The organism is Moritella yayanosii, assembly GCF_900465055.1.
Lineage (GTDB): Bacteria > Pseudomonadota > Gammaproteobacteria > Enterobacterales > Moritellaceae > Moritella > Moritella yayanosii.
Genome location: NZ_LS483250.1, coordinates 3,517,961 through 3,633,303, shown reverse-complemented (window position 1 = coordinate 3,633,303; position 115,343 = coordinate 3,517,961). Strand labels below are relative to the sequence as shown.

The following is a 115,343-nucleotide window of genomic DNA, read 5'->3' as shown; positions in this document are numbered from 1 at the left end:
ATTTGTGTTTACTGGCGCACCAGATAGCTTTGAGCTGTCTTCTGTTTTACGCCCAGCCGTTGTTGTACCAGAAAGTAAACGTGTTGATAAACTCCTTAAAGAGTTTCGTTCAAGACGCTATCATATGGCTGTTGTGGTTGATGAATTTGGTGGTGTGTCAGGCCTTGTGACCATTGAAGATATCCTAGAAGAGATCGTCGGTAATATTGAAGACGAATTCGATGAAGATGAATCGGCACAAGAAGATATCCGCCGTATTAATAAAAGTGTGTTCTCAGTGCAAGCATTAACACCCATTGATGATTTCAATGACTACTTCTCATCAACCTTTAACGATGATGAAGTGGATACCATTGGGGGGATGATTGCGCATGCATTTGGCCATTTACCAGAGCAAGGTGAGATAATTACTGTCGATGACTTCCAATTTAAAGTCATTTCAGCTGATCGCCGTCGTATCATTCAGCTACAAGTGAAGATACCAGAAGCACAACAGGAACGCTTAGCGAAATCAGCTTAACCGTCTCGGTGACAGGTTACTCCGCTTGTCGCTGTAGATCGCTACAAAGGAATAACCTATCAAATCCCTGACCCATAAAATAAGCGCGCCACTGGCTGGCGCGCTTAGCGTGTTTGCTTTTGCCCCGTTTAATTACACCATTAGCTTATACGTTTCATTATTTGCCCTACTCTTTGTAATTGACAATAAACCAGCAAAACACGCGGCCGGATATGGTTTCTTGTGGGGACTCGGATTCTTTGTCGCAGGCCTCCATTGGATTTCAGTGAGCATCTTAGATTTTGGCGGGTTACCTGTGCCTGTTGCAGCGCTATTAGTCGTATTATTGTGTGCTTACCTCGCTATTTATCCGGCGCTTTGTGCTTACCTGGTGAATAGGTTTGCCTCACACTCAAGCTTACTACGCTACTTTGTTGCCTTCCCGGCAATCTGGTTAATCACCGACTGGTTACGCGGTTGGGTAATGACAGGTTTTCCTTGGTTACAATTTGGCTATAGTCAGATGGATACCCCGTTGGTTAACTACGCGCCAATACTCGGGGTTGAGGGCATTACAGCTGCCGTTTGTTTGCTCACCGCCAGTTTGTATTATGTTTATCGCGAACGTAAATTCGTCATGCCAGCAATCGTTATTTCAGTTATCGTATTTTCGGCAATTGCATCAAAAGGCCTACAATGGACAATGCCTCAAGCATCAAAATCAATTGCACTCGTGCAGGGCAATACCGATCAAGCTGAAAAGTGGCTACCAGAAAAACGTACCGAAATTCTCAATACATATTTAACACTGAGTTTAGAGAATACCGATGCCGATATTATTATATGGCCAGAATCGGCGATCCCAGCATTAGAATTTCAAGTTAAACGTTATTTAGACTATGTCAGTGACCTCATGCGCCAAAGTAATACCACCCTTATCACCGGGATCATTAATTACCAACGTGTTAACGATATTGATGAGTATTACAATGCCGTGATCGTACTCGGTCAACCCGAGCAAGAGACGAACCATTCTCCAGTAAATGACCGTTATTACAAACATAAGCTGTTACCGATTGGTGAGTTCGTGCCGTTTGAAGATCTGCTAAGACCGATTGCACCGCTATTTAATTTGCCTATGTCATCATTTCAACGTGGTGGTGAACAACAGTTAAACCTCGCAGCCAGTGGCGTGCATATTGCCACCGCGATTTGTTATGAAATTGCCTTTAACCAAACCTTAGTGAAGACGGTTACGCCTGATACCGGCTTCATTTTAACCGTGAGTAACGATGCGTGGTTTGGGACTTCAATTGGCCCCGATCAACATTTAGAAATAGCCCGGATGCGCGCCTTTGAATTTCAACGCCCGGTTATTCGTAGTACCAATACCGGTATCACCGCAATTTATGATGCCCAAGGACAAGAAGTTGGCCGGATAGCCCAATTCGAAACAGCGGTGTTACGTGCACAAGTAACGCCATATCAAGGCACCACCCCTTTTAATCGTTATGGCAATACGCCGTTATTGATACTGGCGTGGTTATTATCGGCAACTGTAGTAGGCCATTATTTATTCACCAAGAACACCCTGGCTAAACGGCAGGTTAAAACCTCGCTATAAATAACAGTGTAACAATTTACACCGTATACTCTTGCCCTGCAAATCGGTAAACTAGCGCAACTATATATAACTAAACAAACACGACTATCTAGCCAAGAGAGATGAGCAATGCAAGTTAAAGTCATTCCCGTTACGCCTTTTGAACAAAACTGCAGTCTATTAATCTGCCCTGAAACCAATAAAGCCGCGATTGTTGATCCCGGCGGTGACATTGAAAAGATTATTAGCCAGGTAAAGCAACACGGTGTAGAAGTAGAAAAGATCTTTCTAACTCATGCTCATATTGATCACGTTGGCGGCACTGAAGCGCTTGCTGCGGCACTAAACGTAACGATTGAAGGCCCACATATTGCAGATAAGTTTTGGTTAGACCAGTTACCCATGCAGGGACAAATGTTTGGTTTTCCACAAATACCACCGTTTGAACCTCAACGCTGGTTAGCACATGGCGATACAGTCTCATTTGGTAATCAAACGCTTGCAGTATTACATACCCCAGGGCATACACCGGGGCACGTGGTATTTAATCACGTAGCAACCAAACAAGTGATTGTAGGCGATGTATTATTCAATGGCTCTGTTGGTCGCACTGACTTCCCACAAGGTTGCTTTAATACGCTGATGACAGCGATTAAAGGCCAGTTGTGGACATTACCAGAAGAAACCGTATTCTTCCCGGGTCACGGACCAACATCGACTATCGGTCACGAAAAAAGAACCAATCCACACGTGAGATAACCGCTCAAATTGGCGTAAAAAAAAAGCCTAAACACGCGTTTAGGCTTTGACTTATTGGAGTATGATTAGATTTTATAACAAGATGCTAATTGTTAGAATTCAGCATCAAGGTAGATGTGGTCGGCTTGCCAGTACACTTTTTCAGGATTATCTGCAAGCACCATTTTTGCAACCGTAAAGGCAAAATCAAAACTGACACCAAGACCTTTACCGGAAATAAATTGACCGTCAACAACCACTTTTTTATCCACAAATTGGCCATCTGCAAACTGCTTATGTAAACCGCCACCCGTGGTATATTTATGTTTACCAAGTAGGTTATGCGCAGCCAGTACTTTTGCGCCCGATGAGCATAACGCACAAATATATTTATCTTCTTGCATGTGGCGTTTAATAAAATCAATCACCATCGGATTGGCAGATAAATTATCTGTACCCTTGGGGCCACCCGGCATCATGATCGCATCATAAGACTGAGCTTGTTTTTCAGTAAGCGTATAGTCTGCACTAATACGGGTTTCAAAATACGTCTCTAACGCCGTTGTTTCCATGCACGAAAGCACATCCACTTTAATATCAAGACGACGCATAATGTCGATAAATACAACCGCTTCACCTTCTTCAAAGCCGTCAGCTAATAATACCGCTACATGTTTTTCAATTTGAGGTTTCATCATGTGACCTTATGCGTTAACAAGCTTGCAAGTAGCAACAGCATTTTTTGCAATCGTATCCCAATCATGGTCACGAATGGCTGCAGTCGTTGCGATCCAGCTACCACCACATGCAATAACTTGTGGTATCGCAAGGTATTCCAATACATTAGATGGTTTGATACCACCTGTCGGCATCAGTTTAATTTGGCTATAAGGCCCCACTAATGCCTTCACCATATTAACGCCACCCGATGCTTCTGCTGGGAAGAATTTAACCACGTTAATGCCAAGCTCTAACGCCTGCTCAATTTGACTTGGGTTATTAATGCCTGGGATAATTTTAATGCCATTTTCAATACAGTAATTCACTATTGTTGGATTAAACCCTGGGCTAATAATAAAATCTGCACCCGCCGCAACCGCTTCATCAACTTGTGCTATCGTTAATACAGTCCCTGCACATAAGATCACATCAGGAAAAGCGGCGCGGATACGACGGATCGATTCAGCTGCAGCGGCACTACGGAAGGTAATTTCTGCCGCAGGTAGACCATTCTCAGATAATACTGCCACTAATTTTACAGCGTCATCTGCATTTTCAATTTGGATCACAGGCATAATCGCCAGTGCGGATAACTTATCAATTAATTCATTATTTATCATTTTCGATTCTCATTCTGGTCATTAAATTTTGCATATGTTCTGTCGCTATCACAGCACCTTGATGTTGAATAACTTGGCTAGCAAGACTATTCCCCCAAGCACAGCAATCCGCCATTGATTGTTCAGCACACCAAGCAGCAAGGTAACCGGCATTAAATGAATCGCCCGCCGCTGTCGTATCAACAACCTGTTCCACTTTATTGCCAGCGACCATGCCTTGTGCTCCAAGATGTGACCACATAGCACCATCACTGCCGAGTTTCACCACCACCTGGTTAATACCCAGATCATGCAAACGCTTAGCAATAACGGTTGGTTGAGTAGCTTGGGTCCCGAATAGTAGGTCTTCATCATCACCTGTAACGAGGGCGATATCGCTAAGCTGGTAAAGTTTATCTAACCACTGTTGTGCATGTGCAGGGCTTTGCCATAATCGCGGACGATAATTAGAGTCAACGGCAATTTTAACCCCTGCTTGTTTTAGGCTAGCTAATGAAGCCAGTAATTTTAATTTGCTACTATCCGGTAAGATCGCTAACGAGATCCCCGATAGATAGATAAGATCAGCATCCACTAAGCTGGCTATATTCTGCTCAAACTCTGAATGTTCGCACATATAACGTGCTGCCGAGTCATTACGCCAATAACTAAATGTACGCTCACCGCTGGCATCAATCGCGATCGCATACAAACCAGGGATCTTAGTTTCATCTTGGGTGACTAAGCGGGTATCAATACCTTCATCTCGCCAAGCGGCTTGCATTGATTGGCTGTACTGATCAACACCTAGGCCAGTCATATATTGCACTGATACATCCGGTTGCAAACGCGATAGATAAACTGCAGTATTAAGTGAGTCGCCACCAAAATTTTGTTGTTGAGGTGCAAACGGCTTACCGCTTAACTCAATCATACACTCACCAATAATGGCTATTTTTTTATGTTTTTTCATCATACCCTACTCACTCAGTGCTACCTTTATCATCACAGGGCTCAACACCAATAAAGTACTGTGGTGTTGATAAACCCCATACATAAGTTAGATATCGAAAATAAAAAAGCCGACTAAACACGAAGCTAGTCGGCTTACTCTGAATCAGTTCAGATAATCAATATCCATGCCTGTTAATCAGCTAAATGAGCTATTTCTGTAGCTGCCAGTAAGAAGGCACCTGCACCGTAATCCATGTTGTGTTCAAACTTCACGTCACGTGGGTTAAATGCTGGTAATTGTACCCAGCCCATCATGCCATTGTCGTGGATAGCCGTTTGTAATGCTGCCCAGGCTTTTTCTAATACCGGTAAGTAGGTCTCACGATCTAATTCTCCGTTATTGATACCCCAAGCCAGACCGTAGCAGAACAATGATGTAGCGCTACTTTCCGGTGCCGGGAAGTTTTCTGGATCCAATAAACTGGTGCGCCAGAAACCATCTGCTTGCTGATATTTAATTACTTCAGCAGCCAGGTTTTTAAACAATGCTAAATAACGGGCTTTATCCGCGTAGTCTTCCGGTAAACGCGCCATTAAACGTGGCACAGATGCTAATACCCAGCCGATGCCGCGGCTCCAGAATACTTTTTCGCCATTAGCTTCACGTAATTCGCCGCCTTTACCATCAGGGATATAACGCTGATCACGATAGAAAAGCCCCGTTTCTGGATCAAATAAGTGCTCAACCGAATCCCAGAATGCCACGTTCATGTAATCCAGGTATTTGCGGTCACCAGTTTGCTGAGTAAGAGCAGCAAACGACGGCGGCGCCATAAACAGTGAATCACACCACCACCAGTCTTTACGACCCGGTTCTGGGTTATCAACCATAAGGTCCAGCGCTTTAACCGTTGAATCAAGTGCTTCAATTTGATTTACCACAGGGTAAACATCTAAGTACGCCTGACAGCAGATATGATCATCAGCAAAACGCGCATTAGGACCCGCTCTAAAACCTGTGTGTAGTGCATAGTTCATTACACCATCTAGATACTCAGCATCATCAGTTGCTTTCCAAGCTGCTGACGCACAAGACCAAAATACACCACGTTCCCAGTCGGTATCTTTGATAAAACGGGTTTTACCACTGCGACGTACCACACTGCGAGTCTGGTTTGCCGCTTGATAACGATAGACACGTTTCATTGTATCTAAAACTTGTTGTTTAGTTCCAAAAGTCATAACGGACTCCTTAGCGTGCTAACCAACCACCGTCAACGGCGATAGTATAACCATTCACATAATCACTTGCACTTGATGCAAGGAATACTGCAGGACCAGCTAAATCTTCTGGTGTGCCCCAACGATTAGCCGGAATACGTTCTAAGATTGCCGCGTTACGCTCAGGATCAGCACGTAATGCTTCCGTATTATCAGTTGCCATATAACCCGGAGCAATTGCATTTACGTTAATGTTGTATTGTGCTAATTCATTCGCCATTGCACGTGTTAGGCCCATAACCGCAGATTTACTTGCAGTATAAGACGCTACCCGGATGCCACCTTGGAAAGACAGCATTGAAGCGATGTTAATGATCTTACCACCTTCACCTTGCTTCACACACTGCTTAGCAACAGCTTGTGATAGGAAGAATACGGTTTTTTGGTTGATGCTGATCACATCATCCCAGTTCTTTTCAGAAAACTCTAAGAAATCTTCACGACGGATAATACCGGCGTTGTTGACTAAGATATCCACACGGCCCATGACTTCTACAGCTTCGCTAACAATCTCAGACACTTGGTCTTGCACCATTAGATTAGCAGTAATGTAATGAAATTTACGCCCTAGCGCTTCAATTTTAGCTTGTGTTTCTGGTGCCGGCATGTGGCCAACACCCACGATATCAGCACCCGCTTGTGCTAAACCAATCGCAGTACCTTGACCTAAACCTGTATTACAACCCGTTACGATGGCAACCTTGCCTGACAAATCAAAAGAATTCATATTAACTTCCTAATAAATAAAGTAGCGCTAGCCAGCTAATCAGAGTGGTTAGCGTAAAAGACAGATAATCGTGTTAATTATTTCAAGTCACTCATCGCAACATGATCCATATCGTGGAACACTTGGTTTTCACCCACCATGCCCCAGATAAAGGTATAAGACGCAGTACCTACACCCGAGTGGATAGACCAACTTGGGCTGATCACAGCTTGTTCATTACGTACCACGATATGACGTGTTTCTTGTGGTTGACCCATATAATGAAATGCGATGTTGTCATCTTTCATATCAAAATACAGATACACTTCCATACGACGTTCATGGGTATGACACGGCATGGTATTCCACAAACTGCCTGGTGCGAGTTCAGTCATGCCCATTAACAGTTGGCACGTTGGTAATACCGCAGGGTGTAAATATTTGTAGATAGTACGTACATTACAGTTTTCTTGGCTACCTAAGCTTTCAACTGCAACGTCATCTCGGGTGATCTTACGCGTTGGATAAGCCTTATGTGCAGGTGCGCAATTCAGGTAAAAACGGGCCGGTTGTTCAGCATCGATACTGATAAATTGAATATCTTGTGCACCTTGGCCAACGTAAATTGCTTCACGCGAACCAATTTCATAGGTAACACCATCAACAATCACTAAACCTGCAGCACCGATATTAATCACGCCCAGTTCACGACGTTGTAAAAAGAAATCAACCCCGATCTCTTTACCGCCTTCGAATGCCACGGGGGCTGTTGTTGGTACCACACCACCGACAATAATGCGGTCGATATGGCTATAAGTCAGATTGATCTGTCCTGCTTGGAACATATCTTCAATCAAAAATTGTGCTCTTAAACCCGCAGTGTCTAGCTGCTTTGCATGATCGCTATGTATTGGCTGACGAATTTCCATTAATAAACCTCTAATTAGTAATGACGAGCTGTAACTCGTCTCTTTAACCTTGATAAGCCCAGTGACCTTTAATTAAGGTACCCTGCACTTGTAATTCATTATTCATAATGGTGAGGTTGGCATCCATCCCGACTGCAATAGCGCCAATACGGTCGGCAAGGCCTAAGTAATGGGCAGGTACTGCGCTCGCCATTTGTACCGCTTCCCATGCCGGAACACCTGAAGCGAACACCATATTACGCACTGCTTGATCTAAACTACAGGTACTGCCTGCTAATGAACCATCATCAGTACGCGCTTCACCATTTTTAACATTAACGATTTGAGCACCCAATTGATAAGGTCCATCTTCGAGACCACCTGCGCGCATACAATCCGTAATTAGTGCAATCTTTTGATACCCTTTCATGCGATAAGCAAGTTGCATCATCACCGGGTTAACATGGATACCATCGGCAATCAGCTCAGCCAACATGTCATGATAAAGTACCGCCCCACAACAACCGGGTTCACGGTGATGTAACCCACTCATGCCATTAAACAAATGCACACCACAGTCAGCACCGAGTTCAAATGCTTCGGTCACCTGTGCGAAATTGGCATTCGTATGCGCGACCGACGTTTGAATATTGTTCGCGGTTAACCACTTAATTGACGCCATGGCATTATCCGCTTCAGGGGCGATCGCCACACGTAATAATGACTCACCAGCAACCGCTTTTAATTGTTCTAATTCACCCTGTTCAGGTGATTTTAGTAATCGACTCGGATGGGAACCACGATGACGTTCTGTAAAGTAAGGGCCTTCTAAAAAGCTACCTAACAATTCAGCACCCTGTGTTTGTCCGGCCGCGATGTAACTGCGCATTTTGGTTAAAGCGGTGATAATATCTTGCCAAGGTGCAGTTACCGTCGTGCCAACCCATGCGGTAACACCTGTCGACGGTAACGCCTGAGCAATACCGTCTAACGCCACATCAGTCGCATCCATCACATCATGGCCATGGCGACCATGAATGTGGATATCAACAAAGCCAGGCATCAAAGCTTGTCCAGCTAAGTTAATCACCTCGCAATCCGTTGGCACTGTTGTTGAGATCTCAGCAATTTTGCCATTTTCGATTACCACAACCTGATTTAATTCAATCCCGTTCGGGGCATAAACTTCAGCTGCTACCAACGCAAAACGCATGTTATAAACCCTCGTCATCAAATTCTTCTGCTGCTGGCGTCATCGCCGCTTCAAACTCTTTACGCATATCTTTAATACAGGCATGACCAATCTCTAATACGATCTCAACGAGTTCAGCTAATTCAACGTCATCACGTTCAAATGCCGCATTCACGATCATAGGAAGATTCGCACCACCAATGACTTCAACTAACGGTGTATCCATCATGATCGCTGTCGCGCGATTAGAGGGTGAACCACCCGGAATATCAGTCAGGAATAACACACCTTCACCGCTATTTACTTCTGCTGCGGCAGCACGTAAATCCGCTTCTAAATCGTCTGTTGACATGGTTTCAACAAAATCAACAAATTTCATTTGCGCTTGTTCACCCGCAATTGCGGTTACCGCAGACTTAACACCGGATGCAAAGTTAATGTGTCCTGAAACTACAATACCAATCATAATCAAACCCTTAAAATGGGGAGCAGCGAGCTTCTCCCCAAGATATTACAGAATACCGATAACGTGACCAACAACACCAGCCGCTAACGTTGCGAAGATAAGTACCGGTGGTTTAGACCAGAAGCCTGTGCCTTTCACCATCTTCAACATAAAGAATACGAGTACCAGTGGCAGAATATTTGGCATGATCTTGTCGAACAATGCCGTTTGTAATTCCACCTCTTTACCCCCTAATTCAAGCGCCAGGGTTGTCTGCACTTTAATGAATGTTGCCGACAGCGCACCAATCACAAAGATGCCCATAATGTTTGCCGCTTTTGCGAGTTTTTCAGTTGTATCACTCATGCTCACCATGGCTGCGGTACCCGCTTTATAACCCATAAACAGCAAGCCAAAATACACCACGAAATGTACTGACTGGTATAAGAAAAAGAATACAAAAGGACCTGCAATAGAGCCTTCCAGTGCAATTGATGCACCTAACGCCAATGTTAATGGCATTAAGGTCATGTGATCAATCGCGTCACCAATACCACCCGAAGGTCCCATACCAGCCACTTTCATGACGTTAATCGTGGACGGTTTCTCTTTATTTTCTTCCATCGCTATCGCGGTACCGAGTAAGAAAGTAAAGAGTTTTGGACTGGCATTAAAGAACTGTAAATGATTCTTCAGTGCTTTAGCGAAATCACGTTCATTACCATGAATTTTCTTCAGTGCCGGAACGATAGAAAAAACAAAACCACCGGCTTGCATACGTTCAAAGTTGAAGTTACCTTCCATTAATAAACCACGGAATGCACATAGCCAAAGATCTTTCTTGGTGATTACGTTTTTCTTCGTAGTATCTTCATAAGCATCGATACCATCAATTAAATTGACGTGATTTCGTGCTTTTTTCTCCACAAAGTTACCGCTCACTGTGATATCAGATGCCATCTTCAAAATCCTCTTTCGTATTATCTACATTATTTGCTGTACTATTGCCGCTATAGAAGAAGTACAAAGCTGCAATTGAAGCACCAATGATAGCGACCGCCATGATTGGTAATGCTAAGTATGTTGTCATCACGAAACCAATAAAGAACACACCGGCCACTTCTTTTGACCACATCATTTTAAGTAACATCGCGAAACCAATCGCAGGTACCATTTTCGCGCCAATACCGAGACCTTCTAGTAGTACGGTTGGGGCATTTTCATCAATCCATTTAGCACCATGCTCACCAAAGTAAATGGTAGCAAATGCAACCACAGCGTAAAGCATTGCCCGGGCGAACAAGGTACCCAGTAACAAACGGTCAATACCGCCTGAATCGCCACTTTCTGCGTAACGATCCGCTTTACCCATCGTAAATGATGTAACAGCAAAGAAACCAATCACTAACATTTGCATTAACACGGCGATCGGCATACCCACACCCATAGCCACTGCCGCTGACTGATTTGTCATTACAGCAAATCCTACCGCTGCGATTGTACCCAGGGTAACATCTGGTGGCTGAGCACCGGCGTTAGGCACTAGACCTAACCAAGCAAGTTCCAACGTTGCACCGGCGATCAGACCAGTTTGCATGTCTCCCATCAGAAAACCAACCACAGGGCCGGTGATAAGTGGACGGTGAATATTTAATGCAATATCGTATTTATCGATACCACATAAAAATGCCCACACTGCCACCAGTAAAGCTTCATACAACATCATATTTTCCTTTTTGAATATTTATGTTAAATACTAAATGCGATTACGCGGTTTCCGTTATCACGGATAGAATATCAATAGGTTTTTGATCCGGCGTATTTTGGATCGTACAAGTCACATCACACTTCACGATGCGCTCAAATGCCTCAATATCTTTGTCATCGACTGATACTGTTTTCGTTAATTTACGCTTGCCTTCATGGTAGTGCATATTACCCACGTTACAATGTAGGATTGGCACACCACCTTCGACCAAACGAGCAACATCAGTTGGGTTGTTACATAAGATAAAGATCTTTTGTTTTGCTGATGCTTTGGCAATTACATCAATGGTTTTCTGGATTGAGAAGAAACGCACCGCGTATTCACCACCCGCAGAGGCTTTCATACCCGCTTGCATGAATGCCGCATTGGGACCGTCTGCAGCGTCATCATTGGCAACTAAAATTAGATTCGCTTCGCTGTGTTTACCCCAGGTAATGCGGATCTGGCCATGTAGTAGGCGTTCATCAATGCGAGTCCAAACGATATTAGGAGATGTCATAATAAATTCCTGTACTTATTTGTTAAATTTATGAATCGTTACACCTTGGACCACACGGTTAACTTCACCGGTAGGACAAGGGTTATCAGGTGTATTGCCTAACTTAACTGACAGATGGAATGCGTAGATTTGTGCAACTAGGATGTAAGAGAATAGCAATCCAGCATCCGTTGCATCTTGCATATCTTCAGCCAGCCAGTAATCACCAGCAATCACTTGATCATCAAGTTGAGCTGTTATTGCAATGACTTTATTAGCAATACCATCACGGCGTAATTCAGCTAATAAATCTAAATCATATTTACGGGTCTGTGGGTCATTCGAGATATAGACAAAGATTAATGTTTTATCATCGACAATCGATTTTGGTCCGTGGCGAAAACCCAGCGGAGAATCGAAACTAATAACCACTTTACCGGCCGTTAATTCAAGTAGTTTCAATGCAGACTCTTCTGCAATACCTTTGAAACCACCGCTACCTAAGTAAATAACCTTGTTTACTTCAGTGTTGTCTATTGTACCGATAAATTTATTAATTTCTTTGACCTGGGCCTCAGAATACTTACAAATACTTTCGATATCTTTCATCTTTCTTTCGCCGATACCTAATATCGAAAAAGCAGACAGCATCATTGAAGAAAAACTCGAAGTCATTGCAAACGATTTATCATTGGTTTGTGCTGGCATCAGTACCGCTAATGATTTGTCATCGGTTTTACTTGCCACATATAACTGACCTTCATTATTACAAGTCAAAACAAGATGGTAGCAGTTGCTTAAACACTCATTGGCCAAATTCACGGCTTCCACACTTTCAGGGCTGTTACCGGAACGAGCAAAAGAAACAAGCAGTGTAGGTATATCTTCAGCAAAATATTGATATGGGTTAGATACGATATCTGTCGTTGATACCGCTTCCACGCGACGCTGCGTTTGTTGCGTTAAAATAGGGCTTAATGAACGGCCAACAAATGCTGACGTGCCCGCCCCTGTTAACACAATACGTAAATCACGATGCGCTAAAATCGGTGTCATAAAATCATTAATTATCGCGCTATTTTGTTCTAAAATTGCTTTTGTTTCACGCCAGCATTCAGGTTGTTGTTCGATCTCTTTCGCAGTCCAGAAGCCTTTTAATTGCTCTAATTCTGCCACGCTATAACCTAAATAATTACTCATTGTTCTATCCTTTAATTCAAATTTAGATACAGGCTTTTGCGTAACTGCGCATGACTTGTTGGATCTTATCGATAATCAATGCTTTAGGCTTGGCGCTGATTTGGCCTTCGCGTACGGCGCGGAATTGTTCTGGCAAGTACTGGCTCAATAGTGGTAAAGCGATGCCAGTTGCTTCCAAATTACGGAACAATTGTGCTTGAGCTGCAATAATATTTGCATTTGGCCAGTAATAACGGATACGGTCGCTAAAGCTATAACAACGAGAAAAACTTTGTTGTGCATCTGTACCTTGGTAATATTTTTCCCAATAAGCTGGTGCAGCAAGCATTTCAGCTTCAATCACGTCACGTAAATTAGAGCGTTGTTCTGGAGCAAAAATTTCGTTTTCAATCGCACATAAGCTAAATAATGCTTCACGCAATGCGAATGTTAAGGCAGGGCCAACTTTTAGAATGGCAAAATGATCTTCAACTAAGGCTTTATACGCGGCATCAGTTTGGTAATCAGTAGAATGGGCTTCAAACACCATATTGTCATAATCAGCAACAACTTTACTCAACTCTTGCGCTTTTTCGCGGTTGTAGTCGATAACACCGGTGTGATCAAACTCTACACCTGGCTGAACAACAAGACCAACAATGCGGTCCAAGCAGCTAGCAACACCCGCATCCGAAAATGCTTGATAATGACAGTCGATGGTTTTTCTTGCCGCTGCGGGTGACGTAACGTCTAACTCTTTTAGCGCTTCAGTCGCACCGCCAGGTACCGGGACTTCAGTACCGACAACATAGACTAGATTACTTTTACCGAATGCTTTAACAGCCGTTTTTTCAGCGATAGTAGCTAAACGTGCAGCACGGCTAGCAACAATTTCATCAGAAAGTGGAATTGGATCATCAGCACAAGACATGCTGCAATCAAGGTGAATTTTTTCGAAGCCAGCTTCAACATAGGCGGCAATTAACACATCCGCGTTTGCCATTGCTTCTTCAGCAGGAAGGCCTTGCCAGCGATTTGGACCTAAATGGTCACCACCAAGGATAATTTTTTCAGCAGGGAAGTTAAGCTCTGCAGCTTTATTTAATACGAACTCACGGAAATCAGCAGGTTTCATCCCGGTATAACCGCCGAATTGATCAACTTGATTAGAGGTCGCTTCGATTAACACTAAAGAATTGTCGCTCAGCGCTTGCTTTAAACTTGCTTCAATGACAAGAGAATGTGCTGAACAAACAGAATAGATGCCGATTTTTTCGCCAGCTTTATGGCGCTTAACTAAGTTTAAAAGGGTATTCATTAAATAACTCCACAGTCAACATCTGCAATGTGGCTATGGAGTTATGAGATCAACTTTCTTTTTCGACGATAATCACTTCAACTTTCATATCACGGAGACCTTCTACATATTCATCCGGGATACCTGAATCAGTAACTAATATATCAATTTTGCCGAACTCGCGGATCATATGACAACTGCGTTTACCAAACTTACTGGAATCGGCAACTGCAATCACTTGTTCAGAAATATCACACATCAAACGATTAAGACTTGCTTCTTGTTCGTTATGTGTAGTTATTCCGGCACGTAAGTCAAAACCATCGACCCCTAAAAACAACTTATCGAAACAGTAATTTTTCAGGCCTTGCTCTGCTTGTGAGCCGCTAAAAGAAAGTGCATTCTTACGGAGAATACCCCCGGGCATCAACACATCAATTCCAGGTGCTGATGCTAACTCCATCGCTACATCCAGACCATTGGTCATAACTACTACATTGCCAATTGATTTTAGGCTAGAGGCAATCTCTTTTGCAGTAGTTCCCGAATCTAGAATAATAGTGTCACCGCTACTAATAAGTTTCGCTGCAGCTTGGCCAATCCGAGTTTTAATGTCGGGATTATGCCGACGTTTCTCATGCACGGTTAACTCTGCAACAACCCCAGTATTTGGAATGGCAGCACCATGGGAACGAACCACATAGCCACTGTTTTCCAAAAAACTAAGGTCACTTCGAATAGTGACACTAGAGACATTAAATAGTGCAGCAAGGTCTTCAACGCGGGCTTTACCGTCTCGGTTAACCACATTGATGATTTCCATGCGCCTTTCGACAGCACTTTTCATAAAATTTGTCTCCCAACAAAACTAAAAATTAATTAAAACCTTTCGTTTCGCTTCACATGAAGAATACACCGTAAAACGAAAGGGGCAATAACAATATCAAAAACCTTTGAGCTCTTTCACAAACTTTCAATCTATTTCATATAGCTTCGATATTTACATTTACATTTACATTTACATTTACATTTACGAAAAATAAAAATATCACTTAATAAGTAATATGATGATCAATTTATTCATATAGTTCAAAAAAAACGAGAAAAATATGAGAAAATAGATGTGTGTCCATCCAATCAAGTTATGTAAAATTATACTCTACTTAATGTATAAAAATAGCTTAAAAATGAAAACAGTTACGATTATTCTTACGTAACGAAAGCAATTCTTAAAGTTGAAACGTAAATGCTAAATATGAAAATAACAGCTAACAACAATGAAAGTAATAAAATTATAATCCTAGGCTAAAAATAAGCACTTAAAATAAGTGCGCCATTTTTGAGCTGTAACAAGTCACCCCTTTTCGTAATAGGTTATTTTTCGGTCGTCTGGCCCGACCAAATAACATTTCGATTACTTTATCTTGCCAACGCTGCGATTCTAAGCGACGGGTCAATGGTGTCTGCGCCATTACATACTCAGATAAAAACAGTACCACGACTTCCTGCGTCTCTTGGACGCCGATAATCTTGGCATTGATCTCTTTAATATTCAGCTCAAAATCACCTTGCTCTACCATTAACGGTGTTTCTTTCGCATCCCACAGTCCGATACGATCACCACAATAAAAGGCAATATTCAGTGCACGTAACGACCAGAAACTGCTAGCTGGACCACTGTAATTATCCATCAAACGCGCATCATCAGCGAATAATCCTTGGGTCGGTGCCCCATTTCGCATTGCACCTTGGCTAATAAAGTATTTTAAGTTCGTTGCAAATGCGCGCTTTGCTTCACCAACTTGTATTTCACCAGCATGACTATCCACTGCAGCCAATAATGGTGCCGCAGCTGCTAAGCGATAACAAGCACTGCGACCAAATAACGGTAAACCATCCGGGGTGAAGAAATAGCGATAGCTATTACTAAATTGCGCTAATGTTTGAGTGATAAATTCACTATCATAATCAGGAATAATTTGCTGCAGCCAATACAAGGAATAATGAAAACCCCAAGCATTATAAAAATCATAATTTCCTTTGGCACCGTCACGGAACCAGCCCCCCCCAACATGAAATTCTTTAATACGCTCGAATTTAGCATGAGAAATAGTATCTTCACCGGTTAATGACAAGATCACAAACTCAACCGTTAGCGCAAATAAATGCCAATTATTATCTACAGTTTCAACGGCACTCACTTGCTTAAACCAGCGAATAACTTGCTGTTGCTCTGCGCAAGTAAACAGATCCCAGGTCACATTTTTACTTAACCAGAGTGCTAATGCCAGGTCGGCACTTTCACAAGTACGCTGATCAAAATCGTTCAGCTCTCCCCAATAACCCTTATGCAGCGGGTTAGTACCAGCAAGTAATGCACGACGTAAGATCACCGCCACATCAATGTCTTTATTGTCCAAGCCCTGAATACAGCTATCGTGGACTGGACGATTATGTACCCAAGAAGCTAAAGTTGGTAATACGCGACTCACACCTTCCATCGCATCAACGCGGGCTGACTGCTGACTCGGTCGACCTGGGTAATAAGCGTGGCTGTAATCCCACACAGCATAATGCTCAAATGCCTCACTAACATAACGCATAAGTTGTTCACAAAGGTAAGCTAACCCAGTCTCATCATTACTAAATGTCGCTTGCAGCGCTGCATCGTGTCGGCTATACCGTGCACCCTTGATAATTTGTCGTTGCACATTTTGCTTCAGATTGTGCCAATGCATACTTAATGTTGGATGTTCATAAGGAATCGTTGGGCGTGGTTTTCCTACTATTTTTACGGTCATATTACCAATTTCTCCTTATAAAATGAAAGTTGACGGTTGAAAAACTAATGGTAAAACTAAAAAAGGCGCAGTAGAGTCACTTCGCCATTCGTATTATTTAATTTAAGGTTTCGCTGATTCTGTCAGTACTTGGTACTTACCCCCCCAAGCCAGTGGTTTTGGCTTCGCTTTTATCCACTGATAAAACGCCGCTTTCATCTCTTTAACTCGTTCAGGATATTGCTTCGCGAGGTTTTTTGATTCCATAGGGTCAAGCTTATCGTTAAGTAAAATGGTAATAAGAGCTAAAACTAATTCATCAGGTTGATACTGAAAATATAGCGTTAATAAACTAGGATTCACTTTCAGAAAGGAGGGATGGAAATTATCCAGTATTAGAACGAGTCCGATACTTCAGCTAATCCTTAAACTCGCTGAAGCTCGGTAGTAGTCAAGAATACAAATGACTATTTTAGTCCATAAGTATAAATGAACATTAATTTCATATCATTACGACTTTCTTTATAATTTGTATCTTTCGTACGTAAATAAGCAGGGTAGAATTTAATATTCAATCCTTTAAGACCTCCGTCCAAAAAGCTATAACGAATATTATAATCAATCGAATACATTGAGCCATCATAAGTACGATCAGCCTTAGCCGCCGTAGCATCTGTAACTACATTCCAGCCATAGTTCGCACTAACTCCCGCACTTAATTCAGGGATCCCCCAACTTGAAAAGTTATAATCTAAGCCCGATTTAATCGCTTTAGTACCATCGGCTGTATAATCATCTAGTTGTGATTTCGTTTGTAAAAAATTACGATGATCTGAGTTAGCCCAAGCGGTAAGGCGGAAATTATAGTCTTTAGCATCGGGGGCATCTGTTTGGGAGTAACCTAAACTCGCTGTAAAACCGCCTTTTTTAAGCGCTGCATTCAAGCCCACATAACTTTCAGCCGATGCATTTTCTATTCCTGATACATCACCATCTATATATTTACCTCCATGATAAAACGCAGACGTTTTTAATGTCGTCGCTGGGCTTAGAGCAACATCATATTTAACTAAAACTTGCCAGTTTTTACGGAAGTCCTTACCTTCACCATAACCAACATCAATAACACCCTTATCTAACTCATAAATAGCACCAACAGTATGAATAAATTCAATTTTCTCCGCTCCAGACATATTATCTTCACCCTGATGCCATTTTGTGGTTAAATCCTTGAAGCTACTTGACCAATCATTTTTAAACTGATCGGCCCATGCATAACCAAAATGCAATTTACCAAATGAAGCTTTCACCTCAGCACCACGATAGGCATGAGGATTTAGCCCCCAACTTGAACGGATCGTACCGATATTAATACGCGTATAACCTGCGCGCATCGCCAATCCGGCATCTTCATCGCCAAATTTAGCTTTAACAGATGCGACATTAAGTGAAGTATTGGTTTTTTCACAAGCATCATTAGCAGCACCATCATCGTTACAGTCATAATCATATAATAGGATTTCAGATTGACCGACCGTATCACCTAACTTTAAGTTAGTACTTGTCCAAAGATCAAAACCAATAACATCTTTAAAGTAACCCGAATTATAATCGAGTGCTAACTGCAATGTTTGGTTTTCAATTTGTGGTTTATATTCACCATCGACCTTATTTTCTCGATCACGAATATACAAAAAAGAATGTAAATTAACAGAAGAATCCTCATAGAATGCTTTTTTAGCTAGATCTGATAAGTCGACAGCAGCTACACTCGCATTAATAGCGGCACTTGGGTCAAGTTCAGCATTCGCATTAAATGCTGACAGTCCAGCTAATATAGATACTGTAATTAAAGATAATTTCTGACTTTTAGTTTTCATAATATATAGAGCCTTATTGACAATAAAACCTTCGAATAGTTCCGAGTGATTACGGTTACTTCCGATATATTATCAAACAACATATATTTTTCTTTGATCAACAACTCATTTACGAAAACAAATTAAATGAAAGAGTTCGAAACAATTCAAACAAGTCCATATGCATGGTTGATATTAAATGAATCAATAATGTCTTAACTTAAATATCAGTTGCACTGAAAAATAGGCGTATTGCAATAGGTAAGTGAGTATGAATAAGGAAAGAGACTAGACAAAGTGAGAGAGTAAATAATACGACGATTCCCTCGCCCTGTTTGGGCGAGGATTTACAGTATTAAGCGCGACTGACCTGCTCTTTGTTATTACCAAAAAACAGTGACTTGATCTCATGTACGTGACCAATACCTTTAAATTCAACCTTCCAAACTTCACCGTTATGGGCAATTTCGTGCGGATACTCAGGTAATATATTCGCTAAAATAGCCTTTATCATACGCATAGTCACCGCATGGCTGATCACTAAAATAGCATCATCACCATCAACAGATAGTTCCGCAAAAAATGGCTGTAGTCGGTCAACAATCATTGCATATGATTCACCACCCTCTTCAGGTACCCAGCTCCAACGCTGACTGCGATCATGGCAATAGTTTGGCTCATCCTCTAATTCTGCATAGGTTTTACCTGCATACTTACCGAGTGCTTGCTCGATAACACGCGATTCATCATTAACAGGTAATGAAAATAATTCAGCAAAAGGCGCAGCGGTTTGCTGTGCACGACTCAGAGGAGATACGATCAATTGGTTAATTTTATGCTGCTGATGAAATTCTTTGGCAATGGCTTTAGCATCGTTATGTCCTTGCGCTGTCAGTGGAAAATCCATTTGCGATGCTAAGATATCACCAAGATTCGCTTCACTTTGTGCATGGCGCATGAAATACAAGGTAGTCATTTAATTACTCCTAAAATACAAGCTATAGTTAGATAAAAATGGCCGACGCTACTTACGAAACGATTTCAAATGAAAGTAAACGACAGATTTAACCATAACAATTATTAATAACGAATACCAAGAAAATAACTATAAATGGGGGGGATTATTGATCTTGTTCTAATAGAGGGCTATTTTATCTGTGCTGCTGTACATCCCAAATTTCAGGCACAAAAAAAACCGACATCAGTAATGATGTCGGCTTTCTCTAATTTGGCGCTTGGCAATGCCCTACTCTCACATGGGGAGACCCCACACTACCATCGGCGTTATTACGTTTCACTTCTGAGTTCGGGATGGGATCAGGTGGGGCCGCAACACTATGGTCACCAAGCAAATCTGGTTTGCTTTCTATAAGAAAATTAATTTCTATTGTTAATCTGAAAAGCTATAAATAAAGAAGTCTTTAAACCCTATCTTGCGATAAATAGTCGTGTTCAATCGTATTCTTAAGTCATATTTCAATTAATCATACTTTAATTTGTATGGTTAAGCCTCACGGGTAATTAGTACAAGTTAGCTCAATGCCTCACAGCACTTACACACCTTGCCTATCAACGTTGTAGTCTCCAACGGCCCTTCAGGGAGCTTAAAGCTCCAGTGAGAACTCATCTCGAGGCCTGCTTCCCGCTTAGATGCTTTCAGCGGTTATCAGTTCCGAACTTAGCTACCGGGCAATGCCATTGGCATGACAACCCGAACACCAGTGGTTCGTCCACTCCGGTCCTCTCGTACTAGGAGCAGCTCCTCTCAATTCTCAAACGCCCACGGCAGATAGGGACCGAACTGTCTCACGACGTTCTAAACCCAGCTCGCGTACCACTTTAAATGGCGAACAGCCATACCCTTGGGACCAACTTCAGCCCCAGGATGTGATGAGCCGACATCGAGGTGCCAAACACCGCCGTCGATATGAACTCTTGGGCGGTATCAGCCTGTTATCCCCGGAGTACCTTTTATCCGTTGAGCGATGGCCCTTCCATTCAGAACCACCGGATCACTAAGACCTACTTTCGTACCTGCTCGACGTGTCTGTCTCGCAGTTAAGCTGGCTTATGCCTTTGCACTAACCACATGATGTCCAACCATGTTTAGCCAACCTTCGTGCTCCTCCGTTACTCTTTGGGAGGAGACCGCCCCAGTCAAACTACCCACCAGACACTGTCCGCAACCCCGATAAGGGGCCTACGTTAGAACATCAAACGTACAAGGGTGGTATTTCAAGGTTGACTCCACATCATCTAGCGACAATGCTTCAAAGTCTCCCACCTATCCTACACATGTAGGTTCAATGTTCAGTGCCAAGCTATAGTAAAGGTTCACGGGGTCTTTCCGTCTAGCCGCGGGTACACTGCATCTTAACAGCGATTTCAATTTCACTGAGTCTCGGGTGGAGACAGCGTGGCCATCATTACGCCATTCGTGCAGGTCGGAACTTACCCGACAAGGAATTTCGCTACCTTAGGACCGTTATAGTTACGGCCGCCGTTTACCGGGGCTTCGATCATGAGCTTCGACCTAAGTCTAACCCAATCAATTAACCTTCCGGCACCGGGCAGGCGTCACACCGTATACGTCATCTTGCGATTTTGCACAGTGCTGTGTTTTTAATAAACAGTTGCAGCCACCATTTCTCTGCGACCAACAATAGCTTACGGAGCAAGTCCTTCACCATCATTGGCGTACCTTCTCCCGAAGTTACGGTACCATTTTGCCTAGTTCCTTCACCCGAGTTCTCTCAAGCGCCTTAGTATTCTCTACCTAACCACCTGTGTCGGTTTGGGGTACGATTCTCTTATATCTGAAGCTTAGAGGTTTTTCCTGGAAGCCGGGTATCAACTACTTCATCTCCGTAGAGACTCGTCATCAGTCCTCAGCCTTAAGTGCGCCCGGATTTACCTAAGCACACAGCCTACAACCTTAAACATGGACAACCATCGCCATGCTAGCCTAACCTTCTCCGTCACCCCATCGCAATATAAGTGAGTACAGGAATATTAACCTGTTTTCCATCGACTACGCCTTTCGGCCTCGCCTTAGGAGTCGACTCACCCTGCCCCGATTAACGTTGGACAGGAACCCTTGGTCTTTCGGCGTGGAGGTTTTTCACCCCCATTATCGTTACTCATGTCAACATTCGCACTTCTGATACCTCCAGCAAGCTTCTCAACTCACCTTCGACGGCTTACAGAACGCTCCTCTACCATGCAAAGAACACGTCTTTGCATCCGTAGCTTCGGTGGTATGTTTAGCCCCGTTAAATCTTCCGCGCAGACCGACTCGACCAGTGAGCTATTACGCTTTCTTTAAAAGATGGCTGCTTCTAAGCCAACTTCCTGGCTGTCTGAGCCTTTCCACATCGTTTCCCACTTAACATACACTTTGGGACCTTAGCTGACGGTCTGGGTTGTTTCCCTTTCCACGACGGACGTTAGCACCCGCCGTGTGTCTCCCGCGATTGAACTTATTGGTATTCGGAGTTTGCAAAGGGTTGGTAAGTCGGGATGACCCCCTAGCCTTAACAGTGCTCTACCCCCAATAGTTAGACGCGAGGCGCTACCTAAATAGCTTTCGAGGAGAACCAGCTATCTCCCGGTTTGATTGGCCTTTCACCCCCAGCCACAAGTCATCCGCTAATTTTTCAACATTAGTCGGTTCGGTCCTCCAGTTGATGTTACTCAACCTTCAACCTGCCCATGGCTAGATCACCGGGTTTCGGGTCTAATCCCAGCAACTATTCGCGCAGTTAACACTCGGTTTCCCTACGGCTCCGCTATTCGCTTAACCTTGCTACTGAAATTAAGTCGTTGACCCATTATACAAAAGGTACGCAGTCACCCAACAAAGTAGGCTCCCACTGCTTGTACGTATACGGTTTCAGGTTCTATTTCACTCCCCTCACAGGGGTTCTTTTCGCCTTTCCCTCACGGTACTGGTTCACTATCGGTCAGTCAGTAGTATTTAGCCTTGGAAGATGGTCCTCCCATATTCAAACAGCATATCACGTGTGCCGTCCTACTCGATTTCACAATAAGGTCGTTTTCATGTACGGGACTATCACCCTGTATCGTGGCACTTTCCAGAGCCTTCCATTAACTTCCAAACTGCTTAAGGGCTAGACCCCGTTCGCTCGCCGCTACTAAGGGTATCTCTATTGATTTCTTTTCCTCGGGGTACTTAGATGTTTCAGTTCTCCCGGTTCGCTTCGTAACGCTATGTATTCACGTTACGATACCTTACAAAGTAAGGTGGGTTCCCCCATTCGGACATCTGTGGATCAATGCTTTTTATCAACTCCCCACAGCTTAACGCAGATTAACACGTCCTTCATCGCCTCTGACTGCCTAGGCATCCACCGTATACGCTTAGTCACTTAACCATACAATCTAAAGTCGACCGTACAATTGAAATAACTAGGTATTATCTAGTTTTTTTCGCCTCAAGAATACTCAAGAACACTCTATTGTTATTGCCAAAGCAATAACGTGTTTTAAGAACTTCTTTATTTATTCAGCTTTCCAAATTTTTAAAGAGCAATTTGCTAAAAAGCAAAGTTTTCGTCTCTAACTCTGAATTTTAGAGTTAAAAAAACCAAAGTTAATTCGTTTGCTATTCATAAGCAGATTTAACTTTGGTCTCTTCCTGAGAACATGATGTGGTGGAGCTATGCGGGATCGAACCGCAGACCTCCTGCGTGCAAGGCAGGCGCTCTCCCAGCTGAGCTATAGCCCCACATCATAGAGTTCGTAAGAAGATTGGTAGGACTGAGTAGATTTGAACTACCGACCTCACCCTTATCAGGGGCGCGCTCTAACCAACTGAGCTACAGTCCTATCGCATTTCTTACATGCTTTTCAACTTTCTATTCAAGCAATTTGTGTGGGCACTTACAAAAATTAACAACTTTACGTAAGGAGGTGATCCAGCCCCAGGTTCCCCTAGGGCTACCTTGTTACGACTTCACCCCAGTCATGAACCACACCGTGGTCATCGCCCTCCCGAAGGTTAAGCTAATGACTTCTGGTGCAGCCCACTCCCATGGTGTGACGGGCGGTGTGTACAAGGCCCGGGAACGTATTCACCGTGACATTCTGATTCACGATTACTAGCGATTCCGACTTCATGGGGTCGAGTTGCAGACCCCAATCCGGACTACGACGCACTTTGTGGGATTCGCTTACCATTGCTGGTTTGCAGCCCTTTGTATGCGCCATTGTAGCACGTGTGTAGCCCTACTCGTAAGGGCCATGATGACTTGACGTCGTCCCCACCTTCCTCCGGTTTATCACCGGCAGTCTCCTTAGAGTTCCCACCATTACGTGCTGGCAAATAAGGATAAGGGTTGCGCTCGTTGCGGGACTTAACCCAACATTTCACAACACGAGCTGACGACAGCCATGCAGCACCTGTCTCATAGTTCCCGAAGGCACCAATCCATCTCTGGAAAGTTCTATGGATGTCAAGAGTAGGTAAGGTTCTTCGCGTTGCATCGAATTAAACCACATGCTCCACCGCTTGTGCGGGCCCCCGTCAATTCATTTGAGTTTTAACCTTGCGGCCGTACTCCCCAGGCGGTCTACTTAATGCGTTAGCTTAAGAGCCCAGTTCTCAAGGAACCAAACTCCGAGTAGACATCGTTTACGGCGTGGACTACCGGGGTATCTAATCCCGTTTGCTACCCACGCTTTCGCATCTGAGCGTCAGTTACTTGCCAGGTGGCCGCCTTCGCCACTGGTATTCCTTCAGATCTCTACGCATTTCACCGCTACACCTGAAATTCTACCACCCTCTCAAGAACTCTAGTTTGCCAGTTCGAAATGCAGTTCCCAGGTTGAGCCCGGGGCTTTCACATCTCGCTTAACAAACCGCCTGCATGCGCTTTACGCCCAGTAATTCCGATTAACGCTCGCACCCTCCGTATTACCGCGGCTGCTGGCACGGAGTTAGCCGGTGCTTCTTCTGCGAGTAACGTCACAGTGATAACGTATTAAGTCACCACCTTTCCTCCTCGCTGAAAGTACTTTACAACCCTAAGGCCTTCTTCATACACGCGGTATGGCTGCATCAGAGTTTCCTCCATTGTGCAATATTCCCCACTGCTGCCTCCCGTAGGAGTCTGGACCGTGTCTCAGTTCCAGTGTGGCTGATCATCCTCTCAGACCAGCTAGGGATCGTCGCCTTGGTGAGCTCTTACCTCACCAACAAGCTAATCCCACTTGGGCTCATCTAGTCGCGAGAGCTTTCAAGAAGAGGCCCCCTTTCACCCGTAGGTCGTATGCGGTATTAGCAGTCGTTTCCAACTGTTGTCCCCCTCGACTAGGCAGATTCCCAAGCATTACTCACCCGTCCGCCGCTCGACGCCAGAATAGCAAGCTATTCTTCGTTTCCGCTCGACTTGCATGTGTTAAGCCTACCGCCAGCGTTCAATCTGAGCCATGATCAAACTCTTCAATTAAAAGTTTTTGACTAATTGCCTAAGCAATTAAGTCGGCTCAATGAATTCTGTACTTCAACAATAAAACCGAAATTCTATTGTTTATAAAACTACCATCTTTCGATTTAAGTTTATGTTCACAATTACATTGATATAATATTTGGTCATTATATCTCTGCAAGTGCTCACACAGATTGCTTGAATAAATTGTTAAAGAGCGTTGACCTTGACGCCTTGCGTCGTAGTCAGGCTGCGTATTATACGCAAACCAAATTCGAAGTCAAGCACATATTCATGCTTTATTCAGGACGTTTAAAAAGTAACCGAAGTTGCTTTTTAACACCTTACTGAACGACGTTCGCCGTGTCAGTGAGATGCATTATAGGGATTTAGATCACATTGGCAATCCATTTTATGCACTTATATTGATTTAATATTTAACGCAGAAAAAACCAGCAATAACACGCACATTAATGATCACGATTCATACGAACGATGATAATTCCAGCGTATTCGATACACCGACACAACCACTGCGTGCTGACCTCAATAACAAAAGTAACGACCAAGGTTATTTAGTCTAGTCGCGACCTATCAATAACGCCACAAATACGCAAAATAAATACACTTTACCCGTGAATAATGAGGTCGCTCACGAAAAAAGAGTCGCGAAACACTGCTTAATGTAAAAATTAGCCACTATTTCGTTATAACAAATAATAAAAATGGCCTTAAATACATAAAAACTGCCTACAGCGGGGTTCTATTGTCTATCGCCAGGTTTCATCACACCAGAGCGGTGCTTGTAATTTAGCACGAGCAATAATACCCATCCCTTTAATTTTATGATCTAATATGCGTCTCAAAAGAAGGTACATAATTTTTCTAAAATCATTGCTTCAACATCGAATACCAAAATGCGAATTCGCTTACTTGTGGTCTCACATTTTGTTGATGGTAAAAGCAGAACTGAAATATAAAATTGCTTAAAAGTCAGTCGCACCAGTGTCAATAAGTGAATTTGATGTGCTTTACCAAAAAATCAATACCTATCACTTGCTGCATGAACTGAACTTAAGTTGGATCACGACACGTTCAAAGCATCCCCGACAGCCATTGGAAGCTCAAGATACTTTTAAAAAAATCCCCAATGGAAACGATCCTTAAGATCCCCGGGCATGTGGCTTTAAAAAACGTTGAAATCTGGTTTCAGGATGAAGCACGATTTGGCCAGTATAATACAACCTTTCGAATATTGGCTGAAAAAGGCGCAAGACCTCGTGTTGTCCAGCACCAAAATTTTGGATATGCCTACCTTTTTGGTGCTGTCTGCGTGAATAACGGAAAAATAGAAGCCATGATAACCCCATTCAGTAATATGGAATATATGCATGAGCATCTCAAATTAATTTCACCATCAACGCAGCCAGGTAAACACGCAGTGGTCATAATGGATCAAACAAGTTGGCATCAACAACATTTAGATAATGAATTTGAAAATCTAACTATTATCCATATTCCCCCGTACTCACCAGAATTAAATCCAATTGAGCAAGTATGGTGTTGGTTACGAAAAAAGGAATTGGTATAATCCTGTAGCCATAAATTACAGACACAAAAAAGCCGACATCAGTAATGATGTCGGCTTTCTCTAATTTGGCGCTTGGCAATGCCCTACTCTCACATGGGGAGACCCCACACTACCATCGGCGTTATTACGTTTCACTTCTGAGTTCGGGATGGGATCAGGTGGGGCCGCAACACTATGGTCACCAAGCAAATCTGGTTTGCTTTCTATAAGAAAATTAATTTCTATTGTTAATCTGAAAAGCTATAAATAAAGAAGTCTTTAAAACCTATCTTGCGATAAATAGTGCGTTCAATCTATTCTTAAGTCAAAATTTCAATTAATCATACTTTAATTTGTATGGTTAAGCCTCACGGGTAATTAGTACAAGTTAGCTCAATGCCTCACAGCACTTACACACCTTGCCTATCAACGTTGTAGTCTCCAACGGCCCTTCAGGGAGCTTAAAGCTCCAGTGAGAACTCATCTCGAGGCCTGCTTCCCGCTTAGATGCTTTCAGCGGTTATCAGTTCCGAACTTAGCTACCGGGCAATGCCATTGGCATGACAACCCGAACACCAGTGGTTCGTCCACTCCGGTCCTCTCGTACTAGGAGCAGCTCCTCTCAATTCTCAAACGCCCACGGCAGATAGGGACCGAACTGTCTCACGACGTTCTAAACCCAGCTCGCGTACCACTTTAAATGGCGAACAGCCATACCCTTGGGACCAACTTCAGCCCCAGGATGTGATGAGCCGACATCGAGGTGCCAAACACCGCCGTCGATATGAACTCTTGGGCGGTATCAGCCTGTTATCCCCGGAGTACCTTTTATCCGTTGAGCGATGGCCCTTCCATTCAGAACCACCGGATCACTAAGACCTACTTTCGTACCTGCTCGACGTGTCTGTCTCGCAGTTAAGCTGGCTTATGCCTTTGCACTAACCACATGATGTCCAACCATGTTTAGCCAACCTTCGTGCTCCTCCGTTACTCTTTGGGAGGAGACCGCCCCAGTCAAACTACCCACCAGACACTGTCCGCAACCCCGATAAGGGGCCTACGTTAGAACATCAAACGTACAAGGGTGGTATTTCAAGGTCGACTCCACATCATCTAGCGACAATGCTTCAAAGTCTCCCACCTATCCTACACATGTAGGTTCAATGTTCAGTGCCAAGCTATAGTAAAGGTTCACGGGGTCTTTCCGTCTAGCCGCGGGTACACTGCATCTTAACAGCGATTTCAATTTCACTGAGTCTCGGGTGGAGACAGCGTGGCCATCATTACGCCATTCGTGCAGGTCGGAACTTACCCGACAAGGAATTTCGCTACCTTAGGACCGTTATAGTTACGGCCGCCGTTTACCGGGGCTTCGATCATGAGCTTCGACCTAAGTCTAACCCAATCAATTAACCTTCCGGCACCGGGCAGGCGTCACACCGTATACGTCATCTTGCGATTTTGCACAGTGCTGTGTTTTTAATAAACAGTTGCAGCCACCATTTCTCTGCGACCAACAATAGCTTACGGAGCAAGTCCTTCACCATCATTGGCGTACCTTCTCCCGAAGTTACGGTACCATTTTGCCTAGTTCCTTCACCCGAGTTCTCTCAAGCGCCTTAGTATTCTCTACCTAACCACCTGTGTCGGTTTGGGGTACGATTCTCTTATATCTGAAGCTTAGAGGTTTTTCCTGGAAGCCGGGTATCAACTACTTCATCTCCGTAGAGACTCGTCATCAGTCCTCAGCCTTAAGTGCGCCCGGATTTACCTAAGCACACAGCCTACAACCTTAAACATGGACAACCATCGCCATGCTAGCCTAACCTTCTCCGTCACCCCATCGCAATATAAGCGAGTACTGGAATATTAACCAGTTTTCCATCGACTACGCCTTTCGGCCTCGCCTTAGGAGTCGACTCACCCTGCCCCGATTAACGTTGGACAGGAACCCTTGGTCTTTCGGCGTGGAGGTTTTTCACCCCCATTATCGTTACTCATGTCAACATTCGCACTTCTGATACCTCCAGCAAGCTTCTCAACTCACCTTCGACGGCTTACAGAACGCTCCTCTACCATGCAAAGAACACGTCTTTGCATCCGTAGCTTCGGTGGTATGTTTAGCCCCGTTAAATCTTCCGCGCAGACCGACTCGACCAGTGAGCTATTACGCTTTCTTTAAAAGATGGCTGCTTCTAAGCCAACTTCCTGGCTGTCTGAGCCTTTCCACATCGTTTCCCACTTAACATACACTTTGGGACCTTAGCTGACGGTCTGGGTTGTTTCCCTTTCCACGACGGACGTTAGCACCCGCCGTGTGTCTCCCGCGATTGAACTTATTGGTATTCGGAGTTTGCAAAGGGTTGGTAAGTCGGGATGACCCCCTAGCCTTAACAGTGCTCTACCCCCAATAGTTAGACGCGAGGCGCTACCTAAATAGCTTTCGAGGAGAACCAGCTATCTCCCGGTTTGATTGGCCTTTCACCCCCAGCCACAAGTCATCCGCTAATTTTTCAACATTAGTCGGTTCGGTCCTCCAGTTGATGTTACTCAACCTTCAACCTGCCCATGGCTAGATCACCGGGTTTCGGGTCTAATCCCAGCAACTATTCGCGCAGTTAACACTCGGTTTCCCTACGGCTCCGCTATTCGCTTAACCTTGCTACTGAAATTAAGTCGTTGACCCATTATACAAAAGGTACGCAGTCACCCAACAAAGTAGGCTCCCACTGCTTGTACGTATACGGTTTCAGGTTCTATTTCACTCCCCTCACAGGGGTTCTTTTCGCCTTTCCCTCACGGTACTGGTTCACTATCGGTCAGTCAGTAGTATTTAGCCTTGGAAGATGGTCCTCCCATATTCAAACAGCATATCACGTGTGCCGTCCTACTCGATTTCACAATAAGGTCGTTTTCATGTACGGGACTATCACCCTGTATCGTGGCACTTTCCAGAGCCTTCCATTAACTTCCAAACTGCTTAAGGGCTAGACCCCGTTCGCTCGCCGCTACTAAGGGTATCTCTATTGATTTCTTTTCCTCGGGGTACTTAGATGTTTCAGTTCTCCCGGTTCGCTTCGTAACGCTATGTATTCACGTTACGATACCTTACAAAGTAAGGTGGGTTCCCCCATTCGGACATCTGTGGATCAATGCTTTTTATCAACTCCCCACAGCTTAACGCAGATTAACACGTCCTTCATCGCCTCTGACTGCCTAGGCATCCACCGTATACGCTTAGTCACTTAACCATACAATCTAAAGTCGACCGTACAATTGAAATAACTAGGTATTATCTAGTTTTTTTCGCCTCAAGAATACTCAAGAACACTCTATTGTTATTGCCAAAGCAATAACGTGTTTTAAGAACTTCTTTATTTATTCAGCTTTCCAAATTTTTAAAGAGCAATTTGCTAAAAAGCAAAGATAAACATTGTATTGTTTATCTTTGCTTTCTCGCGTCTTACGATGAGTAAGACATACTTTTCAACTTTCTATTCAAGCAATTTGTGTGGGCACTTACAAAAATTAACAACTTTACGTAAGGAGGTGATCCAGCCCCAGGTTCCCCTAGGGCTACCTTGTTACGACTTCACCCCAGTCATGAACCACACCGTGGTCATCGCCCTCCCGAAGGTTAAGCTAATGACTTCTGGTGCAGCCCACTCCCATGGTGTGACGGGCGGTGTGTACAAGGCCCGGGAACGTATTCACCGTGACATTCTGATTCACGATTACTAGCGATTCCGACTTCATGGGGTCGAGTTGCAGACCCCAATCCGGACTACGACGCACTTTGTGGGATTCGCTTACCATTGCTGGTTTGCAGCCCTTTGTATGCGCCATTGTAGCACGTGTGTAGCCCTACTCGTAAGGGCCATGATGACTTGACGTCGTCCCCACCTTCCTCCGGTTTATCACCGGCAGTCTCCTTAGAGTTCCCACCATTACGTGCTGGCAAATAAGGATAAGGGTTGCGCTCGTTGCGGGACTTAACCCAACATTTCACAACACGAGCTGACGACAGCCATGCAGCACCTGTCTCATAGTTCCCGAAGGCACCAATCCATCTCTGGAAAGTTCTATGGATGTCAAGAGTAGGTAAGGTTCTTCGCGTTGCATCGAATTAAACCACATGCTCCACCGCTTGTGCGGGCCCCCGTCAATTCATTTGAGTTTTAACCTTGCGGCCGTACTCCCCAGGCGGTCTACTTAATGCGTTAGCTTAAGAGCCCAGTTCTCAAGGAACCAAACTCCGAGTAGACATCGTTTACGGCGTGGACTACCGGGGTATCTAATCCCGTTTGCTACCCACGCTTTCGCATCTGAGCGTCAGTTACTTGCCAGGTGGCCGCCTTCGCCACTGGTATTCCTTCAGATCTCTACGCATTTCACCGCTACACCTGAAATTCTACCACCCTCTCAAGAACTCTAGTTTGCCAGTTCGAAATGCAGTTCCCAGGTTGAGCCCGGGGCTTTCACATCTCGCTTAACAAACCGCCTGCATGCGCTTTACGCCCAGTAATTCCGATTAACGCTCGCACCCTCCGTATTACCGCGGCTGCTGGCACGGAGTTAGCCGGTGCTTCTTCTGCGAGTAACGTCACAGTGATAACGTATTAAGTCACCACCTTTCCTCCTCGCTGAAAGTACTTTACAACCCTAAGGCCTTCTTCATACACGCGGTATGGCTGCATCAGAGTTTCCTCCATTGTGCAATATTCCCCACTGCTGCCTCCCGTAGGAGTCTGGACCGTGTCTCAGTTCCAGTGTGGCTGATCATCCTCTCAGACCAGCTAGGGATCGTCGCCTTGGTGAGCTCTTACCTCACCAACAAGCTAATCCCACTTGGGCTCATCTAGTCGCGAGAGCTTTCAAGAAGAGGCCCCCTTTCACCCGTAGGTCGTATGCGGTATTAGCAGTCGTTTCCAACTGTTGTCCCCCTCGACTAGGCAGATTCCCAAGCATTACTCACCCGTCCGCCGCTCGACGCCAGAATAGCAAGCTATTCTTCGTTTCCGCTCGACTTGCATGTGTTAAGCCTACCGCCAGCGTTCAATCTGAGCCATGATCAAACTCTTCAATTAAAAGTTTTTGACTAATTGCCTAAGCAATTAAGTCGGCTCAATGAATTCTGTACTTCAACAATAAAACCGAAGTTCTATTGTTTATAAAACTATAAATCTTTCGATTTAAGTTTATGTTCACAATTACATTGATATAATATTTGGTCATTATATCTCTGCAAGTGCTCACACAGATTGCTTGAATAAATTGTTAAAGAGCATACTGAGCGGCTGTTGCCGTGTCAGTGGGGTTGATTATAGAGATCGGGGGTTCATTGGCAAGTGTTTTACTAAAATTGATGACTATTTTATTGAATTCGACTAAAAAACGTGCAAAAAGCGCTATTTTAAGACTTTTAACTAGTGCATAATGGCAATAACCATCTTTATAAGGAACACAATCCCCGTTCATCACCAAATACGGCGCCATATAATGGTAGATATAATGGTTAATCTCCCTGCACTTTAATCAACTGCTCGATAACGTAAAGCAAGAACCGCGCTGAAGAATCACAGTGAAGATACCCGCCATAAAACTCAATCAGCACAACAACAGGTATCCACACAAGTGCAGCAGATATTAAGTATCTTTGCCTACTAGACCTAGAAACTAGAAACTTGAGCCAGGCGTATCGAGAAACGCCCGTTCTTCGACTGTCGATTTTCGACCTAAAATAGTATTACGGTGCGGATAACGGCCAAACTGTTCGATAATCGCTTGATGTTGCAATTCAAAATCAAGGTTAGTTTGAATATCATTACCTTGATATAAAAATACCGCTTGTTGATGGATTATGGCAGATTCGCTGTGCATAAAAGGTAAATACAGAAAACTACATTGCAACTGCGAGAGTTCTTTATCCGCACCAAAAGCTATCGCCTCCTGAGCAAGTACTAACGCCATACTGTCATACACAAATGCGCGCGGTGTATCACGAAACATGTTTCGCGAAAACTGATCCAAAATGATAATTTCAGCTAACCGCCCTTCAGCACTGCGACGCCAATGGAATAATTCCCCCGCAACAGCACGCTGATGCAATTCACTAAAACGAGTTAAAATTGTCTGATCAAACTCGCTATCTTTAATCCACCACTTGGCTGGGTTAATGTCTTCAAACCAAAACTTAATCACGTCTTTATACATAGCTAAAATCCATCTCCTATGATCCCACCAATTGAGTATAGGTTAACGAGAAACACAGAGCCCACTCTATAATTTAACGCAGATCTCAAATTTCATATTTATGTGCAATATTCTTATGTCTTTGTAGCGAATAATACAGTGCAGGTCTAAAGACTACATGGCGTAGAAGTAGTAAATTTGAGATTTCATCCGAATAATAATACCGCGAATAACATCTAAGAAACCAAGGAATGCAACAGGTTTTGCACCGCTGATCCAGGCTAAACCTACAGCACCCACCGGCATATCATACCCTTCAGTTTCAATTAGCTTTAAGCGAACAAAGTGATGTTTGTTCTGCACATTTTGTGCAGTAGTTGCTCTCACTGATGTTTCTCTAGCAAGTAATGTTCCTTGTGCTTCGCCCGTCGCTTCAATGATACCTTCAACTTCCGCAGAGAAGATATGTCCCGGATACACAGCAGAAGCAAATTCAGCCGCTTGACCAACTTCAATATTACGAATGGCTTGATGATTGACACGCATTAATACGTATTTTTCATTGGTATACATTTGAATACGTGGCATTGCACCTATGTATTGACCTTCGCGAATAATAAAGTTAGTTAAGTAACCATCAGCAGGTGCATATATCAGCGTATTATCTAAATTCCACTGTGCCTGGGCATAGACTGCGGTTTGGTTGGCTAAATCCGCTTTACGGCTATTCACAGCATGTTCAGTTTTACTGGTATTAAGCAGTGCTTGCTGGGCGTTAAGGATGAGTTTTTCAGCTTGTGATTGCAGTACGGTTAATTTTGCTTTAGCAATTTTCACAGCCGTTTTCTGTTCATCTAACTTACTTTCGGTAATGGTAAATGCAGCGACTTTATTTTGATCAATATAACGCTTTAACGTCGTACTTTTCCAACTCAAGTCCACTTTTATTTCAGTTTGTTGATCGACATTAATGGCGATGTCTTGATTGGCAATTGCATATTTAGACTCATTAATCCGCACATCATCTAATGCTGATGCGAGTGCAACTTCGGCACTCTGTACTTGTGCAGCCGACTTGTTTAATGCGATCTGATAAACCTGATCCTCTAGTTCATAAATAAGCTGACCTTTGGTGACAGTTTGATTAGGTTTAACATGGAGCGTTTTAATATTGCCGGTCACTTGCGTTGAACCGGGACGTAACTGAATATGTGGCGACTGCACTAATGAGCCACCGGACAAATCCATCGGTGTATACGTAATTAGACCAACCCAAACAAACAGTAACCACGCAGAGCCACCAATATAAGCAAAACTCTTAGAATATTTATTCCACGGCATACCCACTAAACGCAGTAGATAAATAAGGAATGCCCAGACAGCTAACCCTTCTAACATGCGCTATCCCTCTCTGATTTCCAAATATCACGTACTTTGGCAATGGCTTGTTCCGCGTCCACAAACGCAATAATCACCGCAAGTACCCACACCCAATGCCAAATAAATCCAACCCAAGTTAAGGTGGTGATCAAGGTTAATTGTTGATGGCTATTTTTATGAGCTTGGTGAATAGGTACCTCATGAAACTTCCAAAAAGCAATCCCTGCAGCAGCCACCGTCGCGATAAGCACTACAGCAGCAACAATATGTAATCCCGTATCAAAGCCAGTGCCCACAAAAGGCATAGATATTAAACTCACAGGTTAACTCCTCGCTGAATTATTCCTAAATTAAATCATTAGGAACGAATTTTAATAATTTTATTTTAATCAAGTAAGGAAGCAAAAAGTACTCGTAAAATTGCTAGATTTAACCCTATTTACTAATTTTTAATAGCCAAATCACCTGCATCAGGCTAATAATATATTGTGGAAATGAAACAGTGACGAATAACTAACACCCTATGAGGACTATACCTATGCGAGAACTGCCAAAGATAAATGCGGCGGGCTTGAGTATCGAACAATTTACCATTGAGGTATCAAATTGGTTATTGGAAAGCGATACCGCCGACTTACTGAGTGCTATTGAGTCTTCGCTAACTGCTTTTTTACCTTATATCCAAGCTCAGCGCATGTCGTTGGTTCGCTTAACTGTAGATAACCGTTTTGAAGGTGCACTGGCTGTTGCGGCGCCCGGTTACCAGCCCATTTCGTTACCGGCACAAGGACTCTACTCACCTTATCTGGAGCAGATCAGTAAAGGCGAACCCATTATTGCCGAAGGTAATCTGCTCGATGTTATCAATCATGATGAATTCATAATCCAAAAAATGGAAGGGATCATTGCGCATATTGTCGTGCCCCTTCGTGTGCGCGGGCGTATTTGGGGGAGCATTGCCGCGAGTCGTTATATCGAGCCAGCACAATGGCAAGAAGACACCATCACCCGAGTCCGCAGTTTTGGTCAGCTCCTCGCGGCCACCTTCGAGCGTTATGCTTATTGGGAAAAGCTGCAACATAAAAATCAGAAACTCGAATTATTATCACGACATCTAATGGATAGCCAAGAAACCGAACGCCGTATGTTATCCCGTGAACTGCATGACAACTTTTCCCAGCGCATGGCGCTATTAACCATCAAAGCCTCGTCGCTAACCAATCGTTTAACCGATGCCGACGATAAAAAATCAGCCTGCGTATTACATCACGAGATCCAAGATCTTGCCAAAGATATGCAAGCTTTGTCACGCTCGTTACACCCGGCGATATTAGAAGATTTAGGGCTGATCGTCGCACTTAAAGCCGAATGCCGACGCTTATCTGCCATCAAAGATATTGATATTCAAACCTTGTTCGACCCTATTCCCGCGGTTAACAAAGAGCTATCCCTAAATCTGTATCGCATATTACAAGAAGCATTAAACAACGTTGCCAAGCATGCGCAAGCCTCTGCAGTCTTTGTCTTATTACAAGCAGAGCAAGGCAATTTACACTTTCAAATTATCGATGATGGCATTGGCTGTGATCTCACCCTTACAGAGAATATAGGCAGTCTCGGTTTAATCAGTATTCAAGAACGTGCCCAATTGTTTAATGGTACTGCCACGTTCACCTCTCCTGAAGATGGCGGTTTTATCGTCGATATAATGATCCCTACCATAAAGGAATATTATGAGTAATATAATTTTAGCCGACGATCATCTGATTGTGGCACAAGGCATTGCCAGTATTTTACAACCTGAACATCAGATTTTAGCGATTGCCAAAGATGGCTTAGAATTGGTGGAACTTGTCAAACAGCATCAACCAGATTTAGTAATCACCGATATTAGCATGCCAGACATGACCGGTATTGCTGCCATAGCGACATTAAAACGGATTAATAAACATTTAAAAATCATCTGTCTCACCATGCATGATGAACAAGAATATGCCGAAGGTGCGATAGCCGCGGGCGCAAAAGGTTATGTATTAAAACATGAAGCCAGCGAAAGCCTCATCGAAGCAGTAAACCAAGTACTCAATGGTGGGACATATATTTCTACTTCGATCACAGTAGATACCGACAAACCCAAGTTGTCTTCTCGTCAAATCAGTGTATTACGGTTATTAGCGCAAGGTAAATCAGCCCGTCAAGTCGCAGATGAACTGTTTATTTCCCCGCGCACTGTCGAATTTCATAAATATTCAATCATGAAATTAGTCAATGCAAAAACCAGTGCCGAATTGATCCAATATGCACTTAATCATGGACTCATGGATTAAATCAATTTCTCTTAATTATCGCGGTCATTGATAGACCGACGAGAGACAATAACAAAACAGCATCTTATTGCCTCCACATCATCGCTATACGGTTTGCTGTTCTAGCGTTAGTTTATCAAAAAATAATTTGGTTTCGGCAATCACCACATGACGTAGACCAATCAAACCAATTAAGTTCGGGATCGCCATTAAGCCATTAACAATATCCGCTAGGATCCAAATAAGATCCAAGTGTAAGAATCCGCCACCAGCCACCAGCAATATATAAAAATACTTGTACGGTTTAATGCCTTTCTGACCAAACAGATATTGCACACAACGTTCGCCATAATAGTTCCAGCCGAGAATAGTGGTAAAGGCGAAAAACACGAGGCCTAAGGTGATCACGTATTGGCCGATTAGCGGTGACAAACCTTGCTCAAAGGCTAACGTCGTCATTGCAGCACCCGATGTCTCACCACTCCATACGCCCGTTAACACTAAGGTCAGACCGGTCATAGTACAAATAATGATGGTATCGAAGAAGGTCCCAGTCATTGAAATCAGCCCCTGTTTTACACAAGAATCTGTTTTTGCTGCCGCAGCGGCAATCGGCGCACTGCCCAAGCCTGACTCATTAGAAAACACACCACGTGCCACACCACTTTGGATTGCGAGCATCACTGTCGCGCCTAAGAACCCGCCAGTTGCCGCAGTTGGGGTAAAAGCACTGCTGATCACTAAGGCGATGGCATCTGGTACCGCCTCGATATTAAATAATAGAACCAACAAGGAGGCCAATACATAACCTACCGCCATCAATGGCACGGTACGCTGGGCAATAGCTGAAATAGAGCGAATACCACCTAAGGTCACCATAGCGACTAATACCGTCAGTATTGCCGCAGATAACCACACCGGAATATTAAACGAGATCTGCACGGCGTCAGTAATGGCATTCACTTGTGGGAAAGTACCAATACCAAAACACGCCACACCAATACCAAACAAGGCAAAAGCTTTCGCTAACCAACGACTACCCAAACCATGTTCGAGATAATACATAGGGCCGCCCGCCATTTGGCCTTGTTCATCAACAACGCGGTATTTCACCGCCAACAAACATTCGGCATATTTAGTCGCCATGCCAAAAAAGGCCGCCACCCACATCCAAAACAATGCGCCGGGACCACCCATCTTGATCGCCGTGGCAACACCGACAATATTACCGGTACCGATGGTGGCAGAAAGTGCGGTACATAACGCCGCAAAGCTACTGATATCACCTTGCTTGTTATTATGTCGATCGTGATCATTTTTATCCCCTGAAAACAGGTATTTTAGCGCTAACGGTAATTTGGTGATTTGTAAAAAGCCTAAACGTAAAGTGAGATACATACCGGTGCCGACCAAGAGTAATAATAAGGGCGGCCCCCAAATAAAATGATCGATGCTTTGCAGGATATTTTGTAATGGTTGTGAGAAAAAATTGACTATCGATTGCAGTAAATAAGACTGTAGTGGTAAATCGACGGGGTCTGGTAGTACAGATTGTAGTACGGTTAATTGTAAATAGTGCATTAAAAATCATTCCTCGAGAATGTGAATCTGAGGAGGATGTAATTATTCAAGATGGGTAAACGAAGCAAAAAAACCACAGCAAAAGCCACAGTAAAAAGCAGACGTGAAAGTACGCAAAAAAAATAATCCTATCCTCTGTCCTTTGTACCTGAGAGTTTCAACGACATTGTCGATTTGCTCCTTCGGCGTCCAATTTAATGGATCTCTCCAGAGGCTCGTCCAGTAACAGTCCATGCTTTTTCTTGCGAAATAAAGCGCCTGAAAGATTTACTTCTTCGGCGGGCACATTGACCACTCTCCTGCTACCTTCATCCGAACTTAGTATGGATAGTTCGCAGCATTAAACACTACAAACATGCAAATATTAGCACGGTTAACTTCAACAAAAACCTATAAGGCAGTTCGAATGATTAACAATTAATCTCTAGACGAAAAAAAGCCCTGAATACAGGGCTGCTTTCATTATTCGTCTAGTAACACGTTTATTGACTGATGCTTAACTCATCATCAACCACACTTATCTTAATCTGTTTGCCAGGGACCACATCGCCGGCCAAAATAGCATTAGCTAAACGGTTTTCGACTTGTTTCTGTAATACCCGTTTTAGCGGTCTGGCACCAAACAACGGATCAAATCCCGCATCGGCTAATTTAGCTAAGGCATCGGCGGTGATCGATAAACTATAACCCAATTGTTTTAATCGCGCTTCTAACGATTTTAACTGGATCACGGCAATTTTCTCGATGTGACTACGCCCGAGTGGATGGAATACCACGATATCATCGATACGGTTAATAAACTCGGGACGGAAGCTTTGTCCAAGCAACTCTAACAAGCGTAACTTTACCGTATTATAGTCATGCTTCCCATACTCTTCTTGAATGATATCCGAGCCTAAGTTAGATGTCATAATGATCACCGTATTACGGAAATTAACGGTTCGTCCCTGACCATCCGTTAAGCGACCATCATCCAACACTTGTAATAAAATATTAAAAATATCGGGATGGGCTTTTTCAATCTCATCGAGTAAGATCACTGAATATGGTTTACGACGTACCGCTTCGGTCAGGTAACCGCCTTCTTCATAACCGACATAACCAGGAGGCGCACCAATCAGACGAGCAACAGAATGCTTCTCCATAAATTCAGACATATCAAGACGGATCATGGCTTGGTCTGAATCAAAGATAAAATCAGCTAAGGCTTTGCATACTTCAGTTTTACCGACACCCGTTGGCCCCATGAATAAAAAAGATCCCATCGGACGGTTTGGATCAGCCAACCCTGCACGGCTGCGGCGTATCGCATTAGATACCACGCTGATCGCTTCGGCTTGACCAATCACCCGTTGATGTAAGTTATCTTCCATCGCCAGCAGTTTTTCTTTTTCCCCTTCCAGCATGCGATGTACCGGGATCCCGGTCCAACGCGATAAAATATCGGCGATCTCAGCTTCACCTACCTTATGCTTTAATAAGGTCATGTCTTGCATTTCTGCTTGCGCAGCTAAATCCAATTGTTTTTCTAACATCGGGATCGTGCCGTATTGCAGTTCAGACATTTTATTTAAATCGCTGGCACGTCTGGCCATATCCAATTCAACACGGGCTTTATCTAATGCTGATTTAATGTGTTTAGTACCAGAAAGCGCGGCTTTTTCAGTCCGCCAAACCTCATCCAATTCGTTAAACTTATCTTGCTTCTCAGCCAATTCCTCAGCAATCGTCGATAAACGTTTAATACTGGCCGAGTCATCTTCTTTTTCTAGCGCTTGCCGCTCAATTTTAAGTTGGATAATACGACGTTCTAATTTATCTAACGCTTCTGGTTTTGAGTCCATTTGTAAACGAATAGACGATGCCGCTTCATCGATCAGATCAATGGCTTTATCGGGCAATTGACGATCGGAAATATAACGGTGAGATAAGGTCGCCGCCGCCACAATCGCGGGATCGGTAATATCAACATTATGATGTAGTTCATAGCGTGATTTTAAACCACGTAAGATGGCAATGGTGTCTTCAACACTTGGCTCTTCAATCAATATTTTTTGAAAACGACGTTCCAGTGCCGCATCTTTTTCAATATATTTACGGTATTCATCAAGGGTAGTCGCACCCATACAATGTAATTCACCTCGGGCTAATGCCGGTTTTAGCATATTGCCGGCATCCATCGCGCCCTCACCTTTACCAGCGCCGACCATGGTATGTAGCTCATCAATAAACAGAATCGTTTGGCCTTCGGTTTGCGCTAGTTCTTTGATCACTGATTTTAACCGTTCTTCAAATTCACCACGGTATTTGGCCCCCGCAATCAAGGCCCCCATATCCAGTGATAATACCCGTTTATTCTTTAAACCTTCCGGTACTTCGCCATTCACAATACGCTGTGCCAAACCTTCGGCAATCGCAGTTTTACCAACCCCGGGCTCGCCAATTAATACCGGATTATTCTTAGTCCGGCGTTGTAATACCTGGATCACACGGCGGATCTCGTCATCCCGGCCAATCACAGGATCAAGCTTACCGACTTCAGCACGTTCGGTCAGATCTAAGGTATATTTGGCTAACGCTTCACGTTGCTCTTCTGCGCCTTGGTCATTCACTTTGTCTCCACCACGGATCACATCAATCGCTTCTTCGACGAGCTTACGCGACCCCCCTGCTTTGCGTAATAATTGCCCTAAGCGGCCTTTATCTTCAACCGCAGCAAGGACAAACATCTCGGAAGCAATAAATTTATCTTTACGTTTTTGGGCAAACTTATCACATAAGTTTAATAACATATTCAAGGCTGACGATAATTGGATATCGCCTTGCGTACCTTGCACTTGTGGTAAGCGATCTAACTCATCCGCTAATTGCCAGCGCAATGCATTGGCATCAATAGCGGCCGCGGTCAATAATGGGCGAATAGAGCTGTGGTCTTGATTTAATAACGCGGTCATCAAGTGAATAGGGTCGATAAATTGATTATCTTTACCCAGTGCAAGTGACTGCGCATCAGAAATAGCCATTTGGAATTTGGTGGTAAGTTGATCTAAGCGCATAACAATGTCCTATCAGTCTTGAGAAAAAACAGGTGCAAGCGTGTTATGTAGGTAAGCTACATAATCATGTGATTATTTACGGTTAATGAAAACGGAATAATTATAGTCGTTTAATTAGTTTGGGGATATGCAGTAAAGCACTAAAACCCATAATTATTATATGGGGATTATTTATTGAATTTCAAGGTAAATCAAACTTGCTTGGCGACCTGTTTGGTGATCTCGTCGATAAGAATAGAATAAATCAATTTCACGGTAAGTACAGTGGTCACCACCGTAAACATCAGCCGCCTTAACGGTTAGCGCTTGGAGACGTTGACGCGCTAATACATATAAATCAGCAAGCCATTTATCACCGTCGGCAATAAAAGCGCAGCTTGCTTGCGGATCATGTGCTATAAAGGCATCACGTACTTCACTACCTACTTGAAAATGCGCTTGGCTAATTGCTGGACCTAACCAGACTAATAAATCATCGGGTGGTGCGGTCAGTTTAGCAAGGGTGTTCTCAATAATACCATCGAGTAAACCACGCCAACCGGCATGAATAGCGGCGACTTGCGAGCCCGCTTTATCGCAAATTAAGAGCGGTAAACAGTCCGCTGTCATCACTAAACAAACTTGCCCCGTCATGTGAGTGACAGACGCATCAGCAGCGGTAAGTTGCTCGGCATGGTGGGATTGCCCCACTAGACTAACAACTGTCGTACTGTGCGTTTGATTCAACCAATAAGGCTGTTGTGGCAAATTAGCCGCTATTATTAACAACTGCCTATTTTGCCATACCACCTGACTATCATCTTGCACATGCAGACCTAAATTTAGCCCTGCATAGGGCACATGACTGACACCACCCTCACGAGTCGTGCTTAGCGCCTTAACATTGCTTGGCGCTGGCCAGTTGGGTTGAATCAAACGAGGCATCATCAATGCTTAACTAATGTAATCATCAACCATGTTTAACGCGGTATCTTCACGTAGGATATGAATTAAAGTATTCATATCCGACGGACGTTCTGCGCGCCACATCATCATTTCGCCTGTTACTGGGTGCTCTAATTTCAGCATACGTGCATGTAGCGCCTGACGACCGAAACCACGCAGTGCTAAGACCAATGTATCCGTTGCATTGCTTGGTGGCTTTGGACGCCCCGCATACACAGTATCACCAACGATAGGATGCATAATATGCGTCATGTGTACACGAATTTGGTGAGTCCGGCCTGATTCAAGACGCAGTCTTAATAACGTATGCGCACGGTATTTCTCAGCAACACGGTAATGTGTTTTTGCTGGTTTACCCAATGGACGAACAGCCATTTGCGTACGTTTAGTGGCGTGACGACCGATTGGTTCATCAACAAAACCACCTGCCGTCATAGTACCTGATACAACCGCTTCGTATTCACGCGTAATACGACGGGCCTGTAGCGCCGTGACTAAATGCGTTTGGGCGGGAATTGTTTTCGCAATCACCATCAAACCCGTGGTATCTTTATCGAGACGGTGAACAATACCAGCACGTGGCACGTCAATAATGTCTGGATAATGGAATAACAATGCATTAAGCACTGTGCCATCTGGGTTACCTGCACCTGGATGCACAACAAACCCCGCTGGTTTGTTGATAACAAGAATGTCATCGTCTTCATACACGATATTAAGTGGTAGATCTTGTGGCTCGTAACGCACTTCTTCGTCAACTTCTGCGTTTAAGATAATTTTATCGCCGTATTGCATTTTTTCACGTGCTTTAACGACAACGTTGCCATTTAAGTTAACAAATCCTGCAAGAATCCATTCTTTCAGACGTGTACGAGAATAATCTGGGAACATCTCGGCTAAAACTTGGTCTAAGCGTTGACCGACTTGGTGTTCTGCAACAACGGCAGAAAGTTCTATATGTTGGCTCATAGGTAGCAGGGACCCTCTTCGGTCCTAATTTTCAGTATAATTACAGGATTCAGGCTATTTTAGCCTTTTATTTTGCTGTAGCATATTGGCTACATAACTATTTTCGCATTAAGCCATTTGGAATAAATCCAACCTAATGAAAAAATCAATAAAATTAGCAATAAGTTTATCGCTCGCACTGGTTGTGGCAACTGGTTGTTCTTCAAGAACAGAACCAACTGTACCCGACAAACCAGCCATCGCGCTGTACAGCACCGCTCAACAATCGTTACAAGCGGGTAATTTTGTTTCCGCAATTGAAACGCTTGAAGCGCTTGATACGCGTTACCCATTTGGCCCGCACACAGTGCAAGTGCAACTAGACTTGATCTATGCTTACTACAAGAATAGTGACACTGCGCAGGCATTGGCCAATATAGATCGCTTTATTCGCTTAAATCCAAGCCATAAAGACATTGATTATGTCTACTATATGCGTGGACTTACCAATATGGGCGCGGATTATAACCTATTTCATGACCTCTTTAATATAGATCGTTCAGATCGAGACCCAAGTTATGCAAATGCGGCCTTCAATGACTTCACTCGCTTAATCAAGCGCTACCCACAAAGTGAGTATGTTGCTGATGCGCAGAAACGTGCGATTTCGATTAAAAGTCGCCTAGCGCGTTATGAGTTATCTGCCGCAGAATATTACATGAAACGTAAGGCTTACATCGCAGCGATCCAACGAGCACAACACATTATCGATAATTTTGCGGATACAGAATCACGTACCGGTGCATTAAAAGTAATGATTAAAGCGTACGATATTTTAGAGCAACCAACGCTGAAAGCCAATGCTAAAAAGATCTTAGCGGCTAACGCCAATTAATTCTTAGTACATCTCACGATGATTATTATCGCTAAAAATAAAATATAAACAAACGGCGTCTATGCAAATAGACGCCGTTTTTGTTGGTATTTATAGTATTAAGCTATCGCTACCGTACTAAGCCTGCGCCTATTTATGGTATTGCTTACTTAATTCACCCACTGCGTCGATGAATACACCTGCTTTTTCAGGTTCCACATCTAAATGGATACCGTGACCTAAATTCATCACGTGGCCATTGCCTGTACCAAAACCAGCTAAGATCGTGCTTACTTCTTCACGAATACGTTCTGGCGAAGCATACAGCATTGAAGGGTCCATGTTACCTTGCAGCGCAACTTTATCACCAACACGTGCTTTAGCTTCAGCAATATCAATGGTCCAATCTAAACCAATCGCATCACAACCTGTTGCCGCGATCTGCTCGATCCATTGACCACCGTTCTTGGTAAACAAAGTAACCGGTACTTTACGGCCATCGTTGAAACGCGTTAAGCCATCAACAATCTTGTGCATATACTGCAGTGAGAAGTCTTTGTAATCACGTGGTGACAATACCCCACCCCAAGTATCAAATACCATCACAGATTGTGCACCCGCAGCAATTTGCGCATTCAGGTAAGAAATAACAGAATCGGCTAACTTATCTAATAATAAGTGTAACGTTTGTGGTTCACAAAATGCCATTTTCTTAATTTTAGTGAAGGTTTTAGTACCGCTACCTTCAACCATATAAGTTGCTAACGTCCATGGGCTACCAGAAAAACCAATTAACGGCACTGAACCATCCAAGTTTTTACGAATAGTACGCACTGCATTCATCACATATTGTAATTCGCCTTCTGGATCTGGCATGCCGATTTTATCAACGTCTGCTTTACACGTGATCGGACGCTCAAATTTAGGGCCTTCACCTTCTGAGAAATACAAACCTAACCCCATCGCATCGGGGATAGTTAAGATATCAGAAAACAGAATAGCCGCATCAAGTGGAAAACGGCGTAATGGTTGTAACGTTACTTCACAAGCAAGTTCTGCATTTTTACACAGCGACATAAAGTCACCCGCTTCAGCGCGCGTTGCTTTATATTCTGGTAAATAACGACCTGCTTGACGCATCATCCATACTGGTGTTTGGTCTACCGATTCTTTGGCTAACGCACGTAAATAACGATCATTCTTTAACTCGCTCATATCCTTTCCTGAATTGCGGCTCTAATATGCCGTGATTGTAACATTATTCAACAATTGACAAAATATCTGACACCACTTTCATGGTTAATTTAACCACAAGTTGATTCCAACACGGCATTCGTCGCCAAAATACAAAATAACACACCAGAATTGACACGTTAGCGGATAAAAAAACAACAAATTTGCAACGTCAGCAACACGCCAATCTCAGACCATTTGTAGTTAGGTAACTAATTTGCACAATTCACAATAACTGAATCAGAGACATCAATCACAATTATTTAACAAGCCTAACGAACAAAATCAAAAATCAAAAAATAACAAACACTTATATGCTATTATTAGACCTACAACAGTTTTCAATTCGTAGCCATGCTTTAGCAGACATATCTGTTATTGCGGCACTAATTAATCAGGTTTGACCAGATAAAATAGTGTTGACGTTTTACGGTAAAAAATTTAGTAATAGGACACCTTAGTTTTTAAGGGTACATGGAGTAAGTCATATGTTAACCAAATTAGAACAAGCGCAACAAGCTTGGGGCGGTACGCACAACGCTATTGATCATTGGCTCGAAGAGCGACAAGAATTGATTGTCGATTATTGCAAACTCGAAGGCTTACCCCCATTTGAAAAAACCGCCGCACTACCCAGTAAAGATGAATTACAAGCCTTTTGCCAAATTTTAATCGATTATCTATCAACTGGTCATTTTGAAGTTTACGATCAAATCGTCTCTCAATGTGCCGAGTACAGCACCCAAAGTCTGAAACTTGCGCAAGAAATCCAACCGCAGATCGTATTAACAACCGAAGCACTGGTTGAGTTCAACGATAAATATGCTGAAGGCAATAAAGATGACGATGCATTAATCATGTCTTTAGATAATGATATGTCGAAAGTAGGCGAACTATTAGAACAGCGTTTTGAATTAGAAGATCAACTGCTATATACCCTAGCAACCTATCACCGCGAAGTTGTCGGTGCAGAATAACGACCAGAATAAAAGAGTATAGAATAAGTATCCATGTGCAAATAAATAGACGGCTAATAAAAACCCATTCACACGATTAATATGAATGGGTTTTGATAAAATCGCGCACAAAACGTTTAATTATTTTTATTGTCCCGCAATTTCAATCAATTCAACTTCAAATACCAATGTAGAATTTGGTGGGATATCTGCACCCGCACCTTGTGCGCCATAACCTAGCTCAGATGGGATGTATAATTTATACTTGCTGCCCACATTCATGAGTGAAACACCTTCAGTCCAACCAGGGATCACACGATTAAGTGCAAATGTTGCTGGTTCGCCACGTTCGACAGAACTATCAAATACCGAACCGTCTAATAATGTACCCGTGTAATGCACAGTTACGGTATCATCTGGCGATGCAAGTTCACCTTCACCAGCCGTAAGCACTTCATATTGAAGACCTGAATCGGTCGTTGTAATACCTTCTTTCTTGCCATTTTCAGCAAAGAAACTAGCGGCTTCAGCTTCCAGTTTTTCACCTTCAATACGTGCCGCATCCGTTGAAAGCGTATTCATTTTTTCGTCATACGATTTTAATACAGCTTGTAGCTCTTCATCAGATAACTGCGTTGATTCATTTAACGCATCGGTAATACCTTGGACGATAATGTCCTTATCTAATGGTGCGCCTAGCTCTTCTTGACGCTTAAGAGGGGCAACCAAGTTGCGTGCAACGATTGAACCGATTGCATAAGCCGCTTGTTGATCTTCAGAATATGTTTTAATGTCTGTTACTTTTGCTGCAGGTGCTTCTGGAGTTTCTTGACCACATGCCGCTAATAGAGATACCGCTGAAGCGAGTATCGTTACTTTAAAAAATTTTTTCATCGAAATACCTAATTAAAATAATGCCGTGTAATTCCACAACTACGTGCTAAGTTACTTATACCCAAACTACATTAGTAGTATTATCATAACTATTTGATGCTTCCATACAAGATATTAACCACTATAAATACTAAAAATGATAATTCACTCTACTTTACTTAGTTTTACATCCTATCTCGGCTAGTATTTCAGCTCAAATAAATCGACATAACATGTTAAGCTTAATTCAATAGATTATAGCTATAGCGGAAAAAACATGGAAATTCAGCACTTAGAAGAACGTGTTGAAAACTTAGAAATGAAACTGAGTTTTCAGGACGATACTATCGAACAATTAAATGATGCCATTATTGATCAGCAAAAACGACTGGAAGACCAGAAAGTGCAGCTAACTTTTTTAATTAGTCGCATCAAAACCATGCAAGTGGGCAGTGGTCTAGCAAGCGAAGCGGATGAGACACCACCACCGCATTATTAAGCGACTCAGTCTCGACATCTGTGTCATTGCCACTGGCAGATGACTTACCGTAAAGAGCTAGCGTAAATGCTGTACTCTAAATAAAAATGCCAGTCACGATAACTGGCATTTTGCTTTCATTAAATCGATGTTACTAACTCATGATTAATGACTAGTGACAACCGCCACCGCAGCAACCGTCTTTTTTCTCTTTTTTTGGTTCTTCAGAACCACAACAGCCACCTTCATGATCATGGTCGTGTCCATGGTCATGACCACAACCGCCAGCACCGTGGATATGGCCGTGCTCTAGTTCTTCTTCTGTCGCTTCACGAATACCGATAACTTCACCGTTAAACTGCAGCGTACGACCTGCAAACGGGTGGTTAGCATCAACAATAATGATATCATCTTCAATACTAGTGACGATAACAGTGCGGTGACCCGCATCAGTATCTGCACTGAATGCCATACCCGGTTCAACACCTTCAACACCGTCGAATAACTCAGCAGGTACTTCTTGAACAAGGTCAGGATCGTAGATGCCATAACCTTGTTCAGGTTGAATTGTCACGTCAAATTCGTTACCTACTGCTAGGCCTTCTAATTCAACTTCAAGACCCGGAACCAGGTAACCAGAACCCATTAAGAATTCCAGTGGTGATGAATCACGCGTATCATCGATAAGTTCGCCTTTATCGTCTGTTACTGCGAAGTGTAGTACTACTACTGAGTTTGCTTCAATAAACATATTTATTCTCTTAATGCTAATTAACTGTCTTTAGTGCTCCTTAAACCAATCTAAAATTATGGTTTAAAGACACCTATCATTTGTTCAAAATCGCGGGTGGCGGTACTCACCTCTCCATCGGCTTGCGCTTGCGTATAGCCACAACTGACACATTCAATTGTTTCTACCTCATTCACTTGAAATAGCTGGATCACATCTATTTCATTGCACGTCGGGCACTTAGCACCGGCGACAAAGCGTTTTTTCTTCCATTCAACCACTGCAACCTCCCAGTCATTTACGATGTTAGTGAACTTAAATCATCGGCAAATCATTGCCAATTTTTGGCCTATTACCATCGTTTAACCATGAGTGTACTTTATTCTTGGTACAAATTTCAAAGTTTAACATTTTAAACTGCGCGTAAATCAGCTAACATCGCCGCAATTATAGTTACTAATAGCCCTCATATGATCATAGCTAGCGATATTGAACTTCTGCGTGGTGGTAAGCCACTTATTACGAACACCAGTGCCAAAATCAACCCAGGTCAAAAGGTTGGTTTAGTCGGTAAAAATGGCTGTGGTAAATCCAGTCTATTTGCCCTTATTCGCCATGAAATTAGTTTGGATAACGGCAGCCTTACCTATCCAAGCAGCTGGCTAGTATCGAGCGTAAAACAGGAAACGCCGGCTCTCGATCGTAGCGCCCATGATTATGTACTGGATGGCGATACCGGTTTCCGGCAACTAGAAGCAGAACTTGCACAAGCAGAAGCGGCGGATAACGGCAATAAAATTGCAGAGATCCACGGTAAACTTGATGCGATTGGTGCTTATAGCATTAACGCCCGTTGTTCTGAGTTATTATCCGGTTTAGGTTTTACCGAAGACAAACAGCAACTGTCAGTACAAAGTTTCTCGGGTGGTTGGCGGATGCGCTTAAACCTAGCCCAAGCACTATTATGCCGTTCTGACTTATTGCTACTGGATGAACCAACCAACCACTTAGATTTAGATGCGGTTATTTGGTTAGAAAAATGGTTAAAACAGTATGACGGTACCTTAATGCTGATCTCACATGATCGTGATTTCCTCGATGCCATTATTACCAAGATCATTCACGTTGAAGACCAAAAACTGAATGAATACACAGGTGACTACACCTCGTTCGAAAAACAACGTGCCGAAAAACTATCACAACAGCAATCTATATATGAGAAACAACAGCGTGAAGTTGCCCACATGCAAAGCTACATCGATCGTTTCCGTTACAAAGCGTCAAAAGCCAAACAAGCACAGAGTCGTATTAAAGCGATGGAGCGTATGGAACTTATTTCGGCGGCCAATGTAGATTCGCAATTTAACTTTAGTTTCTTAACACCTGACGCCCTGCCAATGCCATTATTAACCATGGAAAACGTGTGCGCGGGTTATGACGATAACTTAATTCTAGATAACATTAAGTTGAATCTGGTCCCGGGTAGTCGCATTGGTTTATTAGGGCGTAATGGCGCCGGTAAATCAACCCTGATCAAATTACTCGCCGGTGAGATCGAGCCGTTAACGGGTAAACTCGAAGTTAATCCCAATTCGAAAGTGGGTTATTTTGCCCAGCACCAATTAGAATTCTTACGCTTAGACGATACCCCATTACAACACTTGGTACGTTTGGCTCCGGATAAAACCGAGTTAGAACTGCGTAAATACTTAGGTGGTTTTGGTTTCATCGGTGAAAAAGCGTTAGATATTGTGCGTCCCTTCTCGGGTGGTGAAAAAGCCCGTTTGGTATTAGCGCTGATCGTATGGCAAAAACCCAACCTATTATTGCTTGATGAACCAACCAACCATTTGGATTTAGAAATGCGTCACGCGCTGTCAGTCGCCCTACAAGGCTTTGAAGGCGCAATGGTTGTGATATCCCACGATCGCCACTTATTACGCTCTACTACCGATGAGCTGTATTTGGTACACGATAAGAAGGTATTACCCTTTGATGGTGATCTCGATGATTACCATCGCTGGTTAAGCGAACAACAAAAAGTGGAAAAGCAAGCCACACAAGTGATCAATACCGGAGCGAACAGTGCCCAAGCGAAGAAAGATCAAAAGCGTAAAGCGGCTGAATTACGTAAGCTAACGCAGCCAGTACGCAAGCACATTGAAAAAATCGACAAGCAGCTAGAAACCTTAGGTGACAAGCTGACCGCCGTTGAAACACAACTCAGTGAAACCAGTATTTATGAAGATCAAAACAAAGCTAAGCTAAAAACCGCATTAGGTGAGCAAGCGAAGTTTGTTGTGGCGATTGAAGACGCTGAAACCACCTGGATGGACTTGAACGAACAACTTGAAGAAATGATCGAAGCAAGCGAACAAGCTTAAACGATATGTGAGTAGAGGTTGAACTGGTATCAGCCTCTAGTTATTTTTAACAAAACACACCCACAATAGTCATTAATGACTTAATTGCATCAATAATATTCCATATGAAAAAAATCAATGAGACAAACTACACTGAATTAGAAAAGTTTATTTCACAAGATAGATTATCTAGTTACAAAATAATTATCAAAAAGAAAGCAATAACAATCTAATCGCGGCATACCACTGGAATAAGCATATTTCGGCAGCCTTATATCCTATTCTTCAATGCCTTGAAATCACCCTAAGAAATGCCCTACATATAGCGGGAACGCAAGTGATTGGTATGAGAAAGCACTCAAGCATGGTGGCGATAATAAATTCAAATCCGATTATAATCGCTGGAATACAAGATACTATCGGAAGTCTGCTGGCTATAAGAAAGAAGATAAAAAGAAAGCGTGGGTTTCAAATCATGAAAACATGCTCAAGAATACAAAAAATGCGCCGTTAGAGGCGCATCTTGCTGGACAACAACGTACTTAATTCGGTAATCATCCAAATGTGCGCTAAAGCTATGAGACATTGAGCTAAAGCACGTTCACTAGTTAATATATTAGAGTATCACCCTATTAATTGTCAACTATCGATAGCAGTTCTACAATAAATTATGGCTATATTACACAACGATTCAGAATAAACGTTTCCATTGCTCGGTATCGACAAACCAGCGCTCCTCATAGATTTTGTCGCCTTCAAATCTGAACAAGACGGATAATGCGGAGAACTCTATGTTATTGGCTTTCCACTCAACGATTGAGACTACTTCATTGCCAGTTTCAACCTGACGCAGCTCAGTAATTTCGAAACCAGGTGGCAGCATGCCGCCAAAATTATTTAGCGCTTTACGAAATGTCCGCCGTCCCCTGAGAATATCCTCCTGCCCCGGCATGATGAATGTCATATCATCCGTGTAATCATTGATTAAGGTATCGAAATCACCTGCACCAACGGCATCCCAACCACGCTGTACTATATTAGATAGATTCATTACGGTTGCCTTCTATAATTTTTTATCATTTAACTATAGAGGCTATTCAATCATCTTGCCCTAGCCATTATTAGGTTAAGGTGAGATTGGTATGTGCTTTAAAACCAAAACAACCGTAATAAATGCTAACAAGCCTACAGTTGCGCTAACCAGCCTTTACTGTAACCTTGATATTGATTGGTCTGTAATAGCAGTAAATTATCTTTCGCCTGTGCTTTCTTACCTTGCTCAATCTGGCTAACAGCTAATAAAAAGCGCCATTTGTCCGTCATCAATAAGGTCTTTTGATCTTTGTTTTCAACACGGCGATCCAACAACGCAATATAAGCTGATTCAGCTTCTGACCAGCGCGCTTCTAAATACAATAACTGCGCTTGTTGTTGATCGTGTTTGGCTAATTTAATGCCTGCGGATGCAGCCTGTGAAAAAACAACCAGCGCCTTACTGCGTTCACGCGCCATTAACCACGCATTACTTAAGCCTTTAAAATAAGCGCTATCTTGTAGCAACAATTTCTTTTCAGCCCCTTCTAAATACACTGCTGCGGCTAATCTAGGCTGTTGTTGCTGTAGATATAACGAGGCCAATACCCGATAACCTTGCGCGGTGAGTAAACCTTGATTACGGGTGATCGCCAGTGTCGATAATGCCGATTTATTCTGTTCTAAAGCCAGGTAGCTATACGCTAAACGTTCCCAATAATCTTTTGATTTGGGGAAATCGACCACGGCAATTGAAAGGTGTTTATTAAGCTGCTGATCCTGCTCTAGACGCTGCAATAACGCTAACAATAATTTAAGGTAAGATTCATTTTTAGGCACAAGTTTGTAAGCGCGTTTTGATGGCGCTAATGCAGCGGTTAACTTGTCTTGTAAATAATATGCTTGCGCTAATAACGCGGCATTACTGGCTTGTTGAGCATTGGTGATCTTATAGGTTTCACGTTGTTTAGCATCAAGTTGGTCCACCAGCTTAAACCAAGCATTAAGGTGTTGAGTAACCAACGTCCATGACTTGATATTTGGGGTTTTATTCGCATCCGTTGATGGTATTAACGATGCGGCTAACTGCGCTGCCAACTGCTGGAATGTCAGTTGCTGCTCAAGCTCTAGCGATAAACTTAATAGCTGAGTCACGACTTCATAACTTTGCTCATAACCTTGCAGAGAGTCCTGCTGACTGAGTAGAACTTGCAGCTGTAAATTACTCGCGAGCAATTGCCGTTCTGTCGAGTGTTCACGCTGCTGCTGATAAAAGTCAGCGATGTTGTTGATCAAGATCTGATTCGATTCAGCCTTGGCTTTAGTTTGCTGCTCATCCTGTGCCGACAGCTTAGCAAAAGCAGTTGTTAAGGTAACATAACGGCTATAAACAGCGGCTGGTACTTGCTGTGCTTGTGCTGATGGCAGAGATAGCAGTATCGATAACAATAGTCCCAATAACCGTATTGAACCCAACACTGAGCCCGACAACAGTGATGAACTAGGCTGCTTGACGTTAATTAAGTTCAAAGACCATTCTCCATTTTTTCCATACTGCGGTCCCTGCTGGGGCTTTTTCAAACTGCCAGCGACGCACTGATTTACGTGAGACTTTGCCAAAGTAACCACGCGGTTTTTCTTCGACAATGTTGATCTCTTCTGCGCGACCATCATCATTCACCAAGATATGTAATAACACATAACCTTCAATTTTCAGGCGTTTAGCTTTGTACGGATATTGCGGGTTGGTTTTGCGTAATACTTTAGCAAAACCAATCTCTGGCTCACCAACCGTCGCTTGTTCAATATTCACCACCACAGGCACAACGTCAACTTGCGGCTGAATATGGCTGGTGACATCGACAAGTTGCGGAGATACATCAAAGGTCGGCACCGATAACACTGGTAAGGTAATGCTGCTATTTAAATTAATATTACTAACATCAAAACTCGGCTGCACAGGCTGCGGCAATGTCACCATTTCTTGTTGTGGTTTTGGCGCTGGGATCACCTCTAGCTCAGGGGTGAGCTCCTGCTCTTCCACACTCGAATCAGTGAACTGACGAAAATTGATCGAAATAGAATCCTGCACCGGGGTTTTATTACTGCCAATGGTTAGCGAATAAATTAATCCCGCCAAACTGATATTAACCAGCACAGCCAGCGTAAACGCCAGCAGTCCATAGCCCTTACTGCTTCGCTGTTGCGACTGCAACATTGTCCACCCCAGCTAATCTAACTTGATCTAATACTTCAATTAAACGCCCGGTATTAACACTACGATCGGCATTTAACATCACCGAGGTATGAGCACCACTTAAGGTTTTAACTCGGCCACGCAATTTTCGAATATCAACCGGTTCACCTTCGATCCAAACACCGTTTTCAGCATCAATAGAGATCACTAAACTCACCGCCCCTTGCATATCGTTAGTCGCACCATCGGGACGTTGGATATCAATGGCATTCATCTTGTTAAACGATGCTGTCACTAAAAAGAAGATAAGTAAAATAAACACCATATCAATCATAGGTGTTAAATCGACCGTCAGCGCGTCACTGTTATTTCGACTAAATCGTGTTCTCATTTATATCCCTTTAACCACTAATTTTTGTGCCAAATTCAAGGTCAATAAATTAGCGCGTTTATTTAAGCTATGACAAAAGAATAACCCCGATAACCCCGTTACCAATCCCGCTAACGTGGTTAATAATGCTTGCGCAATACCACTGCTAAATAACTCAGATACCCCGAGGCTGTCCGACAATACCGAAAAATTATCAATCATGCCATCAACCGTGCCCAGCAACCCTAATAACGGTAAAACACCGGTTAAGGTTTTAATAAAAATGAGCTTACAAGTTAGCTGACTCTGTAATTCAGAAATAAACCCATCACGCACCGCGACCGCCAATAAATGTGATTGATCTTGCCACTGTGCCCATTCAGTTTGGTAATGCTTAGACAACAGTGGATATTGCAAGCCATACTGTAAATAACAGCGCGCAATCGTCCACCACATCACCACAGATAGCAACATGATGACCCAGAAGATCAGCGATGCATTACCTAGGAACTCAAGAAACCCAGACATTTATACGTTACCTGTCACTTGCTGTTGATCCACAGCAACGGGTGCTGACGCACTATCATTCACACATAAATTCAAACGCTGTTGACGTTGTGCTAATAGACCGGCACTTTGATGCTCGATCACATGCACGATACTGTCACTTTTGCTGGTTAATAAACTGTGTAATAACATCAATGGCACTGCGGCAATCAAACCAAACTTAGTCGTTAATAACGCTTTTGAAATACCGCTGGATAATACTTGCGGATCACTGTTTCCGTAAGCAGTGATAGCTTGGAATGTTTCAATCATCCCCGCCACCGTCCCTAATAACCCCAGCATTGGTGCAATAGTCGCCAGTACCGCAATCGAGCCCAATCCTTTACGACATTCTGGTAATTCCGCCAAAATTGCTTCGTCGAGAAAACGCGCTAATTCATCCGCGTTACTGTTTCCATGACGGTCAGCGACACCAATAATACGACCAAGTGAATTATCGGTTAAGGTATTTAATTGCTGTTTTTGTACTTTAATCTTCTGCGCTTCACGGCCTAATACCAACAAGCGGAATAAACCAATGCCCATGCCGATAACACCCACCGCGACAATAACGCCACCGACAATACCCGCGTCAGAAAATACCTGCCACCAAGCTTTAGCCTCTGTTGCACGTTTAAGTAATCCCCCCGCAGAAGGATCGATTAAGGCACTGACAAAGCCGTCTTGTGGTTGTGAGAATCCGGCGATACGGGCGCTGATATCCGCCGAATTTGACGGTAATAACTGATAGCTTTCACTGGCAGGTTGATACAGCAAAGGTCCTTGCGCAGTAAAGGCGGTAAAGCCTGCAATTTGGGTCACCGCTAAAGTTTCTTTACTGCCATCCGCCATCGTGACGGGAATATCTGTGGTAGTGACTTTACTGCTTGCCACCATTTGCTGAGTAAACAATAACCATAAGTTTTTAATCGCACCAAGATCCGGTTCATAATTCGCTTCACTGTATGGCGACAGTTGCGTTGCACGTCCAGGTAGCGTGGCACTTAATGGGCTTTTATTTAATTGCCCACGAAGATCCTGACTGGCACCGCGGAATTCACTGAACACTTTATCCAAATCAGATTTTTCACTGTTGGCGAGTTTTTGCTTGGCTAAGATAAGTTTATTGTTGGCCACAATCAAATCTTGCAACTGGGTCATTTTTTGCTGCAAGGCTTGGTTACGTTGTGCTTGTGTGGCTAAATTAGTTTTTTGGCTGGCGAGATTAGCTTTAAATCGGCTTAATGCTGCATTGTCTATCTTGGTTTCTGCGACATTACTTTGTTTCACTTGCTTTAATAGCTCATCCAATGGCGTCGCATTAGCGTTAAACATCAATAGGCAAGTAGCAATAATAATCACGGCGTTGCAACGCATAGCCAGAGTTTTGAGCGTAGGCGATATGTTAAATAGGGGTATAGTCATTATAACGCCTCCTGCTGCGATGTTGCTGAAACAGTATGCGCAGCTTCTAACAAAGGTAATGCGAGTAAGGTCGGTACGGTTTTATTATCCGCCACCTCATAGGCTTGTTTCACTTTCGGCAACCAGGTTGCAGGTAAGTCTAACCAAGTGCGGCTGCTGTTATCCCAATAACCGGCATGGTTATGATCAGGCGTCAGATAATACAACGCCACCCGACCAACACGAATAAGCTGTACGGTTTTGTCGGCATCGCTGAAGGGTAATGGGGCTTGCCATGTTTCGATCGTGTCGCCATATTCAGTTTCGATTTGATAGGCTTCTAAGATACGGCGGTATTTATCTGCAACACTGATATTAGGATTATCTAACAAGCGATTGAGCTCCGCTAAACGCAGTTGGCGTTCTTGCCATAAGAAAGGGATATCTTGTTCGACAAACAGTGTCAGTACTTGCACCATTTGTTGCATTAACGGCGTCAGTTCCATCCGAGTTTCACGGACGTTCGCCATGTTTTTTTCTAAACTAATTAATAACCGCTGCTGTTGCACTACCTGCTTTTCAAGTTGGCTGGTATACGTGGTAAGCACCGCATTTTCACGTAATAAGGCCCGGTACTCGGCCACCGTTTCACTGGTTTTTTCATCTAATTCAGCAATATTGTTCTGAGTACGTTGCGCTTGCGCCTGTGATTGCTGCTTACTGCCGATAATATTATCAAGCTCGCTCGTCGCTTGAACAGGCATGATTAACAAGCCTGCAAGTAACCCGATAGACCAAATTGCTGAATAGTTCATGTTGTTCCACTGTTTATGCCGTGATAATTAAATATGGTGATTAAATGTGATGTTCTTGGTTAACGATTACATCACCCACCGAGCTAAATGAGAATCATTGTATTTTAGCTAAGCGTATTTAGCAATGACTTCAAAAAAATATGTTAATATTATACCCATTATTGGTAAACACACTGCAGAGCGAAATTATGATCATTCCTTATAGGCAACTCGATAACGATACACTAAATACCCTAATAGAACACTTCGTGTTACGAGAAGGTACTGATTATGGCGGCCTAGATATGTCGATGTCAGAAAAAGTATGTCAGGTAATCAAACAACTTGAATGTGGTGATGTGGTGATCGTTTACTCAGAATTACATGACAGTGTGAACATCCTGCCAAAGAGCGAAGTTCTTAAAAACCCACAATAATCGTGCGATTTTTATACTTGATCTCAGTTCATTTAACTCGTATAACATAGCACTTACTCCTTGAACTCAACTAGTTGGTCGATCAAATGTCAGCAAAACATCCTATTATTGCTGTGACAGGTTCATCAGGCGCCGGTACTTCTACCTCTAGCTTGGCCTTTGCACACATGTTCCAGCAAGAAAACATCAAAGCGTCTTTTATCGAAGGCGACAGTTTTCATCGTTATACCCGTCCCGAAATGGACGTGGCGATCCGCAAAGCCCGTGAGCAAGGTCGACATATAAGCTATTTTGGCCCTGAAGCTAATGATTTTGAGTTACTGGAGAATTTCTTTCAAGACTATGGCCGTGATGGCAGCGGTAAATACCGTCGTTACCTACACTCGTTTGACGAAGCCGTACCGTATAACTTAATGCCGGGTACTTTTACTCCTTGGCAAGATATCGATGCAGGTACTGATCTTTTATTTTATGAAGGTCTACACGGCGGTGTCGCAACCAAAGACAATAACGTAGCGAAACATGTTGATCTGCTGATTGGCATGGTACCAATCGTCAACTTAGAATGGATCCAAAAGTTAGTCCGTGACACAGAAGACCGTGGTCACTCTCGTGAAGCGGTAACCGATTCGATCGTCCGTTCAATGGATGATTACATTAACTTTATTACCCCACAGTTTTCACGTACCCACATTAACTTTCAGCGCGTACCGTTAGTCGATACCTCGAATCCATTTAGTGCCACAACGATCCCAACACTAGATGAAAGTTTGGTGGTGATCCGTTTCCAAAGCGTGAAAAATATAGATTTCCCTTATTTGCTGACCATGATCGATGGCTCGTTTATTTCTGGTATCAATACCTTGGTTGTGCCTGGCGGAAAAATGGCACTGGCGATGGAGCTTATCTGTGCGCCGCTTATTCGTCAATTATTAGTCGAAGGTAAGATTAGTTAACGAATAGTGAGTTAACGACTCAGTTTATCAATACAAAAAGGGAGAGGCTGACTAACAGCGTCTCCCTTTTGCTTATCTAAACTTCATGATTTATACAACCATCATAACGCCAAGAACAAGCTGATAAATAACGGTGACGACAGGCTTAAAATAAAGCCACTGACAATCGCCAACGGCACATAACCATTACCACCGGATTTCTGGATCATCGGTAATGTAAAGTCCATGGCCGTCGCGCCAGCATAACCAATCGCGGTGGATGGGTATAAGCGGATCAATGATGGAATAATCAGAATAGCCAGCAGTTCGCGACCTAAATCAATCATAAACGCCGCGCCCCCAAATACCGGTGATAAGCCATCGGTAATTAAGATACCCGATAACGAATACCAACCAAACCCAGACGCCAGCGCCAGACCATTGCTTAGCGGTATATCAAGCAACAAGGCGGCAACTAACCCGCCAATCCAAGAACTCGTCATCATTACTAGCGCTATCTTAATACCCCAGCTATTGAGTAATATTTCCCGTAACTGCAAGCCACTGTTCCGTAACTGGCAACCAATAAACAGCAGTAATAATACCAACGCACCTTCACTGATGGTATCAATATCAATCAGTTCTGGCGAAATGAACAGACCAATAATAAAACCAGCGGCAATCACAAAGATTAACTGTACTGACTCTAGAATCAGATGCCATTTACTCAATAACTCACCTTCACCTTCGACTGTTTTGGATAAACGTTTATCCAGTCCCCATAAGGCAAGCAAGTTAGCGGCAGACACACAAGCCAACACCGTAACACTGTATAACCCGATGTTCTGAATATTTTGAGCAAGGTTATCCAAATGTGACAAGCTAATGCCCATCAAGAATAAGATCACGTATACCATTTTACTGGTGGCGACGTTGACCCAATGAATATTTTTCTGCTGCTTTAGCGCGACAAGATAACCTAATACCAGAGGTACAATTACAATCAAAAATCCTGAATACATCTAACGTTAGTCCATGTGCAATTAATCGATAAAAAATGAAGCGACAGCAATTAAGCGACGACACTTATCGCGTCAAGCGTATTAGTGAGTGTCTCAAACTGTGCAGTGCTATTAATCAATACACATACACGCTCACCTTGCTGCTTACGCGCTTGTGCTTGCGTGGAAAAATCAGCACTTAATAGTGGATAACGCTCGGCATCTCGGCGACATAATTCAACAAAGTCAGCGATACGTTCATTACAGTCATCACCGTCTTCGACGTATAAGATCACATCAGCTTGTTGCATTAAGCGTAAGGACCTTAGTCGTAATAGATCTGTTTCGTCAGGTAATTTAATTAAATAAATATCACCGTCAACATCGCTTTCTGGTGTCGTTAATTGCAGGTCAAATTCTTGTTGTAATTGCCCTTTGTCGGTTGCCAACATCACCGCTTTAGAACTGAAAAAACGTTCCCAAAATCGACGCCGCTCTGTCACACTACTAAATTGTTGTTTTACCCGCTCACGTTGCTCACCCGCAAAGGCACCGAGTGGTCCCAGCGTTTCGGGTAACAAAGCTTCGAGTTTTTCACGTACATAACGGATCAGTACTGGCGACAATCCACCACTGGAGATCGCGATTTGTAATGGTGAACGATCGATAATAGAAGGGGTGATAAATTCACACAGTTCAGGTTGATCTGCAACATTGACTAATAAGTTACGTTCGCAGCAGTCTTGCCATACTTGTTTATTAAGCAAGGTATTGTCAGTGGTCACCCATACCATCACGTAATGACCAAGGTAATCGCGATGATAACCGTCGATGATAACCGTAATTTTGGCATCATCTCGATAACGTTGCAGCGTATCATTTAAACGCGGAGATAAAACCGTCACCTTAGCACTCGCACTCAATAGCAAGTCAACTTTTCGACTTGCCACTTCACCGCCACCGACTACCAGTACGTTTTTATCATTTACATCCATAAAAATTGGCAAATACTGCATGTTACATCCATTTAAAAGTGCATAAACAGGGGGTATACCCAAGCTACTTCAAGATGCTATATCAGAGACGAGGCACAATATGTAGATAATGGTTATTCCATTTTAAAATATTGTAACGCTGTACTGTTATTCCAGCTCGCCTCCCGTAGGGCATCTTGAAGTAACTTGGGTATAGTATACGACTCAAGCTGCTGATAGTCATCAATATCACGACTATAGAAAATAATTAATTTAGTGGCACAGAAAATGCTTATATCTACATAACGAGACATCTAAGAAGAAATACAGAAATAATGTCATATATCAGACAATTTTTTGACAGCAGTTATTAGTAGAGGCTTTATCATGCACGAACTTAAGCAATATATTCAAAATTACAAACAGATAAACATTGCTACCACTTGGTTACTGCTTGCCGCAGCATTAGTATTACTATTACCAACCACAGTTCTGTCGGTATCAGGCTTAGATCAATGGGTCACGGAATACCGTGGTTATATTTCTATTATTGTCATCTCAGCGGTTGCATATTTTATCGCATTATTGCTTGTCCAAACTGGGCAAACGGTACTTGAGAAGCAAGCTGAAACTGGCACCATGAACAAGATCCATAAAATGGTGAAGGTGATGAACACCTCTGAACAAGCGGTGATCCGTGAATTTATTATTCAAAAGAAAGATATCATTTCACTGCCATTAGAAGCAGCTGCTGTGGCTAATTTAGTGGATAACTGTATTTTAGTACCGGCATTAAACAGTCAAGAAATCATTGGCACCGGCAGCAAAATTAAACTTTGCATTAATATTAAAGCACGTCCGTTACTTGATCATAAAGCATTAGGCTTTCCAACCGGTAAAATGACCGAACAGCAAGCAGAGGTATTGAAATCAGCACGCCCTGCATTTGCCAAAGAGTTTTACATTCGTCACTAACACAACCGCTAAAAACCAACACAACAAAGTACATAATTTAATGTACTTTGTTGTGTTCATGACAGAGAATGATAATTATCCCGTCTTTTTACAATTGTCTATTCAGATTGCCGCCATAACCGCGTAAACTACGCCCAAAGTAATTCTATTTGACGTTCATCACTAATCATAAGCGATGAATAGTAAGAGGTAATCCGTGTCTATTAAATTTATCGCATCTTCAAAACTACCCACACCTTTTGGTACTTTCACTATGCACGGCTTCGAAGACTCAGAAACAGGCAAAGAACATGTGGCACTAACGTATGGTGAGTTAGCTAAAGACGAAGTCATATTAGGTCGTATTCATTCAGAATGTTTAACCGGTGATGCCTTGTTTAGTTTACGTTGTGATTGTGGCTTTCAACTTGAAACCGCAATGAAAAATATCTCCGACGCAGGTGCTGGCTTTATTCTGTATTTACGTCAAGAAGGTCGTGGTATTGGTCTGTTAAACAAGATCCGTGCGTATAATTTACAAGACGCTGGTGCCAACACGGTTGAAGCGAACGAAAAATTAGGTTTTGCTGCAGACCTACGTAATTATGCCATGTGCAAACCTATGTTAGACCACCTCGGTATTAGCAAAGTGAGACTCATGACCAATAACCCGAAAAAATTAGCGGCGATGGATGAATGCGGCGTTAATGTGGTGGCTCGTCAGCCATTGCAAGTGGGTAAGAATATGCACAATGAACATTATTTGAGAACCAAAGCCGACAAGCTTGGGCATATGATGACAGAAGAACATTTCAAAGAAGATTAACACGACTCACATCCATCCATAATAACAGCAGACACGCGCTGCTGTTATTACCTTTCATACTGTTGATTCAAAACAATCGTTATTTACTACGTTATAGCTCGCTAATACGCTCTGCTAGATAACTTTCGTAATCAGGCACTGCATATTCGTATTTACTACTGGTATGAATAGAATCAATAATGAAATCAGCCGTAGCGGGATTGGTTGCCACCGGAATATTCCACACTGCTGCTAAACGTAATAATGCTTTTACATCCGGATCGTGTGGCACTGCATTCATAGGGTCCCAGAAGAAGATCATCATATCAATCTCGCCTTCTGCAATCATAGCGCCAAGCTGTTGATCGCCACCCATAGGACCGCTCAACAGTGCTTTAACCGGTAGTTCAACGTGTTTGGTCAATAATGTGGCAGTGGTGCCAGTACCGAATAAATGGTGTTTTTGGAGAATATCAGCACGTGCTTTTGACCAAGCAATCAGCTCTGACTTCATGTGATCATGGGCTACAAGCGCAATACGTTTGTTAGTTGCCATGCAACGGGTAGTTTTTTGCATCAATGACCTACTGTAAATTTATAAATAATAACTTAAGACAATGAGGCTGATGATACTACTAAATAAACTGACTTACACTGATAGGTGTCCCATATCAGGCACGCAAATGCGTACCTGATATGGATTATTCATATTACACGAACAATTTTACTGTTAATCGCGCTAGCAACTAATGGTCACCGCCGCCAAGTTCTAACAAGATGGCATTACCACCCACAGCCGTAATATTAATAGTACGAGTACGCTCGGTAATAAAACGTAGAATAAAGTGGTTATCGGTCACATAAGCCAAGGCACTGCCACTCACTTCAGCAACCAGTTGCGCCAATAAACCATCACGTGTAGACAAGGTACGGTTAAGCGTTTGCGCGGTTTTTTTATCACCGGTAAACGCCACACCCGCTACTTGCGGTGATTCAATCAGTGCCGTTAACTCTGTTTCCTCAGCGCCCTGTACGACAAGCTCTGGGATACCCGCTGCATGCAGTGTATTAAGTAACACAAACTGTAATGCCTGCTGTGCTTGCGGCAATGCTAATACCAAGGTATTACCGGCTAATAACGCCGCACTAACATGGCCAACAATGGCATTAATGGTACTGCTTTGATCGGCATCTGTTGCGGCGACAATAAATAAACCACGCCCGGCACTGTAAAGCTCGTTCACTTCACCTGTCGGCCCTGGCATTAATTTTTCATCGCCCAATAACGTAATGGCTTGGTGTTTTTGGTATTTCGCCATTTCACCAGCCAATTTACCTAATGCCGCTTCCTGGCTAATGATCTCGACCCATTTAGCAATCAGTTCGGCACGGGCAATTACCCCCAGATCATTCCAACTCTGCCACGCACAAAGGCCAGTTTCAATCAGCTGCTGCGTCTGGACTACTTTATTTTCTACAACCATGGTTTAACTCCTTAATTTACAATGACGCAGCTTAAGCGCTAACAACTTGCTTAGTGAAACGATAAAGATAATGTGGTCCACCCGCTTTTGGACCCGTACCAGATAAACCTTGGCCACCGAAAGGTTGCACACCAACCACAGCGCCAACTTGGTCACGGTTAATGTAGCAATTACCCACTCTTATTTGACGTTCGATATCGGTATAGGTACGTTCATTACGACTGTGGATCCCCATGGTCAAACCAAAACCAGTGGCATTGATTTCGCTAATCACCTTATTTAAATCAGCGGCTTTATAACGCACGATATGTAAAATAGGACCAAACTGTTCATCTTCAAGTTGGCTAATACTGTCAATTTCAAAGGCAATAGGCGCAATAAAGTCACCAAAATTACATTCGTCACTCAAGCTAACTTCACCAACCAACTTACTTGTCGCACGCATTTTATCGATGTGCGCTTGCAGCTTTTTCTTCGCCAGTAAATCAATCACGGGACCGACATCGGTATGATGCAACTGTGGTGAACCAACGTGTAATTCTTGCATTGCGCCTTGGATCAAGGTGGTAATTCGGTCGGCAACATCTTCTTGTAAAAACAGTACGCGCAGTGCGCTGCAACGTTGACCCGCAGACGCAAACGCAGAACGCATGACATCACGTACAACTTGCTCAGGTAACGCGGTACTGTCAACGATCATGGTATTTTGACCACCTGTTTCAGCGATCAACGTCGCGACGTTCGTATCTCGTTTCGCTAATGCACGGTTAATGACTTGTGCCGTTGCTGTTGACCCCGTGAATACCACACCCGCAATACGCTCGTCAGCGGTCAGTAGTGAACCAACCGCAGCACCGTCACCAGGCAAGAGATGTACCGCTTCTTTAGGCACCCCTGCTTCTAACAGTAATGCCATGGTACGCGCTGCAATCAAACTGGTTTGCTCTGCAGGTTTCGCGATAACGGTATTACCGCTGACTAATGCCGCTGCAACTTGACCAAGGAAGATCGCTAACGGGAAGTTCCACGGACTGATACAAACAAACACACCTTGTCCCTGACGCGTTACTTGCTGGGCAATACCATCAAAACGTACTTGGTTTTTTGCTACCGAGAAGTTTTCAGTGGCTTGCATTGCGTAGTAACGACAGAAATCAACCGCTTCACGCACTTCATCTAGACTGTCGTGAATGGTTTTACCGGCTTCTTTATGACATAACGCCACTAATTCAGCTAAGTTCGCTTCCAGTAAATCGGCAACCTTATTTAAACATGCCGCACGCTCTGCCACTGGTACTGCAGACCAGGTTGGGAAGTAATCCGCCGCAGTATCTAACGCGGTGGTGACTTCTGCAGGTGTTGACCACAATACTTGACCCACGTGAATACGACGATCGTAAGGGGCACTGACTGGTTTAGCATTGGCTAATCCCGTGGTGATCACTTGCCCATTGACCACAGGCGCTGCTTGCCAGGTTTTTTGCATCTGTAAGCTTAGCTCGGTATTAAACGGCGTGATCTCACTGATAATATCAACATTGATGTTGCATGAGTTTTTACGTCCGGCAAAAATATTGCTCGGCAGGGGGATCAAACTATTATGTAATGTCGGACGACTTTCTAGGGTATCAACGGGATGTTCAGTTAACTCTGAAATTGGACAACTCGCATCAACCAAACGGTGTACAAACGAGCTGTTGGCACCATTTTCTAATAAACGGCGAACCAAGTATGGCAGCAAGTCTTTATGGCTACCCACTGGCGCGTAAATACGGACATTTATCCCATAGATCGCTAATGCGTGGTTATACAGTGCATCACCCATGCCGTGTAAACGTTGGAATTCAAATTCTTTATGCTCAGCCATAGTCGCAATTGCTGATACTGTGTGCGCATTGTGACTGGCAAACTGTGGATAGATACAACCGCGAACTTGTTCACTTAACAAGAAGCGCGCACACGCAAGATAGGCCACATCAGTTGCTTCTTTGCGGGTATAAACCGGGTAAGCATCATAACCATTTTGTTGTGATAATTTAATTTCAGTATCCCAATAAGCACCTTTTACTAAGCGTAGCGGGATCACATCACCCTGCTCTTTTGCTAATGCCGCGAGCCAAACTAAGGTCGGCAAGGCACGCTTTGAATAAGCTTGTACTACGATACCGAATTGACCCCAACCTTGTAGTTTAGGATGACGGTACAGTTTTTCAAATAATGCGAGTGATAACTCTAAACGGTCTGCTTCTTCCGCATCGATAGTAATGCCAACATCTAAATCACGTGCCCGTAATAGTAGTTCTAATACAGTGTCGTACATTTCTGTCATCACGCGCGCTTCGTTAGCCACTTCATAACGCGGGTGCAATGCCGATAGCTTAATTGAAACCGTTGGCGAAGGCGTTTTGTCGTTGCCGTATTTATTACTACCCACCGATTCGACGGCTTTGATGTAATCATTAAAATATTTTTTCGCATCGGCGGTGGTTAATGCCGATTCACCCAACATATCAAACGAATAGGTAAAACCTTTATCGCGAAATGAACGGCTATTTTTTTGCGCTTCAACAATGTTACGCCCCAATACAAATTGGTGCCCCATGATCTTCATGGCTTGGTTCATTGCTTTACGAATGATCGGTTCAGACACTTTATTCACTAAACGGCTAATGGTGCTGCTCGCCGATTTAGTGTCTTTGCGATCCATGCTGACCACTTTACCGGTCAGTAATAGTCCCCAAGTGGATGCATTCACAAATGTTGAATCAGAATTTTTTAGATGTGACTTCCAATCTGCGACGCTTAATTTGTCACGGATTAATGCATCTGCTGTGGCCGCATCCGGAATACGCATCAATGCTTCTGCAAGACACATCAACAGGATACCTTCTTTGGTATCTAGGCTGTATTCCAATAACAAGGCATCAATCATTTGGATGGCTTGTTTATCAGCGCGCACGCGTTCAATTAACACTGTGGCATTAGTGGTGATCTTAGATTTTTCTTCTGCAGATGGGCGTGCCATTGGTAACAATTCTGTTAACCATGTTGACTCATCAACCATATACAAAGGTGATATTAACTGCCAAAGTTCATCCAATGGACGGTCGATAAACGACGGAGAAAGTGCATCTAACGCTTTAAACATACCAAGGTCCTCTTAACTTACGAAATTTAATGCTGCGGGAGTGTTACATTAAAGATACGAAAATAATATGAGTGAGTTATCAGATTTAGAAAGAAACTACGATTTATATAAAATAATTAGTATTTAACTTCCGTTTTGCAGGGCATTTAAGCGAATACACCGTATACAAATCATAACACCAGTCATTATGGTAAGCGTTGTAAGGATAGAAGGTGGCGGCTAACAAGACAAGCAGTGACCAATAAGAATATTTTCACACTCCAAATAGGCGCAAAATAGATCGCTAATAACATCGCCAGCCACATACTAGAAAGTGAACTCAATAGCTGTTTTTTACTGATGCCTTTACGTAATAAATAATTAGTTAAGTACGGTCCGAGATAGCGATGGTTAAACAGCCACAACTGTAATTTTCGTGACGACCGACTAAAACACACGGCGGCTAATAATAAAAAAGGAACGGTTGGTAATAAAGGTAAAAAAATACCCAGCACACCAAGCGTAACAGCAAGACAGCCAGCACCCAGCAATAATGCCCGCCATGGTTGCGACACTAAAAAGTTTTCAGCAATGATAGGGCCATTAGCCATATAGCCAGACTCAGTTGTACTTGGCCTAGTCGAAGATTTATTCATCATCGTTTCTTGTCACCGATTTAATCCGTATGATTACTACTATATATTACAACCGTTATTACCACTATATGTTACAAACGTTCATTACAATTATTTACTATTACGACAGTACCTCAGAATAAATCAGCGCATTGATACAATCAACACCATACAGATAAGTGCCGCCAGTGTTATATCAATATTTAAGTTAACCAATACAATATACAGGCAACAACCTAAAATAATCGGCGTTGCATACAGCTGAGTATTATTAAACAAGGTTTGGCGATGCGCCGATGGTATCAAACATGATAATAAGTTTCTTCAGGCGGTGCTTACGGATATGAGTGATCGTAAAAAAACCAATGACAGCACTCAACAAAGCAGTCCAGAAATAACTGGGATCACGGATCCAAAATATCGTCTCAGCAGACAAAATAAGATCGCGTAAGGTACCACCGCCTAATGCCGTGATCCAACCTAGCATCATGATACTGACAATATTTTTACCGCGATTAGACTCGACCAATAGCCAGAAACAACAAAACCCCAGCAAGCTGAGGTTTTGGTTAGTGTATTACATTAAGTTTAGCGTTCTACGATAGTGTAATCATGCATCTTAGTATTTTGACGCTGCTTAAGTTGATCCGCAGGTGTCAATAACAATGAAATACTGTCTTCAGTCAGAAACGAGGCTGTATTTGGATCTATAGGCTGAAAGCGACGCATAAAGCTTTCCACAAAATCAGCATCTAGAGATTTAGTTGCAGCCATCGACACTGTGATCGTAGGTGTGTCTGTTGGCAATAAACGATCTAACTTTAAATCAGGAATGATGACCTCACCAGCGTTATTTGGAATACCGTACATAACATGCGTCAATGTCGTAATAGGTGTGCTTATATTCTGGGTATAATAATAACTGCGTTGCACTAAATCATGCGAAGAACTAATACCTGAAGCTGAAAATACATAACTTGTCCCAGGTTTGCTAATACTCGCATCAACATTGCTATCAATATTAACCATTAAACTTACATCAAATTCATAGGTAAATTTCGCGTTGTGCTTAAAGTTCCAATTACGCTGTTTTCCCGTAGCTGTATAGAACCATTCAGAAATTGCATCACTATAATGAGGAAATGCAACTTTAGACTGAGCATCATACCAAGGATAGATATAATTACCTTGTTTAACACTAATAGCCAAACTATCAAGTTCTGTACTAGTAAAGTTAGTAGCAGACCAATTTAAATTATCATCGATAACGCTTAACTCTGTGGCTTCAGCATCTAACTCAGTAAATCCATAAACAATTAAATCAGTAGTATTTCCATTATAGCCCTTCGCTAATACTTTCTCATCTGCGTAAGCATTAATATCAGCCGTGAAAGCATTAGATATTTTATTTTTCGTTTCTAACGAGGTATCAAATTGGTAGTAACTTGAATCCCCACCTGGCAATACTGAAATGAACGCGGTACCGGATTTCTTATCAAGTCCTTTATTTTTGTTATAACAAGTGCCAAAAGAGTCACCATTCAGTCTAATTAAGTAATCACCAAGCAATTCTTTTTGAATCGATAAAACCTGATAGGTTCGTGAGCCACTTGAGTAATCAATAATCGAAACGTAACCCCCTTCAGGGACAACATCAGCAGTGAATGTAATAGCACCATTTAAAGGTTTTAAAGAAACATCAACTTTATGACCGCTGGCATCGTGTATCTCAAGTCGCTGTGGTTGTACATTATTGGCATAATACTTAGTGTCAAAATTTTGTTCTAACCCGTCAAATACCGTGCAGCCTGATTGACTACCTTCGGACAGTTTAACAAACTCAAATGTGTATTTTGTTGCGGGAGTCGGAGTAGACCCACCACCACTACTACCACTACCACCATCATCACCACCGCCACAACCAGTTAACGCGGTGCTTACCAATATAGACAATGCTAATAGTCTGCTCATGCGATATTCCTTAAAATAATTCAGTTCAAATAAATCAGTAAACAAATGATGCAAATATTAAGCCAAAAGCATTAAAATATTCACTGATTATAAAGTAATGAGTAGGGAATGAAATGAAGACTAATTAGAAGTCAGTATATTGAGAATAGATTCATCGACATCATTGATATAAACACCCTCACCATAGATCCAGCCCCAAGGTGAGAAATATTGACTGTAAGAGATTTTCTGTTGTTCTGTTCCGTCAGTATTAAGGCGATAAAAATAATGTGAATAACCGTCATTTTTACGATATACCGCTTCGTTATACAATAACTGATATAACTTAACACCTTTAATATCACGATCTTCTTTTACATTTTTATTCAGCATTTTCGCATTATTCACTGATTCTAACAGCAGATAATCGTCGTTAAACACAAATGTATAATTTTCATCTACTTGGTTAATCTGATGAATTTCATCGATCGCTTGTTGCTGCGCCTGAACAAGGCTTAACTCACGGTCAAGATATTGTTGATAATAACCGGTGATGATAGAACCGATAAATGTAATGCGGGGTTCCAATGCACATCGACGTTGTTCGATAACATTATTACGGACATACAAAAAATAACTGGTACTTAACCCGATAAATAGCAAAGACAGAGTCCCTGCGACTAATAGCAATTTTTTTTCTAGTGATATTGTTTTAAACATTAATTAACTTAATGAACATTCACATCCCTATTAGTTCAACCTTCTGTTATGACTGATTTTCGCAATCATACAGCACCTCAATATAAATCTAAACAGTAAAAAAACAAAAGGTCAGACCTGCCGGTAAACCATTGAATAACAGAGTAATACACTAATCACTCGGACTGTAATATAAGGTAACCCACTTATCAAAATAATTTTTCATTATCACTAGCCTTTCATTAAATTGTCATAAAAGTGAATGAAAACCGTCACAAAATAGACATAACATACACAACGAACTTACTCACCTGTCTAGGAAGATAGAGATGATGAGTTACTGTTTAATTTAAATGAATTACAACAAGTGAGTAAAGGGAATGAATGACATGAGCCAACCTCTGTATATTTTCGATCTGGACGAAACCTTGATTAGTGCTGATAGCGCGATATTATGGCATCAGTTTTTAGTGAAGAAAGGCATCATTACCGATCCCAAATTTCTCACTGAAGATCAACGTTTAATGACGCACTATTCTGCGGGTAAATTGAATATGCCTGAATACCTTAATTTTGCCATGGCCCCCCTTGCACACCTCACTAAAGAGCAAGTCGATAGCTTGGTGGATGAATGTGTGGAAAAATACATCATGCCAACGGTATTTCCACAGGCACTGCAACTATTAGCACAGCTTAAACAAGACAATATCACCACGGTATTGATCTCGGCGACAGTCAGCTTTATTGTTAAAAAAGTCGCCAAGCAACTCGGTATCGACCATGCGATGGGTATCGATATGTTAGTTGAAAATGGCTGTTATTCAGCCACCATACTCGGCGTGGCCAGTTATCGAGAAGGTAAAGTAACCCGCTTAGAATCTTGGTTAGCAGAGCAAACCGAGATCTTTACTGATACTTATTTTTATACAGATTCAATTAACGACCTGCCTTTGTGTAAATTTAGTCAATATCCCCATGTTGTTAACCCTTGCCCACAATTAGCCTGCCATGCGCAACAGCAGAGTTGGCCACAATTGGCTTGGTCACCACTAACTTAGTACAGTTAATTGAGCGTACTGGCTAAAGAAGTTACCTGTGTTGTACGCGATACCGTATTTAGCGGTAATAGTTTGCACCTATGGGCATAAATCATGAGCTTTACCGACAATATTGGTGTAGGTATGATGCACACGCGTCCAGGACTCCGAACTACAAGCAATACACCAACCCCCAGAGAAATAAAACCCAGTACAATACGAATACATCTGGCAAGGTCTATCGCCAGTTGTTCTCGCTCTAAAGCAACCAAGGTATCGCCTAACACATGTTGATTATACAGCAACGTAAAATTAATCGTCGCATTATTAGCGGCATGTGACATTAACAAGCTGTGGCAGAGGATAATACCTCTGCCGCCAGCAATAAATATAACGTCTTTATTTTCCTGTTTATTTACGCTACGGAATTAAAGAAGCGCTCAGTACGAAATCACCTTTTGCGGGTGAAACACCAAATAGATCACCACTTTTCAACAGCATCTGCTAATTAGGGCGTGATGCGCCCTGCAGATTTTTTTTAAATGACATTTACGTTACATGTTTTAACCGATTGATGAAAAATAAATCGCTAAAAGAACCACGTCGACACACCCCCAGCCAAATAGGTAGTTAATTAATCGAACAAGGCTAAGTTGTTCATTAAAATTAATGGCAACATCATTAAATCTAAGGCTGGTACTATAGATACTGTCATCTTATTCAGGTATGGTAGCGCGCTGACTAATGTTAATATAAACGATAAGAAACCATGCTAAAAATACTCACGACCTTGCCACCTAATTTACTGCTGCTGTTTGCCATTGTTTTGGAGGTGATCGCGACATCCCTGCTACCAAAAACGCAACAATTTAGTCAGCCCTTAGTGAGTGTGGTCGTACTTATCTGCTATGCACTGGCATTTTTCTTACTGTCTATCACTATTGAATCAGTACCGATTGGTGTCGCGTATGCGATCTGGTGTGGTGCAGGCATCGTACTGGTGACGATGATTAGTTGGTTGTGGTATGGCCAACAACTGGATTGGGTCGCCATTCTGGGGATCAGTCTAATCTTACTTGGCAGCGTCATCATTAATGTATTTTCCTCCAGCATAACGCATTAGTTGAAGTTCCCCTAGCTGAAGCAAGGGGATTCTTGTCGTCTACGGTTTAGGCATTGCAATATTAAATTGCGTTAGTCTTCTAAAACCTCTTACAAGCATTTAACGTGTCGGTACTACCTACCGCCACAAATTATTTAAGCTGCTAGTCTTAATCCCTCTTTATGGATATTGATAGCAGCATTATGATCTCTATCGTGAACAGCGCAGTGTTCGTATCTTCCGCGGCTGCTTGTTATGCCACATTAAAATATGGCGTGGTATTTGACTATTCAATGATTGTACCTGCACATATTTTTAATAGTGTTAAATACCTAAAGACAGAAGTGTTTACCGAGAAGCTAGCTTATAAAGCGCAAGGAACGTATCATCTTGCGGCACGGCAACGGCACATGCAGGCATAGATACGTTATGGAAAGAGAATGATGGTGGAGATAAGTCAGTAGCAAAAAACATTGCAAGAATCACCATAGATGCCAGCCAATATGCGGATGTATGTAACGGCTCCACCTGTTATGACGAGGCATTGATAAACGTTGTTTAATAGAAAAAGCCTCAATCACTGTGAGGCTTTATCGCTTTAATAGAGAGTGATAACAACAGATTATCAACCCAGTCCCAGGATGTTACTAATTACAACTAGGAACAATTTTCCGCAGATGCGGTATGTCCACGAAAAATTGAGGCTGATATTTACATAGGATGGGGCGTTAAAGGCGCCTCAATCTGCATAGTCATTAGTCGGTAACGACCGTATTAGTATTACGAGTCTGCGTTACGGCTAAATTTTCAGTCTCAATCAATGCGTCTCTCACCGTTTCGGTTAGCGGAATGAGCAGCTGTGCTTGTTCCTCATTGAGCGCTTGTTGTTGGTCCAATTTATTACGCAGCGCATGATCAAAATACGCGATTTGTTCGATATAAGTTAAGCTCGAAATGTCTTCTGCAAATAAATCAAATGCCACGGTCGCGATAGCATCACGATAACGTAACGCTATTTTTTCACTTTCTGAACGAGCAATACGATTGATCCATTTAACTTCTGTTGTCACGTTAACAGCACGACGTAAATCATCTTCAACCTTAACGATAATAGTATCGATAATATGTTGATTTCGCGGCGCCAGCACAATCGCATCATTTAACTGCGTGATACGTTGTTGGATCTGCGCATATGTTTGTGGGATCAAATCTCGATCCAGCTTTTTAATTTTCTTGACAAGTGGCGTATAGAAATTACTTTTAACCATTCTAATTTCAAGTTTCAATAAGCGGTCTTGTACCCTCGCGCTACGCTTTTCATAACCGTCTGTTGAATTATCATCTTCAATATCAGCAATTAAGTCGGCGGTACTTTCGTTAATATCGGCTAATTCATTCTGCCATTGACCATGTACTTGGGGAGACAAGTAAGCAATATCGGCGAGTTGTTGCGTTAAAAACTCAGACACTAATATTTTGATACGCACGGCGTTATCTAACGCTTCCTGCGCGTCTTCAATTTTATCCATGACCTTACTTTCTGATGGGCCACCAAAAAAGCCTTGATCGTTGGGATCAAAATTCGCCACCAGCGTCCGCATTGTTCTCACCGCAGAATTAATTCTTTTCCAACTATCAGGTGCAAAATAGACGTAGTTTGCATCTTTGCCCGCGTCATATTGTTGTTCCACATGTTCAGCTAAGGCTTTGATTTTTTGTATTGCCAGCGCGGCTTCATCCATGATTTCAATATCATTGGTATGATGAACATTATCTTGCGTTGCTTCAGTCGACGCACAACCTGATAATCCAGCAGCCGATAGTATAATCGCCGCACACAGGGTTTTCTTCATTTTGTTCATCCAATATAAAATGCTATAAAAATACCGATACTACCGAACACACCACAAGTTAACAAGACTAAAATATCAAATGTGGAGATAAAACTAGTAGATTCGGCTTTGCCATTAATAGCACAGCGGCGACCAATTACCCAATGCCTTAACATCGTTGTTTGATGGCGCTAATAAAGACAAATTAATTGTTAAGATATAAGCCGCGATGTTAGCGACGTTGATAATGGCGTTTTTATTGCTGAATGAGCATGTTAGTCATGTTTGCTGGAATATTAATAATACAAAGGGCCTAAATTTCTCTAGGCCCTTTTGGCGATAACTTAGATTCAAATAATTAAGTGGTATTGCAACACGTCTTCACTATTACGCCAACTCAGTAAGGGGATCACCGTTGACTAAGCTATCAGTTTTCATTGATACGTCCTAACGATAAAACGGTTCAACAGTCCCTTTTATCGTCATCATCAGTGGTTGTCCGCGACGGTCCAATGCTTTGTGTGACGGTATTTTTACCCAACCTTCACTGATGCAATATTCCTCGACATCGAAACGCTCTTTGCCGTTAAGCATAATACCAATGTCATGCTGGAAAACTTCTTCTACATGATGTGGGCTACGTGGATTACCCGCAAGGCGATCGGGTAAAGCTGGTTTCGATTTAATGTCGTTCATGTTCGTGACCTGTAGTGAATAAAAGTGCGCTATTGTAGGCAATATAGGCCTGACGCTCAAGCGCTACCGTAATAAATATTGCTAAAAATACTATGCTTTACGAATTACTCTCGAGTGTATAACGCACGCAACAACCTAGATTTAGGCACACTCCCATCTGCGGCCCGTAATTATTTTTTCCTCGGCGTTTTATTTCGTACATCGCAAGGTCGGCCTGCTTGACCAACTTCTGACTACTTTCAGCATTATCTGGCTATAATGCAATACCAATACTAGCAGTAGATCACCAGTATCATGCCCGAGCGTATCATGGCAAGTTAAACGATGAATGCGTTGCTTGACTGCTGCTATCGACGCAATCACCCCAAATAATTCACCATTATTTTTACTATTATAAAACTCACCCCGCCATGTATTACCCGCTGCAAGCGATGACCAAAGAAAATCATAGTCCTCAGCAGGCATTTCACCAGCATGCAACATATGAGGGGTTTTCCCAATAAGTTCCTCAGGAAGGTACCCTGTTTTTCTAGTTAAAGCTGGATTAACGTAGTCAATAGCGCCTGAGCCATCGAGATGAGGGCTATTACGACTAGCAGTGTACGGTTATCTAGTACCCGCATTTTAGTACCTGTCGAATAACAAACTCCATTACATTAATGCGTTTATTTCTGATGACGGTGAATCACAAAAATGATACTTTTTATAATGCCTCAACTACCCCATGTTTTCGCTTCAATCCTACCTAATTTTGAATACCGGCAAGCTGAACACTACGACTCACGACAATAAGTAAAAGTCAAACTATAAATGTCAAATATCAAACATCAAACATCAAATGTTAAAACGTCTACATATATTCGTTAACTATGTTATTCTACATATCCCCCTCTACCGCTTAGTAGGGACTTATTATATTTTCCGACGTTGTATCTCGGCACTTTTCAGTCGCCCTCCTAAGCCTTAAAGCACTAGGTAATATTATGTCTGATTCAACCCAGAATTTAACGAATATCTTTCCTTATAATCACACCAAGAATCCAGAAACAAACGATGCCGTAATACCGACTGCGATTATTTATTGCGAAGGTCAATTTGGCAAAATTGATGGCAAAACAGCCAATGGTCTTGTTAGACATTCACACAAGTATCGTATTCTTTCGGTGATTGATAGCAAAACGGCCGGTTTGAATTCAGGTGAAGTGTTAGATGAAGAAAAAAATAACATCCCCATTTTAACCAACATGGAAGCCGCACTCACACATGCAGGCACAGTTCCTGACTATTTCATTTTTGGAATCGCACCATCAAGCGGTTTGTTATCCGATACTGAAAAAACGATCATTTTAGATGCTATGTCATTAAAGATGAATATAGTGAATGGATTACATGAATTCTTAAGTGAAGATCCTACTTTTTTAGCCGCTAGTATAAAATACAATGTGACTATTTTAGATATCCGCAAACCTAAAAATAAAGAAGAATTACAGACATTTAGCGGTGCAATACACAATGTAAAATGTCCACGCATTGCGATCCTGGGAACCGATTGTGCCATCGGGAAACGGACAACAGCAACAATTTTAGCGAAAGCACTGCGAGAAAAAGGACTTAACGTTATCATGATTGCAACAGGGCAAACAGGCATTATTCAGGGCGCACCCTATGGTGTCGCGTTAGATGCGGTACCTTCGCAATTTTGTGCCGGTGAACTAGAAGCGATCATAGTCAAAGCATACGAACAAGAAAATCCAGACCTGATCATTATTGAAGGCCAAGGCTCATTGAGTCATCCCGCATTTTCGACCAGTTCTTTTATACTCCGCGGCAGCTGCCCAACAAGTGTCATTCTGCAACATGCACCTAAACGTGTATACCGTGCTGATTTCCCTAAAGCACTGATGCCTTCGGTCGCTTCAGAAATAAACCTGATTGAAACATTTGCGGATACCAGCGTAATTGGCTTAACCCTTAATCATGAAGATATGTCTTCGCAGGAAATACAGGGCGCAATTGATGACTTCGCAACTCAATTAAAAATACCGGTTACCGACGCGCTATCCCAACCGACAGACCATCTTGTACAAATCGTTTCTTCTGCTTATCCTCACCTAGAACGCAAAATGATGTTAACGTCTTGAGCTACCCCAGGGTAGACATCAACTGTGCCAAAATCTACCATAATACCCAAGAGTTGATAAATCGGCTAAGTCATAAAGGCATATCGGTAACCCCCGTCACCAAAGTATGTTTAGGCCACCCGATCATTGCGAATACGTTGATAAGCGCAGGGGCCAATATGATTGCGGATTCCCGTGTCGAAAATATTGAAAAAATCAGGCAAGCAGGCATTTCATTACCGACTATGCTGATCAGAACCCCCATGCTAAGTCAGGCCGCAAACGTTGTTAAATATTGTAATATCAGCCTTAACAGCGAAATAGCTGTGATTGAACAACTGTCCCTCGTTGCTAACCAAACAAATATTATCCATGGCATTATCATTATGGTTGAGCTAGGGGATCTGCGGGAAGGCGTGATGCCTAACAATCTATTGGCATTTATCGGGAAGATCATTCATTTACCGAACATTGTAATAAAAGGCATCGGGACAAATTTGGCCTGCCGCTATGGAATATCACCTGATAATGAAAAAATGTCGCAACTGTCTGCACTTGCTGATGAAGTCGAACAAACATTTTCTATTCAGTTAGACATTATCTCCGGCGGTAATTCCGCCTCGATTAATTGGGCTCTTAATCATGGGGCAAACAGCCGCATTAATAACCTACGAATAGGTGAAGCCATTTTCCTCGGCTGCGAACCATTATATCAAGAGCCAATCGAAGGCTTATTTACCGATGTTATCACGCTCACAGCTGAAGTTATAGAGTCAAAAGTAAAACCGTCGTTACCTTGGGGTGAACGAGGGAAAAATGCGTTCGGAGAAAAGTCAGCACCCCCAAATAGAGGGGATGTGTCACAAGCGCTGCTCGCATTAGGTCGCTTAGATGTACATATTGCCGGACTCAAACCGCCAGCAGGCATAACAATTGTGTCATCTACCAGTGATCATCTGATTATTGAAACATCTGGAGAAGCCTTGCTCGTAGGCCAAAAGATACAGTTCAACTTAGATTATGGTGCGATTTTACTTGCTATGTCCTCGCCTTATATACATAAATCATTCAATCATCAGGATTTTGATACCGAATAGATAAACGTGAGGAAAGGTAGCTTAACTTATTTTGAATTCGTTCTGGCTAACACAACGCAGAAAACACCAGTAAAATTAACATCAACTGGTTATGAACTAACACTATCTGATAAAGAGTCGGATACCATTCAATACCTAAAACAACCCGATAGTATTAAGCTGTCGGGTTGTAAACTTCAACTATAAATTGAAAATACTCACCGCTTTATCAAGTTGAGTTGATAAGGTTTGTAATTTAGTACTTGCGTGTTTCAGATGTACCGCCGTATTTTCCGTTTCTCCAGTTAACATATTAATTTCTTCTGTGTTGCGATTAATATCTTCTACCACGATAGATTGCTCTTCCGTCGCGGTTGCTACTAGCATATTCTGTTCACTTATTTGATCTATATGGTTATCAATCTCGGCTAAAGACTCATTAATTTTAGTCGCCGACTCAACAACAAGTCTCGCTTGAGTACTACCGCGCTCCATCGCAATTACTGTTTTCTTGGACTCGGCTTGAAGCTTATTGATAACTTCTTGGATTTCTTCTGTAGACTTGGCAGAACGACCAGCTAAGGTTCGAACCTCATCGGCAACTACAGCGAAGCCACGTCCTTTTTCTCCTGCTCGAGCGGCCTCAATGGCGGCATTAAGCGCTAACAAATTAGTCTGTTCAGAAATACTGCGAATGGTATCTAGCGTTGAACTAATCGCATCAACTTCACAAGCTAGTGTGTTCACCATTTGACTTGCTTGCTCGAACTCTAAGGTTAATTCATTAATTTTCTGTTGTGTCAGATTTACTACTTCACGACCTTTACGGGAGCTAATTCTGGCTTCGGTAGCGGTATCAGCGGCATGAGTTGCATTTAATGCAATTTCTTTTACTGTCATGCCTAACTCATTCACAGCCGTTGCAACTTGGATCGTTCTATCTTTTTGTAAACTGCAATTATTCTGTGTCGCGTGTGCTTTATCTGTAACATCAGCTGCCATTTCAGCTAACTCTTGTGAATGTTCAACAATTTGAACAATGGAAGTCTGAACTTTTGATAACAGTCGATTAAAACTGTCTGCAATATCAGTAAATTCATCTTTCCCATTAAGTTTAATACGTATATCTAGTGACATATTATCAGAGGCATCAACCATCGCATTACGTAACGTATCTACACTCCGTCGTACCCCAGAAATAATTAACCAAGAGATCAGAATAGATATACTAATGCCTATCGTTAGGATAACAATTAAGTTCGTTCTAGCAGATTCATACGTGCTTATACTTGATTGGTTATGTTCCTCAGCTTGAACTAATAATGAGTCTAGAATACGGCTAGTTGCCTTTCTCATCACGCCATATGATTTAGCATACTGCTCTTTGTATATCCGTTTCGCTGTCGATAAATCTCCGCTATCAAGTGCATTTAACATTGGTACCAATTCATTACTGACCATATCTTCAAACGTTTTTAAAAGCTCTTTTGCTTCTGCTTTTATTTGCGGATTCACCTGAGCCTTTACAGCATATTCAATAGCTTGACGCATTTCAGGGATATCTTCTGTGTGCGCGTCTTTGACTCGCGTTTTTATTCCTTTTTTATCTCGTAATGAGGTTTCTTGTAACAGCATCATATCCACACCCACACGCATTCTTGGAATTCTTGACGCTACTTCAGCCAAAGCTCGCATGGGCGCCGCTGTATTTAGATATAATTGTTCAGCTTTATGTCCCATCACGGACATGCTATTGAGACTTGCTAGACTGACAAGAATCAAAGCTAAGCATGGAATTAATATCGCAATGATCAATTTAGATTTCAACGTTAATTTATTAAGCATTTTATTTACCATATGGATTGAGTAATTTACAGGTAAGCACAGTACGAAGACAACATATCAATGTGCATGATAGAACGCTAATAAACAACATAAACAACATAAACAACATGAGAGGTGCATCGCCATTTTCGTTAATAATATCCAATGACTATCGTGGCGGACCGATTGCAGTCTGAAACGCAGGGCTTTAGGGTCCATCCCATCAGCGATCATACTTTTATACTTACGTGCAACTTTTCTAGTTTGGTGGGTGTCGATATCTGGAAACATCTCATAGTGATACTGCATTTACGTCCGTTGAATTTGTAACGTAATAGAAAGCGTTTATTACCGATTTTACCGGACAGACATTTCAAACCAATGATTTCAGTGTCCGATACTTCAAGTTCTGTTAATGATTCTATCTCAATAGTAAGAATATCAAAGGTCTGCTTAAACTGGGGCAACTGATTAGTCGCAGCCTGAAGATCAGAGCCTGCCAACCAGATCATATTACTCGCAGACGAAATATAGCTTAGCAATACGGACAGGATTATCTTTAAGGCCATGGCGATCTCGGCATTTTTAATTAATGTCTTATTATCATATAAAGAATTTTTGAAAGAAGGTAACGACTTCAGGCGGCTCTGTTTGATATGTTTTATTTTTCATATCTGAATTATCAATGATAGAAACAATCATGTAAATACTAAACATGGATCAAGAGATGATCGTCTCATTTTATTTTTCAAGTGGGGTCTGGTGAACGCTTGCGATTGATTGAGTGCCAGATATAATTTTTCTTCGTAATCGATAATAGTGATAAAGCCTTAATAGTTCGATAAAGTAGCGTAAAAACTAAAAAAGGTCACAACTACCTTGAAAATATCGACTGCCTATTATTAAATGTTAATTGTAATGTAATACTGTTCCCCCATGTTACCAATCCTCCCACTAGCAAGGACACGTAGAATGAAAATTGAGATCATCACAACTCCAAATGAAAAGTTGAAAGAGACTGGGTTTGGCACTTTTAAAGCTTGTCATGGTGTGTTAGATGCAATAAACAGAATGGGATATACTGCAAAACTAAGTGTTTGTGAAACAGTGAGTGACTTAGATAAAGTGATAGAAAGAAAACCAAACTTAGTCGTTCTAGCGGTTAAGTATATCCCAACTGGTAACAATGGTAATATTTGGTTGGCTGACTATTTCATGAAGCATGAAATTAACTTCACTGGGTCATTAAGGGAAGTCTTGGAATTTGATTCAAATAAGGTTCTCGCTAAATCCCATTTGCAGAGTAAAGGGATTGCAACTGCTAAATATTTCACAGCGATCCCTGGTCAGTATAATTGTAAAAGTGAATTGCCAATTAAATTCCCCTTGTTCTTGAAACCAACTGATGCAGCAAATGGCAACGGTATCGACGATCTTTCGTTTGTAACTAGTTTTCCAGAGTTCGAAGCTAAGATATTGTCATTACATGAATTATTTAGAATTCCAATATTGGTTGAAGAATATTTGGATGGTCGGGAATTTACAGTTGCTGTAATAAGAAAATCGGATGGCGAATTAATTGTTTCACCTATTGAGATTATTCCACCTGAATCAACGAATGGACTGAGAATTTTGGGGGGGAAAGTGAAAAATGACAACTCTGAAGAACTGAAACGAATTGAAGACGATGAGATAAAACATAGGGTTAAACAACTTGCTATTAATTCTTTCATTAACCTTGGTGTAAGGGATTTTGGAAGAATAGACATTAAAGCGAACAAAGATGGAAAATGTTTTTTTATTGAAGCCAATTTGGTTCCTGGCATGACACCTGGTTCGAGTTATTTCCCAAAATCATGTGAGATTGAGCTTGGATTAACTTATGAGAAAGTGATCCAAATAATATTAGAGAACGGGCTTAGTCGAGCAAAATCAGCCGTATCACCTAACCAAGCCATCCAAATTTAATCATATTTTCGTAATGCGAACTGTATCTTTTTTAGCTTAATCTCGAACTTTTTTGTCCAGCATTGAGCCAGAACAGAGTAAGATATTTGTCTATATCTCAGCGGTATCTCTCAGTGTCAGAATAGTTGCAATGTTAACTTAAATAAGTTTTCATCATTACCTATTGATGTAGAAACTAATGAAAACAAAGAACTGTAAATATAATGCACCATTACTTAATTAATCATTTAGTTGAATACTCTAACTATTCGAAGGCATCTAAGTGGTCAAATGAAGCTAAGTTACATTCAAGCGCACTAACATAAATATGTAGTGATAATTTTAATTGTTCTAATCGTTTTGAGCAAAATTGATATTTTCTTTCAAGCTCAAGTGTATTATCTCGTTTTGAACCCAAATAACATGTATCACAAAATCTTAAATTCGGGCATTTTGAGCAATGTTCGTTACAGTCAAGTGTATATTCATGAACTATATTTTGTATGTTTTTCATATTTAACCCAGAAGAAACATCTCCAAGTTTCATGAAACGGCCTGAACGCTCACATGGAAAATAATCTCCTTTACTATCGACAAAAAACTTATCAATACCTGGCGTACAACAGCCGTTAATCCACTCCGTTGACTCAGGTTCCATATCTCTAAAGTGAATTTTTTTAAGTTGTTGCCCGAAAACCCAGTGTCCAAAATGTTCGTTAGCTTTATTTTTAATAGCTGCTTTAATATAGTCATTAGCTAAAATAAGTTGCTGCTCTGAGTATGTATCAAGATGCTCAGTGTCTTCAATCGAATCAATAAAAGTGGTGTCTATAGGGCGAACGAAATTGATTGACCAAGGTTGTTGAAATAGACTATCGCCATTATACAGATTATGTAGTTCTAACAACTGATAAGGCGGTGCCATAGTTGCGAGGAATATAATGTTTTCTTTATAATATATTGAGGATTTATCGTATATTTTTTGAAGATTATTTTTGATTCTATTAAAAGTCCCTCCACCCTTTATCGTTATTCTATATTTATCATGCCTAGCTTGATTACCATCGATACTGATTTGCAACTGTATATTGTTGTCTATGACAAAACTAATCCATGAATTACTCATGGAATAAGCATTTGTATTTATAGAGAATTCAACGTTATTGGCTTTAGACTTTGTATAAGCTACGATTTGATATATTAAATTAGCATTCGAGGTCGGCTCACCACCATAAAGGTTGATTCGTCTAATCTTCACATGCTCAGACCTTACAATATATTCGTCAATTGCTTTTTGTGCGGTCGCAAAGCTAATGTGCGCATTATTATGTTCTCTTTCATATGGATAATGTTCAGAATAAGCACAATATGAACATCTTAGATTACAGGCATCTGTGATGTTGATAATAAGGGATTCCGATTTACCTTGAGCTTCCCACCCATGTTTCGGACCGTTAAATTGGACACTTATATCTGGGAATTGATCTTTGAATAATGTTTTTATTTCTAGATCATCAAAATCATCAGGTATAGGGTATATATTGTTGTCTACCTGATTATAGATATATTTACTATCAGATTGACTCTTAAATATCAACATCAGTTAACCTTTTAGCTTAGAGCGACACTAATTGCGAAAGTTATTTTTCCACCGCACCCTCTGCAAGAAGCAATTCTCTTTTGACCCGCCTGTCCCTTAAAAACAGGAGTAAACGACATTTTCGTTTTATTAGATATAGTAGATTTAATCTTTGTTTTCATTCTTCATTTACCTTTACATTCTTAGAAAAAAAGTAGTATATCACCTCCCCTAAAGGGTTAAGTTGATCGAACAACCACTAATTACGAATAAATAACGCATCCTCTTAACCATCAATAAATCCACCGAATTACACATACTAATTCCAAAGGGTCGTTGATGGACCAGAAATGGACAGTAAAGTACCGGAATCCCACCCAACCTAACCCCATGCTTATACTGCTAACTACAACCACCCGAAAATCTAACAATCCTCAAAGTACAGGACAGTGTTGGATCCATTAGGAGTGCGTGAGATTGCCTTGCGCACAGATTCTACATGCGAAAGTACCGGATATAGACAGGAGCAAATTATCTAGGGGTAATAAGTTAAGTTTATTAGGGCGTATTTTAGCGATATAACGTAAGGAAAATGTGAGGTAAGCTTTTGATTGTGCTAGATACAACAAAGCCTTAGCGTTAGCTAAGGCTCTATTACTTAAATATGGTGCCCGAGGGCGGACTTGAACCGCCACTCCGTTAGGAAGAGGATTTTGAATCCACCGCGTCTACCGATTTCACCACTCGGGCATAAGTCAACATTATACATAGCAAACGATGCCAAGCAAGGCGTTTTTCACTATCCTAAAAACAACTGTTCAAAATTAAAGCAAAGTGCTGTTTTAAATCATAACATCCAGACCTAACCACGACGCAACAAGCTAATTAGTCGTGCATCCCCTCCTATCACCAGCCCATTGATATCCAGCAAGTCAGACTATTTAGCACTACTAAGGGCATGTTTTTTTGCTACACTGTTGCCACTTTCGAGATAACCCTGAAGACATGGCTGGATTCATAATGGCGAAGAAAAACAAACTTAGAAAACCAAAACACACACCGACGACTGAAACAGGCGAAACCGCATCGATTGCCACTTTTGGCCCGCGTATTGGTGCGCTGGTCTATGATGCATTGATTGTTATTGGTATCGCAGCGGTTTCTAGTGCCGTCGGACTTGGCATTGCAAAAGCATTGATTGTATCCGGTATTGTCGATATTGCTGGGCGTTATGTTGATACGGCGGCGTATGCAGGCAGCCAAATTTGGTTTGCACTGCTGGTATGGGGCTCGGTATGTAGCTTCTATCTGTGGTTCTGGACTCACGGAGGTCAGACTGTTGGTATGCGAGCTTGGCGTTTACGCGTACAAAATGCCGATGGCAGTGCGATCAGCTTAACCCAAGCCCTTATCCGTCTTGCCACTGCAGCCTGTGGTTTGGGTAACTTACAAGTGCCGTTTGACATGAAGAATCGCGCCTTTCAAGATCACTGGTCGAACTGTAATGTATTACGTTTAAGCAAAGATCAAAACGGTTCGTTACTGCGTTATGCCGACAAGCTAAAACAGAAGAAATAATCGATTTAACGGTGCTTAGTGCCTAACACTAAGCCGATACATCGAAACAAAAATGGCAACCAATTTGGTTGCCATTTTTATATCTATTCACCGACGCTACATTATCATCGGTATCGTCAAATACCCACGTTAACCATGTTTCCTTAACTGCACAATCGCAATCAAGGTAAAGATGGCACTGGGGACCACGGCCCCAAGAAACGGTGGTAGCGAGTACACTAAGCTAATCGGCCCAAAGGTTTCACTGGCAAGATAGAAAGTAAAACCAGCCACTACGCCCATCAAGATACGCGCGCCCATGGTCACCGTACGCAGTGGTCCAAATACAAACGACAACGCCAACAATACCATCACCCCAATCGATAACGGCTGGAATATTTTACGCCAGAAGGCTAACTCATAACTTGCCGCATCCTGCTTATTACTGTCTAAATAAGTAATATAAGAATACAAACCTGATATGGATAAATCTTCAGGGTCAATCGTCACCACATCTAATTTTTCCGGTGTCAGAGTGGAATCCCAACGCTGCGTCGCCTGTTCAGTGACCGAAATACGATCACGCTCAAAATGGGTGATCCGCAGATCGGTTAACTGCCAATACTTGCCGGTGTAAGTTGCACGTCGCGCTTGTGTGGTTTTAACTAGGCGCTGATTGCCAGCAAATTCATAAATCGTTACATCATGTAATTCACTGCCATTATTCACTTTACCTATATTAATAAAGTTGTCTTTATCCTTTGCCCAAACCCCTTTTTGCGCCCGAATAATCGATTGCCCAGAGGTTGCTTCACCACGTAATTGAGCCGCCTTTTGTTCTGTATAAGGGGCAACATATTCACCCATTAGCATCACAATAATCATCATCGGGATCGCGGTTTTCATTGCGGATAACACAATTTTAAAACGCGACTGGCCCGCCGCTTGAATGACCACTAATTCAGACGAGCTAGCCAGAGCCCCCAAACCAATTAACGCCCCTAATAAGGCCGCCATCGGGAAAAAGATAGTAATTTCACGTGGCATTTTCAGCATCACATACATTAGCGCTTCGAATAAACCATAAGTGCCACGGCCGACGGCTCTTAATTGTTCGACATATTTGATCACCGCCGATAAACCCACCAAGGTAAATAAACAGATCATAGTGGCAAATAGAATAGCCTTACCAATATAGATATCTAAAATTTTAATCACTGCTGTCACCTCGATAAAAACGAACTTTCATCTTACGTACTAGACGATGATACCAAGAGAAATTAGCTAAATTAAACCCAATAGCTAAAATCAGCACCCCGAGATGCACGATCCAGAAACCGAATACTAACGGTAATTTTTCATCTAAAATGGCGGAACGCGCGGCACTTAATAACATAAAGTAAGTTAAAAACATTAATAACGCGGGGAATAATTTCGCATAACGCCCCTGTCTGGGATTAACCATCGCCAATGGCACCACTAATAACGTCAGTAATGGGATCGCGACAACTTGGGCGATACGCCATTGTAGCTCAACCTTATGTTCAAACTCATTCGAATTCCATAATTCTGAGGTTGGCAGAGCTTTGGTTTTACGGCCACGTTCACGCACATCTTGATCTTGAATTAATACCCGATAAACACTGAAATCAACGATACGAAAATCGGGTTGGGATAACTCACCTTCATAACGCAAACCCTGGCTTAACTTCAACCATTGTGAGCCGTTGTCGTCAGACTCTACGTTACCTTTATCTGCTAACACAATAGAAGGACGCTCTCCCTCCTGCGAAGGTGATTTAGCAATAAATATTTTACGCAGCGATTTATCACTGTCATAAGATTCGACGTAAACCACAGCACGGCCACCATCAAACGACTCAAAACGCCCTTGTTTTAGGGTCGCTAAACCGACATCTGCATCGACATTTTCTAATAATTGCACCCGGCCTTCTTCAGCAGTCGGAGCATAGATAAACGCGTTAAAAGCCACCAGACCTATCGTCACAGAAGATAATAATAACGACGACATCAGTATCCGGCTTGGGGTATAACCACAAGCCGTTAAGATCACCATCTCACTTTCTGCATACAATCGTCCATGCGCAAACAAAATACCGATGAACAAACTCACCGGTAAAATTAATGTGCCCAACGCTGGCATGGTATACAGCAACATCTCCATCACTAAATTAGCAGGTAAAGCACCTGTCATTACCTTCGAGAGCAAAGCAACAAACTGCTGACTCACAAAGATAAGTGATAAGATGAATAACACAGCAACTTGCGATTTCACTGTCTCGGCAAATAAATATCGGAAAATTATCACTTAGAACCTATATTAGACTAATGTTTTGTATGAAATGCAGTATAAATAGTTAACTACACACCCATTTTATCTGAAAATGTTAGTTTTTGATTAACTAAATACGTATAACCCCCTATTATGTTATAAATATTTGATTTTGTCTTTAGGAAACCGGAGAGTCCATGGAGTTCAATGTAAAAAGTGGTAGCCCTGAGAAGCAACGCAGTGCTTGTGTTGTTGTCGGAGTATTTGAACCACGTCGTTTATCACCTGCAGCAGAACAGCTCGATAAGATCAGCGATGGCTATTTAAGTTCCCTACTACGTCGCGGTGATATCGAAGGTAAACCTGGTCAAGTATTGTTGCTTCATCATGTACCAAACGTACTAAGCGAACGTGTATTATTAGTTGGCTGCGGTAAAGAACGTGAATTAGATGAGCGTCAGTACAAGAAAATTATCACCAAGACAATGAATACCTTGAACGAAACCGGATCAATGGAAGCGGTTTGTTTCCTACCAGAGCTAAATGTAAAAGCCCGCGATACCTACTGGAAGGTCCGTTTTGCCGTTGAAACAGCACGCGAAAGTCGCTACCGTTTCGATCAGTTAAAAAGTAATAAAGAAGAAACGCGTCGCCCATTACGCAAAATGGTATTCAACGTGACTTCACGTCGTGATTTACCAACCAGTGAAAAAGCCATTGCTCACGGTCTCGCTGTAGCAAGTGGTATGCGTCTGTGTAAAGACGTAGCCAACATGCCGCCAAACATTTGTAATCCCGTTTACCTGGCAAATCAAGCTCGCCAACTTTCTGATGAAAGTGACAAGATCACCACAGTGATCTTAGGTGAGCCAGAAATGAAAGAATTAAAAATGGACTCTTACCTTGCGGTATCACAAGGTTCCGCCAATGAAGCGAAGATGTCGATTATTCATTACCAAGGTAACCCGAATCCTGACGCCAAACCAATCGTACTCATAGGTAAAGGTCTGACCTTCGATTCAGGTGGTATTTCATTGAAACCAGGCTTAGGCATGGACGAAATGAAATATGACATGGGCGGTGCTGCAAGCGTACTTGGTACCATGAAAGCACTGGCTAAATTAGACTTACCACTTAACGTAATTGGTATTCTAGCGGGTTGTGAAAACATGCCAGGTAGCAACGCTTACCGTCCAGGTGACATTCTCACTACCATGTCGGGACAAACAGTTGAAGTACTCAATACCGATGCTGAAGGCCGTTTGGTGTTATGTGATGTATTAACCTATGTAGAACGTTTTGACCCAGAGCTGGTGATTGACGTAGCAACATTAACCGGTGCTTGTGTTGTCGCACTTGGTCGTCACATCACCGGGTTAATGTCGACACATAACCCACTTGCACATGAATTATTAAATGCATCAGATCAAGCCGCAGATAAAGCATGGCGTCTACCAATGACTGATGACTTCCAAGAACAAATTGAAAGTCCCTTTGCTGACTTAGCCAACATCGGAGGTCCTGCTGGCGGTGCAATCACAGCGGCCTGTTTCTTATCACGCTTTACGAAGAAGTATAACTGGGCGCATTTAGACATCGCCGGTACTGCTTGGGTAAGTGGTAAAAACAAAGGTTCAACAGGTCGTCCGGTGCCGATGCTGACACAGTTCTTACTTAACCGTACCGAGCGTAATGAAATGCAACAAGCTGACGACACTTAATTACATTCACGCAATAAGTATGTAAAGAGTCACGCTATTAATACGTATACCCAGACTACGCCAAGATGCTATATCAAAGACTAGCTGGGTATCATTAAGGTCACTACGGTGGCTTTTTTCGTTTCTGCGAAAGAATAACCACCAAAGTATATCCGGATATTACCTCGACAATTGTATTTTCCCGCCCCCGCTTTGTGTTATTATGCGCAGCTGTATTTTAAACTATAACTGTTCGTAATTTGGCGTAAAACTACCGATGAAAAAAGTCACTTTTTATATCATGCAAGAATCCAAAAATGGCACTGAGGCAAGCATGCCTCAGCATCACATACTTGCCTGTAAACTGGCTGGTGAGTTTTATCAGCAAGGACAACGCGTCTATATTCACGCCAACGATGAATCGGCAGCCAATCAGGTTGACGAATACCTTTGGCAATTAGATGCGAACAGTTTTGTACCACATAATTTACAAGGTGAAGGTCCACGTAATGGCGCACCCGTTGAAATTGGTTTTCAACCACCCTGCCATCGTTATCAGGTACTTATCAACCTGCACGACCAGACACCGCAATTTGCAGTCAACTTTAATCAGATTATCGATTTTGTACCACATCAAGACGGTTTAAAACAACAAGCTCGTGAGCGTTACAAACATTATCGTCAAACAGGGTTACAACTGTTAACTGTGAACGTCGAATAATCAATCAACCATTGAGAATTAGAAAGCAGACCTATGGAAAAAATATACAATCCCCAAGCCATTGAGCAAGCACTTTACCAGCACTGGGAAGAGCAAGGTTACTTCAAGCCAAACGGCGATCTAACTAAAGATGCATACAGCATCATGATCCCACCGCCAAATGTCACTGGTAGCCTGCACATGGGTCATGCCTTCCAACAAACGATCATGGATGCACTAACGCGTTACAAGCGTATGCAAGGTCTAAATACACTATGGCAAGTGGGTACCGATCACGCGGGTATCGCGACACAAATGGTTGTTGAACGTAAGATCGCAGCTGAAGAAGACAAAACACGCCACGATTATGGCCGTGATGCGTTCATCGACAAGATCTGGGATTGGAAAAACGAATCAGGTGGTACCATTACCCGTCAAATGCGTCGTTTAGGCACGTCGGTAGATTGGGATCGTGAACGTTTTACAATGGATGACGGTCTGTCTGAAGCAGTAAAAGAAGTATTTGTACGTTTATTTAAAGAAGACCTGATTTACCGCGGCAAACGCCTGGTAAACTGGGATCCAAAATTCCACACTGCCATTTCTGATCTTGAAGTTGAGAGCAAAGAAAAACAAGGCAGCATGTGGTACTTCCGCTACCCACTAGCAGATGGCGCAACCACCGCTGACGGTAAAGATTACATCGTGGTAGCAACCACCCGTCCAGAAACGATGCTCGGTGACTCTGCAGTGGCAGTACACCCGAAAGACGAACGCTATGCAGCGCTGGTAGGTAAAGACATTATTCTGCCTATCATTGGTCGTCGCATCAAGATCGTGGCGGATGATTACGCCGATATGGAAAAAGGTTCTGGTTGTGTGAAGATCACACCCGCGCATGACTTTAACGATTACGAAGTGGGTAAGCGTCACAACTTAGTGATGTTCAACATCCTAACTGAAAACGCAGATATCCGTGAAGAAGCGGAAATCATCAACTCAGACGGCACCGAAAACACCGAACTAACCTTCGTGATCCCTGCTGAATACCAAGGCATGGAACGTTTTGCTGCACGTAAAGCAATCGTGGCTAAATTTGAAGAACTGGGTTTATTAGACAAAATTGAACCGCATACACTGCAAGTACCTTACGGTGATCGTAGTGGCGTGGTGATTGAGCCACTACTAACAGACCAATGGTATGTCAGTGTTGGTCCAATGGCGAAAGTAGCCACTGACGCAGTAAAAAATGGCGAAATCCAATTCGTACCCAAACAATACGAAAATATGTACTTTTCGTGGATGAACGACGTACAAGACTGGTGTATCTCACGTCAACTTTGGTGGGGACATCGTATTCCCGCTTGGTATGATAACGAAGGTAACGTATTCGTTGGTCGTGACGAAGCAGAAGTTCGTGCAGAAAACAACTTTGGTCCAGAAGTCGAATTACGTCAGGACAACGATGTGCTTGATACTTGGTTCTCATCTGCGCTTTGGACATTCTCAACGCAAGGTTGGCCACAGCAAACGCAAGATCTTAAAGTATTCCACCCAAGTGATGTACTGGTAACGGGTTTCGACATCATCTTCTTCTGGGTTGCCCGTATGATCATGATGACCATGCACTTCATCAAAGATGAAAACGGCAAACCACAAGTACCATTCAAAACAGTTTATGTGACGGGTTTAGTACGTGATGAAGCTGGCGATAAAATGTCAAAATCAAAAGGTAACGTACTTGATCCACTCGACATGATCGACGGTATCGACCTTGAGTCGCTAGTAAAAAAACGTACTGGCAACATGATGCAGCCAAAACTTGCTAAGAAGATTGAAAAAGCCACGCGTAAAGAATTTGCAGGCGGTATCGAAGCACACGGTACTGACGCACTGCGTTTCACATTAGCCGCAATGGCATCGACTGGTCGTGACATTAACTGGGACATGAAACGGCTTGATGGTTACCGTAACTTCTGTAATAAACTATGGAACGCTAGCCGTTACGTATTAATGAACACAGAAGAACATGATTGTGGCCAAAATGGCGGCGACATGGAATTCAGCCTCGCGGATCGTTGGATCCAAGGTCAATTCCAAGAAACCATCAAAACATACCGTGAAGCGATTGATACTTACCGTCTCGATCTTGCGGCTAACATCGCTTACGAATTCACTTGGAATCAATTCTGTGATTGGTACTTAGAATTAACGAAGCCAGTATTCGGCAACGGGACTGAAGCACAACTGCGAGCGACGCGTTATACATTAGTCACGATCCTAGAAGCGTTACAACGTTTAATGCACCCTATCATGCCATTCATCACTGAAGAGATTTGGCAGCGTGTGGCACCACTTGCTGGTAAGTACACCGAAGGCGCAACGATCATGCTACAGGCATTCCCTGAGCATGATGCGGCTAAAGTTGATGCCCAATCAATGCAAGATCTGGAGTGGGTTAAACAATTCATTATCGCTATCCGTAACATCCGCGGCGAAATGGACATCAGCCCAAGCAAGCCAATCTCAATTTTGTTGAAAAATGTAGGCACTGAAGAGCAACGTCGTCTCGACGCAAACCAACAGTTCCTTAGCTCACTAGCAAAACTAGAAGCAATCACTATTCTTAGCGAAAATGAAGAAGCACCAATCTCAGCAACATCACTATTAGGCAACATGGAAATCTTAATTCCAATGGCTGGTCTAATCGATAAAGATGCTGAAATTACGCGTATCAACAAGCAAATGGAAAAAGTGCAAAAAGACTTAGACCGTGTTGCCGGCAAACTCAACAACGAAAAATTCGTTGGCAAAGCGCCAGAAGCTGTTATCGCCAAAGAACGTGAGAAACAAGCGGAATTTGAAAATACCATTGCTAAATTTAAAGCACAAAAAGCACGAATTGAATCGATCTAATCGTTAAAATAGACCTTATCAACAAGGGAAGACTGATTAATCAGTTTTCCCTTTTTTTTGTTTGTCATTTCTAATCAGTTGCGTTTCATTTCGAGTAAATTGCTTTTCATTGAGAATAAATAGTAAATAGACATCACAATTACGCATCCATTTTTTGAAAAAATATGTCCATCCCGTGCGATAAGATGTAACATATTTGTAATAACAGTAAGTTGTCGTTATAAAAAACAGCTTAGCTATAGAATGTCGACACCAAGGAATGGAGTGATAGGTTATGGGTAGCACGAATTATCTGAATAATATATTGATTAATGCAATTCAACACCTGCCAATAGGTATATTTTGGAAAGATATTCATGGGCAATATCTGGGCTGTAATAAACATTGTTTATCGTTATTTGATTTACCATCAGAACAGTTCATTATTGGTAAAACCGATGCTCAACTTAAACCTGCCTTTAAAGAAAAGCAGCTGCCTACCAAAGCACTCTATCAAACCGATCAAGAAGCGCTAATACACGGTCGCAGTGTCATTGCTAAAGCCATGACGCTGGAAACCATTCACGGTCATCAACAATTTGAGATCACCAAGATCCCGTTGAAAAATCGCGCCGGTAAAACAGTTGGCTTACTCGGGATCGCCATTGATGTATCAAGTAAGTTTCGCTCAGAACAAAAACTGCAAGAAAAAACGGCGCTGCTTAATTCGATCTTTGATGCCCTGCCTGACTTTGTTATTTACAAAGACATGGAAGGTCGTATCGTTGAATGTAACCGCGCAGCATTAAAGTTAGCTAAAAAGAAAAAAGCCGATGTTATTGGCAAAACCATTGAACAGATACTGCCAGCGTCAACAGCACAAGCCAGTATTGATTATGATACCCAACTAAAATCAAATTATAAAAGTGCTAATTACAAAATGGAATTTGAATTAGCGGGCCGACAAGTCTATGTTGATGTACACAAACATCCGGTCATTCAAAATAACAAATTAGTCGGTACCGTCAGTATCTCTCGCGACATTAAAGAGAGGCGTATCAACTTACAAAAAATTGCCACACTGACCAAACATGATCAGCTGACTAAATTACTTAACCGCCCGACTTTCCTGCAATCCTTGGAAGACATCGACCAGGATTCGCATTGGGGTATGCTACTTATTGATATCAAAAAACTCGGCCAGCTTAATAGTAATTATGGTACTGAGATTGGCGATCAAGTGCTGATCCATGTCGGTGAACAGATCAAACAAATAGTCCCTGACGATGCGTTGCTAGCACGTATCCAGGGTGATCGTTTTGCGATCCTGACAAATCAAGCCAGCTCACCGGATCAGCTTGATTACCTGTGTAATAAATTAGTCGATAAACTCAATAGGCAAATAGCGATTCAAGGTCATGTCATTGATTTAGCGGTATGTATCGGCGCAGCAAACTACCCGAATACAGTACAAGATACCAACCAGTTACTCACTTGCAGCGAACAGGCGCTATCACGTTCGCGTAAAGATACCGAACAGTATTACACCTTATTTGACCCAGTATTAGAAGCACATGCCGAAGCTGACAAACGCTTAATCGACGATTTAAAACACGCCATTAATAACAAAGATATCGACTTATATTACCAACCGGTCGTCGATGCAAACAGCAAAGCAGTACTCGGGGTAGAAGCCCTCGCGCGTTGGCATCACCCTGAACAAGGGCTTATCATGCCAATTAAATTCATTGAGCTTGCCGAAAAAAACAACCTCATAGGACAACTGGGTGAAGTGGTATTAGAAAAAGCCTGTCAGCAACTCGCACAATGGCGAGCACAAGGTATCGATATCTTCATGGCAGTAAATTTATCGCCAATTCAATTTAATGATCCGCAGCTGATCAGTAAAATAAAATATTACATCGACTACTATGATATCCCTGCACACCGACTTGAAATTGAGGTGACAGAAAGCGCACTACTGGAATCAAACCATGCCACAGGACATATGTTAGAAGAGTTAATTAACCTCGGGGTACGCTTGGCTATCGATGATTTTGGTACGGGTTATTGCTCGTTGTCTTATTTGAAAAATATGCCTGCTCATAAACTAAAAATTGATAAATCTTTTGTTGATGAATTGGAATTAGACAAAACCACAACCGCTATCACCCGCTCGGTTATCAGCTTAGCAAGAGAATTAAATATTACCGTAACGGCAGAAGGGGTCGAGAAAGAATCACAAATGAAATGGCTACAAGAACAACAGTGTGATCAATTTCAGGGGTATTTATTTAGCCGCCCGTTACCGAGCGACAAATTTTGTCTGTGGTATAAACAACACAATGCCACACACAATAATATTACTTATCTACAACCTGCAGAGACAAATATGTCCTTGCCAGTATTATAATGTAAGTACTATGATGCATCGTCTTCGAAGTAAGTGCCCCAACCGTCGTAGGTAACATCTTGTTCGATAGACATTTTAAGTAATGCTTCGATATCACGCGTGATGGTATCGATATCAAGTTCTGTTTCAACAATACAGTCAAACGCAAATACGGTTTGACCGTCATCTAGTTCAACTTCTTCAGGATCAGAGACATCATAGCCCAGTTTAAACGCTGCAATAGCGGCTTTTTCTAACTGTGCAAAATCATCCCCAGCAAAGTGATGTTCAATAGAATATACAGCATCAGGATCACTGCCATCTTCTAATAAGTTATCAATGATCTCTTCGGCTTCGACTTTCAGCTCGGCAAATTCTTTTTCAAAATCCACTAGGTTAATCTCTTTAATTATGATGTAAGAAGAATACTCTGGTTTTAATATTCATGCCATTAAATTTTACCCAAAAAAAATGCCAAACCTGAGGTTTGGCATTGACAACTAAACAGCAAGATTATGGTGTAAATACCACTTTTACCGTGTCATCAACTTCTGAAGAGTCAATATAAGCAATGGCATTCGCATGCGATGCAACTTGGCTTTTAATCAAAGAAGATGAGCCAATTGTTTTTGGCGGTTTACCTTTACCGGTAAATATTAAACGTGACCAATAAGCTTGTAGCTGAGAATCACTTTTACCCGTCACGCCAGCGTGGAATTCACCACGAATAGCACTGCCCGTCGCTTGCTCAAAGACTTGAGCTTTCACGCCATTTGGTAACTTTTTAGATTTACCTAAATACAGTTTAGAGACTTGTGATTTCGACAATGCATCAGGGCCAGTTGGGTTGGCAATAACAACAACACCTGCTTGTGCTACACCCGAGATTAATGCTGCGGCTAAGGCAACTTTAGCTAATAGTTTCATCAAAGTTCTCCTTAAAATACTGCATCAAATGACAGTGTGTAAACTAATGTATCATCATTTATTTGGTTCTGTACTCCATCTAGATTTGGCTCCAAACCACCAGAAGTATCACCAAAATCAGTTGCGTAAGTTACATCCGCTTTTAGTGCTAGGTTTGAGCTGATGTCATAACGCGTGCCAATACTGTAAGCATTTCGCTTCCAGTCAAAGCTTGGTTTGTATGCTGGATTTCTCTCACTATCATCAGTCGTTTCAAGGAAAGCATAAGTCACATAGGGAGTGAAATCACTAATACGATAACCTAGGGTAATATAACCAGATTCAGTATCTGCATAATTACCTTCGACGTCAGAAACGGCAAACTCTGCGATAGCAAGTAGTGAGCCATCATCATAACTCAGACCAACACCAGCAAAATAACTTTGCTCATCATTAAAAAATTGTGGTATTTGACCATCTTTAGTCGTATCAAGTGTTGTTTGATAATAAGTTGTGCGGAAAACCCAATTTTCATAAGAAAATGATGCTGAAGCACCAAGAATATCCTTGTAGTCCACTTCGCCTAGCTTTTCACCGGTATCACGATCTGCATGACCATAACTTGCTTGTAGCGTAACGGCAACATCGCTCATATCAAAATCGTAAATCACATCCACACCATCAAACGATGTCAGTGGCACAATACTGTAAAGTTCACTTGGTGGTGAAGCCCAAGGCTGTGCGTAACCCACTTCTAGATAATCTGAATACATGTACAGCGGCACACGTAAACGACCGAAACGTGCAGTAAAACCATTATCAAAATCATGGCTTAAAAATGCCCATTCCATTTCGGTAGACCAATCATCATTACCACGAGCAACTAACTGAGCAACAATGTTTGTTTGCTCTGTAAGTGCGAACGTACCTTGCAGACCAAGCTTGCTGCCTTCAGAGAAATCAGCATCTTTATCGTATCCATTATATCCCGCATCGTTACTAGCAACACCTACTTTACCAGTGAAAAAGCCATTGATAGACATCCGATCAGATAGCGAATCATAAGCGCTCGCTTCTTGTAAAATAGCTAATTGTTGCTCAAGTTGAGCAAGACGCTGCGAATCAGTTGTTGCAGCCATCACAAATTGTGACGCACAGGCAACAGCAAGAGGTAGCATTATAAATGCTTTTTTCATCAAAAATATCCTTATCCTAAAACACTTAGTCCATTTTGTATTTATTCAAAACTGGTCATACATGTTGGTTTTTACGGTAAATTACTAATAACTCAGTATGATGGTTTTATTCATGCTTACGCACTTTATTTTAGTGACACAGATCACACTATGACGACTTGTTACGATAGCGTGACTGGTTTGATTGAACTTTACTACTAGGGCACTGTTGTTAACAGTGTTAGTGTAATTGTACATACCCAATACGATATAAATCAATACCATACAATAAAGATGCATATCCTACTTTATTGTGTAAAGTTATTACCCTAGTTGACGCATTCGATTTACTTATGAATCGTAGTTAGAAAGAAGATAGGAGAGACAACTTCTGGATTTTGACCTAATCCTGTAAACACATTTCTAGACCAATACGCATTGACTTGTGCCGGTGTACGACCGGTCAAGTCTTTATGTAACCTTGACTGCTTTGGGACCTCATGGATTAACGACAACCACTATCTCAGCCATCACCGATGAAATAAAAAATGGTAATAGAAATAGTATGCCCTTGATCATTTTCTGCATTTTTTCCTCCATGAAATTTGTAATCAATTCCCCCAACCAACGGCAATATCAATTCAGGTGTACGTACTGTACGCAGCGGTATATGACGAGAATAGCGCTGCTGAAATACCAGCAGCTAAAGATAATGTTGCGGTGATGTTCTGTAATCGGGTTGATCCAACTGTTGATACTGTTTTTGAGACAATGTTTGATCCATCAATAGCAATTTGCTTGCTCATAAAATTTCTCTCCTTAGAAATTTCGTGCAGCAAGCAAATTATCGTTACTTACTACACACTAAATTGATTTGTTGCTTTCCTTAGTTTTTGTGTGGCAACTTCAATAGCTTGCGCGATCTCGTCAAGCACTTCGGTATCTTTAGATACTTGTGTTGCTATCGAATGGGTTTCATCGATATAACCATGTATCAGTTTTGATGTTTGAGCCTGTTCTTCCGTCGCTGATGCAATTTGCTCGTTAACGACATTGATGGCTTGAACTTTACTCGAAATGTTTGTTAGAGAATCGCCAGCTCTAGATGATTGCTCTACGCCAATATCCGCTTTATTCATCCCACGTTGCATCGCTTCCACAGCGCCTCGTGAAGCATGTTGCAATTCTTCCAATACTTGTTGGATCTCTTGGGTTGAATCTTGTGTGCGAGATGCTAAAGTCCGAACTTCGTCTGCAACGACAGCAAAACCTCGTCCTTGTTCACCCGCACGCGCCGCTTCAATGGCTGCATTTAAGGCTAACAGATTGGTCTGATCAGCGATACTACGGATAGTCTCGAGGATCACGCCAACATTGCTAGTATGAGCGTCTAATTCGTCGATTACTTTTGAAGCTGTTTTCACTTCGTCAGCCAGTTCGTGTATGGCTTCGATGGTCTTTTTAACAACCACGGTGCCAGTCTCAGCTTCGCTGTTTGCACTACTTGCTTCTGCCGAAGCATCAGACGCATAATCAGCAATATGCCTGACAGTCTCAAACATTTCGTTCATCGAGCGAGATACCTGATCAATCGACTGACTTTGCTCTTGAATTCGCGATTTAGAAGTACTACTTGATGTCGCTAATTGCGTCGATGCTTGTGATAACGAATCGATCGATTGAATGGTTTCGCTAATACTGCCATGAAGTTTGTCTAAGAACAGATTAAACCAATGTACCAGCTCACCCACTTCATCTTTATTTACATAATCAATACGTACCGTAAGATCACCGTCACCTTGCGCGATCTCTTTTAACGAATCAGATACTTTACGAATACTGCCTGTGATCGATACCGTCAGCCAATAACATACCGCCAGTACTAATATAATCACACCGACACCTAACATCACACCGCGATCACGGCTCGTATCAGAACTCGCTAATGACGTTTCAATCAAGGCAGTGAAGTCAGCTTGACTGTCTTTTTTAAACTGGTCAAGATCAGCTAACAATTTTTCTAATGTAAAACGGTTACTTTCTGCTAACACAGATAAGTTATCCATAGAAATAGTACCAATAATCAAACCATTAGCTAGATATTTCGCGGAATTATAATACTCTTTAGCTTGCGCCTTAATTAACAATAACTCGCTGCGCTTATCAGGGTGAATCGAATTAATTAAGTCTAATTGGCTAATGAGATCTGCATAAACTTCATCAGCACTTAGCAGCATATCTTCATCACCAATGGTGACTGATGTTTCAATTGCTTGGGTTAACTCGGCAATCTTACTGTTACTGATCGTGGCCGCTTCCAGTACTGGATAATAAATTGCAGACAGTTGTGATAACCGTTCTTTATTTTCTTTCACAACAAGAATGTTGGCGAAAAGATAAGTTAAAAAACTAACGACAACAACCGCCGAAAGAATACCGATCTTATGCTTGATTTTTAGTTGGATGGATAGTCCCATTTAATACCTCTGTAGCGTTTGTAAGTTAGCTTGATAATGTGATTACAATAATAAGTCTCGTCCCTGTGATCTAACTTATAGATCGGATAATATCCTCTAAATCTCTAATAACTTATCGGCCTGAAGATTAAAATCATGACCGTTTTCACTGATTTATTTTATTAAACCGTTAGTATTAGGGTATTTATACTACCTGAATAAGTTGACCCAAACGAGCCTCAGCAGTTAATCACTATCCGGCTTTAAAAATCATACAAAAAAAAGCCTATTATATAAACTATAATAAGCTTTATTGTTTTGCATTTTAAATCATTGCATTAGCATTTTGGCCTATGACTTTAGCTTTTAGGAACTAACAGTAATGCTGCTTCTACAACCTCAACACCCGCGCCTTTTTTATGCCCTTGCTCGCTGAGGTGACGCTTCCACGCTCTTGCTCCCGGCAACCCAAGGAATAACCCAAGCATATGGCGATAAATGTGCGTTAAACTGCCACCATTACGAATGTGATTATCAATATACGGTAGCATCATTTCAGCGTAATCGTGACGGCTATGGGTCGACTTCTCACCACCATAAACCAGCTCATCAATTTGGCTCAATAAAAAAGGGTTATGATACGCTTCACGCCCCATCATCACGCCGTCAACATTGCCTAGATGTAATTGCGTTTCTGCTAATGTTTTAACACCACCATTAATAGCAATGAAAAGCGCTGGGAAGTCCTGTTTAATATCATAAACACGTTGATAATTAAGCTCTGGGATCTCACGATTCTCTTTCGGGCTTAATCCGCTTAACCAGGCTTTACGCGCATGCAAAGTAAAGTCCTTACAACCTGTGGCTGCCACGGTATCGATAAAGGTTTGTAGAAATTCATACGAGTCTTGATCATCAATGCCAATACGGGTTTTAACCGTAATCGGAATATCCACCACGTCTTGCATGGCTTTTACACAATCCGCCACCAGCGTCGGTTCAGCCATTAAACAGGCACCAAATTTACCACTTTGCACGCGATCAGATGGGCAGCCCACATTCAGGTTAATTTCGTCATAACCACGCTCTTGTGCCAACTTCGCACTTTGAGCCAGATCAATAGGATTACTACCACCTAACTGCAACGACACTGGGTGTTCTTCTTTGTTATAGGCAAGATAATCACCGCGACCGTGAATGATCGCACCTGTGGTCACCATTTCGGTGTACAGCAAGGTATTTTTGGTTAACAAGCGGTGGAAGTAACGGCAATGACGGTCGGTCCAATCCAACATTGGTGCGATAGAAAAGCGTCCTGCGGCGTGAACACTGTTGATAACTGGCTTGGTCATTACTTTATTATCTCTTATCTGGATGCGTAAGTGCACTAAATGTCATTAAACTGCTTTCAAATTCGTGCGACAGCGAAGCCGCAACGATGAAAAACAAGGGGGCGATCATACACCTTGCGCGCTGCACTTTCAAAAATAAAGAGCTTACGCACATATTTTATAACGCCACCAGCTCATTTTTGTTTTAACGCGTCGGACGCTCTAACAAGATAATATTTAATTGTTGTTCTAACCGTGACACCTTACGGCTAACATGACTAAAAAATCATTACCCTAGGCGATGTTGCGGGTTTAACTGAACATCGTTTAGTCACGGATAGACGTGGTTTTGGTCACCACGACCACAGATGTCGAGATCGTCGTGGTGTGCGGCAGTAACAAATTATCTAATTTAACTATTAATTTATTAATACGTTAACCACCCCCCTAAATACACCGAAAACCACTATAAAGTTCGCTTGCTTTGCTATTTTTAATGTATTGTAATTAGAAAAAAACCTCGAGTGTGTTAGCATCATCCTTTATCCGCTATTTTAATGGTTCCTATGACAGATTCAGCGAACAATTTACTCTACAGAGCGCAGCAACTTTGTATTACCCGTGCAGTTCGCTTCACCCCAATTAGGCAACAAATTTTCATGTTGATGGCACAGCACAACGCCATGATCAGTGCTTATGACCTGCTTGCTCAACTGCAACTATTAGAACCAAACGCAAAACCACCGACCGTTTATCGCGCCCTCGATTTTCTACTCGAAGAAGAATTTATCCATAAGATAGAATCAAGTAACGCCTTTATTTTATGCCCAAATTTTGGTGAAAAGCACCCTTCACAACTACTCTTATGTAAGAGTTGTGGTAGCGTTATTGAATTACACAATGCAGAAATAGAAGAATTACTACAATCACTTGCTGATGAACATGGTTTTTCCATTACGACTAAAACAGTTGAAGCACACGGTATTTGTGCTGATTGTCGCGAATAATTTTAATTTCAGGAAGAGCTAACTATGCGTGTAGAGTTTATTAATCCATTTATCGCGTCTTTATTGAACGTGCTAAGTACCATGGCACAAGTGGAATTAACTCCCGGTAAACCAAGACTAAAAAAAGATGATAAAGCCAAGGGTGATATCACGGGCATTATGGGCATGATGTCTACCCAAGCAAAAGGCTCATTTTCACTCACCTTTGATGAATCATTAGCCTTAGCGATCATGAATAACATGCTGGGTGAGAAACCCGCTAAAATTGATGCTGAAGTGATTGATATGGTGGGTGAGATCACTAACATGGTTACAGGTGGTGCAAAACGTATTTTAGCTGATAAAGGCTTTGATTTTGATATGTCGACCCCAATCGTGGTCTCAGGTAAAGATCATACCATTACGCATAAATCTGAAGGGCCAAAATTATTGCTGCCACTGACCAGTGTATTCGGTAATGCGTCAATTGAGATATGCTTTGATAGCTAACTCAATTTAAACGTTCTTTAAAACGACATTATTCAATACTAAAAAGCCAATCTCGATGAGATTGGCTTTTTTATTAGACTAAATTTTTACCTAACAAGTTAAGTACAAATTATAGACTTTTAGCATTTTTGCTTAGGTATTTAGCAACGCCTTCTGGAGATGCTTCCATTGCTTCTTTACCAACTTCCCATTGTGCAGGACAAACTTCACCATTTTTCTCATGGAAGTTTAGTGCATCAACCATACGTAGCATTTCGTCGATGTTACGGCCTAAAGGAAGGTCGTTAACAACTTGGTGACGAACAACGCCTTTTGTGTCGATTAAGAAAGAACCACGGAAAGCCACACCAGCTTCTGGATGTTCAACACCATATGCTTGACAAATCTCGTGTTTAACGTCTGCTACTAGTGGGTATTTAACTGGACCGATACCGCCATCTTCAACCGAAGTGTTACGCCATGCGTTGTGGCTGAATTGTGAATCGATTGAAACACCGATAACTTCAACACCACGTTTTTGGAATTCTTCTAGACGGTGATCAAAAGCGATTAGCTCTGATGGGCAAACGAATGTGAAATCAAGTGGGTAGAAAAATACAACCGCTGATTTACCTTTAGTGAATTCAGCAAAGTTAAAGTTATCAACGATTTCGCCGTTACCAAGTACTGCTGCAGCTGTAAAATCAGGTGCTTGACGTCCTACTAAAACCATTTTAATCTCCTAAAATTAATTAAATATCCGCTTATTTACGGCATAATTTTCACATTAAATATAATTTTAAACCAATTGTTTGAGTCAATCATTTTAATAGACAAAAACTATCAAACAGTTAGTAATCATAAGGCAATCATTATTAATATAATCTTAGCAACCATAGCACTGCCCTTTCTGGTTGTCATCTGGTCTGCTACTTTTTTCTAAATTACTGTGATAGTAGCAGCGCTAAATGTTGAACATATGACAGTTATAACCCGCGCTGCCACTCTTTACGCAGATTACTTTGTTCTGGGGTTTCAATTGCACTGCGTACCTGCGCTAATAATTGTGCTTTATCTTGCCCTAACGTCCCTTTCAAAGATAAGTAGTTAGAAGCATGGTCAGATCTGAATACGGTATTCTTCAGGTCTAGATTTTCTAACAACATTTGCATTTCTAAAAATAACCCATGCTGATCAGGTAACTGGAAACCATTGACGAAATTGTTGGCAAACTTGGCTTGTCCTAATGGAAAAGACACGACTAATATGGACAAATAATCAGGCTGTGCTTCGTTCATTAAGCGGGCTGAATTTAATGCATGCTGCTCAGTAAACTCAGTGCCACCTAAGCCATTTAATATCATCACCGAGGTTTTAATGCCTGCGCCTTTAAGTTTGTATAACGCATCGAGTTGTGAAGCGTAAGTTTCGCCTTTCTCAACTAATGCTAATACTTCATCATCACCACTTTCACAGCCGACATAAACAATGCCTAAACCTAGATTGCATAACTCATAAAGTTCTGCCAATGATTTACTTTTGATATTACGAGGTAGGCAATAAGCACTGACTCTTTGCACATGGGGCATGTGCTTGCGGATCAATAGCAAGATCTCTTTTAACCGTTTAAACGGTAATGTCATAGCATCACCATCAGCGAGGAAAACGCGCTGATGCTTTTGACCGCTAGCAACAACACTTAAAATTTCTGCCTCGATATCGGCAATCTTTTTAGCGCGAAATTTTTTTTGCGGTTGGGTATACATATCGCAAAAAGTGCAGTTATTCCAAGAACAACCATTGGCGACTTGTAAGATCAGTGAGCGCCATTCACTCGGCGGACGAAATACGGGTTCAACATAAGAGATAGGCATAAAAACAATTCCATTATTTAAGCATCAGCATCCACTGCTAATTGAGGCGGGTACCTAGCAGTTTCTATACACAAGCATCTGGAAGTAACTTGAGTATATATCATACAACACAGCTAGTTTATTCGGTTAAGATTCGTATCTAGTGGGCTAACATGACAACAATAAACGCCGTTATGTTGTTAATCATCGTTTTGATTAACCTTAAGCTTATAAGCCGCTAAGTCCGCGTAATGCGTCAAGTATACTTTCGCTAGTAGTTTTGCTTCACGGACATATTTATCCGCTAATTCAGGTTCCTGAACAGCCAGGCGTAATATTGAGCCGACAGTACGCGGTAAGATAACCGAGATCATTTTGATCTGTTCAGTATCCAGATCATCAGCGACAATGCTCACCATTTGCTTTTGAATCACTGCGGAATGAAAATCGAGTGCTGACTGGTCAATACTTTTAAGTTCAGGTAATGAATCAACACCTGACCAAACCGCCATATAACCCGGTTCATTCTGGTAGAATTCAGCATAAATTTCGATAACCAGTTCGATACGGTCTTCAAGGAGTAAATCACTGGCGACTGCGGAGAAACGTAATTCCAATGCCTGTAGATGACGTTCAGCCAATGCTCGAATAATTGATGCTTTATTAGGAAAGTAGCGGTACAAAGATGTTCTGGTTAAACCCGATGCTTTAGCAATATCAGAAGGGGTCGCATTCGCGATACCAATTTCATCAAACAAGGCTGCAGCTGAATCAATAATCTGTTTTACTCTTTCAAGGCTTCTTTCCTGCCGAGGAAGATTTCTTTGCATCGTATTATTCTCTGTCATATGCCCTCTTACTGCTGTACAAATAAAATGATAAAAAGTGAGATAAAAGAAGCTTAATCGCAACTTTTAGATAAATCTATATCAACTTTGCGCTAATTACTAAATATCGACGAAATAAAACAATAATTTACTATTTTCGACCAATAATGGTCTAAAATAAAAGAGTTAGAGTTTTAGCTCTAGCTCATCATAGCGTAATTAATTAACAAATTGCAGATACAACACGCATATTTCAACCTACTTATTGCATTGCAATTCATGACTCAGTGTTACTTATAAATATAATACATTGATATTACTTAACTTTCGTTCATCTGACGAATGAAAGTAAAGAGATCACAGCCCACTTTTTTTTATACATATTTGAGCGTAACTCGCTGTGTCAGCTTAGTGACTAGTTCATATGCAATGGTTCCTATGTGCTCAGCAACTAATTCTGCTGGTAACCCTGCTCCCCACATAATGACTTTATCACCGACTTTATCTTGGCATTGCGCGCCTAAGTCTACCGTTAACATATCCATAGAAACACGCCCAACAATGGGCACGATACGGCCATTAACTAATACCGGTGTACCTTCTGGTGCCATGCGAGGGTAACCATCACCATAACCTACAGCAACAACGCCTAAGCGGGTATCTGTTGATGCACTCCAAATACCACCATAACCCGTAGTTTCACCTTTTTTAATATCGTGCACGGCAATTAAGTCTGTGGTTAATGTCATCACTGGCTTTAAATCATGTTCGACTGCGGTGGCGCCGATCATCGGTGACACACCATAAAGCATAATACCAGGCCTGATCCAGTCCCGATGTGCACTTGGCCAAGCCAACACACCTGCAGAGTTAGCAATAGAATGTTCACCCTCTTCACCAGCCACTAACTCGTCAAATATATTAATTTGACGTTGAGTGATACTCGGGTCAGTTTCATCCGCACAACTAAAATGGGTCATCAACCGTGCGGGTTGCACTACATTAGGGTTATTTTTCAAACGCTCAATGGCACGTTTACAGTTGTCAGGACGGATCCCCAAACGGTGCATACCGGTATCCATCTTCAACCAGACATGAATAGGCGCGTCTAAATCAGCTTGTTCGAGTTCGTCAAGTTGTTGTTCAATGTGTACCGTGGTTTGAATATTATTCGCCACCAAGATCGGTAATTCATCAGTTGAAAAGAAACCTTCCAGTAATAAGATCGGTTTTACAATACCACCACTGCGTAGGGTTAACGCTTCTTCTACACGAGCCACCGCAAATGCATCCACATCAGTAAGCGCAGACGCCACTGCAAGCAGACCATGACCATAAGCATTCGCCTTCACCACAGCCATTATTTTACTGTGCGGGGCAATATTTTTTATTTTTTGAACATTATGCTGCAATGACTGCAAACATATTTCAGCCGTTGCTGAACGCATATCTATTCCTTAATAATCATCATCATAAGCAGGACCAGTGAAGTTATCAAAGCGCGAGAATTCACCGTTAAAGGTCAATCTTATTTTACCAATCGGGCCGTTACGTTGTTTACCGATAATGATTTCGGCAGTGCCTTTATCTGACGAATCATCGTTATAAACTTCATCACGATAAATAAACATAATTAAATCGGCATCCTGCTCAATAGAGCCTGATTCACGAAGATCCGAGTTAACCGGACGTTTATCGGCGCGTTGTTCCAACGAGCGGTTCAACTGTGATAAGGCAATCACAGGACATTTAAGTTCCTTGGCCAGCGATTTTAATGAACGAGAAATTTCGGCAATTTCCAAGGTTCTGTTTTCACTTAACGCTGGTACGCGCATAAGTTGTAAGTAGTCAATCATGATCATGCTGATACCACCGTGATCACGGGCAATACGACGTGAGCGCGAACGTACTTCAGTCGGGGTCAAACCAGAACTATCATCAATGTACATTTTCCCCTGTTCCAGCATGCTCTTCATGGTCGCAGATAAACGCGCCCAATCATCATCATCTAATTGACCAGTACGTACTTTAGTTTGGTTAATTTTACCCAGTGACGCGAGCATACGCATCATGATCTGTTCTGCCGGCATTTCCAGCGAAAAAATAACCACGGGTTTATCTTCATTCAACGCCGCGTGCTCACATAAATTCATCGCGAACGTCGTGTTATGAATACAAATATCTTCAGCAATAAAATTATGCGTGTCTGGCACAGTCAAGTCATAAACCTGCTTATCACCTTGAGGCTCAATCGCAACAATTTCATCCCAGTATAAGTCTGATAGACTTAACTGTTGAAGATAATCATCTTGTAATAATTCAGCAAACAAAGCTAAGCGACGACGAGATATGCCTCTGGCATTTTCACCGTGCAGATGAGGGTTATAACCCTCTGGATAGGCTTTACCTGCTGCAATAAACAACTCTCGCCACGAGCGGTCCGCTTTTTTCAGCAAAATATACTGATTGACAGACTCAGGCATGGTGTCTTTATTGGTGTGCTGCGCTTTATCCGCTAATAACTGTAATACTTTTTCGAGTGCTTGTTCTTTCGAAAAAATACCGATTTCACTGATGAATAGTTGGATACTTTGCTGATCAAGCACCTCTAATTCGTACGGAGTGGCACCATCATAGTTACTTGTTTTTTCACGCACTTTAGCAATAATGCCGAAACGCAGTAATAGGTGTTGTAAGCCATGAACCAGTGCATAACTCGAAGAAGAGTAACTTAATCGTGCTTGGTTATTGGCTTGAACAAAGGCACTACCATCACAGCTAAATAGACGATTGATGAATAATGCTAATTGTAATTTTGGTAAACAATAAACCACGTCAGGGATGGCTTTTTCTAATGCACTTTTATGCCATACAGCATGTGCGATTAACCATTGTGTCACGCTATTGATACTGTTCTTCGCCATTGCAGCATAACTTGGTACGCCTGCATCAGCTAATGTAAAATTAAGTTTTTCGAGTAATACCGTTAATGTACTTTTTTCTGGCACACAATGACCATTACACCACTGGCTGATACTCGCCTTACTAACCGATAATAGCCCAGCAAGATCATTACCGGTGATATTTTGAGCTGTCATGGACTGCGTTAGCAATGTTGCAAATTGGCTTCTATACGCTTCAACTTGTGACGATTCGGCGCTGACTCTAAATGCTGGTGTTCTATCTTCTGCTAATACCGGTTTCACTGACACTGCATCAAATTGCTCAATGGCATTGATGAAATCCTGACTAATCACAGGGTTCACATTGGTAAACATAGGATTAGATTGTGTCGTACCACCGTCAGCAATAAAATACGCTAATGCTTTAACTTCATGCTCAGGCATCGCTTTATCACCAAAATAAGGTAACTCGCGTGGTACCGCAACTTTTTCACCAACCGTAATTTCTGCCAGAGGTCGCCAGCCATTCCCGGTTAAAAACGGATGCGTCAGTGTCGTCGATATTTCTCGACCTAATGCTGTTTTAACGCGGAATACCGGTTTAATACCATCATCAACAAATGCCGATGCTTGAGTGATAGATAGTGTGTAATCGTTATTAACTGTGGCTAGGTTTGCTTGCTCGCATGTAACAAGATCGTCAATACTATTCAATTGACCGGTTAATGGATCTAAGATTTTCGAGCCAGAAACAATACACTTTCCCATGGATGGCCGGGCTGCGATAATAATCAAATCAGACGGTTGGAAGCCAGTCGTCATCGAATCAAGAGCATGATAACCAGACGCAACCCCGGTCACACCGTCATGTGGGGTTTGGTAAAGCGCTTCGATTTTATCAACGGTTTCTTGCAGTACGCTTTCTAAGTTCTTTGGGCCCTGGCCTTCGCTCTGTCTTGATTCTGCAATTTGGAATACTTTACTTTCAGCTAAATCAAGTAGGTCGGTACTTTTACGCCCTTGTGGCTCATAACCTGACTCACTGATATCATTGGCAACCGCAATAAGTTCACGTATTATCGCACGCTCACGCACAATGTTGGCATAAGCGGTAATGTTCGATGCACTTGGGGTATTTTTAGTAATATCGCCCAGGTACGCAAAACCACCCGCATCATCGAGCAGTTCTTCGTTATCTAACCATTCGGAAACGGTAATAATGTCCAGCGGGATATGCTGATCCACCAGCTTCCCCATTGCTTCGAAGATAAGCTGATGTGGGCGACTGTAAAAATCTTTCGCCACCACAAATTCGGTTACACGATCCCAGGCTTCATTATCAATGAATAAGCCACCTAACACCGATTGCTCCGCCTCAAACGAATGCGGCGGCACTTTTAGCGCATCAACAGCACTGTCTTTTCTATTTTTATCTTTTGAAAACTGATTTTGAAACTGATTTTGACGTTTGTCGGCCATGCTAGCGCTCACGAAATTTAGTGCGATTAGCTATTATCCTAAAAATATCCCTGTAGGGGAAATAAAATAACCGGTGAAGTGGTAAAAATTTAGTCAAGGGCGGTATTTTACAGTTTTTTGATGAATAAAAAAGCCTCATCACGAGGCTTTATTAATGTATTGGCTGTTGGTACCAACGCAATACTATTTTAAGCTTGAGAAGTACGCCGCTACATTGTTAATGTCAGCGTCAGATAATGCCATCGCTTGACCAGCCATTATCGGCGCCATACCGCCAGTACGTTGACCCGTTTTATAGGCTTTTAATGCATTAACTAAATACATTTCTTTTTGACCCGCTAGATTTGGGTACATAGGCACAATAGAAATACCTGCAGCACCATGACAAGCAGCGCACACAGCCGCTTTCGCTTTACCAGCAGCGATATCACCGCCAGCCATTGCAAGAGAAGGAACTAAACATGTTAACGCAACGATCATTGTTGTAATTTTTTTCATCATATACTCACTAATTGCATCCTGCTGTGAAGCAGTATAGGGTTTAACTTTATTATTTGTGGCAAATTTTAGTCCTCATACTCAAAAAATGAAAGGGTTGCGTACTATAAATCACTCATTTAACCTGATTTTTGTAAACTACACTCTCTGCGCACTCTCTATAAACATTCGGGGTTTGCCCTGTCCATAACTTAAAGCTACGAAAAAAAGAACGCGTTTCACTAAATCCCAACAGTATAGCAATCTCATCAATGCCTAACTTGCTGTTGGTCAAGTACTGCTGAGCCAATGATAACCGCGCTTCATCGAGTAACTTTTGATAACTGGTTTGTTCTTGCTGCAGCTTTCGCTGTAACGTTCTCTCACTCATATTCAGCTGCGCGGCCACCATATCTTTGCGGGTGATGCCCTTCGACAGCAGGATACGGATAATATCGTGAACTTGGACACTAAAGCTATGCATCTCTCCCAGTGCCGAAACTTGTCCTGCCGCATGCAATTCAAGGGTTTGCAATAAACTATGATCTGGCTGTCGCAACGGGATATTTAGGTTATCACGCGATAACACCAAACTATTACTTGGTTGTGCAAACAATACCGGGCAAGCAAAAATTTGCTGATAATAATGCATAATCTCAGCGCTTGGCTCAGCACGCTGTAAATGTACTGCAACGGGACCTAAATCCTGCCCAGACAACCAACGCGCATAAGCCAGCCAAGAAGCAAAGACGTTATCGACCATCAGCTCTCGCACATCTGCAACGGTGTAAGCGCAATGCCAGCTAACCACTATCTGTTGCTGCTGATAACGAATGGATGTCACGCCCATGTCACCAACAAGTTTTTCATAAGGCTGAATACGCTCTAATACTTGTTTTAACGTGGCACAAGTCATCGTAATATAACCCAACACACTGTAAGAGCTAGGTTCAACAAAGGCGCCACTTTTCAGGCCAAATAACGGATCATCAGTCGCAATAATCAGGTTGCTTAAAAATGTCTGCAATTGCTCACCAGTAATACGTTCACTTTCGTGTGTCAGTGTCGTGGCGGTAATATTACTGCGCGACAACAATGCCGCCACATCAATATCGAGGGTTTCGACATAGCGTAAATACTGTTTTACTACCGGCACCGATACTGAACCTAGCCCCACCATAACTGAATCATCCTTATCCATACGAATTTATGAGTATAACGAGCATTACCCTGAGGTATTGTGAGTGAGTCCTAATTTGATACTTATCTTGGCTTAATCCGACAATGCGATCAACCGGCCTTGCACTTAAACTTATATTACACAGTAATATTATAGGGAATATTAGAGTATGAAACGTTGGAATGGTTGGGGCGATGAAGCAAATAAATTAGATTTACCAAGCAGTGCAGATGCTTTTTTACTGGCAAAAATCGGTAGCACAACACCATTAATAGATGCAAAACTTGAGGATGTCATTAACCAAGTACCCGAGTCCAGATTACCAAATCACCGGTTATTTGATCGTGATCCGGAAGGTCGTATTCGCCATGCCCGAGGACAAAGTTTACCGGACTGGTTAGCCATGCGCAGTGGTGATTTTGAGTATTTCCCCGATGGGGTTGCGTTCCCAGAAAACAGTGATGATTTAGTCGAACTTCTCAGCGTTTGCCAACAACACCATATTCTGGTTATCCCTTATGGTGGCGGCACCAGTGTCGCGGGTCACATTAATCCATTTGCATCCGAACAGGCGATCTTAACCGTTGATATGGGGCGGATGAACAGACTTATCGCGCTCGATACTGACAGCCAAATTGCCACGTTTGGGGCGGGTACTCCCGGTCCACAAGTCGAATCGCAATTACGTGCACAAGGTTATACCTTAGGCCATTTTCCACAATCTTTTGAGCTTTCAACCATTGGCGGCTGGGTAGTAACCCGCTCGAGTGGTCAGCAGTCTTTACGCTATGGCCGTATTGAAGAATTATTTGCCGGTGGTGAAGTCATCACCCCAGTGGGTCGCTTGGATATTCCCACCTTCCCAGCGTCGGCAGCAGGGCCCGATATTAAAGCCTTATTAATGGGCTCGGAAGGACGTATAGGCATCTTATCGGAAGTCAAAGTACGCGTACGTAAATTAGCCGCACAAGAAAACTTCTATGTCACTTTCTTCCCAAGCTGGCAGCAAGCCAAAGACGCGGCCAAAACATTAGTCCAAGCCGATATTCAACTGTCGATGCTACGTCTGAGTAACGCCATTGAAACCGAAACTCAACTCGCCTTAGCCGGACACGCAAAACAGATCGCGTTACTCGAAAAAGCCCTGGCGATATTTGGTACCAAAGAAGGCAAGTGTATGATGACTTTTGGTTTAACAGGGACCAAATTCCAATGCCGTAGTGCATTAAAACAATTGAAGAAAATAACCAAAGCACATAAAGGGTTATATACCGGTTCATTCATGGGCAATAAATGGGCGGAAAAACGCTTTACCATGCCCTACTTCCGCGAAGCATTGTGGCAAAAAGGCTATGTTGTAGATACGTTAGAAACAGCAACTGACTGGCAAAACGTCGATAATCTGATCGCCAAAATAGAAACCAATTTACGCACCGTATTAACGCAAGATGCAAGTACCGGTACCACAGCCGGCACGCCACAACTGCATGTGTTTACCCATCTGTCCCACTTTTACCCACAAGGGTCTAGTATTTACACCACCTATATTTTCAAGGCCGGTGAAGATTACCAACAAACCTTAGCGCAATGGGCGAAGTTAAAACACACTACCTCAGAGATCATTGTTAATAACAAAGGCACCATTAGTCACCAACACGGCGTCGGTAAAGATCATCAACCTTATTTAATCACCGAAAAAGGCGCGTTGACCATCAAAGCGATTCAGTCCCTGTGTGATACTTTTGATCCACAGCAGATCATGAATCCACATTGCCTGCTTGCATCGACTCCCAAGCCACTCGCCACAAACGATGATAACAAACCACAAGAACAGGTCAGTTAGGAGGTTATATGAGTCATGTATTAGCCAGTTTTAGTCGCGCACAGCGCCTCTCTCAGGTCCAACAAGGCGCGGATAATACGGTGTGGGATATGATCGTCGTGGGTGGCGGTATTACCGGTGCCGGTATTCTGTTAACCGCCAGCCAAGCCGGATTAAAAGTCTTGTTAATTGAACAACAAGACTTTGCTTGGGGGGCATCCAGCAAATCCTCAAAAATGGTGCATGGTGGATTACGCTATTTGGGCAGCGGTCAATATAATATGACCAAGGATGCCGTGACGGAACGCGAAAAATTACTTAACGAATTACCTGGTTTAGTCAATCCACTGCAATTTTTGATGGGCCATTATAAATCTCAATTTCCGGGACCATTGGTGTTTAATAGTTTACTGACTATCTACGATTGGATTGGTGGCAAACGTAATCACCGTTATATTAATCATGGCATTGCTGACTTTCATGCGCCGGGTATTGAGCAGCACAAACTGCAAGGAGCAACCCAATTCGCTGATGCTGTCACGGATGATGCGAGGTTGGTTATGCGGGTATTACAAGAAGCACAGGAACGTGGTGGCACAGCGATCAATTATCTTAGCGCTGAACACATTATTCTCACCGCAGATACAGTGACCGGCATTCACGTTGCGGACCAGGTCTCTGGGCAAAAATTCAATCTCCAAGCAAAAGTGGTGATCAATGCCACTGGGCCTTGGACCGATAAATTGCGCCAGCAACTACACGCAAAAAAAGCCATTAGACCGTTACGAGGCAGCCATTTAATTGTTCCTAGTTGGCGCTTACCACTGGCCTATTCAGTGAGCTACTTCCACCCTGAAGACAAACGGCCTATCTTTGCCTTTCCTTGGGAAAATAGCACTGTGATTGGTACCACGGATCTTGATCATGATAGCGATTTAGATCAACAGCCCTGTATCAGTCAAAGTGAAGTCGATTACTTACTTACCGGGATCAATAAGCAGTTCCCACAAGCCGATATCAGCGAAGCCGATGTTATTTCCACTTATGCTGGGATCCGCCCTGTTGTAAGTAATAGCGACAACTTAAAAAACATCAAACCCTCAGATGAGAAACGTGAGCATTCAATCTGGAATGAACAAGGCTTGATCAGTGTTGCTGGCGGCAAACTCACCACCTTTAGATTGATCGCGCTTGATGTATTAAAAGTCGCCCAGCATTACTTGCCAGAGATGAACTTGATCGACTTACAAGCGGCCAAACTATTTCAAACTATCACCGATACACCCGTCGACAGCATCTTACATCAGCAACAGATACAGCGGTTAAAAAGTCAGTATGGTAAACACTACAGTCACTTGATCAATAACGCTGAACACAATGAACTTAGACCCATTGGCACTACCAATACCCTACTTGCCGAGCTTAAATGGAGTTTGCAGCACGAAATGGTGGTTCACCTTGATGATCTACTGTTACGTCGTACTCGCATCGGGTTATTATTAGTGGCAGGTGGCGAACAGTTATTCGCGCAATTACAGCCGCTTTGCCAAACCGCGTTACACTGGAATGAAGGTCAGTGGCAACAAGAGTTAAGTCGCTATCAAGACATCATTCAGCGTTACTATAGTTTGCCAAAACATCGCCAGCTTTTATCCACACAGGACGTTAGTTCCGCTAACGTAGTTGCCAACTAACTTAGTCAGAGAGAATTTACATGGACAGTAGTACTCCAGCAGCATCACGATTAACATCGGACCGACAATCAGGTTATTTGTTAAGTATTGATAATGGCACTCAAAGTGTTCGCGCACTACTTTTTGATCAGCAAGGCAATTTGATCGCCAAAGGCCAGCAAGTGATCAGCCCGTACTTTTCAGCGCAGCCTGGTTGGGCCGAGCAGGATCCTGATTACTACTGGCTAGCCGTCAAGCAGGCCTGTGATCTACTGTGGCAAGATCTGAAACAATACCCCGAGATCGGTAAACAAGATATTGCCGGTATGTCGATCACCACCCAACGCGGCACAGTGATCAACCTCGATAGTGATGGTAACGCATTACGCCCAGCGATCATCTGGTTAGATCAACGTCATGCGCAGCAAGAAGCAATACAATGGCCATGGAACTGGTTATTTAAAATTGCCCGTGTCGAAGACATTATTCAACGTTTTCAAGAAAAATCACAAGCCATTTGGATCCGTCAAAATCAGCCCGACATCTGGCGTGATACATCCAAGTATCTCCTGTTATCGGGGTTTTTAAATTATAAATTTACCGACAATATTGTTGATTCCATCGGCAGCCAAGTCGGTTATATACCGTTTGATTACAAAAAACTGGCGTGGTTAAAAAAGTCGGATTGGCGTTGGGATATGTTAGCGATAGATCCGCAGATGTTACCTAAACTGATCGAACCCGGAGAACTT

At 42.3% G+C, this 115,343-nt stretch carries 96 protein-coding genes, 3 tRNA genes, 6 rRNA genes, 1 pseudogene and 1 riboswitch (2 of these 107 running past the window's edge); of the genes and pseudogenes, 30 read left to right on the top strand and 76 right to left on the bottom strand.

The annotated features are described in order from the left end of the window. The 3 genes from corC to MORIYA_RS16850 all read left to right on the top strand — a co-directional run. Positions 1 to 520, top strand: partial view of a CNNM family magnesium/cobalt transport protein CorC gene (corC, locus tag MORIYA_RS16860; RefSeq protein ID WP_112717020.1) — the 3' portion only. Its footprint begins 365 nt before the window's first position; only the last 520 of its 885 coding nucleotides appear in the window; its start codon lies off the left edge, out of view; it ends in the stop codon at positions 518 to 520. A 58-nt stretch (positions 521 to 578) separates the two neighbouring features. Next, complete coding sequence (lnt, locus tag MORIYA_RS16855; RefSeq protein ID WP_331838554.1) at positions 579 to 2,123, top strand: apolipoprotein N-acyltransferase; 1,545 nt, start codon at positions 579 to 581, stop codon at positions 2,121 to 2,123. Positions 2,124 to 2,231: 108 nt separating this feature from the next. After that, positions 2,232 to 2,861 (top strand): MBL fold metallo-hydrolase, encoded by a 630-nt coding sequence (locus tag MORIYA_RS16850; protein ID WP_112717016.1) that lies wholly within the window; start codon positions 2,232 to 2,234, stop codon positions 2,859 to 2,861. Between the two features lie 92 nt (positions 2,862 to 2,953). Here MORIYA_RS16850 and MORIYA_RS16845 read toward each other — a convergent pair whose 3' ends face one another. The 23 genes from MORIYA_RS16845 to MORIYA_RS16735 form a co-directional block, all read right to left on the bottom strand. Then, positions 2,954 to 3,538, bottom strand: a complete 585-nt coding sequence (locus MORIYA_RS16845) for a DJ-1/PfpI family protein (RefSeq protein WP_112717014.1) — start codon at positions 3,536 to 3,538, stop codon at positions 2,954 to 2,956. Between the two features lie 6 nt (positions 3,539 to 3,544). Beyond that, positions 3,545 to 4,180 carry a bifunctional 4-hydroxy-2-oxoglutarate aldolase/2-dehydro-3-deoxy-phosphogluconate aldolase gene (locus MORIYA_RS16840; RefSeq protein ID WP_112717013.1) on the bottom strand — a complete coding sequence of 212 codons (636 nt, stop codon included), beginning with the start codon at positions 4,178 to 4,180 and terminating at the stop codon, positions 3,545 to 3,547. After that, complete coding sequence (locus tag MORIYA_RS16835; protein ID WP_232011656.1) at positions 4,170 to 5,135, bottom strand: sugar kinase; 966 nt, start codon at positions 5,133 to 5,135, stop codon at positions 4,170 to 4,172. The genes MORIYA_RS16840 and MORIYA_RS16835 overlap by 11 nt, the downstream gene beginning before the upstream one ends. Before the next feature lie 170 nt (positions 5,136 to 5,305). Next, on the bottom strand, positions 5,306 to 6,355 hold the full coding sequence (locus MORIYA_RS16830) for a glycoside hydrolase family 88/105 protein (RefSeq protein ID WP_112717011.1): 1,050 nt from the start codon (positions 6,353 to 6,355) through the stop codon (positions 5,306 to 5,308). 10 nt (positions 6,356 to 6,365) lie between these two features. Further along, positions 6,366 to 7,121: a 2-dehydro-3-deoxy-D-gluconate 5-dehydrogenase KduD gene (kduD, locus tag MORIYA_RS16825; RefSeq protein WP_112717010.1), complete on the bottom strand. Its 756-nt coding sequence runs from the start codon at positions 7,119 to 7,121 to the stop codon at positions 6,366 to 6,368. A gap of 77 nt (positions 7,122 to 7,198) precedes the next feature. Further along, the gene (gene kduI, locus MORIYA_RS16820; RefSeq protein ID WP_112717009.1) at positions 7,199 to 8,029 is read right to left on the bottom strand and encodes a 5-dehydro-4-deoxy-D-glucuronate isomerase; all 831 of its coding nucleotides are present in this window, start codon (positions 8,027 to 8,029) and stop codon (positions 7,199 to 7,201) included. Positions 8,030 to 8,072: 43 nt separating this feature from the next. Next, complete coding sequence (gene nagA / locus MORIYA_RS16815) at positions 8,073 to 9,221, bottom strand: N-acetylglucosamine-6-phosphate deacetylase (protein WP_112717008.1); 1,149 nt, start codon at positions 9,219 to 9,221, stop codon at positions 8,073 to 8,075. A 1-nt stretch (position 9,222) separates the two neighbouring features. Beyond that, positions 9,223 to 9,666: a PTS galactosamine/N-acetylgalactosamine transporter subunit IIA gene (gene agaF, locus MORIYA_RS16810; RefSeq protein ID WP_112717007.1), complete on the bottom strand. Its 444-nt coding sequence runs from the start codon at positions 9,664 to 9,666 to the stop codon at positions 9,223 to 9,225. Positions 9,667 to 9,711: 45 nt separating this feature from the next. After that, positions 9,712 to 10,605 (bottom strand): PTS system mannose/fructose/sorbose family transporter subunit IID, encoded by an 894-nt coding sequence (locus MORIYA_RS16805; protein WP_112717005.1) that lies wholly within the window; start codon positions 10,603 to 10,605, stop codon positions 9,712 to 9,714. Next, positions 10,595 to 11,371 (bottom strand): PTS N-acetylgalactosamine transporter subunit IIC, encoded by a 777-nt coding sequence (agaW, locus tag MORIYA_RS16800; protein ID WP_232011655.1) that lies wholly within the window; start codon positions 11,369 to 11,371, stop codon positions 10,595 to 10,597. The genes MORIYA_RS16805 and agaW overlap by 11 nt, the downstream gene beginning before the upstream one ends. Positions 11,372 to 11,411: 40 nt before the next feature. Then, positions 11,412 to 11,912: a PTS sugar transporter subunit IIB gene (locus MORIYA_RS16795; protein ID WP_112717001.1), complete on the bottom strand. Its 501-nt coding sequence runs from the start codon at positions 11,910 to 11,912 to the stop codon at positions 11,412 to 11,414. A gap of 15 nt (positions 11,913 to 11,927) precedes the next feature. Continuing rightward, the gene (locus MORIYA_RS16790) at positions 11,928 to 13,091 is read right to left on the bottom strand and encodes an SIS domain-containing protein (RefSeq protein ID WP_112716999.1); all 1,164 of its coding nucleotides are present in this window, start codon (positions 13,089 to 13,091) and stop codon (positions 11,928 to 11,930) included. Positions 13,092 to 13,113: 22 nt separating this feature from the next. Continuing rightward, positions 13,114 to 14,388 carry a tagatose-bisphosphate aldolase subunit KbaZ gene (gene kbaZ, locus MORIYA_RS16785; RefSeq protein ID WP_112716997.1) on the bottom strand — a complete coding sequence of 425 codons (1,275 nt, stop codon included), beginning with the start codon at positions 14,386 to 14,388 and terminating at the stop codon, positions 13,114 to 13,116. A 49-nt stretch (positions 14,389 to 14,437) separates the two neighbouring features. Then, the gene (gene agaR, locus MORIYA_RS16780) at positions 14,438 to 15,214 is read right to left on the bottom strand and encodes a transcriptional repressor AgaR (protein ID WP_112716995.1); all 777 of its coding nucleotides are present in this window, start codon (positions 15,212 to 15,214) and stop codon (positions 14,438 to 14,440) included. A gap of 472 nt (positions 15,215 to 15,686) precedes the next feature. Further along, positions 15,687 to 17,168 (bottom strand): DUF2264 domain-containing protein, encoded by a 1,482-nt coding sequence (locus MORIYA_RS16775; protein ID WP_112716993.1) that lies wholly within the window; start codon positions 17,166 to 17,168, stop codon positions 15,687 to 15,689. A 102-nt stretch (positions 17,169 to 17,270) separates the two neighbouring features. After that, entirely contained in the window at positions 17,271 to 17,414 is a 144-nt protein-coding gene (locus MORIYA_RS16770; protein ID WP_197713399.1) for a hypothetical protein, read from the bottom strand. A 200-nt stretch (positions 17,415 to 17,614) separates the two neighbouring features. After that, positions 17,615 to 19,027 carry an OprD family outer membrane porin gene (locus MORIYA_RS16765; RefSeq protein ID WP_112716991.1) on the bottom strand — a complete coding sequence of 471 codons (1,413 nt, stop codon included), beginning with the start codon at positions 19,025 to 19,027 and terminating at the stop codon, positions 17,615 to 17,617. A 334-nt stretch (positions 19,028 to 19,361) separates the two neighbouring features. Then, positions 19,362 to 19,982: a histidine phosphatase family protein gene (locus MORIYA_RS16760; protein ID WP_112716989.1), complete on the bottom strand. Its 621-nt coding sequence runs from the start codon at positions 19,980 to 19,982 to the stop codon at positions 19,362 to 19,364. Between the two features lie 257 nt (positions 19,983 to 20,239). Then, positions 20,240 to 20,355: ribosomal RNA gene (gene rrf / locus MORIYA_RS16755) — 5S ribosomal RNA — on the bottom strand. Positions 20,356 to 20,506: 151 nt separating this feature from the next. Then, positions 20,507 to 23,400 (bottom strand): 23S ribosomal RNA (locus MORIYA_RS16750). 277 nt (positions 23,401 to 23,677) lie between these two features. Next, a tRNA-Ala gene (locus MORIYA_RS16745) sits at positions 23,678 to 23,753 on the bottom strand. 24 nt (positions 23,754 to 23,777) lie between these two features. Further along, positions 23,778 to 23,854 (bottom strand) — tRNA-Ile (locus MORIYA_RS16740). Positions 23,855 to 23,931: 77 nt separating this feature from the next. Then, positions 23,932 to 25,476 (bottom strand): 16S ribosomal RNA (locus tag MORIYA_RS16735). A gap of 993 nt (positions 25,477 to 26,469) precedes the next feature. Here MORIYA_RS16735 and MORIYA_RS16725 point away from each other — a divergent pair. Then, positions 26,470 to 27,040: pseudogene (locus tag MORIYA_RS16725) on the top strand (IS630 family transposase); the annotation flags it as partial. Positions 27,041 to 27,116: 76 nt separating this feature from the next. Here the strand turns inward: MORIYA_RS16725 and rrf (MORIYA_RS16720) are convergent. From rrf (MORIYA_RS16720) to MORIYA_RS16690, 6 genes are all read right to left on the bottom strand, one after another. After that, positions 27,117 to 27,232: ribosomal RNA gene (gene rrf, locus MORIYA_RS16720) — 5S ribosomal RNA — on the bottom strand. A gap of 150 nt (positions 27,233 to 27,382) precedes the next feature. Then, positions 27,383 to 30,276: ribosomal RNA gene (locus MORIYA_RS16715) — 23S ribosomal RNA — on the bottom strand. A 291-nt stretch (positions 30,277 to 30,567) separates the two neighbouring features. Further along, positions 30,568 to 32,112: ribosomal RNA gene (locus MORIYA_RS16710) — 16S ribosomal RNA — on the bottom strand. The 16S, 23S and 5S rRNA genes sit together here with 2 tRNA genes alongside, the layout of an rRNA operon. A gap of 589 nt (positions 32,113 to 32,701) precedes the next feature. Then, the gene (locus tag MORIYA_RS16700; protein WP_112716985.1) at positions 32,702 to 33,238 is read right to left on the bottom strand and encodes a DUF924 family protein; all 537 of its coding nucleotides are present in this window, start codon (positions 33,236 to 33,238) and stop codon (positions 32,702 to 32,704) included. A gap of 153 nt (positions 33,239 to 33,391) precedes the next feature. Next, on the bottom strand, positions 33,392 to 34,615 hold the full coding sequence (locus MORIYA_RS16695; protein ID WP_112716983.1) for an HlyD family secretion protein: 1,224 nt from the start codon (positions 34,613 to 34,615) through the stop codon (positions 33,392 to 33,394). Then, positions 34,609 to 34,902 (bottom strand): MFS transporter, encoded by a 294-nt coding sequence (locus tag MORIYA_RS16690; RefSeq protein ID WP_112716981.1) that lies wholly within the window; start codon positions 34,900 to 34,902, stop codon positions 34,609 to 34,611. The genes MORIYA_RS16695 and MORIYA_RS16690 overlap by 7 nt, the downstream gene beginning before the upstream one ends. Before the next feature lie 233 nt (positions 34,903 to 35,135). Between MORIYA_RS16690 and MORIYA_RS16685 the strand changes: the two genes are divergently transcribed. Continuing rightward, complete coding sequence (locus tag MORIYA_RS16685) at positions 35,136 to 36,338, top strand: GAF domain-containing sensor histidine kinase (protein ID WP_112716979.1); 1,203 nt, start codon at positions 35,136 to 35,138, stop codon at positions 36,336 to 36,338. Beyond that, complete coding sequence (locus MORIYA_RS16680) at positions 36,331 to 36,924, top strand: response regulator (protein WP_112716977.1); 594 nt, start codon at positions 36,331 to 36,333, stop codon at positions 36,922 to 36,924. Before MORIYA_RS16685 ends, MORIYA_RS16680 begins: the two co-directional genes overlap by 8 nt. Before the next feature lie 84 nt (positions 36,925 to 37,008). Here the strand turns inward: MORIYA_RS16680 and MORIYA_RS16675 are convergent, their stop codons facing one another. The 4 genes from MORIYA_RS16675 to rluD all read right to left on the bottom strand — a co-directional run bounded on the left by MORIYA_RS16675 (position 37,009) and on the right by rluD (position 43,454). After that, positions 37,009 to 38,484 carry an alanine/glycine:cation symporter family protein gene (locus tag MORIYA_RS16675; RefSeq protein ID WP_232011654.1) on the bottom strand — a complete coding sequence of 492 codons (1,476 nt, stop codon included), beginning with the start codon at positions 38,482 to 38,484 and terminating at the stop codon, positions 37,009 to 37,011. A 125-nt stretch (positions 38,485 to 38,609) separates the two neighbouring features. Continuing rightward, positions 38,610 to 38,705, bottom strand: a riboswitch (glycine riboswitch). A gap of 261 nt (positions 38,706 to 38,966) precedes the next feature. Next, entirely contained in the window at positions 38,967 to 41,540 is a 2,574-nt protein-coding gene (gene clpB / locus MORIYA_RS16670; protein ID WP_112716975.1) for an ATP-dependent chaperone ClpB, read from the bottom strand. Between the two features lie 171 nt (positions 41,541 to 41,711). After that, positions 41,712 to 42,467 carry a peptidoglycan editing factor PgeF gene (gene pgeF / locus MORIYA_RS16665; RefSeq protein WP_112716973.1) on the bottom strand — a complete coding sequence of 252 codons (756 nt, stop codon included), beginning with the start codon at positions 42,465 to 42,467 and terminating at the stop codon, positions 41,712 to 41,714. Between the two features lie 6 nt (positions 42,468 to 42,473). Continuing rightward, a complete protein-coding gene (rluD, locus tag MORIYA_RS16660) occupies positions 42,474 to 43,454 on the bottom strand; it encodes a 23S rRNA pseudouridine(1911/1915/1917) synthase RluD (RefSeq protein WP_112716971.1) in 981 nt (326 codons plus the stop codon). A 136-nt stretch (positions 43,455 to 43,590) separates the two neighbouring features. Here rluD and bamD point away from each other — a divergent pair, with 136 nt between their 5' ends. After that, on the top strand, positions 43,591 to 44,328 hold the full coding sequence (gene bamD / locus MORIYA_RS16655) for an outer membrane protein assembly factor BamD (protein ID WP_112716969.1): 738 nt from the start codon (positions 43,591 to 43,593) through the stop codon (positions 44,326 to 44,328). A gap of 129 nt (positions 44,329 to 44,457) precedes the next feature. Here bamD and hemE read toward each other — a convergent pair whose 3' ends face one another. Beyond that, on the bottom strand, positions 44,458 to 45,522 hold the full coding sequence (gene hemE / locus MORIYA_RS16650) for a uroporphyrinogen decarboxylase (protein ID WP_112716967.1): 1,065 nt from the start codon (positions 45,520 to 45,522) through the stop codon (positions 44,458 to 44,460). Between the two features lie 506 nt (positions 45,523 to 46,028). On the opposite strand from hemE, the gene rsd reads away from it, so the two are divergent. After that, positions 46,029 to 46,517: a sigma D regulator gene (gene rsd / locus MORIYA_RS16645; protein WP_112716965.1), complete on the top strand. Its 489-nt coding sequence runs from the start codon at positions 46,029 to 46,031 to the stop codon at positions 46,515 to 46,517. Between the two features lie 126 nt (positions 46,518 to 46,643). Here rsd and fkpA read toward each other — a convergent pair whose 3' ends face one another. After that, positions 46,644 to 47,390: an FKBP-type peptidyl-prolyl cis-trans isomerase gene (gene fkpA / locus MORIYA_RS16640; protein ID WP_112716963.1), complete on the bottom strand. Its 747-nt coding sequence runs from the start codon at positions 47,388 to 47,390 to the stop codon at positions 46,644 to 46,646. Between the two features lie 256 nt (positions 47,391 to 47,646). Between fkpA and MORIYA_RS16635 the strand changes: the two genes are divergently transcribed. Beyond that, a complete protein-coding gene (locus tag MORIYA_RS16635; protein WP_112716961.1) occupies positions 47,647 to 47,868 on the top strand; it encodes a SlyX family protein in 222 nt (73 codons plus the stop codon). A gap of 151 nt (positions 47,869 to 48,019) precedes the next feature. Here the strand turns inward: MORIYA_RS16635 and slyD are convergent, their stop codons facing one another. Beyond that, complete coding sequence (gene slyD, locus MORIYA_RS16630) at positions 48,020 to 48,598, bottom strand: peptidylprolyl isomerase (RefSeq protein ID WP_112716959.1); 579 nt, start codon at positions 48,596 to 48,598, stop codon at positions 48,020 to 48,022. A gap of 56 nt (positions 48,599 to 48,654) precedes the next feature. Beyond that, positions 48,655 to 48,858, bottom strand: coding sequence for a YheV family putative zinc ribbon protein (locus MORIYA_RS16625; RefSeq protein ID WP_112716957.1), 204 nt, complete (start codon positions 48,856 to 48,858; stop codon positions 48,655 to 48,657). A gap of 189 nt (positions 48,859 to 49,047) precedes the next feature. Here MORIYA_RS16625 and MORIYA_RS16620 point away from each other — a divergent pair, with 189 nt between their 5' ends. Continuing rightward, complete coding sequence (locus MORIYA_RS16620) at positions 49,048 to 50,961, top strand: ABC transporter ATP-binding protein (protein WP_112716955.1); 1,914 nt, start codon at positions 49,048 to 49,050, stop codon at positions 50,959 to 50,961. Positions 50,962 to 51,631: 670 nt separating this feature from the next. On the opposite strand, the gene MORIYA_RS16615 is transcribed toward MORIYA_RS16620, so the two are convergent. The 7 genes from MORIYA_RS16615 to MORIYA_RS16585 all read right to left on the bottom strand — a co-directional run bounded on the left by MORIYA_RS16615 (position 51,632) and on the right by MORIYA_RS16585 (position 57,304). Further along, positions 51,632 to 51,991 carry a nuclear transport factor 2 family protein gene (locus tag MORIYA_RS16615; RefSeq protein WP_112716953.1) on the bottom strand — a complete coding sequence of 120 codons (360 nt, stop codon included), beginning with the start codon at positions 51,989 to 51,991 and terminating at the stop codon, positions 51,632 to 51,634. A gap of 134 nt (positions 51,992 to 52,125) precedes the next feature. After that, positions 52,126 to 53,502, bottom strand: a complete 1,377-nt coding sequence (locus tag MORIYA_RS16610) for a tetratricopeptide repeat protein (RefSeq protein ID WP_112716951.1) — start codon at positions 53,500 to 53,502, stop codon at positions 52,126 to 52,128. Continuing rightward, the gene (locus MORIYA_RS16605; RefSeq protein WP_112716949.1) at positions 53,489 to 54,190 is read right to left on the bottom strand and encodes an energy transducer TonB; all 702 of its coding nucleotides are present in this window, start codon (positions 54,188 to 54,190) and stop codon (positions 53,489 to 53,491) included. Before MORIYA_RS16605 ends, MORIYA_RS16610 begins: the two co-directional genes overlap by 14 nt. Continuing rightward, positions 54,162 to 54,560: an ExbD/TolR family protein gene (locus MORIYA_RS16600; protein WP_112716947.1), complete on the bottom strand. Its 399-nt coding sequence runs from the start codon at positions 54,558 to 54,560 to the stop codon at positions 54,162 to 54,164. The genes MORIYA_RS16605 and MORIYA_RS16600 overlap by 29 nt, the downstream gene beginning before the upstream one ends. Further along, a complete protein-coding gene (locus MORIYA_RS16595) occupies positions 54,561 to 55,067 on the bottom strand; it encodes a MotA/TolQ/ExbB proton channel family protein (RefSeq protein ID WP_112716945.1) in 507 nt (168 codons plus the stop codon). It lies immediately after the preceding gene. After that, a complete protein-coding gene (locus MORIYA_RS16590) occupies positions 55,068 to 56,510 on the bottom strand; it encodes a MotA/TolQ/ExbB proton channel family protein (RefSeq protein ID WP_112716943.1) in 1,443 nt (480 codons plus the stop codon). Further along, positions 56,510 to 57,304 carry a DUF3450 domain-containing protein gene (locus tag MORIYA_RS16585; RefSeq protein ID WP_112716941.1) on the bottom strand — a complete coding sequence of 265 codons (795 nt, stop codon included), beginning with the start codon at positions 57,302 to 57,304 and terminating at the stop codon, positions 56,510 to 56,512. Before MORIYA_RS16585 ends, MORIYA_RS16590 begins: the two co-directional genes overlap by 1 nt. 188 nt (positions 57,305 to 57,492) lie before the next feature. On the opposite strand from MORIYA_RS16585, the gene MORIYA_RS16580 reads away from it, so the two are divergent. Together MORIYA_RS16580 and MORIYA_RS16575 are read left to right on the top strand one after the other, a co-directional pair. Next, positions 57,493 to 57,720, top strand: a complete 228-nt coding sequence (locus MORIYA_RS16580; protein ID WP_112718653.1) for a YheU family protein — start codon at positions 57,493 to 57,495, stop codon at positions 57,718 to 57,720. Positions 57,721 to 57,806: 86 nt separating this feature from the next. Then, complete coding sequence (locus MORIYA_RS16575; RefSeq protein WP_112716939.1) at positions 57,807 to 58,676, top strand: phosphoribulokinase; 870 nt, start codon at positions 57,807 to 57,809, stop codon at positions 58,674 to 58,676. Between the two features lie 101 nt (positions 58,677 to 58,777). Here MORIYA_RS16575 and MORIYA_RS16570 read toward each other — a convergent pair whose 3' ends face one another. After that, on the bottom strand, positions 58,778 to 59,677 hold the full coding sequence (locus MORIYA_RS16570; protein ID WP_112716937.1) for a lysine exporter LysO family protein: 900 nt from the start codon (positions 59,675 to 59,677) through the stop codon (positions 58,778 to 58,780). A 50-nt stretch (positions 59,678 to 59,727) separates the two neighbouring features. Next, positions 59,728 to 60,672, bottom strand: a complete 945-nt coding sequence (locus MORIYA_RS16565) for a precorrin-2 dehydrogenase/sirohydrochlorin ferrochelatase family protein (protein WP_112716935.1) — start codon at positions 60,670 to 60,672, stop codon at positions 59,728 to 59,730. Between the two features lie 345 nt (positions 60,673 to 61,017). Here MORIYA_RS16565 and MORIYA_RS16560 point away from each other — a divergent pair, with 345 nt between their 5' ends. Together MORIYA_RS16560 and ribA are read left to right on the top strand one after the other, a co-directional pair. After that, positions 61,018 to 61,605, top strand: coding sequence for a super-infection exclusion protein B (locus tag MORIYA_RS16560; protein WP_112716933.1), 588 nt, complete (start codon positions 61,018 to 61,020; stop codon positions 61,603 to 61,605). Positions 61,606 to 61,801: 196 nt separating this feature from the next. After that, positions 61,802 to 62,410 (top strand): GTP cyclohydrolase II, encoded by a 609-nt coding sequence (ribA, locus tag MORIYA_RS16555; protein WP_112716931.1) that lies wholly within the window; start codon positions 61,802 to 61,804, stop codon positions 62,408 to 62,410. A 91-nt stretch (positions 62,411 to 62,501) separates the two neighbouring features. On the opposite strand, the gene MORIYA_RS16550 is transcribed toward ribA, so the two are convergent. The 7 genes from MORIYA_RS16550 to MORIYA_RS16520 all read right to left on the bottom strand — a co-directional run bounded on the left by MORIYA_RS16550 (position 62,502) and on the right by MORIYA_RS16520 (position 70,305). Next, a complete protein-coding gene (locus MORIYA_RS16550; RefSeq protein WP_112716929.1) occupies positions 62,502 to 62,966 on the bottom strand; it encodes a methylglyoxal synthase in 465 nt (154 codons plus the stop codon). A gap of 169 nt (positions 62,967 to 63,135) precedes the next feature. Continuing rightward, positions 63,136 to 63,873: an aldehyde dehydrogenase family protein gene (locus tag MORIYA_RS16545; RefSeq protein WP_112716927.1), complete on the bottom strand. Its 738-nt coding sequence runs from the start codon at positions 63,871 to 63,873 to the stop codon at positions 63,136 to 63,138. 31 nt (positions 63,874 to 63,904) lie between these two features. Then, positions 63,905 to 67,021 (bottom strand): bifunctional proline dehydrogenase/L-glutamate gamma-semialdehyde dehydrogenase PutA, encoded by a 3,117-nt coding sequence (gene putA, locus MORIYA_RS16540; RefSeq protein ID WP_112716925.1) that lies wholly within the window; start codon positions 67,019 to 67,021, stop codon positions 63,905 to 63,907. Between the two features lie 185 nt (positions 67,022 to 67,206). Further along, positions 67,207 to 67,659 (bottom strand): YbaN family protein, encoded by a 453-nt coding sequence (locus tag MORIYA_RS16535; RefSeq protein WP_112716923.1) that lies wholly within the window; start codon positions 67,657 to 67,659, stop codon positions 67,207 to 67,209. Positions 67,660 to 67,906: 247 nt separating this feature from the next. Beyond that, positions 67,907 to 68,164 (bottom strand): trimeric intracellular cation channel family protein, encoded by a 258-nt coding sequence (locus tag MORIYA_RS21465; protein ID WP_232011653.1) that lies wholly within the window; start codon positions 68,162 to 68,164, stop codon positions 67,907 to 67,909. A gap of 59 nt (positions 68,165 to 68,223) precedes the next feature. Continuing rightward, positions 68,224 to 69,606: a hypothetical protein gene (locus tag MORIYA_RS16525; RefSeq protein ID WP_112716921.1), complete on the bottom strand. Its 1,383-nt coding sequence runs from the start codon at positions 69,604 to 69,606 to the stop codon at positions 68,224 to 68,226. 120 nt (positions 69,607 to 69,726) lie between these two features. Beyond that, positions 69,727 to 70,305, bottom strand: coding sequence for a cache domain-containing protein (locus tag MORIYA_RS16520; protein ID WP_112716919.1), 579 nt, complete (start codon positions 70,303 to 70,305; stop codon positions 69,727 to 69,729). 368 nt (positions 70,306 to 70,673) lie between these two features. Between MORIYA_RS16520 and MORIYA_RS16515 the strand changes: the two genes are divergently transcribed. After that, positions 70,674 to 71,342: an HAD family hydrolase gene (locus tag MORIYA_RS16515; protein WP_112716917.1), complete on the top strand. Its 669-nt coding sequence runs from the start codon at positions 70,674 to 70,676 to the stop codon at positions 71,340 to 71,342. 5 nt (positions 71,343 to 71,347) lie between these two features. Here MORIYA_RS16515 and MORIYA_RS21100 read toward each other — a convergent pair whose 3' ends face one another. Next, complete coding sequence (locus tag MORIYA_RS21100) at positions 71,348 to 71,665, bottom strand: hypothetical protein (protein WP_197713398.1); 318 nt, start codon at positions 71,663 to 71,665, stop codon at positions 71,348 to 71,350. Positions 71,666 to 72,090: 425 nt separating this feature from the next. Between MORIYA_RS21100 and MORIYA_RS16505 the strand changes: the two genes are divergently transcribed. Together MORIYA_RS16505 and MORIYA_RS21095 are read left to right on the top strand one after the other, a co-directional pair. Further along, positions 72,091 to 72,444 carry a DMT family transporter gene (locus MORIYA_RS16505; protein ID WP_112716915.1) on the top strand — a complete coding sequence of 118 codons (354 nt, stop codon included), beginning with the start codon at positions 72,091 to 72,093 and terminating at the stop codon, positions 72,442 to 72,444. A gap of 182 nt (positions 72,445 to 72,626) precedes the next feature. Further along, a complete protein-coding gene (locus MORIYA_RS21095) occupies positions 72,627 to 72,845 on the top strand; it encodes a phosphoethanolamine transferase domain-containing protein (protein WP_197713397.1) in 219 nt (72 codons plus the stop codon). A gap of 333 nt (positions 72,846 to 73,178) precedes the next feature. On the opposite strand, the gene MORIYA_RS16495 is transcribed toward MORIYA_RS21095, so the two are convergent. The 3 genes from MORIYA_RS16495 to MORIYA_RS16485 form a co-directional block, all read right to left on the bottom strand. Then, on the bottom strand, positions 73,179 to 74,276 hold the full coding sequence (locus MORIYA_RS16495; protein ID WP_112716913.1) for a hypothetical protein: 1,098 nt from the start codon (positions 74,274 to 74,276) through the stop codon (positions 73,179 to 73,181). Between the two features lie 426 nt (positions 74,277 to 74,702). Next, complete coding sequence (locus MORIYA_RS16490) at positions 74,703 to 74,951, bottom strand: DUF3297 family protein (protein WP_112716911.1); 249 nt, start codon at positions 74,949 to 74,951, stop codon at positions 74,703 to 74,705. A 189-nt stretch (positions 74,952 to 75,140) separates the two neighbouring features. Continuing rightward, entirely contained in the window at positions 75,141 to 75,509 is a 369-nt protein-coding gene (locus tag MORIYA_RS16485) for a PAS domain-containing protein (protein ID WP_232011742.1), read from the bottom strand. Positions 75,510 to 75,934: 425 nt separating this feature from the next. Between MORIYA_RS16485 and MORIYA_RS16480 the strand changes: the two genes are divergently transcribed. Further along, positions 75,935 to 77,092 carry a DUF1611 domain-containing protein gene (locus MORIYA_RS16480; protein ID WP_112716909.1) on the top strand — a complete coding sequence of 386 codons (1,158 nt, stop codon included), beginning with the start codon at positions 75,935 to 75,937 and terminating at the stop codon, positions 77,090 to 77,092. After that, entirely contained in the window at positions 77,089 to 78,168 is a 1,080-nt protein-coding gene (locus MORIYA_RS16475; RefSeq protein WP_112716907.1) for an alanine/ornithine racemase family PLP-dependent enzyme, read from the top strand. The genes MORIYA_RS16480 and MORIYA_RS16475 overlap by 4 nt, the downstream gene beginning before the upstream one ends. 180 nt (positions 78,169 to 78,348) lie before the next feature. Here MORIYA_RS16475 and MORIYA_RS16465 read toward each other — a convergent pair whose 3' ends face one another. Both MORIYA_RS16465 and MORIYA_RS21460 read right to left on the bottom strand, forming a co-directional pair. Then, a complete protein-coding gene (locus tag MORIYA_RS16465) occupies positions 78,349 to 79,992 on the bottom strand; it encodes a methyl-accepting chemotaxis protein (protein ID WP_112716903.1) in 1,644 nt (547 codons plus the stop codon). 209 nt (positions 79,993 to 80,201) lie between these two features. Next, positions 80,202 to 80,540, bottom strand: coding sequence for a hypothetical protein (locus tag MORIYA_RS21460; RefSeq protein WP_232011652.1), 339 nt, complete (start codon positions 80,538 to 80,540; stop codon positions 80,202 to 80,204). Between the two features lie 403 nt (positions 80,541 to 80,943). Between MORIYA_RS21460 and MORIYA_RS16455 the strand changes: the two genes are divergently transcribed. Then, positions 80,944 to 81,939: a D-alanine--D-alanine ligase family protein gene (locus MORIYA_RS16455; RefSeq protein WP_112716901.1), complete on the top strand. Its 996-nt coding sequence runs from the start codon at positions 80,944 to 80,946 to the stop codon at positions 81,937 to 81,939. Between the two features lie 244 nt (positions 81,940 to 82,183). On the opposite strand, the gene MORIYA_RS16450 is transcribed toward MORIYA_RS16455, so the two are convergent. Together MORIYA_RS16450 and MORIYA_RS16445 are read right to left on the bottom strand one after the other, a co-directional pair. After that, on the bottom strand, positions 82,184 to 83,518 hold the full coding sequence (locus tag MORIYA_RS16450; protein ID WP_112716899.1) for a radical SAM protein: 1,335 nt from the start codon (positions 83,516 to 83,518) through the stop codon (positions 82,184 to 82,186). Between the two features lie 644 nt (positions 83,519 to 84,162). After that, positions 84,163 to 84,247 (bottom strand) — tRNA-Leu (locus tag MORIYA_RS16445). A gap of 270 nt (positions 84,248 to 84,517) precedes the next feature. On the opposite strand from MORIYA_RS16445, the gene MORIYA_RS16440 reads away from it, so the two are divergent. Continuing rightward, positions 84,518 to 85,075, top strand: a complete 558-nt coding sequence (locus tag MORIYA_RS16440) for an RDD family protein (RefSeq protein WP_112716897.1) — start codon at positions 84,518 to 84,520, stop codon at positions 85,073 to 85,075. A gap of 129 nt (positions 85,076 to 85,204) precedes the next feature. On the opposite strand, the gene lptG is transcribed toward MORIYA_RS16440, so the two are convergent. After that, entirely contained in the window at positions 85,205 to 86,272 is a 1,068-nt protein-coding gene (lptG, locus tag MORIYA_RS16435; RefSeq protein WP_112716895.1) for an LPS export ABC transporter permease LptG, read from the bottom strand. Beyond that, the gene (gene lptF / locus MORIYA_RS16430; protein ID WP_112716893.1) at positions 86,265 to 87,383 is read right to left on the bottom strand and encodes an LPS export ABC transporter permease LptF; all 1,119 of its coding nucleotides are present in this window, start codon (positions 87,381 to 87,383) and stop codon (positions 86,265 to 86,267) included. The genes lptG and lptF overlap by 8 nt, the downstream gene beginning before the upstream one ends. 161 nt (positions 87,384 to 87,544) lie before the next feature. Here lptF and pepA point away from each other — a divergent pair, with 161 nt between their 5' ends. From pepA to MORIYA_RS16410, 4 genes are all read left to right on the top strand, one after another. Then, positions 87,545 to 89,068, top strand: a complete 1,524-nt coding sequence (gene pepA, locus MORIYA_RS16425) for a leucyl aminopeptidase (RefSeq protein ID WP_112716892.1) — start codon at positions 87,545 to 87,547, stop codon at positions 89,066 to 89,068. A gap of 256 nt (positions 89,069 to 89,324) precedes the next feature. Next, a complete protein-coding gene (locus MORIYA_RS16420; RefSeq protein ID WP_112716891.1) occupies positions 89,325 to 89,768 on the top strand; it encodes a DNA polymerase III subunit chi in 444 nt (147 codons plus the stop codon). 33 nt (positions 89,769 to 89,801) lie between these two features. Further along, positions 89,802 to 92,663: a valine--tRNA ligase gene (locus MORIYA_RS16415; RefSeq protein ID WP_112716889.1), complete on the top strand. Its 2,862-nt coding sequence runs from the start codon at positions 89,802 to 89,804 to the stop codon at positions 92,661 to 92,663. Positions 92,664 to 92,937: 274 nt separating this feature from the next. Then, positions 92,938 to 95,055 carry a sensor domain-containing protein gene (locus MORIYA_RS16410; RefSeq protein ID WP_112716887.1) on the top strand — a complete coding sequence of 706 codons (2,118 nt, stop codon included), beginning with the start codon at positions 92,938 to 92,940 and terminating at the stop codon, positions 95,053 to 95,055. Positions 95,056 to 95,063: 8 nt separating this feature from the next. On the opposite strand, the gene rraB is transcribed toward MORIYA_RS16410, so the two are convergent. The 6 genes from rraB to dusA all read right to left on the bottom strand — a co-directional run bounded on the left by rraB (position 95,064) and on the right by dusA (position 100,923). Continuing rightward, a complete protein-coding gene (gene rraB / locus MORIYA_RS16405) occupies positions 95,064 to 95,426 on the bottom strand; it encodes a ribonuclease E inhibitor RraB (RefSeq protein ID WP_006030148.1) in 363 nt (120 codons plus the stop codon). A 121-nt stretch (positions 95,427 to 95,547) separates the two neighbouring features. Next, complete coding sequence (locus MORIYA_RS16400) at positions 95,548 to 95,961, bottom strand: type 2 periplasmic-binding domain-containing protein (RefSeq protein ID WP_112716885.1); 414 nt, start codon at positions 95,959 to 95,961, stop codon at positions 95,548 to 95,550. Between the two features lie 11 nt (positions 95,962 to 95,972). Further along, positions 95,973 to 97,136, bottom strand: a complete 1,164-nt coding sequence (locus MORIYA_RS16395; protein ID WP_112716883.1) for a porin family protein — start codon at positions 97,134 to 97,136, stop codon at positions 95,973 to 95,975. A gap of 620 nt (positions 97,137 to 97,756) precedes the next feature. Beyond that, complete coding sequence (locus MORIYA_RS20860) at positions 97,757 to 97,921, bottom strand: hypothetical protein (protein WP_162629285.1); 165 nt, start codon at positions 97,919 to 97,921, stop codon at positions 97,757 to 97,759. A gap of 51 nt (positions 97,922 to 97,972) precedes the next feature. Then, on the bottom strand, positions 97,973 to 99,592 hold the full coding sequence (locus tag MORIYA_RS16385; protein WP_112716881.1) for a methyl-accepting chemotaxis protein: 1,620 nt from the start codon (positions 99,590 to 99,592) through the stop codon (positions 97,973 to 97,975). 338 nt (positions 99,593 to 99,930) lie between these two features. Continuing rightward, positions 99,931 to 100,923 carry a tRNA dihydrouridine(20/20a) synthase DusA gene (gene dusA, locus MORIYA_RS16380; protein ID WP_112716879.1) on the bottom strand — a complete coding sequence of 331 codons (993 nt, stop codon included), beginning with the start codon at positions 100,921 to 100,923 and terminating at the stop codon, positions 99,931 to 99,933. 545 nt (positions 100,924 to 101,468) lie between these two features. On the opposite strand from dusA, the gene zur reads away from it, so the two are divergent. Next, positions 101,469 to 101,909, top strand: a complete 441-nt coding sequence (gene zur / locus MORIYA_RS16375) for a zinc uptake transcriptional repressor Zur (RefSeq protein WP_162629284.1) — start codon at positions 101,469 to 101,471, stop codon at positions 101,907 to 101,909. Positions 101,910 to 101,933: 24 nt separating this feature from the next. Next, the gene (locus MORIYA_RS16370; RefSeq protein WP_112716875.1) at positions 101,934 to 102,398 is read left to right on the top strand and encodes a chemotaxis protein CheX; all 465 of its coding nucleotides are present in this window, start codon (positions 101,934 to 101,936) and stop codon (positions 102,396 to 102,398) included. A 109-nt stretch (positions 102,399 to 102,507) separates the two neighbouring features. On the opposite strand, the gene MORIYA_RS16365 is transcribed toward MORIYA_RS16370, so the two are convergent. The 7 genes from MORIYA_RS16365 to MORIYA_RS16335 all read right to left on the bottom strand — a co-directional run bounded on the left by MORIYA_RS16365 (position 102,508) and on the right by MORIYA_RS16335 (position 111,096). Next, positions 102,508 to 103,110: a peroxiredoxin C gene (locus MORIYA_RS16365; protein WP_112716873.1), complete on the bottom strand. Its 603-nt coding sequence runs from the start codon at positions 103,108 to 103,110 to the stop codon at positions 102,508 to 102,510. A 253-nt stretch (positions 103,111 to 103,363) separates the two neighbouring features. Next, the gene (locus MORIYA_RS16360) at positions 103,364 to 104,251 is read right to left on the bottom strand and encodes a radical SAM protein (protein WP_112716871.1); all 888 of its coding nucleotides are present in this window, start codon (positions 104,249 to 104,251) and stop codon (positions 103,364 to 103,366) included. Between the two features lie 179 nt (positions 104,252 to 104,430). Continuing rightward, positions 104,431 to 105,078 (bottom strand): TetR/AcrR family transcriptional regulator, encoded by a 648-nt coding sequence (locus MORIYA_RS16355; protein WP_112716869.1) that lies wholly within the window; start codon positions 105,076 to 105,078, stop codon positions 104,431 to 104,433. Positions 105,079 to 105,431: 353 nt separating this feature from the next. Further along, positions 105,432 to 106,505 (bottom strand): alanine racemase, encoded by a 1,074-nt coding sequence (gene alr, locus MORIYA_RS16350; protein ID WP_112716867.1) that lies wholly within the window; start codon positions 106,503 to 106,505, stop codon positions 105,432 to 105,434. A 9-nt stretch (positions 106,506 to 106,514) separates the two neighbouring features. Continuing rightward, positions 106,515 to 109,439, bottom strand: coding sequence for a replicative DNA helicase (gene dnaB, locus MORIYA_RS16345; RefSeq protein ID WP_232011651.1), 2,925 nt, complete (start codon positions 109,437 to 109,439; stop codon positions 106,515 to 106,517). A gap of 183 nt (positions 109,440 to 109,622) precedes the next feature. Continuing rightward, the gene (locus MORIYA_RS16340) at positions 109,623 to 109,937 is read right to left on the bottom strand and encodes a c-type cytochrome (RefSeq protein ID WP_112716865.1); all 315 of its coding nucleotides are present in this window, start codon (positions 109,935 to 109,937) and stop codon (positions 109,623 to 109,625) included. 115 nt (positions 109,938 to 110,052) lie between these two features. Next, positions 110,053 to 111,096 (bottom strand): AraC family transcriptional regulator, encoded by a 1,044-nt coding sequence (locus tag MORIYA_RS16335; protein WP_112716863.1) that lies wholly within the window; start codon positions 111,094 to 111,096, stop codon positions 110,053 to 110,055. 169 nt (positions 111,097 to 111,265) lie between these two features. On the opposite strand from MORIYA_RS16335, the gene MORIYA_RS16330 reads away from it, so the two are divergent. The 3 genes in view from MORIYA_RS16330 to MORIYA_RS16320 are tightly spaced (at most 20 nt apart) and all read left to right on the top strand, a layout consistent with a single transcriptional unit that may run on beyond the window. Then, positions 111,266 to 112,939, top strand: a complete 1,674-nt coding sequence (locus tag MORIYA_RS16330) for an FAD-binding oxidoreductase (protein WP_112716861.1) — start codon at positions 111,266 to 111,268, stop codon at positions 112,937 to 112,939. Positions 112,940 to 112,947: 8 nt separating this feature from the next. Continuing rightward, positions 112,948 to 114,612, top strand: coding sequence for a glycerol-3-phosphate dehydrogenase/oxidase (locus MORIYA_RS16325; protein WP_112716859.1), 1,665 nt, complete (start codon positions 112,948 to 112,950; stop codon positions 114,610 to 114,612). Between the two features lie 20 nt (positions 114,613 to 114,632). Beyond that, positions 114,633 to 115,343: the beginning of an FGGY-family carbohydrate kinase gene (locus tag MORIYA_RS16320; RefSeq protein ID WP_112716857.1), read on the top strand. The gene runs 897 nt beyond the window's last position; 711 of the gene's 1,608 nt are visible here — the first part of the coding sequence; the start codon lies at positions 114,633 to 114,635; its stop codon lies off the right edge, out of view.

Coding starts and splice junctions, on each gene's coding strand:
- MORIYA_RS16850 (WP_112717016.1), top strand. CDS start 2,232: ATGCAAGTTAAAGTCATTCCCGTTACGCCTTTTGAACAAAACTGCAGT.
- MORIYA_RS16845 (WP_112717014.1), bottom strand. CDS start 3,538: ATGATGAAACCTCAAATTGAAAAACATGTAGCGGTATTATTAGCTGAC.
- MORIYA_RS16840 (WP_112717013.1), bottom strand. CDS start 4,180: ATGATAAATAATGAATTAATTGATAAGTTATCCGCACTGGCGATTATG.
- MORIYA_RS16835 (WP_232011656.1), bottom strand. CDS start 5,135: ATGATGAAAAAACATAAAAAAATAGCCATTATTGGTGAGTGTATGATT.
- MORIYA_RS16830 (WP_112717011.1), bottom strand. CDS start 6,355: ATGACTTTTGGAACTAAACAACAAGTTTTAGATACAATGAAACGTGTC.
- kduD (WP_112717010.1), bottom strand. CDS start 7,121: ATGAATTCTTTTGATTTGTCAGGCAAGGTTGCCATCGTAACGGGTTGT.
- kduI (WP_112717009.1), bottom strand. CDS start 8,029: ATGGAAATTCGTCAGCCAATACATAGCGATCATGCAAAGCAGCTAGAC.
- nagA (WP_112717008.1), bottom strand. CDS start 9,221: ATGCGTTTTGCGTTGGTAGCAGCTGAAGTTTATGCCCCGAACGGGATT.
- agaF (WP_112717007.1), bottom strand. CDS start 9,666: ATGATTGGTATTGTAGTTTCAGGACACATTAACTTTGCATCCGGTGTT.
- MORIYA_RS16805 (WP_112717005.1), bottom strand. CDS start 10,605: ATGGCATCTGATATCACAGTGAGCGGTAACTTTGTGGAGAAAAAAGCA.
- agaW (WP_232011655.1), bottom strand. CDS start 11,371: ATGATGTTGTATGAAGCTTTACTGGTGGCAGTGTGGGCATTTTTATGT.
- MORIYA_RS16795 (WP_112717001.1), bottom strand. CDS start 11,912: ATGACATCTCCTAATATCGTTTGGACTCGCATTGATGAACGCCTACTA.
- MORIYA_RS16790 (WP_112716999.1), bottom strand. CDS start 13,091: ATGAGTAATTATTTAGGTTATAGCGTGGCAGAATTAGAGCAATTAAAA.
- kbaZ (WP_112716997.1), bottom strand. CDS start 14,388: ATGAATACCCTTTTAAACTTAGTTAAGCGCCATAAAGCTGGCGAAAAA.
- agaR (WP_112716995.1), bottom strand. CDS start 15,214: ATGAAAAGTGCTGTCGAAAGGCGCATGGAAATCATCAATGTGGTTAAC.
- MORIYA_RS16775 (WP_112716993.1), bottom strand. CDS start 17,168: ATGACCGTAAAAATAGTAGGAAAACCACGCCCAACGATTCCTTATGAA.
- MORIYA_RS16770 (WP_197713399.1), bottom strand. CDS start 17,414: ATGGAATCAAAAAACCTCGCGAAGCAATATCCTGAACGAGTTAAAGAG.
- MORIYA_RS16765 (WP_112716991.1), bottom strand. CDS start 19,027: ATGAAAACTAAAAGTCAGAAATTATCTTTAATTACAGTATCTATATTA.
- MORIYA_RS16760 (WP_112716989.1), bottom strand. CDS start 19,982: ATGACTACCTTGTATTTCATGCGCCATGCACAAAGTGAAGCGAATCTT.
- MORIYA_RS16700 (WP_112716985.1), bottom strand. CDS start 33,238: ATGTATAAAGACGTGATTAAGTTTTGGTTTGAAGACATTAACCCAGCC.
- MORIYA_RS16695 (WP_112716983.1), bottom strand. CDS start 34,615: ATGTTAGAAGGGTTAGCTGTCTGGGCATTCCTTATTTATCTACTGCGT.
- MORIYA_RS16690 (WP_112716981.1), bottom strand. CDS start 34,902: ATGCCTTTTGTGGGCACTGGCTTTGATACGGGATTACATATTGTTGCT.
- MORIYA_RS16685 (WP_112716979.1), top strand. CDS start 35,136: ATGCGAGAACTGCCAAAGATAAATGCGGCGGGCTTGAGTATCGAACAA.
- MORIYA_RS16680 (WP_112716977.1), top strand. CDS start 36,331: ATGAGTAATATAATTTTAGCCGACGATCATCTGATTGTGGCACAAGGC.
- MORIYA_RS16675 (WP_232011654.1), bottom strand. CDS start 38,484: ATGCACTATTTACAATTAACCGTACTACAATCTGTACTACCAGACCCC.
- clpB (WP_112716975.1), bottom strand. CDS start 41,540: ATGCGCTTAGATCAACTTACCACCAAATTCCAAATGGCTATTTCTGAT.
- pgeF (WP_112716973.1), bottom strand. CDS start 42,467: ATGATGCCTCGTTTGATTCAACCCAACTGGCCAGCGCCAAGCAATGTT.
- rluD (WP_112716971.1), bottom strand. CDS start 43,454: ATGAGCCAACATATAGAACTTTCTGCCGTTGTTGCAGAACACCAAGTC.
- bamD (WP_112716969.1), top strand. CDS start 43,591: ATGAAAAAATCAATAAAATTAGCAATAAGTTTATCGCTCGCACTGGTT.
- hemE (WP_112716967.1), bottom strand. CDS start 45,522: ATGAGCGAGTTAAAGAATGATCGTTATTTACGTGCGTTAGCCAAAGAA.
- rsd (WP_112716965.1), top strand. CDS start 46,029: ATGTTAACCAAATTAGAACAAGCGCAACAAGCTTGGGGCGGTACGCAC.
- fkpA (WP_112716963.1), bottom strand. CDS start 47,390: ATGAAAAAATTTTTTAAAGTAACGATACTCGCTTCAGCGGTATCTCTA.
- MORIYA_RS16635 (WP_112716961.1), top strand. CDS start 47,647: ATGGAAATTCAGCACTTAGAAGAACGTGTTGAAAACTTAGAAATGAAA.
- slyD (WP_112716959.1), bottom strand. CDS start 48,598: ATGTTTATTGAAGCAAACTCAGTAGTAGTACTACACTTCGCAGTAACA.
- MORIYA_RS16620 (WP_112716955.1), top strand. CDS start 49,048: ATGATCATAGCTAGCGATATTGAACTTCTGCGTGGTGGTAAGCCACTT.
- MORIYA_RS16615 (WP_112716953.1), bottom strand. CDS start 51,991: ATGAATCTATCTAATATAGTACAGCGTGGTTGGGATGCCGTTGGTGCA.
- MORIYA_RS16605 (WP_112716949.1), bottom strand. CDS start 54,190: ATGTTGCAGTCGCAACAGCGAAGCAGTAAGGGCTATGGACTGCTGGCG.
- MORIYA_RS16600 (WP_112716947.1), bottom strand. CDS start 54,560: ATGAGAACACGATTTAGTCGAAATAACAGTGACGCGCTGACGGTCGAT.
- MORIYA_RS16595 (WP_112716945.1), bottom strand. CDS start 55,067: ATGTCTGGGTTTCTTGAGTTCCTAGGTAATGCATCGCTGATCTTCTGG.
- MORIYA_RS16590 (WP_112716943.1), bottom strand. CDS start 56,510: ATGACTATACCCCTATTTAACATATCGCCTACGCTCAAAACTCTGGCT.
- MORIYA_RS16585 (WP_112716941.1), bottom strand. CDS start 57,304: ATGAACTATTCAGCAATTTGGTCTATCGGGTTACTTGCAGGCTTGTTA.
- MORIYA_RS16580 (WP_112718653.1), top strand. CDS start 57,493: ATGATCATTCCTTATAGGCAACTCGATAACGATACACTAAATACCCTA.
- MORIYA_RS16575 (WP_112716939.1), top strand. CDS start 57,807: ATGTCAGCAAAACATCCTATTATTGCTGTGACAGGTTCATCAGGCGCC.
- MORIYA_RS16570 (WP_112716937.1), bottom strand. CDS start 59,677: ATGTATTCAGGATTTTTGATTGTAATTGTACCTCTGGTATTAGGTTAT.
- MORIYA_RS16565 (WP_112716935.1), bottom strand. CDS start 60,672: ATGCAGTATTTGCCAATTTTTATGGATGTAAATGATAAAAACGTACTG.
- MORIYA_RS16560 (WP_112716933.1), top strand. CDS start 61,018: ATGCACGAACTTAAGCAATATATTCAAAATTACAAACAGATAAACATT.
- MORIYA_RS16550 (WP_112716929.1), bottom strand. CDS start 62,966: ATGCAAAAAACTACCCGTTGCATGGCAACTAACAAACGTATTGCGCTT.
- MORIYA_RS16545 (WP_112716927.1), bottom strand. CDS start 63,873: ATGGTTGTAGAAAATAAAGTAGTCCAGACGCAGCAGCTGATTGAAACT.
- putA (WP_112716925.1), bottom strand. CDS start 67,021: ATGTTTAAAGCGTTAGATGCACTTTCTCCGTCGTTTATCGACCGTCCA.
- MORIYA_RS16535 (WP_112716923.1), bottom strand. CDS start 67,659: ATGATGAATAAATCTTCGACTAGGCCAAGTACAACTGAGTCTGGCTAT.
- MORIYA_RS16525 (WP_112716921.1), bottom strand. CDS start 69,606: ATGAGCAGACTATTAGCATTGTCTATATTGGTAAGCACCGCGTTAACT.
- MORIYA_RS16520 (WP_112716919.1), bottom strand. CDS start 70,305: ATGTTTAAAACAATATCACTAGAAAAAAAATTGCTATTAGTCGCAGGG.
- MORIYA_RS16515 (WP_112716917.1), top strand. CDS start 70,674: ATGAGCCAACCTCTGTATATTTTCGATCTGGACGAAACCTTGATTAGT.
- MORIYA_RS21100 (WP_197713398.1), bottom strand. CDS start 71,665: ATGTCACATGCCGCTAATAATGCGACGATTAATTTTACGTTGCTGTAT.
- MORIYA_RS16505 (WP_112716915.1), top strand. CDS start 72,091: ATGCTAAAAATACTCACGACCTTGCCACCTAATTTACTGCTGCTGTTT.
- MORIYA_RS21095 (WP_197713397.1), top strand. CDS start 72,627: ATGATCTCTATCGTGAACAGCGCAGTGTTCGTATCTTCCGCGGCTGCT.
- MORIYA_RS16495 (WP_112716913.1), bottom strand. CDS start 74,276: ATGAAGAAAACCCTGTGTGCGGCGATTATACTATCGGCTGCTGGATTA.
- MORIYA_RS16490 (WP_112716911.1), bottom strand. CDS start 74,951: ATGAACGACATTAAATCGAAACCAGCTTTACCCGATCGCCTTGCGGGT.
- MORIYA_RS16480 (WP_112716909.1), top strand. CDS start 75,935: ATGTCTGATTCAACCCAGAATTTAACGAATATCTTTCCTTATAATCAC.
- MORIYA_RS16465 (WP_112716903.1), bottom strand. CDS start 79,992: ATGCTTAATAAATTAACGTTGAAATCTAAATTGATCATTGCGATATTA.
- MORIYA_RS21460 (WP_232011652.1), bottom strand. CDS start 80,540: ATGGCCTTAAAGATAATCCTGTCCGTATTGCTAAGCTATATTTCGTCT.
- MORIYA_RS16455 (WP_112716901.1), top strand. CDS start 80,944: ATGAAAATTGAGATCATCACAACTCCAAATGAAAAGTTGAAAGAGACT.
- MORIYA_RS16450 (WP_112716899.1), bottom strand. CDS start 83,518: ATGTTGATATTTAAGAGTCAATCTGATAGTAAATATATCTATAATCAG.
- MORIYA_RS16440 (WP_112716897.1), top strand. CDS start 84,518: ATGGCGAAGAAAAACAAACTTAGAAAACCAAAACACACACCGACGACT.
- pepA (WP_112716892.1), top strand. CDS start 87,545: ATGGAGTTCAATGTAAAAAGTGGTAGCCCTGAGAAGCAACGCAGTGCT.
- MORIYA_RS16420 (WP_112716891.1), top strand. CDS start 89,325: ATGAAAAAAGTCACTTTTTATATCATGCAAGAATCCAAAAATGGCACT.
- MORIYA_RS16415 (WP_112716889.1), top strand. CDS start 89,802: ATGGAAAAAATATACAATCCCCAAGCCATTGAGCAAGCACTTTACCAG.
- MORIYA_RS16410 (WP_112716887.1), top strand. CDS start 92,938: ATGGGTAGCACGAATTATCTGAATAATATATTGATTAATGCAATTCAA.
- MORIYA_RS16400 (WP_112716885.1), bottom strand. CDS start 95,961: ATGAAACTATTAGCTAAAGTTGCCTTAGCCGCAGCATTAATCTCGGGT.
- MORIYA_RS16395 (WP_112716883.1), bottom strand. CDS start 97,136: ATGAAAAAAGCATTTATAATGCTACCTCTTGCTGTTGCCTGTGCGTCA.
- MORIYA_RS20860 (WP_162629285.1), bottom strand. CDS start 97,921: ATGAGCAAGCAAATTGCTATTGATGGATCAAACATTGTCTCAAAAACA.
- MORIYA_RS16385 (WP_112716881.1), bottom strand. CDS start 99,592: ATGGGACTATCCATCCAACTAAAAATCAAGCATAAGATCGGTATTCTT.
- dusA (WP_112716879.1), bottom strand. CDS start 100,923: ATGACCAAGCCAGTTATCAACAGTGTTCACGCCGCAGGACGCTTTTCT.
- zur (WP_162629284.1), top strand. CDS start 101,469: ATGACAGATTCAGCGAACAATTTACTCTACAGAGCGCAGCAACTTTGT.
- MORIYA_RS16370 (WP_112716875.1), top strand. CDS start 101,934: ATGCGTGTAGAGTTTATTAATCCATTTATCGCGTCTTTATTGAACGTG.
- MORIYA_RS16365 (WP_112716873.1), bottom strand. CDS start 103,110: ATGGTTTTAGTAGGACGTCAAGCACCTGATTTTACAGCTGCAGCAGTA.
- MORIYA_RS16360 (WP_112716871.1), bottom strand. CDS start 104,251: ATGCCTATCTCTTATGTTGAACCCGTATTTCGTCCGCCGAGTGAATGG.
- MORIYA_RS16355 (WP_112716869.1), bottom strand. CDS start 105,078: ATGACAGAGAATAATACGATGCAAAGAAATCTTCCTCGGCAGGAAAGA.
- alr (WP_112716867.1), bottom strand. CDS start 106,505: ATGCGTTCAGCAACGGCTGAAATATGTTTGCAGTCATTGCAGCATAAT.
- dnaB (WP_232011651.1), bottom strand. CDS start 109,439: ATGGCCGACAAACGTCAAAATCAGTTTCAAAATCAGTTTTCAAAAGAT.
- MORIYA_RS16340 (WP_112716865.1), bottom strand. CDS start 109,937: ATGAAAAAAATTACAACAATGATCGTTGCGTTAACATGTTTAGTTCCT.
- MORIYA_RS16335 (WP_112716863.1), bottom strand. CDS start 111,096: ATGGTGGGGCTAGGTTCAGTATCGGTGCCGGTAGTAAAACAGTATTTA.
- MORIYA_RS16330 (WP_112716861.1), top strand. CDS start 111,266: ATGAAACGTTGGAATGGTTGGGGCGATGAAGCAAATAAATTAGATTTA.
- MORIYA_RS16325 (WP_112716859.1), top strand. CDS start 112,948: ATGAGTCATGTATTAGCCAGTTTTAGTCGCGCACAGCGCCTCTCTCAG.